The sequence below is a fragment of the Streptomyces sp. NPDC051987 genome (assembly GCF_040680735.1).
Classification (GTDB): domain Bacteria; phylum Actinomycetota; class Actinomycetes; order Streptomycetales; family Streptomycetaceae; genus Streptomyces.
On record NZ_JBFAXI010000006.1, the window covers coordinates 1 to 114273 of the forward strand.

Sequence of the window (114273 nt, forward strand, 5' to 3'; positions counted from 1 at the left end):
GTATCGAAACGGAACTATTTGTCCGAGTTAGAAGCATCGTCGCAGGTCACAGTATGCTCAAGAAACGGGTTCGATTCCCGTCCGCCTCCGTCCCCCGCCCGCCTCCGGCAGCGTCGGTGCGTGCCGTCCACGCGCTCCGTGTACCCGTGGGCGTCGAGGTACTCCAGCAGCGGCACGGCCACCCGCCGGGTGGTGTCCAGGGCCTGCCGGGCCTCGCTCAGCGTGAACGGCTGGGGCAGCTGTGCGAGGACGGCGGCCGCCCGCGCGTCCGCGCCCGGCAGCAGCACGATCCCGTCGGCGATCCGCAGCAGCGCCCCGGCCGCCTCCGCCGCGGCCACCGCCCGGCGGGAGAGCCCCAGTCCGGAAAGCCGGGCGGCGTCCGGGGCGTGGAAGGGGGCGCGGTCGAGGTCCGCGCGCACGGCCTCCACCGCCTTCTGCACCGGGGGCGGCAGGGGCGGCCGCCGCTCCTGACCGCCGTACAGGCGGCCCTGGTGGACGGTGAGCCCGGGGGTCGCGGCGGCGAGCGCGTCGACCAGGGCCCGGTCGGGCAGGTCCAGCAGCCGGCGGGCGGCCTCGGTGGGCAGCCCGGGGTCCAGCGGATGGCCTTCGGCGTGCCGGTCCACCGCCTCGGCAAGGCTCCCGCCCAGCCGCGCCCAGTGGTCCGCGTCGGCGAGCCAGTCCCCGGCCACGGGCGCGACCGGCGCCGGGACGCCCATCGCGAGCAGCTCCGGACGCCGGATCAGTCCGCGCCTGCGCAGCTCCGCCGCTCCGTCCGGGGCACCGCGCAGGCCCGCCAGTTCGGCCGCCCGCGCCCGCCCCGCGCCCCGCCGGGCCAGCCGCGGCGGCCGGACGTCCAGCACGGTCGCGGCAGAGGGCACGCGCCGGCCGCCCGGTTCGCGCAGCACCGCGCGGTCGCCGACGCGCAACGGCAGCTCACGGGCCAGGGCGAGCCGGGCGGTGTCCTCGCCCAGCGGGCGGACGGTCACCGGGACGGCGGCGGTGCCGAGGTGCAGGGTCACGCTCCGGGGCAGGTCGGCGACGGCCTCCCCGGTGACCCGGACGTCCACCAGGCCGGTATGCAGCCAGCGCCCCGGGGTCAGCAGCACGTCCCCGCGCCGCAGCTCGCCGACGCCGGGGCCGTGCACGTTGACGGCCACGCGGGCGACCCCGCGCACGGCGGAGCGGTCCTCGTGCAGGGACTGGAGGCCGCGGACCCGCAGCGCGGCCCTGTCGTCACCGCCTGTCACCAGCCGGTCCCCGACTCGCAGGGTGCCGGCCCCGAGCGTGCCGGTGACCACCGTGCCGTGTCCCCGTACCGTGAACGCCCGGTCCAGCCAGAGCCGGACGTCCGCGGCGGCGGACGGAACCGGCAGCCGGTCCGCCAGCTTTCCCAGTTCCAGGCGGAGTTCGTCGAGTCCGGCGCCGGTCACCGCGCTCACCGCGACGGCGGGGACCGTGCCGAGCGAGGTGGCCGCAAGCCGTTCGCGGGCGTCGGCCAGCACGGGCGCCGGGTCCGCCAGGTCGCTGCGGCTGACGGCTAGGACGGCGTGCCGTACCCCGAGGGCGTCGAGGATCGCCAGGTGCTCCTCGGACTGCGGCTGCCAGCCCTGGTCGGCGGCCACCACGAACAGCACCGCGGGCACCGGGCCGACACCGGCGAGCATCGTCGCCACGAACCTCTCGTGGCCCGGCACGTCCACGAAGGCGAGTTCCTCGCCGTCCGCGCCGAGCCGGGTCCACACGAACCCGAGGTCCAGGGTGAGCCCCCGGCGGCGCTCCTCCTCGAACCGGTCGGGTTCCATGCCCGTCAAGGCCCGCACCAGGGCGGACTTGCCGTGGTCCACGTGTCCCGCGGTGGCCAGCACCCGCATGGCGGCACCCGCCCCCTATCCGTGCGCGGCGGCTCGGACCGCCCCGGCCAGCCGGACGTCGTCCTCCGGCGGCACCGAACGCAGGTCGAGCAGGCAGCGCCCCGCCTCCAGCCGCCCGACCACCGGGACCCGCCCGGCCCGCAGCAGGGCGGCGAACGGCTCGGGCAACGACAGCGCGGCACTGGGCAGCGTCACGCCGGGTGCCCCGCCTCCGCCGACCGTGGCGGCACTGTCCACGGCCCGCGCGTCGATGCCGTCGGCGGCGAGCGAGGCGGCGAGCCGGTCGGCGCGCTCGCACAGGACGGTGGGGTCGGCGGTCAGCGCGGCGGCGGTCGGCGTGGGCGGTCCGGTGAGGGTGGCCTCCAGGGCGGCCAGGGTCAGCTTGTCCACGCGCAGGGCGCGGGCGAGCGGATGCCGGGCGAGGGCGCGGACCAGGTTCTCCTCGCCGAGCAGGAGTCCGCACTGCGGCCCGCCGAGCAGTTTGTCGCCGCTCGCCGTGACCAGGGCGGCGCCGGCCCGCAGCTGGGTCGTGGCGTCCGGCTCGTCCGGCAGCAGCGGGTGCGGGCCGAGCAGCCCGGAGCCGATGTCGACGACGACCGGGACACCGAGCCCGGTGAGTTCGCGCACCTCGGCGGCCCGGGTGAACCCGGTGATCCGGAAGTTGGACGGGTGCACCTTCAGCACGAACGCGGTGTCGGGGCCGACCACGGCGGCGTAGTCGGCGGCGGTGGTGCGGTTGGTGGTGCCCACCTCGCGCAGCCGGGCACCCGTGGACACCAGCAGGTCGGGCAGCCGGAACCCGTCGCCGATCTCCACCATCTCGCCGCGGCTGACGACGATCTCCCTGCCTGCGGCGAGCGCGGTCGCGGCCAGCACCAGCGCGGCCGCGCCGTTGTTGACGACGTGCACGGCCCCCGCCGCCGGGACCCGGTCGGCCAGCGCCCGCAACGCCGTGCGCCCGCGCCGGGCCCGTACCCCGGTGTCCAGGTCCAGCTCCACGTCGGTGGGCCCCGCGGCCCCGGCCACCGCGCGCCGGGCCGCGTCCGACAGCGGCGCCCGGCCCAGGTTGGTGTGCAGGAGCACGCCGGTCGCGTTGATCACCGGGCGCAGCCCGCACGCCGTGTCCGGGAGCAGCGCGAGCGCCGCTCCCGCCACGTCCTGCGGCGCCACCCGCCCGGCCCGCGCCCGCTCCTGCGCCTCCCGGACGGCGGCCTTGACCACGGGCGCGCCGAGCAGCCGCGCGGCCTCGGCCAGCCGTGGCTCCCGCAACAGGACATCGGTACGCGGCACCCGCCGGCGCACGTCGGACCCCGGCCGGGCGGTGCCGGACGGCCCCTGCCCCGGCTCCACGCCCTTCTCCTGCGCTGCGTCCCGCGGACCCATGCGGCTCCCGTCCCTCCGCCCCGCCTCCGACTGCCCGAGCACTACCACCGTCCTCCAGTGCCCCCCGGCGGGCCCTCCGACACGCGGAGAGCGTCCGGCGCACACCACCGCCGCGGCACCCACCGCCATCCGGGCCCGAGACAGACCGGCAGTGCCGGGCGGCCATCCCGTGCAAGTGATCGCCGACGCGTCGGCCCACGCGCCGGGCGTGGTGGTCGGCACCCGGGGACATGGTGGTCGGCACCCGGGGACGCGGTGGTCTCACCGGCCTGCAACGGGGCTCGGGCAGCCAGGGCGTGCTGCACCACGGCCGCTGCCCGGTCCTCGTCGTCCCGTCCGTCGCCGGCCGAGCCGCCGGCTGCCGTGGGTCCACTTGGTCCCCCGCCGGGTCCATGCGGCCCATGCCCCGCCGCGGTGGTGATCGTCCACGCTGGAAGGGGGCCCGGCGAAGGGAGTCATCGTGACCGCTCACCACGTGGACGCGAACGCGCTCACCGCGCTCGTGGCCGACGCCACGGCGGCGCCGTCGCAGCACAACGCGCAGCCGTGGCGGTTCCGTCATCTCGCCGCCGAGGGTGTGCTGCGCCTGTACGCCGACATGTCACGCGCGCTGCCGCGCACCGACCCGGACGATCGTGGCCTGCACCTGGGCTGCGGTGCGGCCCTGTTCAATCTGCGGGTGGCCGCCGCTGCGGCGGGACGGGCCCCGGTGGTACGGCTGCTGCCGGACCCGGCGGACCCGGCGCTCCTCGCCGAAGTGGCCCTGAACGGCGCCGGACGGCCCGATCCGGCACTCACCGCGCTGTACCCGGCGATCCCGCGGCGCCATTCCAGCCGTCACCCCTACGAGGAGCGGCCGGTCCCGGCCGGCCTGCGGCAGGCGATGCGCGAGGCCGCCGGCGCGGAGGGCGCGCAGCTGGCCTTCCCCGGCGCCTGGCATGTGCAGGAACTGCTGGAGCTGGTGCGGGACGCCGAGGGCCGCGAGGCACTCGACGCCGGCGTGCGCGCCGAGACGGTCCGCTGGGCCCGGACCGGGCCCGCGGGTCCCCGGGAGGCGTCGGACGGGATCCCCGCCGAGGCGTTCGGGCCCGGCCGCTACGGCCGGGCGACCCCGGTGCGCGACTTCGCCGCCGGACGGCCGGTGCCCGGCCGCGGCTGGGCGGTGTTCGAGAGGAACCCGCAGATCGCGCTGCTGGGTACCGCACACGACGGACCGGTGGACTGGCTGCGCGCGGGCCAGGCCCTGGAGCGGGTCCTGCTCCTGGCCACGGTCGGCGGACTGGTCACTTCGATGACGTCCCAGGCCTTGGAGTGGCCGGAGCTGCGCTGGGTGACCCGCGACCCGGGTTCCGCCATGGCCCATGTGCAGATGGTCGTCCGGCTCGGCTACGGCCCGGTGGGCAGTCCCAGCCCGCGGCGCCCGGTGGCCGAGGTGCTCGACGTCGTCTGAGAAGCGGTCCCCCGTGAGGAGTTGCCGGATGAAGATCTCCGAGGTGATGACCGCGCCGCCGGTGACGGTCGCACCGGACGTACGGCTGGCGGAGGCGGCCCGGCGGATGGCCGAGGCCGCCGTCGGATCGGTCCTCGTCGTGGACGACGCGGGGGCACTGCTGGGCATCGTCACCGACCGCGACATCGCGCTGCGCGGCCTGGGCGGCGGCCTGGGCCAGGACGCGGAGGTCCGTGCGGTCATGTCGGACCGGGTGGTCACCGTCGCGGCGGGTGACGACCTCCAGGCGGCCTACCAGGCGTTCCGCCGCACCGGGGTGCGCCGGCTGCCGGTGCTGGAGCTGGGCCGGGTGACGGGCATGCTGACGGTCGACGACCTGTTCCTCGACGTCTTCCGCCGACTGGCCGACCTGCTGGGGCCGGTCGCCCGGACCGTGCTCCAGGAACCCCCGGGCCACGACTCGGGGGACGGGGCACCGCCCGGGTTCTGAACCGGTTTCCGGGGCCACCCGCGGGCGAGGCTGCGCCCCTCTCCCCGGCGGGTCCGTCGGCGCGACGACACCCGATCCGAGCGGACGCCGAACCGGACCGGGGCGGCGTCACGGGCGAACGGTCTGCGTGCGGGCCAACGGTCTGCGTGCGGGCCAACGGTCCCCGTACGGGGGAACGTCTCGTCCGGTGCGCCTGGCGGGGGGCTCGTGGGGGAACAGTGCGCGGGAGCGCGGGACGAAGGGCCGGGCGGGTGGAGGAGGACATGATGGGTCAGCCCGTGCTGGCGGGTGTCGACGGGTCCGAGCACAGTCTCGCCGCGGCCGAATGGGCGGCGCGGGAAGCGGTGCTGCGGGGCGTGCCCCTGCACCTCGTGCACGCCGCTCCGCCGCTGCCCGGCGACGTCCTTCCGGACCAGGCCCGGCAGACGCTGCACCAGGTGGGCGAGCGCATCGTCCACGGCGTGGTCTCCGACCTCTGTGCCCTGCACCCGGATCTGCGGGTGTGCGGCGAGCAGAGCGCCGACGCCCCGGCCGAGGCGCTGCTGTCCCGGGCGGGCGATGCGGGGCTGCTGGTGCTGGGGGCGCGGGGCTCGGGCGGCTTCGACGGCCTCGCGGTCGGCTCGGTGGCCCTTCGGGTGGCGGCCGCGGCCGGCTGCCCCGTCGTCCTGGTGCCCGCACGGCGGCCCGGCGGTTTCGGGAACGCCATGGGTGCGGCGGGCGCCGTCCGTCCGGTGGTGGTGGGTTTCGGCGCGCGTCGGCCGGTCGCGCAGGCGGCGGACTTCGCGTTCGCGGCGGCCCGGTCGCGCGGCGCGGTGCTCCGGGTGGTGCGGGCCTGGGCCCTGCCCGCCGAGGCCGTGTCCCCCCGGACCCTGTTCGTGGCCGCGGAGGACCGGGCCACCTGGGAGGACCAGGAGGTCCAGCGGCTCGCCGACGCGCTGCGTGCCCTGCGGGAGAGGCACCCGGAGGTGACGGTCCGCGCCGACGTCGTCCTGCTGCATCCCGCGCAGGCGCTCCTGAACACCTCCCGCGGAGCCGGTCTGCTGGTCGTGGGCCGGGGCGGCGGCGCGGACCGGCTGGGACCGGTCACGCACGCCGTGCTGCACCACGCCGGCTGCCCGGTGGCGGTCGTGCCGCACGACGGCTGACGTCCGCGGAGGCAGCGCAACGGTCCCGGGCGTCGGGGAGCGTTCCGGCCGTCAGCCGAAGAACACCTCGAACTCGTCGTACAGCGACGGGTCGACCACCTTGGTCCTGGCCTGGGCGTCGGGGACAGGGACCCGTACGATCCGGGTGCCCTGCAGGGCGACCATGGTGCCGAAGGCGCCGTCCTTGACCGCGTCGACCGCGTGCAGCCCGAAGCGGGTGGCCAGCCACCGGTCGAAGGCGCTCGGTGTGCCGCCGCGCTGGACGTGGCCGAGCACCGTCGTGCGGGCGTCCGTGCCGGTGCGCTCCGAGATCTCCCGGGCCAGCCAGTCACCGATCCCGGACAGCCGCACATGGCCGTACTCGTCGAGCGACCGGTCCTTGAGGACCATCTGCCCCTCCTTGGGGACGGCTCCCTCGGCGGTGACGACGATCGGCGCGTAGTGGGTCTCGAAGCGGCTCCTCACCCAGGCGCACACCTGATCGATGTCGAACGGTCGTTCAGGGACGAGGATCACGTTGGCACCGCCCGCGACGCCGGCGTGCAGGGCGATCCAGCCGGAGTGCCGGCCCATCACCTCCACCACCAGGGTCCGCATGTGCGACTCGGCGGTGGTGTGCAGGCGGTCGATGGCCTCGGTCGCGATCCCCACGGCCGTGTCGAAGCCGAAGGTGTAGTCGGTGCCGGGCACATCGTTGTCGATGGTCTTCGGCACGCCGACGATCGCGATCCCCTGACGGCTCAGCTCGGCGGCGACGCCCAGCGTGTCCTCGCCGCCGATCGCGACCAGGGCGTCGATGCCGTGCGCCGTGAGGGTGTCCCGGATGCGGCGCACGCCGTCCTCGTGCTTGAACGGGTTGGTACGGGAGGACCCGAGGATGGTGCCGCCGCGCGGCAGGATCCCCCGCACCTCGGGAACGCCCAGCGGCACCACGCGGCCCCGCAGTGCGCCGAGCCAGCCGTCGCGGAGGCCGGCGAACTCGAAGCCGTACTCCTGGACCCCCTTGCGGACGACACTGCGGATGACGGCGTTCAGACCGGGGCAGTCACCGCCGCCGGTCAGCACTCCTACCTTCATGTTCCCTCCCCCTCTGTGGCTGGGTGAGGTGCTCGGACGGTCCTGAGATCCATTCTGGGCGACGGCGCTTCCGCAGGCGAGCGGCGCCGGCCGCACCGCTCCGCGGACAGGCGGCGACACGGCAGGCCCCCTTCACGGGGGCCTGCCGTGTCGTCGTGCGTTCCCTGAGGTCAGAGCAGCCAGGGGTGGCGGCTGACGAAGGGCAGCCGGGCCCAGAGCCTGCCCAGGCCCCAGACCGTGCCGGCGCCGACGGCCGCGAGGGCGACCAGGACGACGGCGTAGACGAGGTGGTAGTCGGCGAACGGGTTGGTGGACATGCTCGCCGAGCCGTCCGCGAGGTGCCTGGCCGGCGGCCACTCGGCGATCCACATGAACGCCATCATCAAGGTGCCGGCGACCGCGGCGATCCGCAGGCCGACGCCCGCGATCAGCGCGAGGCCGATGCCGAGCAGGCCGAGCATGAACAGCCAGTCCGCCCAGCCCTGTCCGGCCCAGTCGTGGAACGTCGACCGCATCGGACCGGCGGCGACACCGCTGAGGAAGCCCTTGGTGGGCGAGCCGCCGTCGATCCAGCCCTTGCCGGACGGCGTGGCGTAGCCGAAGCCGAACGTCTTGTCCAGGAACGCCCACAGGAAGACGAACCCGGTCACCAGGCGGAGCCCGGCGAGCGCGTACGCGCTGGTCGCCGTCGCCGACGCGGTCGTCACCTCAGCGGACGCGGGCGCCGTACCGGTGCGGCGCGGGGACGGCAGGCGGAAGCCCGGGTGCCGACGGGGGTGGTCGTGGTGGACTGCCATGATGGTCATCCCTTCCAGGGGGTGGTGCGGGTTTCCGACGACTCTCGGTGCACCTTCAATGTCCCCCTGTGGCGGCCGCCCCGCAGGGGGCCGCACCGCCCGTCCCGCGGGGCCGAACGTCCCTCCTGCGGAGGGACGTTGAGTACCCGTCAGCCGGGCGGGAGGGTCAGTGGTCCGCGTCGTCGTGCGAGGCGGTCTTCGAGTAGCCGTCGTGCCAGGCCGCCTTCGCGCCCGAGTCGCCGATGCGGTAGACGTCCACCACGGCGCCCGCCGCCACCACCACCGAGAGGATCACGGCCGCCACGCGCACCGGGGCGGCGGACCAGGCCGTGCCCTTGGCGTCCGGCCGCGGCTCGGCGGTGGCGCGGGTGCGCCACCAGACCAGGGCCGCCAGGAGGAAGAGGCCGCCGGCCCACGGGAGCAGACCGTCGCCGAGCTCGGCGTGCCGTTCCACCAGGGCGTTGTCCGTGACATGCTGCTCCAGCCATTCACCGGCGTGGGTCGTCAGCGGCACGCTGAGCAGCGAGACCAGAGCGAGCACAGGCAGGACCACGCCCATGCGCCGGGCGGCTCGCGGAGAGATCGCCGCGACCACGAGCGCCAGCGCGGTCAGCGGGACGAGCACCACGACGAGGTGCACGAACAGAACATGGGCGGGCAGGCCGTTTATCTGGGTCATGAACAGGTCCTCGGATGAGTCGGTCAGGGGTCGGTACGGAAGGCGCCTCAGCGTTGCACAGGAACCTCTCAGTCACCTCTGAGGGGGCTCTCACCCCTCAGTCACCGTCCGGAAGCACCAGCCGGCAGGTGTCCCCGGGCTCCACCGGGATCACGCGGTCGGGGAGCCGGATGCGGATCGGCGCCCGGTCCGAGGCGGGCACCAGCACCTCCAGCCGTCCGCGACGCAGGCGCAGCCGGACGCCCCAGTGCCCCCGGTAGCGCAGGGACATCGCGTACGAGGAGAGTTCCGGCAGCGGCACCGGATCGAGCCAGAGCGCTCCCTCGCGGGTCTCCAGTCCGGTCAGTCCCCGCTGGACGAGGTCGAGGGTGCCCGCCATCGCGCCGAGGTGGATCCCCTCCCCGGTGGTGCCGCCCTGGAGGTCGGCGATGTCGCCGCGCAGGGCCTCCTGGACGAACGTCCACGCGTCCGCGCGCCGGGCACGGGCCAGGACCCAGCCGTGGACCAGGCCGCTGAGGGTGGAGCCGTGGCTGGTCCGGCGCAGGTAGTAGTCGACCGTGCGCGCCCAGGTCCGGTCGTCCAGGGGGTGGCCCAGCCGCTCGAAGAGGGACCGGAGTTCGGCCGGTGAGAAGAGATAGCCCAGCATCAGGACGTCGGCCTGCTTGGACGCCTTGTAGCGGTTGACGCTGTCGCCTTCCGCCTCCAGGATCCGGTCCAGGCGGCGGATGTCGTCGTAGCGCTCGCGGTAGCCGGGCCAGTCGAGTTCGGCGAGGTCGCCGTAGCCCTCGAACTGGCTGATGACGCCGTCGTGGAAGGGGATGTGCAGGGTGTGCGACACGTCCTCCCAGTGGGCGAGTTCGGCGTCGTCCAGGCCGGTGCGTGCGGTGAGTTCACGGCGGCGTGGTCCGGGCAGCAGGTACAGCAGTTCGAGGGCGCGGGTGAGCACCCAGGCGGCGGTGACGTTCGTGTAGGCGTTGTCGTCGAGGCCGGGTTCCGGTGCGTCCGGGTAGGCGTCGTGGTACTCGTCCGGCCCGACGACACCGCGGATGCGGTGGCGGCCGAGCCGGTCGTCCCAGATGGCCGAGTCGGCCCAGAAGCGGGCGATCTCCAGGAGTGTCTCGGCGCCCTCGGTGTCCCGGAAGCCGGTGTCGCCGCTGGCCTCGCAGTACTGCCACACGTTGTACGCGATCGCCGAGCCGACGTGCCACTGGAGCCGCGAGTGGTCCGGGAGCCAGCGCCCGGAGCGGGGGTTGAGGTGCAGCGCCTGGGACTCCTCACGGCCGTCGCTGCCGCTCTGCCAGGGGTACAGCGCGCCGCGCCGGCCCAGGGCGGCGGCGGCCTCGCGGGCCCGGCCCAGCCGCCGGTGGCGGTAGCGCAGCAGGGCGCGCGAGACCTCCGGGAAGTGCAGGTTGAGGAAGGGCAGGACGAACAGCTCGTCCCAGAAGACATGACCGCGGTAGGCCTCGCCGTGCAGTCCGCGGGCCGGTACGCCGACGTCCAGGTCGGCCGTGTGCGGGGACAGGGTCTGCAGGACGTGGAAGAGGTGCAGCCGCAGGATCCGCCCGGCCCGGCCGGGAACGTCCAGCTCGGCCTGGCGCCAGAGGTGTGCCCACGCCTCGCGGTGCGCCGCGACGAGGGAGCCGAAACCGGGGGCGGCGGCGACCCGGTCGACGGCGGCCCGCAGGGGGTCGCCGATCGCGGGGTCGCGTGAGGTGTGGACGGCCGCGATCTTGTCGACGACGCGGGTGCGTCCGGGGGTGAGCGGGAGCAGGAGGCGCTGCACGGCGCGCGTCGGCGCCGCGGTCGCCCCGGTGACCGGTACGTCGCTCACCAGCCGGGCCGCCATGCCGATCCGGATGTCCGAGGTACGGGTACGGCAGTGCAGCCACACCGTGTCCGGGACGGCCACCCCGCTGTGCACGTCGGTCAGGTGGCGGCCGTCGAGGTCGCGGTAGCGAGGCACCCCGGCGTTGCTGACCTCCCCGTCGAGCGCGGCCTCGACCTCCAGCTCCCCGGCGTGGCCCTGGGCGGTGAACTCGGTGCGCAGGGCGGCCAGGTGCGGGTCGGACATGTGGACGAGGCGCTGCTGGCGGACGTAGAGCACGCCGCCGTCGCCGAGGGCGAAGCGGGTGCGGCGCTCCAGGAGCCCGGTGGCGAGGTGCAGGACCTGCCGGTGGTCGAGCACCGTGGCGGTGTCCGGGGTGAGCCAGTCGCCGCCGGGCAGCCGGAACCGGAGCGGCAGCCAGTTGGGGAGGTTGACCATGTCCTCGTTCTCGACGGTCCCGAGGGCCCCGGCGTTCTCGGCGTTCTCGGCGTTCTCGGCGTTCTGGGCGTTGTGGGCGTTGTGGGCGTTGTGGGCGTTCTCTACCTGGTTGACCGCCACCTGGGAGGTGAGCCGGTCGTAGCAGCCGGCCACGTAGGTGCCGGGATAGTGCACGTCGTCCGCGGCGCACTCGGGCAGTGCGCCGCGGGTGGCGAAGTAGCCGTTTCCCACCGTGCACAGCGACTCCCGCAGCCGTTCGTCGGCGGGCAGGTAGCCCTCGTACTCCCAGGTCCAGCCGCTCACTTCGGCTCCCGGCCCTCGAACCGCTCTCCCGGGCGCGGCACGGCGATCCCGGCGCCCCAACGATCACACCGGCTGCGGGACGATCGCCACCGGGCACGCCGCGTGGTGCAGCAGGGTGTGGGCCACCCGGCCCAGCTGAAGGCCGGCGGCTCCGTGCCGCCGCCTGGCCCCGAGGACGACGAGGTCGGCGGCGGCCGAGCGGTGCACCAGAATCCGGTGGGCCGGTCCCTCGGCGGTCACGCTGCGGACCCGGACCTCCGGATGGCCGGCCACGGCTTCGCCGAGCACCCTGTCGAGCAGCGCCGACGCCTCCTCCTCGGGTCGCCGGGCGGCCTCCGCGAGTGACGCGTGACCGACGATCTCGTGGGCGGGGAAGCGCCAGGCCCGGACGACGTCCAGGGTGCTCCCGCGGACCTCGGCCTCCCGGAAGGCGAACCGCACGGCCTCCCCCGCGGTGGCGGGCTCCCCCGCGCCCAGCAGGATCCGCTCGTGGCCGCCGGCCAGGCCGGCCTTGTCGCCCCGGACCACGATCACCGGGCAGTGCGCCCTCCCCGCCACCGCCAGGCCGACCGATCCGAGCAGCAGCCCGGCCAGCTCGCCCCGGCCGCGGCTGCCGGTGACCAGGGCGTGTGCCTCGTAGCCCTCGTGCAGCAGGGCGCGCACCGGGTCGTCGGGGAGGATGTCGGTGGTGACCTTCACGTCCGGACCGCTCCGCGCGGCGCGCTCGGCCGCGGAGGCGACGACGTGTTCGGCCAGCACACGTTCCGAGGGCCGTTCCGTGCCGTCGAGCGGGACTCCGCCCTCGTAGCGCTCCCACCGGGAGGCGTACACCAGCCGCAGCGGGATGTCGTGGCGGGCGGCCTCCGCCACCGCCCAGTCGACCGCGAGCAGGCTTCCGTCCGATCCGTCGACGCCTACGACCAGGGGGAGGGTCATCGTCCCCACCGCCTTTCGTCGGACTGCCACGTCGTGCAGCAGGGGGCTCCGATGCCACCCTCCCACCGTCCGGCAGCGGGCCGCAGGGGCCGATCGGCCCGTTCGCGTACCCGACCAGCCCCTGTCGGCGCCGAGCCCCCGCCGGAGCCTGAGACCCGGGCCCGCCGGACCGGGGGGCTCCCGGAGCGGCGCAGCGAGATCCCCGTCGCGGTCGGCATGACGCGTCGCCTCGACGGGGTCGTCGACGTCGTCGGCGGCCTCACCTGCCGGACCGACGACAGGCACCTGCCGCGGGCCGAGCAGCACGTCGCCGCTCCTGGTCAGGGCGTGTCGCCGGAGTAGTGGAAGCGGCAGGCGACACCGGGGCCCGGGGTGCGCGGTTCGCCGGGGCGTGGGTCGTACAGGGCGCGGCCGCCGGGCCAGCGTGACAGTTCGGTGGGCAGCGCGGCGCCGTCGGCGACGTCCTCCTGGCGCCAGCCGGTGATGTCCAGCAGCAGTCCGTCCAGCGGGCCGCCCACGAGAGCGGCGTACGTCCGGTGCGGCAGCGGGCCGGGGTCGGGATCGTCGTGGTCGTGGCCGTAGACCCGGCCGCGCAGCAGCTGCTCGTCTCCGTTCATACCGGTCAGCCTCGCAGCCGCCACTGACAACGCGGTCCGGCCCAGGTCACCCGCGGACGGCGGGGCCGAGGCCGAACGACCCCTTGCCGGGCCCGCATGGCCCGTGGCGGGCGGGTCCGGCTCCGCACACCCTGGGATCAGGGGCCGCACGGCCTCCACCGTCCTTCCCTGGAGGAGACCATGTCCGGCACAGCGCACACCGTGAGCGACGTGATGACCCACGCCGTCGCCGCCGTCGGCCGCGACGCCCCGTTCAAGGACGTCGTCACCCTGATGGAGGAGTGGAAGGTCAGCGCCCTGCCCGTGCTGGAGGGCGACGGCCGGGTGATCGGTGTCGTGTCCGAGGCCGATCTGCTGCCGAAGGAGGAGTTCCGGGACAGCGACCCGGACCGGTTCACGCAGCGGCAGCGGCTCGACGACCTGGCGAAGGCCGGCGCGGTGACCGCCGGGGAGCTGATGAGCACGCCCGCCGTGACCGTGCACGCGAACGCCACGCTCGCCCAGGCGGCCCGGGTCATGGCCCGGCACGGGGTCAAGCGGCTGCCCGTCGTCAGTGACGAGAGCCTGCTCGAAGGCGTCGTCAGCCGCTCCGACCTGCTGAAGGTCTTCCTCCGCGGCGACGAGGAACTCGCCGCGGAGGTACGGCACGAGGTCGTCGACCGTCTCTTCCCGCTCTCCGCCGATCACATCCAGGTCGAGGTCGCCGAAGGCGTCGTCACCCTCACCGGGTGGGTCGACGACAACGGTCTGGCCGGGGTGGCCGAGCGGCTGGCCCGTACCGTCGAGGGCGTGGTCGACGTCCGCTGCCGTCTCACCTCGATGTCCGTGCGCAGCGATCCGCGATGACGGTCGCGGCGGCCCGCGATGACGCTCCCCGGCCGGGCGCGCCCCGGGACACCGGCCCGCCCCGCAACGGCCGGGTACGGCGGTGTGCGCGGCCGGTGGGCACCGGCCGCGCACACCCTGGTGCGGGACCGGCCTCCTCCCCCCCCCAGGGCTCAACCGGTCCGCACCGGGATGGTCCTGGTTCCCGCCTTCTTCTCCGGAACCGGAATCGGGACCAGGACCGGGCCCGTGACCGTCGGCACGCGCTCTTCCCCTCGGATCGTCATCTGCAGCCTGGCGCAAGGGCGTCGGGAGAGCAGTGGGCCGACCGGCCCTGTCCTGGCCCGGTCGGCCCCTGTCCTCGCGGTCCTCGCGGTGGGCCGACGGCCCCTGATGCCGTCGGTGACGAAGGGTCAGGAGATTTCGATGCGGCGGCCGGTCACGGAGCTCGGCTCGATCCGTACCCACAGGTCGCGTTCGCCGCCCGCCCACGGACCGCTGTGGACCGCCGCGGTGAGCCGCCGCACCTCCTCCGTCTCGCTGACCCGGCTCGCCGGTCCGCGTACCAGGACGCTCCAGCCCTCGCCGTAGGCGTCGTCGATGCGGTCGACCTCGAAGGCCACCTGGTGGCCCTGGGCCATGGACGGGGTGGTGTCGTCGGCGGTCCTGAAGACGATCGTGCCGTCGACCACGCTGTAGTTGACCGGCACGATGACCGGGCCCGAGGGGGTGGCGACGCCGAGCCGGCCCACACCGTGGGAGCCGAGCAGGGTCCGGCACTCGGGCGGGCTCAGCTCCGAGATCTCGGGGTGCTGTCCCGCCGGACCGGCGCCCGGCGGGACGTCGAGGTCGCCGCCCGTGAGGTGCGACATGGTGGTGCGCAGGACGTCGGCGAGCCGGAGCAGGGCGCCCGTGCCCGGCGCGGCCTCGGGGTGTTCCTCCAGGTAGCGCAGGTACCCGGGCGCGATGCCGGCCCGTTCGGCCGTCTCCTCGCGGGTGAGCCCGAGTTCCTCGCGGCGGGCCGCCACGCGGCGCCCCAGGTCCCCGAGCGGCGGTCGTTCCGCCCGGTGCGGTCGGGTGTGCGGTCGTACCTGTTCGGCCATGACCGGTCACGTCCTCTCGTCGGTCAGGTCCCGCGGACGGCGACCTCGTGCTGCTCGACGCCGAGCACCACCTTGAGCGCGCCGGTGTCGGCGGCGCGGGCGAAGACGTCGTACGCCTCGGCCATGTGGTCCAGCGGGAAGGTGTGGGTGACCAGCTGCGTGGTGGGCAGCCGGCCGGCGGCGGCCATCCGCAGCAGGGTGGGGGTGGAGCGGGTGTCCACCAGGCCCGTGGTGATGGTCACGTTCTTGATCCACAGGTCTTCGAGGTGCAGCGTGGCCGGCTTGCCGTGCACGCCGATGTTGGCGACGCGTCCGCCGGGCCGGACCATGCGGGTGCACAGCTCGAAGGTCTCCGGCACGCCGACGGCCTCCATGACGACGTCCGCGCCGAGTCCGTCGGTGAGGTCGGCGATCAGCTGCTCCGGGGTTTCCCGGGCGTCCGCGACGGCGTCCGCGCCGAGGCGCCTGGCCGCCTCCAGCCGGGCCGGGGCCAGGTCCACGGCGACGATCCGCTCGGGGGCGAACAGCCGTGCCGTCGTGATCGCGGCGAGGCCGATGGGGCCCGCGCCGACGACGGCGACGGTGTCCCCGGGACGCACCCGGCCGTTGAGGACGCCCACCTCGTAGGCGGTGGGGAAGATGTCCGCGAGGAGCACGGCGTCCCTGCCGTCCACCGTGCCGGGCAGCGCGTGGACGGACAGGTCCGCGAAGGGGACGCGGACGTACTCGGCCTGGGTGCCGTCGATCAGGTGGCCGAGGATCCAGCCTCCGCCGCCGCGGCACTGGCCGTACATGCCCTCCCGGCAGTAGGAGCAGCGCCCGCAGGAGCTGATGCAGGAGACCAGCACGCGGTCTCCCGGCCGTACCGTCCGTACGTCACTGCCGGCCTCGACGATCTCGCCGACGGCCTCGTGACCGAGGATCGTGCCGGGCCGCACCTCGGGGACGTCGCCCTTCAGGATGTGCAGGTCCGTCCCGCAGATCGTGACGGCGTCCACGCGCACGACGGCGTCGGTGGGGTCCTTGATGGCGGGGTCGGGGGCCTCTTCCCAGGCGGACTGCCCGGGGCCGTGGAAGACGAAGGCCTTCATGGGGTCGCTCACCGTCCTTGGTCCGCGGCGGGGCTCGGGGGCGGCGGACGCCGGCGGCGGTTCCGGCCGGACGTCGGTGGATCGCCGGTACAGCCCCGCACCTCCAGCCTGTCCCCTGCGGGCCGGGTCCGCATGGGCCGTCCGGCCCTGGTGGCCCGCCGGACGGGCCGGAGCTCCGGGCCGGGCTCTCAGCCGTGCGCGACGACCACGACGGGTGCGCCGATGTGGTGCAGGGCGGCGTGGGTGACATGGCCGATGTGCGCGCCGAGGGTCCCGGTGCGGACGCGCCGGCCGACGACGGCCAGGGACGCGTCGCGGGCCGCGGCGACGAGGGCCTGTGCGGCGCTGCCGCAGCGGCTCGCCTCGATCACGTCGACGCCGGGGAACTTCTGCCGCCAGGGGCGCAGCGCCTCGGCCAGAGCGGTCCGGTGGCCGCGTTCGAGGTCGTCCCGGAGCTCGGCGTCACCGGGGAAGCGGAAGGAGGCCGCGGTCGTCTCGGGCCACGCCGACACCACGCGCAGCGGTGCCTCCCGGCGGGCGGCGGCGTCGAAGGCGAACTCCAGCAGGGTGTCGTCCGGGTGGTCGACGTCGAGACCGAGCACGACCGGCCGGAAGGGCGTGGCGGCGGACGGCACGCCCGCCGGGTCGGTGCGGTGCTCGTCCGCGGCCTGCTCGCCGCCCCGCACCAGGGCCACGGGCCGCTCCGCGCGGGCCACGACGGCCAGGCTGACCGAGCCGACCACGAACCCGCCGACGGCGCCGAAGCCCCGCGAGCCCAGCACCAGGAGGTCGGCGCCGCGCGCCGCCTCGCACAGGGCTGCGGGCACGGCGCCCGTCAGCCGCTCGGTGAGCACCTCAAGGCCGGGATGGCGCAGCCGAAGGCCCTCCGCCGACTCGTCCGGCGGCCGCGGGGTCCAGTGCTGACGGGTCTCGGGGCCCACCAGCGGAGCCTGCGCCACGGGTACGGGGTCCGGCTCCACGACGTGCACGAGCTTCAGCGGCAGGCAGCGCAGTCGCGCTTCGCGTGCCGCCCACTCCGCGGCGGCCCGGCTCTCGGCCGACCCGTCGAGGCCCACGGTGACGGTTCGAGGCATGATCTCCACCTCCGGGGTTCACTTCCAGCATGACGCGGACCCGGGCCGGCCGTCGGTGTCGTCCTCGGGGCCGGTCTGCCGGGGTCAGTCCTTCAGCTCCGCGGCGATCCCGGACGCCCACGCCGTCACGGCCGCGAAGTCCCGGAAGTCACCGCCGTTGCCCGAGCGCAGGATCCTGCGGGCCGGCCAGCCGTCCGCGTCGTCGTCGAGGCAGCCGCCGAAGGTGGTGTGGCCGCGGGCGTGCAGCTCCCGCATCGCGCGGCGCACCCCGCGCACGGGCGGGATGTCCCGCTCGGCGGCGGAGGTGTCCAGCGGGCCGCTGCTGAAGAACCAGACGGGCCGCCCGGCGAGGTCACGGCGATGCCGCCGGACGAACGTGCGGGCGTCCTTGTGCCATCGGCCGGCGTACAGTCCGCCGCCCACCACGACCGCGTCGTAGCGGGTGACGAAGGGGACGGACGAGGCCCGCATCGTCTCGACGGTCAGCCCGTGCTCGCGCAGGGTGCCGGCGATCGACTCGGCGATGTCCGCGGTCGATCCGTTCTTCGTGCCGTAGGTGACCAACACCGTGGCGGTCATGGGACGGTCTCCTCTCACAGTCCGCGCAGCCAGTCGTCGGCGGCGCCGTGCAGGGCCTGGTGCTCGCGGACGCGGGCGTCGTCCAGGCGGTAGGTCAGCTTGTCGACCACGTCGACCACGCCGTCGATCTGGCGGGTCATGGAGACGGCGATCTCGGTCTCCGTCCTGCGTTCCAGGTGGCCGGTGAGCGTCACGACGCCCTCGGTCACGGCCACGTCGACGGTGTGGGGCGGCAGCCACAGGGCGCGCACGAGGACTTCGTCGGTCACCTCGGCGCGGATGTCGGCGTCGGGTCGCAGGAAGACCTGCAGCAGGTCGCGGCGGGTGACGATGCCGACCAGCCGGTCCTCCTCGTCGAGGACGGGGAGCCGTTCCACGTGCCGCTCGGCCATGGTGCGGGCCGCCTCGACGATGGTGTTCTCGGCGTGCACGGTGACCGGCGGGTCAGACATCAGGTCGCCGGCGGTGCGCGCCCGTGCCTTGGCCTCCTGCCTCCGGCCGCCGCGCGTCAGCTGGCCGAGTCCTGCCCGGTGCTTCGCCCCGGAGGGGTCCGGGGCGGTGGCCTGGCGGGCCATCAGGTCCGTCTCGGAGACGACCCCGATGACCTTGTCGTCCTCGTCGACCACGGGGAGCCCGCTGATCCGGTGTTCGGCGAGGAGCCGCGCGACCTCCTTGAAGGGCGTGCTGTAGCCGGCGTGGACGACGTCTGTGGTCATCACGGAGCCCACCTTGTTGTGCCTCATCTCGGTTTCCTCCTCGGTCCTCAGCGCAGCCGGCGCAGATAGGGGTCCTGGGGCAGGCGCGGCAGCAGCCGTATCCGTGCGTCGAGCACGGTGACACCGCCCGGTGCGGCCAGGACGGGGTTGAAGTCGGCCTCGGCGAGCTGGGGCAGGTCCGCCGCCATCCGGGACAGCCGCAGGAGCAGGTGTTCCAGGGCTTCGAGGTCGACGGGTCCGTTGCCGCGGGTGCCGAAGAGCAGGGGCGCGCAGCGCGGGGCCGTGATCAGGTCGTGCACGTCGTGGTCGGTGAGCGGGGCGAGCCGGGCGGCGTGGTCGGCGAGCACCTCGGTGGCGGTGCCGCCGAGTCCGAACAGGACCAGCGGGCCGAACACCTCGTCCTGGACGACACCGGCGAACAGCTCGGTGCCGCGCCGGGCGAGCGACTGGACGACCACGCCGGTCATCAGGTCGCCGAAGCGCGTCTGGAGGTCCCGGAAGGCGGCGCGCACCTGCGGCTCGCCGCGCAGGTCGAGGTGGACCGCGCGCTCCTCGCTCTTGTGGACGAGTCCGGGCCAGTGGGCCTTCATGACGACCCGGCCGTCGGCGCCCCGCAGGCGGTCGGCGGCGCGGACGGCGTCGTCCTCGGTCTCGGCCCAGGCCCACGGGATCTGCGGGATGCCGTAGCAGGCGAGCAGGTCGGCGCAGCCGCGCGGGTCGAGCCAGCCGCCGTCCGGGTGCGCCGTGAGGTGGGCCTCGGCGAGGGCGCGGGCGCGCTCGGTCTCGACGTCGTCGAGAGCCGGTACGGTGCCGGCCGGGCGGGCCAGCCAGGCCGCACGGTCGGCCGCGTGGGCCAGTGCGCGGGCGGCCGCCTGGGGCTCGGCATAGGACGGGACGGTGCCGCCCGCGTCCGCGGCGGGCAGCAGCCGCACCGGCAGGTCCTGCTCCAGGCGGACGGCGAGGACCGGCTTGGGCCTGCGGCCGGGCGCCCCGGTGAGGGCCCGCACCAGGTCGTCGCCGGTGGCGGTGGCGAGGGCCGTCGGCACGAGGGCCACCAGGACCGCGTCGACGCCCGGGTACTCCATGAGCGCGTCGACGCAGTCCGTGAGCTGTGCCTCGGTCACGGCGGCGGTGGCGTCGACCGGGTTGCCGACGGCCGCTCCGCCGGGCAGCACGGCGCGCAGGGCCTCGGCCGTCGCCGGGGTGAACGCCGGCAGGGCGAGCCCCGCCTCGGCACAGGCGTCGGCGGCCAGCACCCCGGCGCCGCCCGCGTTGGTGACGACGGCGACGCGCTTGCCTTCGGGCAGGGTCTGGGAGTGCAGCAGCGCGGCCGCTTCGAGCAGTTCGCCGACCGAGCGGGTGGCGGTGATGCCGGCCTGGGTGAACAGGGCCCGGCGGGTCATGGTGGGGGTGGCGGCGGCCGCGGTGTGGGAGGCGGCGGCCCGGCGTCCGGCCGCGGACCGGCCGGCGTCCACGGTCAGCACCGGCATCCGGCGGGCGACCCGGCGGGCGGTACGGGAGAACGCGCGCGGGTTGCCGAAGGACTCCAGGTGCAGCAGCGCGAGGTCGGTACGGCCGTCCGTCTCCCACCACTGGAGCATGTCGTTGCCGCTGACGTCGTACTTGTCGCCGAGCGAGACGAAGGAGGACACGCCGATGCCGAGCCGGGACAGGCCGTCGAGCAGGGCGATGCCGACACCGCCGGACTGGACGGCGACGCCGGCCGCCCCCGGGCGGGGGTGCTCGGCGGCGAAGGTGGCGTCGAGGCTCAGCCGGGCGTCGGTGTTGGAGATGCCGAGGCAGTTGGGGCCGACGAGCCGCATGCCGTGGGTGCGGCAGGCGGTGCGCAGCGCCTGTGCCTGGTCGGGGTCGAGGCCCGAGGTGACGACGAGGAGGGCGCGGACGCCGGCCGTGCCGCACTCCTCGGCGGTCGCCGCGACGGCGGCCGCGGGCACCGCCACGACCACCAGGTCCGGGGTGCGGGGCAGGGCGCTGACGGACGGGTAGCACGGCACGCCGAGGACCGAGGTCACGCTCGGGTTCACGGCGAACAGCCGGCGGGTGTAGCCGCCGGTGTGGATGTGGTGGAGGATCGCCCGGCCGACGGAGCCGGGTGTGCGACCGGCGCCGACGACGGCGACCGCCTCCGGGCACAGCAGCGGCCGCAGGCTCGCCACGTCGGCGGCGCGGCCCCGGGACTCGACGGCGGTGAGGTAGGTGTCGTCCTGGTCGAGGTGGATGGTGCAGCGCGTCTGAGGGCCCTCGAAGCGGCGGGACGTGCGCAGGCCGAGGTCGGCGAAGAGGCGGAGCACCTCGCCGTTCTCGCTGAGCGCGTCGGCCGTGAAGGTGGTGATGCCGTCGGCGCGGGCGGCCGAGACCAGGTGTTCGACGAGGAGTGTGCCGACGCCGCGGTGGTGCAGTCCGTCGGCCACGGCGATGGAGATCTCCGCCGAGTGCTTGCCGTCGCCGGCTGCGTCGCCGGCGTCCGCGTCGGGTGCGGTCTCGTACTCGGCGAGGCCGAGGACCTGGCCGCGCGCCTCGGCGAGGAGTGCCCGGTAGCCGGGGCGGGCGGGAGCGCACGCACGGTCGGCGGCCATGGCGGCGGAGCGCCGGCTGACCGAGAAGAACCGCAGGCGGAGGTTCTCAGCGGACATGGCGTCGTAGAACCCCTTGAGCCGGTCGTGGTCGCCGGGGGTCGCGGGCCGGATGCATACGGTGGTGCCGTCCGCGAGCAGCGCGTGGGCGGGGGCTCGTTCGAGCAGCGAGTCGGTCATTGCGGTTCTCCTCCAAACCGGTGGGCACTACGAGCATCCGGCGCGGCGGGCCGCGGCCCCATGGGCTGTCCGGGGCCGGGCGAGGGCCGAACGGCCCTGATCAGGAGGACGGACGTGCCGGGACCGCGGCCGTCGAACGCGCCGAACGCGCGGAAGGCGCCGAACGCGACTGCCCTCGCGGGCGACCGGGGGGCGGTCGGCCGGCGAGGGCAGGGCGGGGCGCCGTCGATGGGGGCCGGGTCAGCGGGTGTGGTCAGCCGTTCCAGGTCCAGTCGGCGACCTCGGGCAGGTCGGTGCCGTGCTCGCGGATCCAGGCCTGGTGCCGGGTGCGCGCGTCGGCCATCTGCTGGCGCACGCTCGCCGCGCGGACGGAGAGCCCGGGGACCCGGTCGATGACGTCCATGACCAGCCGGTAGCGGTCCAGGTCGTTGCGGACGACCATGTCGAACGGGGTCGTCGTGGTCCCGGACTCCTTGTAGCCGCGCACGTGCAGGTTCTTGTGCCCGGTGCGGCGGTAGGCGAGCCGGTGGATGAGCCAGGGGTAGCCGTGGTAGGCGAAGATCACCGGCCGGTCCGCCGTGAACAGCCCGTCGTACTCGAAGTCGCTCATCCCGTGCGGGTGTTCCTCCTTCGGCAGCAGCCTCGTCATGTCGACGACGTTGACCACCCGTACGGCCAGCTCGGGCAGGTGCCGGCGCAGCAACTGGGCGGCGGCCAGCACCTCCTGGGTGGGCACGTCCCCGGCGCAGGCCAGGACGACGTCGGGTTCACGGGTGCCGTTCTCGGTGCCCGCCCACTCCCAGATCCCGGCGCCGCGCGCGCAGTGCACCCGGGCCTGGTCCATCGACAGCCAGTCGAAGCAGGGCTGTTTGCCGGCCACGATCACGTTCACGTAGTCCCGGCTGCGCAGCGCGTGGTCCGCCACCGAGAGCAGGGTGTTGGCGTCCGGCGGGAGGTAGACGCGGACGACCTCCGGGCTCTTGTTGAGGACGTGGTCGACGAAACCGGGGTCCTGGTGCGAGAAGCCGTTGTGGTCCTGCCGCCAGACATGGGAGGTGAGGAGGTAGTTGAGGGAGGCGATCGGGGCGCGCCAGGGCAACTGCCGCGAGGTACGGAGCCACTTGATGTGCTGGTTGACCATGGAGTCGACGATGTGCACGAACGCCTCGTAGCAGGAGAACAGCCCGTGCCGGCCGGTCAGCAGGTAGCCCTCCAGCCAGCCCTGGCACAGGTGCTCGGAGAGGATCTCCATCACCCGGCCGTGGTGTTCGAGGTGCTCGTCCACCGGCAGCCGCCCGGCCTGCCACGCCTTGCCGCTGACGTCGAGGACGGCCTGGAGCCGGTTGGAGGCGGTCTCGTCCGGCCCGACCAGCCGGAAGTCCCGGCGCAGCCTGGTGTCCTTCATGACCCGGGCCAGGAAGTCGCCCAGGACGCGGGTGGGTTCGTGCAGGGTGGTGCCCGGCTTGTCGACGGGGACGGCGAACTCGTCGAGATCGGCCAGCGGCAGGTCGCGCACCAGCAGACCGCCGTTGGCGTAGGGCGACGCACCCAGCCGGCGGGGACCGTCGGGGACACAGGCCAGGACGTCGGCGACCGGCCGCCCGTCGGGGCCGAAGAGCTCCTCGGGCCGGTAGGACCGCAGCCACGCCTCCAGCTGCCGCAGGTGCGCCGGGTTCTCGCGGACCTCGGCGAGCGGGACCTGGTGGGCCCGCCAGGTGCCCTCGACCGGCACGCCGTCCACCTCCGCCGGGCCGGTCCAGCCCTTGGGCGTGCGCAGGACGATCACCGGCCAGTGCACCCGCTCGGTGACCCCGTCCTCGCGGGCGGAGCGCTGCATCACGGCGATCCGGTCCAGGGCGGTGTCCATCGCCGCGGCCATGGCCCGGTGGACCTCGCGCGGGTCGTCGCCCGTGACGTGGATCGGCTCGTGGCCGTAACCCCGCAGCAGGGAGTCGAGTTCGGCCTCGGGCAGCCGGGACAGGACGGTCGGGTTGGCGATCTTGTAGCCGTTCAGGTGCAGGATCGGCAGGACCGCGCCGTCGTGCACCGGGTCGAGGAACTTGTTGGAGTGCCAGGAGGCGGCCAGCGGCCCGGTCTCCGCCTCGCCGTCGCCGATCACGCACGCGACCAGCAGCTCGGGGCTGTCGAGGGCGGCGCCGTAGGCGTGCGCGAGGGAGTAGCCGAGCTCGCCGCCCTCGTGGATCGAGCCGGGCGTCTCGGGGGCGACGTGGCTGGGCACCCCGCCGGGGAAGGAGAACTGGCGGAACAGGCGGCCCATCCCCGCCCCGTCCCGCGGCACGTCCGGGTAGGTCTCGCTGTAGCTGCCCTCCAGCCAGGAGTTCGCCAGCACCGAGGGCCCGCCGTGGCCCGGCCCCCACACGCACAGCGCGTCCAGGCCGCGCGCCCTGATCACCCGGTTGAGGTGGGTGTAGACGAGGTTCAGGCCGGGTGAGGTGCCCCAGTGGCCCAGCAGCCGGGGCTTGATGTGCTCGGGGCGCAGCGGCTCGGTGAGCAGCGGGTTGGACATCAGGTAGATCTGGCCCGCCGCGAGGTAGTTGGCGGCACGCCAGTGGGCGTCCAGCGTGCGCAGTTCGTCGTCGGACAGGGCGGTGGCGTCCTGGGGTTCGGCCTTGGACATGGAAATGGCTCCGTGAGTCGGTCATCGGGCGGTGGACAGGCCGGGCGGGTGAAGCCGCAGGAGGGGGCGTGGGCGTCACGTCCGTTCGGGGACGACGGCGACCGGGCACGCGGCGTGGTGCAGGACCCCGTGGGCCACCCGGCCCAGCTGGAGCCCGAAGTGCCCGGCGTCGCGCCGGGCGCCGACCACGAGCAGGTCGGCGTGGCGGGAGGCGGCCAGCAGCACCTGGCGGGCGGGGCCCTCGACGGTCTGCCGGTGCATGGACACCTCCTTCGGTACGTCGCGCAGCGCCTCCTCCAGGGTGTCCGAGGCCTGCTGCTCGTGCAGCCGGGCGGGTTCCCCGGTCAGCAGCGGGTGATCGGTGCTCTCCCGCGCGGGGCACCGCCAGGCCCGGACGGCGTCGACCTCGGCGCCCCGCAACCCGGCCTCCCGGACGGCGAAGTCGACGGCCGCCCTGCCGCCGACGCCGAGCACGATCCGGCCGCCGGACCCGGTGCGGACCTGGTTGTCGTGGCCGCCGCGGACGACGATCACCGGGCAGTGGGCGTGCGCGGCGACGGCGAGGCCGACCGATCCGAGCAGCATCTCGACGAGACCGCTGCGCCCCCGGCAGCCCAGCACCACCGCGGTGGCCTCCCGGCTCTCCCGGACCAGCGCGTACTCCGGCTCCTCCGGCAGGACGTCGGTGGTGACCTTCAGGTCGGGCCGGCGGCTGTGGGCGCGCCGGGCCGCGACGGCGACGACGTCTTCGGCCGTCGGCCGGCCGGACGGCTCGGTGAGGGCGTCGGTGAGCGATTCGCCCTCGTACCGTTCCCACAGCGAGGCGTACACCAGCCGGAGCGGCACCCCGCGCAGGTCGGCCTCGTCGGCCGCCCAGTCGACGGCGCGCAGGCTGGACTCGGAGCCGTCGACCCCGGCCACGACCGGCAGGTCCATCGTGCTCACCGCCCCGCACCCAGGTCGAAGACGATCCGGGCCTTGACCTGGCCGCGCAGCACGTCCTCGATCGACTCGTTGACGGTGTCCAGCGGGCGGATCTCGTGGACGACCCTGGTCCGGCCGGCCGCGTGCAGCCGGAACACCTCGGCGAGGTCCTGCCGGGTGCCCACGATGGAGCCGATCACGCTCGTGCCGTTCAGCACGGTGTCGAAGATCGGGACGCGGACCGTGCCGTGCGCGGGCAGCGCCACCATCACCAGCTTCCCGCCGCGCCGCAGACCGGAGTTGACGGCCTCGAACGCGGCGTCGTTCACCGCGAGGGCGATCGCGGCGTGCGCGCCGCCGTGCCGCTTGAGCACCGCGCCGACGTCGTCCTTGCGGGCGTCGATGACGAGGTCGGCGCCGAGTTCGGCGGCGAGTTCCAGCTTGTCGTCGGTGACGTCGATCGCGGCCACCTGGGCCCCGGCGATCTTCGCGTACTGCAGGGCGAGGTGTCCGAGTCCGCCGACGCCCGAGATCGCGACGAGCTGGGTGGGCCGTACGCCGGCCACCTTGAGCGCCTTGTACGTGGTGACGCCCGCGCAGGTCAGCGGGGCGGCGTCGAAGGGGGTGACGCCCCGCGGGACCGGCTGGGCGAAGTCGGCCCAGGCCAGCATCTTCTCGGCGTACCCGCCGTCGCAGCCGTAGCCGGTGTTGACCTGCTGCTCGCACAGGGTCTCCCAGCCGGACAGGCAGTGCTCGCACCGCCCGCACGCCCGGCCCAGCCAGGGCACGGCGACCCGCTGTCCGACCGCCAGATGGGTGACGCCGGCGCCGAGTTCCTCGACGATGCCGACGCCCTCGTGTCCGGGGACGAACGGCGGGTTCGGCTTGACCGGCCAGTCGCCGCGGGCCGCGTGGATGTCGGTGTGGCAGAGTCCGGAGGCCTCGACCCGGATCCGGACCTGGCCGGGGCCGGGCTCGGGGTCGGGCCGCTCCTCGATGACCAGGGGCTCGCCGAAGGCTCGTACGACCGCTGCCTTCATGATGTGTTCTCTCCTCGGAGTGGGTCAGCCGTGGGCTACGACGGCGACGGGGGCGGTGGAGTGGTGCAGGACGGCGTGGGTGACATGGCCGATGTGGGAGCCGAGGGCGCCGCGGCGGATCCGGCGGCCGACGACGACCAGCGAGGCCTCCCGGGACGCCGCCACGAGCAGGTCGGCGGCGCTGCCGCAGCGGGACTCCTCGGTGGTCGTCACGTCCGGGTACTTGTGCCGCCAGGGGCTCAGCACCTCGGCGAGGGTCCGGGACTGCTCCAGGGTCAGCGCCTGGTGCAGGGTCGGGTCCACCGGCATCCCGTACGCGTAGTACGGGGGCGGGGACCAGGCGTGCACGACCCGCAGCGAGGTGGCGCGGCGCAGGGCGGCGTCGAAGGCGAACTCGATCAGCGTCTCGTCGGGGTGGTCGGTGTCCAGGCCGAGGACGACGGGGCGGAAAGGTGTCGCGGCGGAGGGAATGCCCGCCGGATCGGCCTCGTGCTCGTCGGCGGCCTGCTCGCCCGCCCGCACCAGCACCACGGGGCTCTCGGCGTGGGCGACGACGCTCAGGCCGACGGAGCCGACCAGGAAGCCGCCGACGCCGCCGAGGGCCCGGGAGCCGAGGACGAGCAGGGCGGCGGTCTTCGACGCGTCGGTCAGGACATCGCCGGCGCTGCCGGACACCTGCTCGCCGGTCACCTGCACACCGGGGTGGCGCAGCCGCAGCCCGTCCACGGCCTCCCGCGGAATCCTCTCGGTCCAGTGCCGGTGTGTCTCGGGTCCGAGCAGCGGGGCCTGTGCCATCGGGTCGGGCACCGGTTCCCAGACGTGCACGACCTTCAGCGGCAGACCGCGCAGCCCGGCCTCGCGGGCCGCCCACTCGGCGGCCGCCCGGCTCTCGGCCGAGCCGTCGAGGGCTGCGGTGACGGTGCGGGTCATGTTCGGTACCTCCTGGCGCGAGGGATCGGGCCGGGTTGCTCCGGCGGATCCGGTTCCAGCGTCGTGTTCGTGGGCTCTCCGGAGCAGGGGCCACAGGTCCCGGGCGGGGGCCGTTCGACCCCCGGTCCGGTGGGTGCCGTGCCCGGACAGGAACCACTCTGGCCGCGCGCCGCGGATCCCGCCGGATGCCGAAGGTCCGCGTCGGCAGGGCTGAACGGCCCTGGTTCGCAGGGCCGTTGGCATCAGTAGGCGGACAGGCCGTGCGCCCGGAACTGCGCGCGGACGCGTGCGGTCAGTTCCGGGGTGGGCACGGGGTTGTCCTTCAACGGGTAGGGAACGCCGAGGGCTTCGTACTTCGCGGCGCCGAGCTTGTGGAAAGGCAGCACGTCCACCCGGTCCACCGCGTCGAGTCCGGCCACGAACCGGGCCAGCCCGTCGACGGCCTTCGGGTCGTCGGTCCAGCCGGGGACCAGGACGTACCGGATCCACATCGGGATGCCCAGCCGGTCCAGGCGGGTGGCGAAGTTCAGGGTGGGGGCCAGTTCTCCGCCGGTCAGGGCGCGGTAGGTGCGCAGGTCGAAGGACTTGATGTCCAGCAGGACCAGGTCGGTGTGGGCGAGGAGTCCGTCGGTGGCGCGGGCGCCGAGGAAGCCGGAGGTGTCCAGGGCCGTGTGCAGCCCGGCCTGCTTGCAGCGGCGCAGGAGCTCGCCGGTGAAGGCGGACTGCAGGAGCGGTTCGCCGCCGGTGACGGTCACTCCGCCGCCGGCCGTGGTGAGGAAGGCGCGGTACTTCCCGATCTCCGTCATCACCTCGTCGACGGTCGTCTCCCTGCCGTCGCGCATGTGCCAGGTGTCGGGATTGGCGCAGTACAGGCAGCGCAGCGGGCAGCCGGCGACGAAGAGGACGAACCGGGTCCCGGGACCGTCCACGCCGGTGGACAGGTCCCAGGAGTGGATCCGGCCGCGCGGGCCGGTGCTCACAGCGCTCCGTGGAAGGTGCGGCTGATCACGTCGAGCTGCTGCTCCCGGGTCAGCCGGACGAAGTTGACGGCGTAGCCGGAGACCCGGATGGTCAGGTCCGGGTACTTCTCCGGGTGTTCCATCGCGTCCTCGAGGGTCGCCCGGTCGAGGACGTTGACGTTCATGTGGAAGCCGCCGGCCGCCATGTAGGCGTCGAGGATGCCGACCAGGTGGCCCGCGCGTTCGGCCGGGTTGTGGCCCAGGCCCTCGGGCGTGACGGTGGTGGTCAGGGAGATGCCGTCGCGGGCCTGTTCGTACGGCAGTTTGGCCACCGAGAGGGCGGAGGCGGCGACACCGTGGCGGTCGCGGCCGTTCATCGGGTTGGCGCCGGGGGCGAAGGGCTGTCCGGCGCGCCGGCCGTCGGGGGTGTTGCCGGTGTGCTTGCCATAGACGACGTTCGAGGTGATGGTGAGGACCGACTGGGTGTGCTCCGCCTCCCGGTAGGCGGGGTACTGGCGCACCTTGGCCATGAAGGACTCCACCAGGTCGACGGCGATGGCGTCGGCGCGGTCGTCGTTGTTGCCGTACGCCGGGAAGTCGCCCTCGGTGCGGAAGTCGACGGCGAGCCCGGAGGCGTCCCGGAACACCTTCACCCGCGCGTACCTGACGGCGGACAGGCTGTCGGCGGCGACCGAGAGACCGGCGATGCCGCAGGCCAGGAAGCGGTGCACGGGATAGTCGTGCAGGGCCATCTCGATGCGTTCGTAGGCGTACTTGTCGTGCATGTAGTGGATGACGTTGAGGGCGTTGACGTAGGTCCGGGCCAGCCAGTCCAGGACGTGGTCGTAGGCCTCGGTCAGTTCCTCGTAGTCGAGGTACTCGCCGGTCAGCGGAGGCGCGGCGGGTGCGACCTGTTCGCCGGTCATCTCGTCGCGGCCGCCGTTGATGGCGTACAGCAGGGCCTTGGCGAGGTTGACCCGGGCGCCGAAGAACTGCATCTGCCGGCCGACCTGCATGGCCGAGACGCAGCAGGCGATCGCGGTGTCGTCGCCGGTGCGCGGGCGGAGCAGGTCGTCGGACTCGTACTGGACGGCGCTGGTGTCGATCGAGACCCGGGCGCAGAACTCCTTGAATCCGGCGGGCAGTCGGGGCGACCAGAGCACGGTCAGGTTGGGTTCGGGGGCGGGGCCGAGGTTGTAGAGGGTCTGCAGGAAGCGGAAGGAGGTGCGGGTGACCAGCGGACGGCCGTCCGTGCCGATACCGCCGATGGACTCCGTCACCCAGGTGGGGTCGCCGGAGAACAGGGCGTCGTACTCGGGGGTGCGCAGGAAGCGGACGATCCGCAGTTTGATGACGAAGTCGTCGATCAGCTCCTGGGCGCCCCTCTCGTCGAGGAGGCCGTCCGTCAGGTCCCGCTGGAGGTAGACGTCGAGGAAGGTGGAGGTGCGGCCGAGCGACATCGCGGCGCCGTTCTGCTCCTTCACCGCGGCGAGGTAGCCGAGGTAGAGCCACTGCACGGCCTCGTGCGCGGTGGCGGCGGGCCGGGAGACGTCACAGCCGTACGTCGCCGCCATCTGCGTCAGCTCGCCCAACGCCCGGATCTGTTCGGCGAGTTCCTCCCGGTCACGGATGACGTTGGCGGTGGAGGCGCAGGCGTCGAGCATGGCCCGCTCGGCCTTCTTGGCCTCGATCAGCCGGTCCGTGCCGTAGAGGGCCACCCGCCGGTAGTCGCCGATGATCCGGCCGCGGCCGTAGGCGTCGGGCAGGCCGGTGATGACGCCGGCCCTGCGGGCGGCGCGCATCTCGGGGGTGTAGGCGTCGAAGACGCCGTCGTTGTGCGTCTTGCGGTAGCCGCCGAAGACGCGGGTCACGAACGGGTCGGGCTCGTAGCCGTACGCGCGCAGTCCGTTCTCCACCATGCGCAGGCCGCCGTTCGGCATGATCGCCCGCTTGAGCGGGGCGTCGGTCTGGAGGCCGACGATCAGTTCGCGGTCGCGGTCGATCCAGCCGGGGGCGTGCGAGGTGATCGTGGAGGGGGTGGCGGTGTCGACGGCGAGCACGCCCCGGCGCCGCTCCTCCGGGAACAGGGAGCTGACCTTCTCCCAGACGGCGCGGGTGCGTTCGGTGGGGCCGGTCAGGAAGGACGCGTCGCCCTCGTACGGTGTGTAGTTGGCCTGGATGAAGTCGCGTACGTCGACGTGGTCGCGCCAGCCGGTTCCGGCGAAGCCTCGCCAGGCACCGGCCGTCCGGTTGTCTGCTGTCACGGTGACGGTCATCGCCGGTTCCCTCTCCTGCTCGTTGCTCGGGCCTCTGATCCTGGTGCGCGGTGCCGGCTGCGGGCAGTGCCGACCGGGGCCCGCGGGCGGGGCCGTACGGCCCCTGGCGGACCGGCCGCACGGTCCCGGCCGCCGCCCGCCCTCAGGCCGTGGTCAGATCCGGGCGGACCAACGTGCCCGAGCGGCCGTGCACGATCTCGTACGCCGCGTCCAGCGCCCCGATGGCGGCGAGTCCGCCCGTGTGCTCGACGAACCGGGACGCCGCCTCGGTCTTCGGCCCCATGGAGCCGTCGGGGAAGCCGCCGTGGCGCAGCTCGGCCGGGGTGGCGTCGAGGAGGGGACGCTGCTCGGGGGTGCCGTAGCCCTCGTAGACGTAGGGCACGTCGGTGAGGACGAGCAGGAAGTCGGCCTTGAGGTCCTCGGCGAGCAGGGCCGCGGCGAGGTCCTTGTCGACGACGGCCTCGACTCCGGTCAGCGCGCCGGTGTCCCGGTCGGCGGTGACGGGGACACCGCCACCGCCGGCGCAGATCACGAGGGCGCCGGCGTCGAGGAGGTGGTGGATCGTGTCGGTCTCCACGATCCGTTCCGGCTTCGGCGAGGGCACCACGCGCCGCCAGCCCCCGGTGTCCTGGGCGATGTGCCAGCCCCGTTCGCGGGCCAGGGAGCGGGCCGTGTCGCGGGGGTGGAGCGGGCCGACGAACTTCGTGGGGCGGTCGAACGCCGGGTCGTCGGCCCGGACCAGGGTGTGGGTGACGAGGTCGGCGATCTGCCGGCCGGGCAGGGCGTTGTGCAGCGTGCAGGCCAGCAGGGAGCCGATCAGGCCCTGGGTCTGGGCGCCGAGCAGGTGCAGCGGGTACGGGGCGCTCAGGGCGGGGTCGGCGGCGCTCTCCACGGCGAGCAGGCCGATCTGGGGGCCGTTGCCGTGGGTGATGACCAGCTCGTGGTCGTGGGCGAGGGCGGCGAGGGCGATGGCGACCCGGTCGATGTTGGCCTGCTGGACGGCGGCGTCGGGGCGTTCGCCCCGGTGCAGCAGGGCGTTGCCGCCGAGGGCGACGACGATGCGCATGATGTCAGTCCTCCAGGGTGGCCACGAGGACGGCCTTGACGGTGTGCAGCCGGTTCCCGGCCGAGGCGGGCGCTGCGGACGAGTCGGTTCGCAACCGATCGTTCTGCGCCGTGCGGGGGGCCGGGAGCGGCCGTACGGGCTCGGGGACGTGCTGAAGGTCCCGGGCGGCCGGGACCGTTCGGCCCATGCAGGTGCGGGGCGGCCACCGCACCCTGGCAGTAGTAGTCAGTGAGCGCCGCCCCGGAGGTGGGACATGAGCACCGCACCGACCCCTGTCACGCTGCGGACCCTCCCCCGCGAACACCGGGAGCGGCTGATGCGTCTCGCCCGGGAGGTCTCCTTCCCGCAGGGGACGCGGCTCTTCGAGGAGGGGGCCCGCGCGGACCGGTTCTGGATCATCCGCTCCGGCCGCGTCGAACTCGACATGCACGTTCCCGGCCGCCGGGCGGCGGTCATCGAGAACCTGGGTCACGACGAACTGGTCGGGTGGTCGTGGCTGTACCCACCGTACGTGTGGCACATGGGCGCCGAGGCCACCACGCCGGTGCGGGCCCACGAGTTCGACGCCGTCGCCGTCCGGTCCATGTGCCAGGACGACCCGGAGCTGGGCCGCGCCGTCAGCCAGTGGGTGGGCCAGGTGATCGCCCACCGCCTGCGGGCCACCCGCACCCGGCTGCTGGACCTGTTCGCCCCGTACGGCGCCGGCGTCTGACGACGCGGCCCGGCCCCTCCGCCTTGCGGCCGGCTCTCCAGGGAGTGATCATGCACGGAACACCGCACATCGTGAGCGACGTCATGACACAGACCGTCGTCAGCGTCGGACGGCAGGCCCCCTTCAAGGAGGTGGTGCGGCTGATGCGGGACTGGCGGATCAGCGCCCTGCCGGTGGTCGAGGGCGAGGGCCGGGTCGTCGGTGTCGTCTCGGAGGCGGACCTGCTGCACAAGGAGGAGGTCCGGGACGGCGACCCCGACCTCCCCCGGTCCGAGCTGCGCGGGCTCGCGGGACCGGCCAAGGCCGCCGCGGTGACGGCCGATCAGCTCATGACCTCCCCTGCCCTCACCACCCGTCCGGGCGCCACCCTCGCCGAGGCCGCCCGCACCATGGCACGCGCGAAGGTCAAGCGGCTCCCGGTCGTGGACGAGTTCGGCCTGCTGCAGGGTGTGGTCAGCCGCGCGGACCTGCTCAAGGTCTTCCTGCGCGGTGACGAGGAGATCGCCGAGGAGGTACGGCGCGAGATCGTCTCCGCCCTCTTCCCGCCGCCCTCCTCCGCGCTGCGGGTCGACGTCCAGGAGGGGGTGGTCAGGCTCGTCGGCCGGATCCGGGACACCGCCCTCGTCCCCGTCGCGGCGCGGCTGGTCCGTGCCGTCGAAGGGGTGGTGGACGTGGAGTTCGAGCTGACGTCCGACCGGCCGCAGGAGGGAAGTGGGGCCGGTCGGCCCTAGTAGAACCGGCCCCGGCGGGTGATGATCGTCCCGAGCGCTACGCAGCCTGCCCGCCGACCGGGGGCAGCCGGGGAACCAGGGGACGTCATGGCAGAGGCACGCACCTTCACGGAACAGGACCCGATCCGCGTGTTCCTGCTGGACGACCACGAGGTCGTCCGGCGCGGCATCACCGACCTCCTCGACGCCGAACCCGACATCTCGGTCGTCGGGGACGCCGACACCGTCCAGCACGCGCTGGCCCGCGGCCCCGCCCTGCGCCCGCACGTCGCGGTCCTCGACGTCCGCCTGCCCGACGGCGACGGCATCACCGTCTGCCGCGAGCTGCGGAACCAGATGCCCGACCTGGCCTGCCTCATGCTCACCTCCTTCGACGACGAGGACGCCCTGCTCGACGCGATCATGGCCGGGGCCTCCGGCTACGTACTCAAGCAGATCAAGGGCTCCGACCTCGTCTCGGCGGTCCGCACCGTCGCCTCCGGACAGTCGATGCTGGACCCCGCGACCACCGCCCGCCTCATGCGCTCACTGCGGGCCGACCCCGCCGAGACCCCGACGATGCCGGCCGAGCTGGCCGGCCTGTCACCCCGTGAGCGGGACATCCTCGCCCTCATCGGCGACGGTCTGACCAACCGGGAGATCGGCAAGAAGCTGTACCTCTCCGAGAAGACCGTCAAGAACCACATCTCCCGGCTGCTGGCCAAGCTCGGCGTCCAGCGCCGCGTCCAGGCCGCCGTCCTCGCCTCCCACCTGGAACAGCCCGAGCCGGGAGACCGCCCGGCCCGGTGAACCCCCGCGAGCCGGACCCGGGTGACCGGGCCGGCGCGCGGCGCCCGCCGGCCCGCCGGGGCCGTCCGGCCCCGGTCGGTGACCATCGGCCCACTGACCGCACCGCATCCACCGGGCACCGTGGGAGGCGCGGTTCCCGAGCCACGGGGCCGGGTGACGAGAGGTGCTGTGATGGCGAAGGCGTATCTGGTGGGCAGCGGGATCGCGGCGCTCGCCGCGGCGGCGTTCCTGATCCGCGACGGCGGCTTCGAGGGGTCGGACATCCACCTCTTCGAGGAGCAGCTGGGCATCGGGGGCAGTCTGGACGCGGGCGGCACGGCCGAGGCCGGGTACACCATGCGCGGCGGCCGGATGTTCGAGGCCGAGTTCCGCTGCACCTACGACCTGCTGTCCGGCATCCCCACCCTGGACGACCCCTCGGTGTCGGTGACGCAGGAGATCCTGGCCGGGCACGAGGAGTTCGCCTGGGACGACATCGCCCGGCTGGTCGACGGCGACGGCCGGATCGTGGACGTCGGCTCGATGGGCTTCTCCGAGCGCGACCGGCTGGAGCTGGTCCGCTGTCTGGCCACCCCCGAGGCGCACCTGGACGACAAGCGGATCACCGACTGCTTCGGCGAGCACTTCTTCACCACGAACTTCTGGTTCATGTGGTGCACCGCGTTCGCCTTCCAGCCCTGGCACAGCGCGATCGAGTTCCGCCGCTATCTCCGCCGCTTCGTCCACCTGTTCCCGGAGTTCGGCTCCATGTCGGGCATCCACCGGACCCGGTACAACCAGTACGACTCGATCGTGCGCCCGCTGGCGGCCTGGCTGCGCGGGCACGGTGTGACCATCCACCCCGGGTGCACGGTCACCGATCTCGGCTTCGCCCCCGGTGTCGGCAGCGGCACGGTGGAGGAGCTGACCGTCTCCCGGGCCGGCCGGCAGGAAAAGATCGCCGTCGCCCCCGGCGATCTGGTCCTCGTCACCAACGGCTCCATGACCGACGCCTCCAGCCGGGGCACGCACACCGCTCCCCCGCCGCCGCCCTCCCCGCGCTCGGAGGCATGGCTGCTCTGGCACCGGCTGGCCCGCGGCCGCGAGAACTTCGGGAACCCCGGCGCCTTCGACAAGCACGTGCGGGAATCCCGCTGGGAGTCGTTCACCGTCACCGCCAAGGATCCCGTCTTCCTGGACGCGCTGGCGGAGTTCAGCGGCCGGGAGACCGGCAGGGGCGGGCTGATGACCTTCACCGGCTCCAACTGGCTGCTCACCATCGTCGCCAACCGCCAGCCCGTCTACCGCGACCAGCCCGAGGGCGTCTCGGTCTGGTGGGGCTACGGCCTCTTCCCCGGCCGGGCCGGCAACAGCACGCCCAAGCCGATGACCATGTGCTCGGGGCGGGAGATCCTCGAAGAGGTCCTGCACCACCTGCGCTTCGACGACCGCACCCGCGCCCGCGTCCTGGAGACGTCCACGGTCATCCCCTGCCTGATGCCGTACATCACCAGCCAGTTCCTGAACCGCCGCCGCGACGACCGCCCCGCCGTCGTGCCCGAGGGGTCGGTCAACCTCGCCTTCATCGGCCAGTTCGCCGAGGTGCCCGACGACGTCGTCTTCACCGTCGAGTACTCCGTCCGCACGGCGTGGACGGCGGTCTCCCGGCTGCTCCACCTCGACCGGCAGCCGCCGCCCGTCTACAAGGGCCACCACGACCCGCACGTCCTGGCGGCGGCGCTGGAGACCATGCACCGCCGCTGAGGCACCCGCCCCGTCAGGCGGGTGACGGAGGAACCGTCGCGCCTGCGGAGCCGCCGGCCGCCGGCCGGGGCGACGTGCGAGAGCCCGGCTGGGCCGACCGGCCCCGAGAAGGGGACCGACAGCACCTGCCCCCTGCCGTCCCGTCGGCCGGACGCTGGGGAAAGCATCCAGCCGACGCCCGACGGAGGAGACCGAGATCATGGTCCGTTACGTGTACGACTTCGCGGAAGGCGGCCGAGACCTGGCCGGCCTGCTCGGCGGCAAGGGGGCCAACCTCGCCGAGATGACCCGGCTGGGGCTGCCGGTGCCGCCGGGCTTCACCGTGACGACCGAGGCCTGCCGGACCTTCCTCGGTACCGGCAGCGAGCCGGCCGGACTGGCCGACGAGATCTCCGCGCATCTGCTCGCCCTGGAGAACGCGGCCGGCCGGAGACTGGGGCAGCCGGACGACCCGCTGCTGCTGTCCGTCCGCTCCGGGGCGCGCTTCTCCATGCCCGGCATGATGGAGACGGTCCTCGACATCGGTCTCGGCGACGACTCGGTGCTCGGCCTGGCGAAGGTGTCGGGCGACGAGCGTTTCGCCTGGGACTCCTACCGCCGGCTCGTACAGATGTTCGGAAGCACGGTCATGGGTGTCGACGGCGCGGTGTTCGAGAGCGCCCTGTCCGACCTCCGGCGGGCCCGGCACGCGGCCGACGACCTGGGCCTGGACGCCACGGACCTCGCCGGGCTCGTCGAGACGTACAAGGCGCTGATCCGCCGGGAGACCGGCGAGGACTTCCCGCAGTCCCCGGCCGAGCAGCTGCGCCGGGCCGTGCTCGCCGTCTTCGCGTCCTGGAACGGCGAACGGGCCCGGCTCTACCGGCGCCGCGAGCACATCCCCGACGACCTCGGGACCGCGGTGAACGTGCAGACCATGGTCTTCGGCAACCTCGGCGCCGACTCGGGCAGCGGGGTGGCCTTCACCCGCGACCCCGCCACCGGGCGTCCCGGCCCGTACGGTGACTACCTGCCGAACGCGCAGGGCGAGGACGTCGTGGCGGGCATCCGCAACACCGTGCCGCTGACCGACCTGGCGGAGCTGGACCCCGTCTCGTACGCACGGCTGCGCGGACACCTCGAGACCCTGGAGACGCACTACCGGGACCTGTGCGACATCGAGTTCACCATCGAGCGCGGCCGGCTGTGGATGCTGCAGACCCGGGTCGGCAAGCGCACCGCCGAGGCCGCGTTCGCCATCGCCGCCGAGCTGGTGGACGAGGGCCTGATCAGCCCCGCGGAGGCGCTGGGCAGGGTCACCGGGGACGGGCTGGCCCGGCTGATGTTCCCCCGCTTCGACACCTCGGGGGTCGGCGAGGCGCTCGCGCACGGCCTGCCCGCCTCGCCGGGCGCGGCCGTGGGTGCCGCCGTGTTCGACTCCGCCGAGGCCGTCCGCCGGGCCGCCGCAGGCGAACAGGTGGTGCTCGTCCGCCAGGAGACCACCCCCGACGACCTGCCGGGCATGATCGCCGCACGGGCGGTGCTGACCAGCCGCGGCGGCAAGACCAGTCACGCCGCCGTGGTCGCCCGCGGCATGGGCACGGTGTGCGTCTGCGGTGCGGAGGAGATCGTCGTGGACACCGCCGCCCGGCGCTTCACCGTGGGCGACACCGTCGTCGAGGAGGGCACCGTCGTCTCCGTCGACGGCTCCGAGGGCGCGGTGTACCTGGGCGCGGCTCCGCTGGTCGACTCCGCGGTGATGCGCTACTTCGAGTCGGGCGAGCGGTCGGCCGGGCTGGTGGAGTCCGTGGCCGGCGCCATGGAGGAGGCCGACCACTGCGCCCGGCTGGAGGTCCGCGCCAACGCCGACACGCCGGACGACGCCGCCCGCGCCCGGCGGTTCGGAGCCCGCGGCATCGGGCTGTGCCGTACCGAGCACATGTTCCTGGGCGAGCGGCGCAAGCTGGTCGAGGCGATGATCCTGGCCCGCGACGCGTCGGAGCGCACGGCGGCGCTGGACGCGCTGCTTCCGCTCCAGCGCGAGGACTTCACCGGCATCCTGGCGGCGATGGACGGCCTGCCGGTCACCATCCGGCTCATCGACCCGCCGCTGCACGAGTTCCTGCCGGACCGCACCGGACTCGCCGTACGGATCGCCGCCGCCGAGGCCCGCGGCGAGCAACCCGACCCGCACGACGTGGAGTTGCTGGCTGCGGTCAACCGGATGCACGAGGAGAACCCGATGCTCGGCCTGCGGGGCGTGCGGCTGGGACTGGTGGTGCCGGGCCTGGTGGCCATGCAGGTACGGGCGATCGCCGAGGCGGTCGTGGCCCGCACCAGGGCCGGGGGCTCCCCGGTGGCGGAGATCATGGTGCCGCTGGTCGGCGCCGTCGAGGAACTGCGCATCGAGCGGACCGAGGTGGAGCGGGTCCTGGCGGAGGTCGCCGAGGAGACCGGCGTGCCCGTGCGCTGCCCGGTCGGCACCATGATCGAACTGCCCCGGGCTGCCCTCACCGCGGGCCGGATCGCCGAGGAGGCGGAGTTCTTCTCCTTCGGCACGAACGACCTCACCCAGACCACCTGGGGCTTCTCCCGGGACGACGTCGAGGCCGCGTTCTTCTCCGCCTACCTCGACAAGGGCATCTTCGCCACCTCGCCGTTCGAGACCCTCGACCGCGACGGCGTGGGCCGGCTGGTCCGTATCGCCGTCGACGAGGGCCGGGCCGCCCGCCCCGACCTGAAGATCGGCGTCTGCGGCGAGCACGGCGGCGACCCCGAGTCCGTCCACTTCTTCCACCGGGCCGGACTGGACTACGTCTCCTGCTCGCCGTTCCGCGTCCCGGTCGCCCGCCTGGAGGCCGGCCGGGCCGCGCTCAGCGAAACGGGCGACGGCGACAGCCGCTGAGGCGGGGACCGACGGGACCTGGGTGCAGGGCGGCCGATGCGGGACGCTACAGGTGGGAGCGGTACCCATCCCCCGAGGTGCCGCTCCCTTCCCGCGCCGCCACCCGTGCGGCCGCCACCCGTGCGACCGCCCTCCCGTGCTACCGCCCTCCCGTGCGACCGCCACCCGTGCGACCGCCCTCCCGTGCGACCGCCGCTCGTGCGGCTGCCGCCCTCTCCGCGACGGAGGCCTCCCGACATGACCCGCCACGACGACCACAGCGCGACCACCGGACCCGCCGGCGTACCGTCCGACATCGCCGTCGCGGTGGACCGCCTGGTGACGAACGGCCTCAAGGCCCTCGCCGACTACGAGGGCCTCGACCAGGAACAGGTCGACCACATCGTGAACAAGGCCTCGGTCGCCGCCCTGGACCAGCACACCGGGCTCGCGCGGCTCGCCGTGCGGGAGACCGGACGCGGAGTGTTCGAGGACAAGGCCGCCAAGAACATGTTCGCCTGCGAGTACGTCACCCACAGCATGGGCCCGATGAAGACGGTCGGCGTCATCGCCCGTGACGACATCGACGACATGATCGAGGTGGCCGAACCGGTCGGAGTGGTGTGCGCGGTCACCCCGGTCACCAACCCGACCTCCACCACCGTCTTCAAGGCGCTGATGGCGCTCAAGACCCGCAACCCGGTGGTGTTCGCCTTCCACCCCGCCGCCCAGCAGTGCAGTGCCGAGGCGGCCCGTGTGGTGCGCGACGCGGCGGTCGCGGCGGGCGCGCCGGAGCACTGCGTCCAGTGGATCGAGAGCCCGTCGGTCGAGGCGACCGGCGCCCTGATGCGTCATCCCGGCGTCTCGCTGATCCTCGCCACCGGCGGCAACGCCATGGTCAAGGCCGCGTACTCGGCCGGCAAGCCCGCGCTCGGCGTGGGGGCGGGCAACGTCCCCGCCTATGTCCACCACACCGCCGACATACGCCGGGCCGTGAACGACCTGGTGCTGTCCAAGTCGTTCGACAACGGCATGATCTGCGCCTCCGAACAGGCGGCCATCCTCGACGACGAGGTCTACGACGCGGTCCTCGCCGAGTTCCGCACACTGCACGCCCATCTGGCGACCGCCGAGGAGAAGGCGAAGCTGGAGGCGTTCCTGTTCCCGGCCGGCCCGGTCACGGGCGCCGCCACCGGCGGGGGCGGCGAGCCCAAGGTCAACTCGGCGGCCGTCGGGCGTGATCCGGTGTGGATCGCCGAGCAGGCCGGGTTCTCCGTACCGCGGGACACCTCGCTCATCCTGGTCGAGGCCGAGCAGGTCGGGCCGCAGGAACCGCTCACCCGGGAGAAGCTCTGCCCGGTCCTCGCCGTCCTGCGGGCCGGCTCCGTGGAGCAGGGCTTCGACCTGGCCGCCGCCATGGTCGCCTTCCACGGCCAGGGGCACAGCGCCGTCATCCACACCGGGGACCTCGCGCTCGCCGAGGCGTACGGCCGTCGCATGAAGACGGTACGGATCATCGTCAACGCCCCCTCCTCGCAGGGCGCGATCGGCGGCATCTACAACAACCTGCTGCCGTCGCTGACGCTGGGCTGCGGTTCCTGGGGCAGCACCTCGGTGTCCAACAACGTCTCCGCCGCACAGTTGCTGAACGTCAAGCGGGTGTCCGTGCGGCGGAACAACCTCCAGTGGTTCAAGGTCCCGCCGAAGATCTACTTCGAACCGGGGTCCCTCCGCTATCTGGCCTCGATGCCGGACGTCCACCGCGTCACCGTCGTCACCGACGCGACGATGACCCGCCTCGGCCTCGTCGACCGGGTCGAGCGCGTGCTGCGCCGGCGCCGGGAGCCGGTCACCGTCCAGGTCATCGACGACGTCGAACCCGAACCCAGCATCGACTCGGTCCGGCGCGGTGCCCGCCTCATGGGCGACTTCCGCCCGGACACCGTGATCGCCCTGGGCGGTGGTTCCCCGATGGACGCGGCCAAGGTGATGTGGCTGCTGTACGAGCAGCAGGCCGAGGGCCGGGACGTCGACTTCGCCGACATGCGGCACAAGTTCTCCGACATCCGCAAGCGCGCCTTCCGCTTCCCGGTGCTGGGCAGGCTCGCCCGCCTGGTGTGCGTCCCCACCACATCGGGCACAGGCGCCGAGGTCACGCCCTTTGCGGTGATCTCCGACCCGGCCACCGGCAAGAAGTACCCGCTGGCCGACTACGCGCTCACGCCCAGCGTGGCCATCGTCGACCCGCTGCTCACCACCGGACTGCCGCCGGCACTCGCGGCCGACAGCGGTTTCGACGCCCTCACCCACGCCATCGAGGCGTACGTGTCCGTCTACGCCAACGACTTCACCGACGGACTCGCGCTGCACGCGATCCGGCTGATCTCCGAGAACATCGAGGCGGCGGTGAACGACCGGGCGGCCCGGCCCGAGGCCCGGGAGAAGATGCACAACGCGGGCACCGTCGCCGGCATGGCGTTCGGCAACGCCTTCCTCGGCATCGTCCACGCCATGTCCCACACGCTCGGCGCCACCTTCCACATCGCGCACGGCCGTACCAACGCGGTCCTGCTGCCGCATGTCATCCGCTACAACGGCACCGTCCCGGCGAAGCTCACGGGCTGGCCCAAGTACGAGCACTACCGTGCGCCCGAGCGCTTCCAGGACATCGCCCGCGCCCTCGGCCTGCCGGCCGCCACCGCGGCGGAGGGGGTCGAGTCGCTGGCGTCGGCGGTGGAGCGGCTCCGGGACGCCGTGGGCATCGAACCGTCGTTCCGGGCTCTCGGTGTCGACGAGCGGTCCTTCCTCGACGCACTGCCGCAGCAGGCCCTGAACGCCTTCGAGGACCAGTGCGCACCCGCCAACCCGCGGATGCCCCTGCTCGACGACATGCAACAGCTCATGCGGGCCGCCTACTACGGCCGTACCCCGCAGGACGCCGACGGCGCCTGACCGCCGCCCGGCGGGCCGCCGGCACCCCCGGCCCCCGTGGTCCGCCCAGTCCGGGAGTTCCGGCGCCGGCCGGGGAGCCCGAGCTCCCGGCCCCCGGGCCGTGGCCGTCGTCGCGCCGGCGGCGGCACCGGCAGCGGCGGAAATGACGCACGGCAGGGAGTGGAGAACGATGGAGACGACAGGAGCGAGGGACGAGGTCGACGCGGTGGGACCGGCCGCCTCGGGCAGTCCATGACCCCTCGGCGTCGGTCCCGGGGCCACGGCGGCCGCGCCGGCGGAACAGGCGGTGACCGGCATGCGTGATGCCAACCCAGTCGGCGGGAGTTCGGGCGTACCGCCCGATCCGGCGGACCCGGCCACGGCGGTGGTCGACGACCGGGGGGTGCTGACGGGCTGGAGCGCGGAAGCCGAACGGCTGCTGGGCTACCCCTGTCAGGAGGCCGTCGGCAGCCCTGTCACCCGGCTGATCGCCTCGGACGACGGCACCGGCGACGGTCTGGCGGCCCTGAGCGGGGCCGCGACGTCGGCGCTGCTCCGGCACCGCGACGGCCGTCCCGTGCCGGTGCGGGTCCGGGCGTATCCGTCGGTCGACGGCGAGGGCCGCGCCCAGCGGCTGCTGGTGGTGACCCGGTCCGAGCCGTCCCCGCCGGACGAGGTGACGGCCGAGGAGGCGTTCGTCCAGTGCCGGCTGCCCGTCATGGTGTACGACCGCGCGCTGCGGGCGGTGCGGGCGAGCGCCGGTGCCGTGCGCGAGCTGGGTCTGCGCGAGGACCGGATGCGCGGCCGGCGGGTCACGGAGATCCTGCCGCCGCACCTGTGCCGCCGGGTCGAGGACGGCATGGACCGGGTGCTCGCGACGGGTGTGGCGGAGGAGTTCCACCTGCGGGGCCGGGCCCGCCGGGACGGCCCCGAGAAGGTCTGGTCCGTCACCGTGTCCCCGCTCGTCACACGGTCCGGACAGGTGCGGCACGTGGAGGTCTCCGGGCTGGACGTCACCGAGCAGTTCCTGGCCCGGGAACGGCTCGCGCTGCTCAACGACGTGAGCGCCCGGGTGGGCGGCACCCTGGACGTGTTGCGCACCGCGCAGGAGATGGCCGACGTCACGGTGGACCGGCTCGCGGACTTCGTCACCGTGGACCTGCTCGACTCCCTGTGCCGGGGCGTCGAGCCGAAACCCTCCGCCACCGGCATGGTCCTGCTGAGGAGGGCCGCGCAGCGGTCCGTGCTGCCCGGGGTGCCCGAGGCGCTGATCCAGCCGGGAGAGGCGGACGCCTACCCCGCGTCCACGCCCCCGGTCCGCTGCCTGGCCACCGGCCGGACCTCGCTGCACCACGCCGATGACGAGGCGATCCGGGACTGGGTGCGGGCCGATCCGCAGCGGGCGGGGGTGGTCCGCAGGTTCGGGATCCACTCGGTCATGGTCGTGCCGCTGTGCGCCCGCGGCATCACCCTCGGGGTGGCGGTCCTGGTCCGGCACCGGCGCGTGGAGCCGTTCACCCGCGACGACCTGCTGCTGGCCGAGGAGATCGGCACCCGCACCGCCGTGGCCGTGGACAACGCCCGCCGCTACACCCTCGAACACGGCACCGCACTGGCCCTGCAGCGCAGCCTGCTGCCGCACCGGTTCTCCCCCCAGGACGCGGTCGAGGTGGCGCACCGCTACCTTCCGGCCCGTACCCGGGCCGGCCTGGGCGGTGACTGGTACGACGTGATCCCGCTCTCGGGCGCCAGGGTCGCGCTGGTGGTGGGTGACGTGGTGGGTCACGGGCTGCGGGCGTCGGCCACCATGGGGCGGCTGCGGACCGCCGTGCGCACGCTGGCCGACGTCGAGCTTCCCGCCGACGAGCTGCTCACCCACCTCGACGACCTCGTCACGGGCCTGGCGGCCGAGGAGGAGACCACCGCGGAGCACGAACCGGACCTCGAAACCGGCACCGATCTCGTCGCCACCTGCCTGTACGTGGTCTACGACCCGGTGTCCCGCACGTGCACGGCCGCCAGCGCGGGCCACCCGCCGCCCGCCGTCGTCGGCCCGGACGGCCCGGCGGGCTTCCTCGACGTGCCGCCCGGACCGCCGCTGGGCGTGGGCGGGCTGCCCTTCGAGACCGCCGAGGGGGAACTGCCCGCCGGCAGCCTCCTGGCGCTGTACACCGACGGCCTGGTCCAGGACACCGGGCACGACCTGGACAGCGGTATGGCGCGGCTGCGCCGCCTGCTCGACCGGGCTGCCGACCGCCCGCTGGAGGAGCTGTGCGACGACGTGACCCACGGACTGCTGCCCCCGCAGCCCGAGGACGACGTCGCCCTGCTCGTCGCCCGGACCCGGACGCTGGACGCCGGCCGGGTCGCCACCTGGGACCTGCCCTCCGACCCGGCCCGGGTGGCCGACGCCCGCGCCCGGGTACTGGCCGTGCTGGAGGCCTGGCACCTGACGGACGTGGCGTTCACGGCCGAGCTGGTGGTCAGCGAACTCGTCACCAACGCGATCCGCTACGGGCAACCGCCCGTCCGGTTGCGGCTGATCCGGGGCGCCACGCTGATCTGCGAGGTCTCCGACGCCAGCGGCGCCGCTCCGCACCTGCGCCGGGCCCGCACCTCCGACGAGGGCGGCCGCGGCCTGCTGCTCGTCGCCCAGCTCGCCGCTCGCTGGGGCACGCGCCACCAGCCGGGCGGCAAGACCATCTGGGCCGAGCTCGAACTGGCCGCACAGGACGCGTGACGGGACGCGTCCCGCCCCCTCGCGCACGCACCCGCCGGCATGGTCCATACGGCCCTACCACGGGCCGGAGACAGGGCCTGTCGGCCCTACTGCCATCGGCGCGTCCCCGGCAATATGGACCGGTGCTCCCGAACAACGGCTTCCGCCCACTCGACCGCCAGGAGTGCCTTCGGCTGCTCGCCAAGGTGCCGGTCGGCCGTGTGGTCTACACCCGGCAGGCGCTGCCCGCGGTCCTCCCGGTCAACTTCGCGCTGGACACGGACGCCTCGGTGGTGTTGTGCACCGCCGCGGAGTCGGAACTGATCCGTGCGATAGACGGCGTGGTGGTGGCCTTCGAGGCGGACGAGTTCGACGCCGAGAACCAGTGCGGCTGGAGCGTGGTCGTGACCGGACGGGCCGACGTGGTGAGCGATCCCGCGGAACACTCCCGGCTGGCGCAGGCCGGCCCGCGCTCCTGGATGCCGCTCGGCGACCCGGTGTTCGTCCGGATCGACTCCGAGCTGATCACCGGTCGCGAACTGGGCCGGCCCGACCGCGTCACAGCCGCAGGGTGAACCAGGTCGTCTTGCCCTCGTCGGTGGGGCGCACGCCCCAGGTGGCGGCGAGGGTGCGGACCAGGAAGAGGCCGCGGCCCGACTCCTCGTCCCCGGCCGCGTTGCGGGGCTGGGGCAGGTGCGGGCTGCGGTCGCTGACCTCCACGGTGAGTTCGGTGGCGGTGCGGCACAGGTGCAGGCCGATGGGGCCCTCGGCGTGCTGCACGGCGTTGGTCAGGGTCTCGGACAGCAGCAGGAGCGCGTCGTCCGCCGGGCCCGTGCAGTCCCAGGAGAGCAGTGCCTTGCTGAGGAACGCACGGCCCTCGGGCACCGAGGAGGCGACGGCCGGGAGGTCGGTCGTGACGGCGGCCGGGGGCGCGGCCGGCAACTGGGCGAGCAGCAGCGTCACGTCGTCGTCATGGCTGTCGGCCTCCGGCAGCAGCCGGGCCAGGACGCGGTCGGCGGCGGTCTCCAGACTCGGCGGGGCGGTGAAGAACCCGCCGAGCGCCGAGGTGAGTTCGGCGATCCGGACCTCGATGTCGCTGCCGGGCGTCTCGACCAGGCCGTCGGTGTAGAGGATGAGGGTGGCGCCGGGCGGCACGGCCGTCGACGACTGCTCGTAGAGGATGTCACCGACCCCGAGCGGGGCGTTGACCTGCGCCGGGAGTCGGTCGACGGTGCCGCCCGGGGTGGCCACCAGGGTCGGCAGATGACCGGCGGAGCAGACGGTCACCGTGCCCGTGTCCGGGGCGATGGTGAGGTAGCAGCAGGTCACCAGCTGGTCCGGCACGTCGAGGTCCTCGACGCAGGTGTCGAGGGCCTGCATCAGCTGCCGGGGCTGCATGCCGGTCTTGGCCAGCGCGTGCGCGGCCGAGCGCAACTGGCCCATCACGGCGGCGGCTTCGAGGCCGCGGCCCATCACGTCCCCGATGAGGACGCCGACCCGGCCCGCGCCCAGCGGTATCAGGTCGAACCAGTCACCGCCCACTCCGGCACCCTGGGTGGCCGGCCGGTATCGGCTCGCGGTGGCCAGCCCGGGGATCGCCGGCGGCGTCCCCATGAGGCTGCGCTGCAGGGTGAGCGCGATGTGCCGCTGCTGCTCGTACAGCGCGGTCAGCTCGGCCTCCGCGCGCTTGCGGTCGCTGATGTCCCGGACGATGGCGCATGCTCCGACGACCGTGCCGTCGGTGTCCCGGGTCGGCCAGAGCGTGACGTCCACGTCCAGCAGGCTGCCGTCCTTGGTCACCCGGAGCGTCTCGAAGTGCTCGACCTTCTCGCCGTGCAGCAGCCGTTCCAGGAGTGCGCTGATCTCGCCGCGCAGATCGGGCGGGGAGAGCAGCGACACGTGCCGGCCGATGGCCTCCTCGGCGGTGTAGCCGTACAACCGCTGGGCCGCCGCGTTCCAGTAGGTGATGTAACCGTCGAGGGTCTTCGCCAGGATGGCGTCCTGGGACGACTCGACGAGTGCGGCGAGCTCGTTGATGCGGGCCTCGGCCGCCTTGCGGTCGCTGACGTCGCGGACGGCCGCGGAGACCAGCAGTCCGTCGGCGGTCTCCAGCGGACTGAGGCTGATCTCGACGGGGAACTCGGTGCCGTCCTTGCGCAGGCCGTGCAGGTCGAGTCCCGCGCCCATCGGACGGACCTGGCGGTTGGCCGCGTATCCGTCACGGTGCACGGTGTGGTGGCCGCGGAAGCGGTGCGGCATCAGCAACTCGACCGGACGGTCCAGGAGTTCCTCGCGGCCGTAGCCGAAAAGCGCCTCGGTCTGGGCGTTGACGAGCCGGATGGTCCCGGTGTCGTCCACGATCACCATGGCGTCGGGCGCCGCCTCCAGCAGGCCGCGGAACCTTTCTTCGGCGGCCTTGGGACCGCCGGTGCCGGCCTGCGCACCGCACCGGCAGGTCCCCCGGTCCGCTCCGGTCACCGAACAAGCCAGACCCGACTCGGCAAACGTGTCCATGTCCGCCCCCTCCCGCCGGTTGCGTCGAATCAGGCCATTTGAGCGCATCGGGACGGGGTGCAGGGCGGCATGTCGCTTACTGTCCCCATCCGCCCGAACCTGTCCGCCGACGTCCCGCCGCCGCTCGGTTCCGCGAGCCGGGGTCACGGACCGCCCGCCCCGCCCGCGCGCTCCCGAGGATGACCGCCGGTCCGGCGGCGGGCACGCCGCGGCCCCCCGGGTGGCGCCGCGCGGGCGTCTCCGAGGGGCTGCGCTCCGGCGTGACGTGCCGCCGGGTGCCGGCGTCAGGTGCTGCGCCGGCGGGCCGGGGCGCGGGAGGCGGACTTGGGCTCCCGGGGCAGCTGCTTGGGCGATGCGGTGTCCCTGGCGTCGAGGACCTCGTCGCCGCCGGTGCCGGGCACCCGGTCGCCGTCCTCGGTGGCGAGCACCTGGTCGCCGTAGAGGTCCTGCAGCCAGTTGGTCTGGTAGATGGTGTCCAGGTAGCGCTCGCCGAGGTCGGGCGCGACGGCCACCGCGGTGAGGTCACCGGCGTCATGGCGGGACAGCCAGTCGGTGGCGCCGCTGACCACGGTCCCGGTGGAGCCGCCGAACAGGAAGCCGTGCCGGGCCATGCGATGGCACATCCGGATGGTGTCCGGCTCCTCCACCCGGATCACCTCGTCGACCAGGGACTCGTCGAGCAGCGGCGGGCGCATGCTCATGCCCAGGCCCGGGATCATCCGGCGGCCCGGCTCGCCGCCGAACGCCACCGAGCCCGCCGCGTCCACGGCGACGATCCGCACCGGCCGGTGCCACTCGCGGAAGTAGCGGGCACAGCCCATCAGGGTTCCGGTGGTGCCCGCGCCGACGAACAGGACGTCCAGTTCGGGGAAGCGGCGGGCGATCTCCGGGGCGGTGGTGCGGTAGTGCGCCGTCCAGTTGCCCGCGTTGGTGTACTGGCTGAGCCACACGTACCGGTCGTCCGACGCGCACAGCGAGCGGACGTACTCGATCCGGGTGCCCAGGAACCCGCCGTTGGAGTCCTGGTCGGCCACGATGTGCACCTCGCTGCCGAGCGCCTCCATCAGGAGCCTGGTCGACAGGTTGCAACGGGAGTCCGTCACGCACAGGAACCGGTACCCCTTGCTCGCCGCGATCATGCTGAGCGCGACGCCGAGGTTGCCGGACGAGGACTCGACGAGGACGGAGTCCGCCTTCAGGATTCCGTCCCGCTCGGCGTTCTCCACCATCTCGTTGGCGGCCTTCAGCTTGATGGAGCCGGCGAAGTTGAAGGCCTCGCACTTCAGGTAGAGCGGGTGTCCGCAGATCGACTTCAGGTCGACGAAGAGATCGCCCTCGTTGAAGGCGTAGGGAGCGGAGATGACAGGCACGGCGGGCCTCCTGGTGCCGGGCCGAGGACGACGGCCTCAGCCGTAGCGGCGCAGTTCGTGGAAGAAGTCATCGATGAGACAGAGGTCCCCGGCCCGGGACACCTCGTCGTAGACGTACTTGCCGACGGCGAGGTCGAGGACGCCGAGTCCGAAGGGCGAGAAGACCACCGGGCGGTCGGCCGGCGGGGCGGCCCGTCCGCACATGACGTCGCCGAGGGTTCCGTTCAGGAAGTCCCGGCTCCCGGTGAGCTGTTCGACCAGATGGGGGGAGGTGTCGGCCTGCAGGCAGTGGTCGACGTCGTCGACGAAGTTGGCCGCGCCCAGCAGGATCTCGGGGGCGAGATCGCGCAGGGAGACGTGCAGGACCAGCGGGTTGTGGGTGAACCAGGCCGGGTCCGTGACATGGGGCCGGCCGGCGATGGTGGCGAAGACCACGAGGTCGCTGCCGCGGACCAGGTCCTCGGCGCGTTCGTGGACGGTGATCCGGGCGCCGGTGCCGGTCCGTTCCAGGTAGCCGCGGAACCCGCCGGCGCTGTCGGCGGACAGGTCGTGCACGCCGATCTCGTCGAAGTCCCAGCCGGTGCCGGCCAGGAAGGTGTGGATGTAGCGGGCGATCAGGCCGGTGCCGAAGAACCCGACCCGGGCGGGGCGGGTGCGGCCGCGGCTGAGCCAGTCGGCGGCCAGGGCGGCGGAGGCCGCGGTCCTGGTGGCGCTGATGATGGAGCTCTCCAGGCAGGCGAACGGGTAGCCCGTGTCGTGGTCGTTGAGGACCAGCACCGCGGAGGCCCGCGGCAGCCCGGCGGTCACGTTCTCCGGGAAGCTGGAGATCCACTTCAGGCCGTCCACCTGGACGGTACCGCCGAGGGAGGCCGGCAGCGCGATGATCCGCGAGGTCGGCCGGTCGGCGAAGCGCAGGAAGTACGACGGCGGGTTGACCGAGTCCCCGGCGTCGTGCAGCCGGTAGACGGACTCGATCAGCTCCACGACCTCCTTCTCGCGCCCGCTCAGGGCCCGCCTGACCCGCTCCCCCGTGACCACCGCGAAGGTCGGGGCGGCTCTGCGCCCGGACGCGGCCGCGCGGGCGGCCGACGACAGTACATCGGTCATCGTTCGCTCGCCTCCAGTGCCGGGCAGTCCTCGGCCGGCCGGACGGGGTCGCCCAGGCCGACGAGCACCTGCCGTTCTCCGGTGAACGCCTCCCGGCTGTGCGCGGTGCGGATGTTGTCCACCAGCAGCAGGTCACCCGGCTGCCAGGGCTCGCGCCGGGTGTGTGCCTCGTAGGTGCTGTTGATCAGCTGGACGACGTCCTCGGCGATCGGGGTGCCGTCGCCGTGGCGGGTGTTGAAGGGCAGCCCGTCGGCTCCGTAGACGTCCACCAGGTACTCCCGCACCTCGGGGGAGAGCGTCCACTCGTTGAGGAAGGCGATCTGGTTGAACCAGCAGCGCCGGCCGGTGACCGGGTGCCGGACGACGGCGTTGCGACGCTGTTCGGTGCGCAGGGTGCCGTCGGGCTGCCAGGTGAAGTCGATGGCGTTGGCCCGGCAGTAGCGCTCGATCTCGGCCCGGTCGGCGGTGCCGAAGGACTCGGTGAGGCTGGCGCCGATCTCGTCGTTGTAGGTGCGGGTCAGCATCCAGCCCTCGCGTTCGAACCGTTCGACGAGTCCGGCGGGCAGTGCGCGCAGCACCTCCTCGGCGTCGGCGACCGCCGTCGCGCCGCTGCGTTCGGGCGCGGTGAGACAGGCGAACAGCATCAGGCCGGGCACCTGGAGCGGGTAACTCAGCTCGTGGTGCATGCACATGGGCTGGTTGGCGGGCCAGGGCGTGGACGCGTACACCCCGGGGCGGTGCGTCTCGCGGGGGGCGAAGGCCTCCCGCTCCGTCATGAGTTCGCCGGCCAGCTGCCGGAAGACGGCACCCACCTGGTCGGGGTCGCTCAGGCCGAGGCCGCGGACGAGGAGGGCGCCGTGTTCGGTGACCTGCGCGCGCAGTGCCTCGCGGTGCTGGGCCGCCCACTTCGGCGGGTCGTCGGGGGGATCGACGCGCAGCAGGGCCGGCTTGTCCGGGCTCAGCCGCACGTCGAGCGGTGATGCCAGGGAGGAGAACGGCATCTCGGGTTCCTTTCGGTCGACCGCCTGGGGTGTGACGGGTCAGGAGGAGGCGAGCGGGAGGACGGTGGTCAGGACGGCCTGCGCGGTCTCGGCGGGGCGGGTGCGCAGGAAGTGGTGGCCGCCGTCGACGAGTTCGTGCAGTTCGACGCGGTCGGCCAGGAGCAGCCAGTCCCGGTGCCGCCGGGCGTGTCCGGCGGTGTGCGGGTCGTCGGCGGCGACGACCACCGAGACGGGGGCGGACAGCCTGCCGGGCGGCGGGGACTGGAGGGCCGCGGCGAAGTAGCGGTGGGCCGCGACGCAGTCGTGCCGGTAGGAGGCGGCCAGGTGCGCGGCGTGCCGGGGGGTCAGCTCCGCGAGTTCGGGGTGACCGCCGTCCGCGGTCAGGCGGGCCGCGATCTCGGTGTCGCTCAGGCCCGCCAGTTCGGCGATCCGGGCGTGCCGTTCGGCGGCGGTGCCGAGCAGTTGGGCGCCGAGGAAGAGCCGCTCCGTGTGGACGCCCCGCTGCTGGAGCCTGCGCGCGGTCTCGACGGCGAGGGCGGCTCCCGAGGAGTGGCCCCACAGCAGGACCCGGGTCAGTCCGCGTGCCGTGATCTCGGCGACGGCCTGTTCGGCCACCTCCTCGACGGACGCGAACGGCTCGGGAGGCGCGGCCAGGTTGTGGCCGGGCGGTTCCACGGCGAGGACCGCGAGTGAGCTGCCCGCCAGCGCGCTCGCCAGCGGCTGGTAGTTCACCGCGTTGCCGCCCGCGTACGGGAAGCAGACCAGGGCGCGGTCGGCCGGTCCGGTGCCGTCCGCCAGCGTCAGCAGCAGCTCGGGGCGGTGCGGGGCCGGGCCGTCGAGGAGGGCGGCCAGGTCGGCGAGGACCGGGTGCCGGGTGATGTCCTTCAGGGACACCGCGCGGTCGAGGGCGAGGCTGAGCCTGACCGCGGTCAGGGAGGTGCCGCCGGAGTCGAAGAAGTGGTCGCCGCGGCCGATCCGTTCCTCGGGCACCCCGAGCAGGTCGGCCCAGACGGCGGCCAGTCTGCGCTCCGTCGGGCTGAGCAGGTCCGTGTCCGGACGGCGGGCGTCGCCGGTGGGCGCGGTCTCGGCCAGCCGGGTCAGCGCCTTCTTGTCGATCTTGCCGTTGGCGGTCAGCGGCAGTCCGTCCTGCCAGTGGAAGGCCGCGGGGACCATGTAGGCGGGCAGCGCCGCGCCGAGCGCCTCGCGCAGGTCCTCGGGGCGCTGCCGGCTGCCGGAGTAGAAGGCGATGAGCTGCTTGCCGCCGCCGGACCGCTCGGCGACGACCACCGCGCCGTCCCGGACGCCGGGCACCCGCAGCAGGCAGTTCTCGATCTCGCCGATCTCGATCCGGAACCCGCGGATCTTGACCTGGCTGTCCCGGCGGCCGAGGAACTCCAGCTTGCCGCCGGGGTGCCAGCGCCCCCAGTCGCCGCCCAGGTAGAGCCGCTCACCGGGGCGGTACGGGTCGGTGCGGTACGCCTCCCGGGTGCGCTCGGGATCGTTGACGTACCCGCGGCCCACGCAGACGCCGGAGAAGGCGATCAGTCCGGGGGCGCCCAGCGGTACCAGCGCCAGGTGCTCGTCGACGACGAGGACGCGGACGTTGCCCACGGCCCGGCCGAGCAGCACCCGCTCGGGCACCTCCCGCAGCAGTTCGTGGTTGGTGTCGTCCGACGTCTCGGTCAGACCGTAGGCGTTGAGCAGGCCGACGCCGGGCTGGACGGCGAACCAGCGCTGGACCAGCTCCCGCTTCAGCGCCTCGCCGGTCACCGACACGCACCGGAGGTCCGGAAGGGTGCGCGGGTGCTGCTCCAGGTAGGAGACGACGACCTCCAGGTACGACGGCACGAGCTGGGCGACGCCGACCCGGGCGCGCTCCAGGGTGTCGGTGAACCGTGCCACGTCCGTGATCACGTCCTGCTCGACCAGCAGGGTCCGGCCGCCCACCAGCAGCGGCGCGACGAGCTGCCACAGGGAGATGTCGAAGCACTGCGGCGCGGTCTGCGCCACCACGGTCCCCTCGCCGATCGACAAGTCGTCGATCTTGGCGTGGAGGTGGTTGAGCAGGCCCGCGTGCTCGCACATCGCCCCCTTGGGCTCGCCGGTGGAGCCGGAGGTGAAGTAGATGTAGGCGAGTTGGCCGGGGTCGACACCGATGCCGGGGTCGTCGTCGGGGTGCGGTTCGGCGTACGCCGTGTCGAACGGGAGCTTCTCGACGTCCGGCAGGGCGGCCAGCGCCTGGTCGAGGGTGTCCGTGCTGCCGGGTTCGGTCAGGGCCAGCCGGCATCCGGCGCGGGCCAGGGTGGCCTCGATGCGGCCGGCCGGGAAGTGCGGTTCGATCGGCAGGTACACGCCGCCCGCCTTGAACACCGCCAGCACCGCCGCCAGCCAGTCGAGGGTGCGTTCGGTGACGACGGCGACCACGTCCTCCCGGCCCAGGCCCCTGGCCAGCAGGGCCCGCGCCAGCCGGTTGGCGCGCCGGTTGAGTTCGTCGTAGGTCCACTCCCGGGCGCCGTGCACGGCCGCCACCGCCCGCGGATGCTCCCGCACCCGCTGTTCGAACAGTTCGTGCGCGCGGGCGTCCGGCAGCGGGCGGTGCGGCCCCGCCAGGTCCTCCAGCTGCGCCCGCTGTTCCTCGGCGGACAGCAGACTCTGCCGGCCGTGGTCGGCGTCCGGATCCGCCGTCATCAGCCGCAGTGCGGCCAGGTGGTAGCCGCCGACGCGGGCGGCGGCCCCGGCGTCCAGCCAGTCGGTGCGGTACCGCAGGCGCAGGGTCAGCCGGCCGTCCCGGTCGGACCAGCGCACCTGCAGGACGCCCTCGTCGGTGCCGGGTCCGTCGGCCCGCAGGGGACCCCAGACCACGTCGTACGGCGGTTCGGTCAGGCCGAGTTCGCGCCGCAGGCCGGCCACCGGATGGTCGCGGTGCGCCAGCAGCTCCGCCTCGGCGCGCCCGGCGGCCGTGAGCAGGGCGGTCCAGCTCCCCGACGGGACGGGCACCCGGCACGGCAGCGGCTCGCCGCCCCCGTCGGGGGTGTGGCCCGTGACCACCTCCGGCTCGCCGGAGAGCGCGGCCAGCACCTTGAGGTGGGCGGCCAGCAGCACCGTGCCGACCGACAGGCCCAGCCGGCCGGCGAGTTGCCGCACCGCCCGCGTCACGTCGTCGGGCACCGGTGTCTCGTGACCGGCCGTTCCCGGCACCGGTTCGGTGACCCAGCGGGGCACGGCGGTGGCACCGCCTGCGGTCAGTGTCCGGGTCCAGAACTCCCGGTCGGTCTCCACGCGCGTTCCCATCGAATGGCCTTCCTCAACTCACGCTCGCCGTGGCGGCGCCGGCTGCTGGGGTGATCCGGCCGACGCCGGTGGACCGGCTGTCGCGGTCGGGCATGTCCACCGCGGGGTTGCCGCCCCAGCGGGCGTGCGGGGGGACTTCCTCGCCCTTCATGAGGAAGGAGTCGGGCGCCAGCTCGGAGCCGTCGCCCACGGTCACGCCGTAGTGCACATGGGCGCCGACGCCCAGGGTGCAGCCCCGGCCGAGAGTGGTGACGTCGGACTTGAAGGTGCCGTCCTCCTGCGAGTGGCACTGGATCTTGCTGCCGACGTTGAGGGTGCAGTCGTCGCCGATGGTGCCGAGGGTCCGCTCGGTCAGGTAGCAGCCGTCGTCGAACACCCGGCGGCCGATGCGCACGCCCAGCAGCCGCCAGACCAGGCTCTTGAACGGGGTTCCGTTGAAGATCTCGAGGAAGTGGTCGGGCACCTTCCACAGGCGTTCGTGCCACCAGAAGTACGGGTCGTAGATGGAGCACAGCCGGGGGCGCAGCGCGCGGAACCCGGCGAGGCAGCGCTCCACCAGGATGAAGTAGGCGGTGGAGAAGGCGAGGGTGAGCGCCAGGTAGGCGGCGATCACCACGTGTCCGACCAGGCCGTACAGGTCCACGGAGGCGAGCCCGAAGAGGGTGAGCGCGAAGGTGTGCAGCCAGCGCACGCCCAGCATGAGCACCATCGAGCGGAGGTTGTAGCGGTTCTTCGCGGCCAGCCGGCGCTGGAACGTCTCGCCGGTCCGGAGGTGGTCGAAGCGGGCGTCGCGGTCCACCGAACGGGGGATCTCGAAGCACGGTGAGCCGAGCAGCCCGACGCCTTCCCGGACCTCGCCGTCGAGGGGGACCATCACCTTGGTCGCGAGCAGGCAGTTCTCGCCGGTCCTGCCGCCGGCCGGATAGGCGATGTTGTTGCCCAGGAAGTTGTGCGCGCCGATCGAGGTCCGGGAGAGCCGGAAGGACGTGCTGGAGAAGTCGGCGTTGAGGACGGAGAGGCCGTCGGCCACCATCGTCCCGCTGCCGACGGTGACCAGCAGCGGTGTCTCGTGCTGCACCTCGGTGCCGAAGTTCGACCCGGTCTGCTCCACCTGGGACAGGTCGTACCCGATGCCGCGGAGGTAGCCCACGATGTAGGAGCTGTCGCCGAACAGCCAGGCGAAGAACCGGATGTTCGTCAGGCGGACCGTGACGCGGTGCAGCGCGTAGTGCAGGCCGTAGAGCGGATAGACCCTGTCGGGCCTGACCACGAGGCCCAGCAGGCGCGGCAGGGTGCACAGGGCCGCCAGGCCCAGGACGACGAACCCGAAGAACAGCACGAGGGATAGCAGCAGCGCGTCGGGGAGCAGCTGCGACCAGCCGAGGGCGGCCGTCGTCGGGTCGAGTCGCTTGCCGATCGCCGGTACCTCGGTGAACAGCATGTAGATTCCGCCGACCAGCAGCGGGATGGACAGGAGGATCAGCTGGAGCAGGGTGCCGAGGCCGAACCAGGTACGGCGCAGGGTGCCGCAGCGCGCCGGGGGGACCCGGACGTACTCGGTCCGGGTGGGTTCGGCCGGGGAGCCGTGCCAGTGTTCGCCGTCGGGGACCGCCTGACCTCGGTGCAGGGCGGAGGAGTGGCCGAGCTGGGCACCGTGGCCGAGGGAGGTGTCGATGTCCAGGACGGTCTTCTCGCCGACGTAGGCGCCGGCGCCGATCGTGACGCGGCCGGTCTGGATCTGTCCGGCGTGCGCCCGGTAGCAGAGGAAGAAGGAGTCCTTGCGGATCACCGTGCCGGCGCCGATCGTCAGCAGGTCGGTGCAGACGGGGACGGAGTGGGAGAGGATCGTGACGCCCTTGCCGATGCGTGCGCCGAGGGCCCGCAGGTACAGCACGTACAGCGGGGTCCCGGTCAGGAAGACCATCGGGTTCGCGTGCAGCAGCACCTTGACGAGCCAGAAGCGCAGGTAGGTCAGGCCCCAGACGGGGAACTCACGGGGCCGCCAGCGCCCGACGAGCAGCCATTTCGCGACGACGGGGAAGGCGCACAGCGCCACGAACGCGGCACCTCCGAAGAGCAGCGACCGCAGGTAGACGTCCGTCAGTCCCCGGCCGGCGGCGATCCACTCGTATCCCGCGGCGGTGACGTAGCCGGAGACCAGGGAGTAGCCGAGGAAGGCCAGCAACTGGAAGGCCCCGCAGAGCAGATGGCTTCGGCTGTTCCCGCGGGGGGCCGGCGTCGGGGTCGGCGCGGGCGGCTGCGTGGCGTGCGTCTCAGCGGCGGGCGCGGTCTCTTCGAGGGCCGCGACCAGGCTCTGGATCGTGGGATGCCGGTAGATGTCGCGCATGGACGGCGAGGGCAGATCGGCCGCCTTGCGTATTCGCGCGCAGAACTGGGCCATGACCAGGGAGTTGGCGCCGAGGTCGGCGAAGAAGTGGCCGTCGACCGGCACGTTCTCGGTATCGAGGAGGTCGGCCAGCGCCTGTGCGAGCCGCCGCTCGGTCTCCGCCCCCCTGGGGCGGGTGCCGGTCAGGGCGACGGCAGGTTCATCCGGCTCCGACACGACCTCGGAGGACTGCTCCACCATGCGATCTCCTGGAGAACGTGGATGTTCCTGATCACGAACCGGCGGATTCAGTTTGTCCGGATAAGAGCGCGACCTGCCACTTGTCCCCGGGGCTCGGCCGAGTGCCCGTCATGAGCCGTCAGGCCCGCATTCCCTTGGTTTCGCGCCGGGCCGGGCACCCCGCGAATCACCCGAACGGCGGCCCCCCGCCCGGTCCCCCGACGGCGCCCCGCCCGTCCCGGCCGCCCCCCTCAGGGTCCGCCGGGCCTTCCCGGCTCCCCCCGGGGCGCACTCCCCGCCGGCCACCTCACGCCGGCGCCGACGGGTCAGGACCGACGGACACCTGCCGAAGGCGCCGCGGGCTCATGACCTACGCCGCCCCCGCCTCGTGACGGAACGCTCCGCCCCGCCCGGACGAACTCGCGCGGTGACCCCCACGGCCCCGCTCACGTGTGTCTGGTGTGTCCGGCGGGGCCGGTCCCCGCCGCCCGGCGGCCTTCGCCAGCGGCCGCGGGACGGCTTCACCGGGCGGCCGGCCAGAAGACGCGTCACCGCATACCGCCCGGCAGCGCTGCGCGGGGCCACACCCCGCGAGGGACCACACCCCGCGAGGGACCGCGCCCCGCCAGAGACCACACCCCGCCAGAGACCACACCCCCGCGAGGGACCACACCCCGCGTCGGCGGGAGTGTTCACCGGCCGGCGCGGGGGCGCGGGTTGACGGGGCGAGTCAGTCGTCGCCGCCGGTCGCCGCCGCGGCGGTCTCGTGGGCCGCGATGCCGACGAAGCGGCGCACGGCCTCCACGGGCATGTCGAGCCCCTCGGAGGCCGCGCGCTCGTCGCCGAAGACCTGTACCGCCTCGGCGACGGCCACCGCCAGCTCGGCTTCCGCCTTGCGGACCTTGACCTCGGCCTTGTCCACCATGTCGACCACCGCCAGCTGGCGGCGCTGCTTCTCCTGGAGTCGCTGCTTGCGCGAAGGTGTTTTGTCAGAGTTCTGCACAGTCACGACCAAGATCATATGCAGCCACCGCGCTCCGGTGAAAATCGGCAACTCGGCCTCTGCGAGGCCCCGTTACCCTCCCCCAGGGCACCTCGCGTCAGGCCGTCAGCATCGCCCACACCGCGTGGCCGCTGGTCAGCCTCGACCGGTCGACCCCCCAGGAGTCGGCGAGCTGCTCGACCAGCAGCAGTCCGCGGCCGCCCTCGTCGTCGGGTCCCGGCCGGCGCCGGGGCAGGTCGCGCCCGGAGTAGTCGTGGTCGTGGACCTCGAGCCGCAGGCATCCGTCGGCGACCAGCCCCATGCCGCACAGGATCCGCACGCTCAGCGTGTGGATGACGGCGTTGGTGGCCAGCTCCGACACGAGCAGCACCGCGTCCTCGCACAGCTCGCGGGAGAGTCCCCACTCGCCGAGCCGGGCTCTCACGGAGCGGCGGGCGACTCTGACGCTGGAGCGGTGCGAGGGCAGCTCGATCCAGTGCGCCTGGTCGGGCGCGGCAACGTCTAACAGGTCGCGGGGGGAGGTCGCGTGGGGGGACACGATGGCTGCCTTCCGTAAGGCGGGCACGACGAGGAGCGGGCGGAGCGGCGGAGCTGAGCAGGCACGGTGGAGCAACGGCCGTACGGCAGGCGGGACATCGCCCGTGATCGTGGCCGCGGGGTTACTCAAGTAATCATGCGCGCAGGCGAGTTCATGCTGCAACCGACTCCCTGATAATTTCAGATTGCCGGTATCGGACTGGTCGCTGCAGCAAGTGCCTGTCACACTCGTTCAAGTGACAGTCCCTCAGGAGGTAGGGCGTGAGCGAAGGACGTTCGAACGCGGGCGGCACCAGTGCGCCCACCGTTCTCCGCATGATCCTGGGCCGCAGGCTCCAGGACCGGCGCCAGGGAGCGGGCGTGTCACTGGAGGACGCGGCGCGGGCGCTTCGGGTCACCCCCCTGACCATCCGCCGGCTGGAGAAGGCCGAGGTCACGCTCAAGCCGCTCTACGTCGAGAAGCTGCTGGAGACCTACGGCGCCGACCAGCAGGAGCGGGACGAGTTCGTCGCCTTCGCGGAGCGGGCCAACGAACCGGGCTGGTGGCACACCTACCGCGACGTGCTGCCCAGCTGGTTCAGCGCCTATGTGAGCCTGGAGACCGGCGCGACCACCCTGCGCACGTACGAGCCGCACTATGCCACGGGACTGCTGCAGACCCGCGCGTACGCGCGGTCCGTGCTCAGCGGCGGTTTCCCGAACGACAGCGACGCGGACCTGGAGCGGCGGGTGAACCTGCGGCTGCGCCGCCAGGCCCTGCTGGAGCGCTCCGACGCGCCGACGCTGTGGGTGGTGATGGAGGAGGCCGTCCTGCACCGGGTGGTCGGCGGGCCCGAGGTGATGCGGGAGCAGATCGAACGGCTGCTGGAGGTATCGGAGCTGGCGCACGTCAGCGTCGACGTCGTCCCGTTCACCGCCGGTGCCCATGTGGGCGCGTGCGCCCCGTTCACCTACTTCCGGTTCGCGGAGCCCGAGCTGCCGGACGTCGTCTACACGGAGATCCTCTCCGGCGCCATGTACCTCGACCAGCGCTCCGACGTCGTCGCCCATCTGGAGGCGCACAACCGCATGTCCCTGCTCACCTCCGACGCGCAGAGCAGGGCGCTCCTGAACCACATGCGCAAGGAGTACTCATGACCACCTTCGACACCTCCTTCGACACCACCTTCGACGCCTCCTTCGACGGCAGCCTCCACGACGTCTACAACGGCATGCCCGCATCGGACCTGGGCGAGCAGGGCTGGGAGTCGCCCTGGAGCGGACCCAACGGCGGTCAGTGCGTGCAGACGAAGCAGCTCGCCGACGGCAGGATCGCGCTGCGCCAGTCGACGGATCCGGCCGGCCCCGCGCTCATCTACACCCCGGAGGAGATCACCGCGTTCGTCGCGGGGGTCAAACGGGGCCTCGCCGACCATCTGACCACCGGTTGACCTCTCCCCCACGCACCCCCCTCTGAAAGGTTCACGATGACCAACTCGCCCGCCACGCGGGACATCGACACCAGCAGGCCCCACTCCGCCCGCATGTACGACTACTACCTCGGCGGCAAGGACCACTTCGAGGTCGACAAGCAGGCGGCCGAGAGCGTGGCGTCGGCCTACCCCGGCATCTTCGTGTGCGCGCGGGAGAACCGTGCCTTCATGCACCGGGCCACCCGCGTGCTCGCCCGCGAGCACGGCATCCGGCAGTGGCTCGACATCGGCACCGGCATCCCCACCGAGCCGAACCTGCACCAGGTCGCCCAGTCCGTGGTTCCCGAGGCCCGGGTGGTGTACGCCGACAACGACCCGCTGGTGCTCAAGTACGCCGAGCGGCTGATGCGCAGCACGACGGAGGGCCGCACCACCTACATCGAGGCGGACGTCAACGACCCGCAGACGCTGCTCGACGCCCCCGAACTGGCCGAGGTGCTGGACCTCGGCCGGCCGGTGGCGCTGTCCCTCAACGCCCTGATGCACTTCGTGACGGACGCGCAGGACCCGTACGGCATAGTGAGCCGGCTGCTGGACGTGCTCCCCTCCGGCAGCGCGCTCGCGCTGAGCCACTGCACGCCCGACTTCGACCCGGACACCTGGCAGAAGGTCACCGACATCTACCGCAGCGCCGGCACGCCGGTGCAGTTCCGCTCCCGGGCGGACGTGGCGCGGTTCTTCGACGGGCTGGACCTGCTCGACCCCGGCGTGGCCGTCGGCCACCGCTGGCGCCCGGACGCCGAGCCGACCGCCACCGACGCGGAGGTCAGCCTGTGGACCGGGGTGGGCATCAAGCCGTAGGGCCACTGCGAGGGGGGATCCGCCTCCGGGCTGTCGTGCCGCGTGGGGGCGCGGTACGACAGCCCGGGGGTGTCAGCCGATGTGGTAGCTGTCGCCGTACACCTTCCAGTCCAGCGGGGTGTTCAGGCAGAGGTTGCCCTTCTTCAGGAAGACCCGCTGCTCGGTGTCGACCCTCGTGGTGTCGCTGTGCGCCTCCTCCTGCTTCATGGCCCAGACGCGGGCGTCCAGGAAGGCGTTGAGGTACGTCGTCTCGTCGCCGCCCTGGGCCGGCGGCTTCGCCTTGTTGAGGGCACGCTTGCGGATGTTGCGGAAGCTGGTGGCGTCGTCGCCGTCACCGTGCATGACGATGGCGTCGTAGTAGGCGAACTGGCCGAGCGTGCCCAGCTTGTCCGTCTTGCCCTGCTGGACGGCCGGGTTGAAGTACACCCGGTCGCGCTCGTCGTTCTGGGCCTGCTGGAAGACGGTGTCCTGGGCGGCCCTGCGCCAGTCGGCGGGGTAGTTCGGGTCGAGGCCGCTGTGCGAGTCGGTGCCGTTGACCCGGCGCAGCGCGGGCAGGTACTTGGCGAGCACGTTGCCGGGCTTGCGGTCGGTGTAGAGCTGGACGAGGTCGAGCATGTCGCCGGTGCCGGAGCAGAAGCCGATGATGCCGGCGGTGTAGCCGCGGCCGTCGCCGATGTCCTCGATGTACTTGTACTGCGCCTTCCAGTCGAGCGAGGAGTTCTCCGCGCTCGACACCAGCTTCATGGCGATCTCCTTCTTCGCCGGATCGTCGAGGCCCGCACAGCTCGCGGCCGTCGCGGCCGCCGAGGCGTGCCCGGGGCGCAGCAGCACGGCGCCGGCGCCGACGGCGGACGCGCCGAGCAGGGCGAGCAGCGTGCGGCGGGAGGTCAGGACGGGGTTGGCCGGGGTGGTGTCGTCGGGGTTCCGCACAGGGACTCCAGTGGGGGGTTGCGGTCGGTCATCGATAGGAAGGTTTCCTATCAGTAGACTCCGCTGGTGTGTACCCGTCACGCAGAAAGTTCGTAGGGTCGAACAAGTCCGCCGCTGGGGTCCGCTCCGGCCGACGCGGGTCAGCCGGTGGCCGTCCAGGCCTTCGGGCCCATGCCGCGCCACTCGATCAGCTCGGGGTCGTCGACTGTCGTACTGGCCTCGGGCAGGCCCGCGCGGCGCAGGAACTCGACGATGTCGAGCAGGTGGTACGCGATGCCGACGTACTCCCCGCGGATGGTGACCCGCCGGCCTCCGTCGGGGCCCGGCGGCTGCACGATCACAGGCGCGCCTTCCATAGTGACCGCATGCCCCCGAGCAGCGCGGATCATGCGGCGGACCGGACCCGCGCCGGGGCGGCCGGGGTGCCGTGTAAGCCGCCGCAGGGCAGGTACTCGGCCAGGCGGGACCCTGGACCGAGGAGATGACCAGGATGCTGTTCCTTGGACTGCTTCTGCTCGCGGCGACGGTCGCCTTCACCGCCCTGGCGATCGCCGGCAACCTGTCCGGCGGACCCGGGTACACCGTGTCCGTGCTCGATCACCACATCGCCACGCTGAGCCCGCTGGCGATCTTCTGCGCCGGTCTCGCGCTGGCCCTGATCTTCTGCCTGGGCGTGGCCGTCCTGACCGGCGGCGCGGTCCACCGCCGCCGTGGCCCGCGGGCCGGCCGGCCGCGCGGCACCGCCTCGAACGGCCGCTTCACGGGGCCCGCCGCCGGGGCCTGACGGCGGCGCGCCGCCCGGCGGGCGGTGTCACAGCGACGCGGTCGCGCGCAGGATCAGGAACAGGGTGACCGCCGAGTTCGCCGAGGACATCGCCGACGCGAGGGTGCCCGCCGCGTCGCCCCAGAGGGCGAGGCCGACCGTGGTGAACACGGCGGGCCGGCCGCGGACCACCGGAGCGGGACCGAGCAGCGCGGCGACCCGGCGCGGCCCGCACCTCGGGGTCGGACCAGCCGTCCGGGAGGGGATTGCCGGGGAGCTGGGCGGTGCCGACCACCATCAGCAGGGCCAGGCAGAGCGTGCTGCGCCCGGCCATGACCACGGCCATCGCGGTGAGCAGCCGGGTCGCGGCGCGCGGATGCAGCCGCCTCTCGGCCGACGGGCCACGCGGTCAGCGGCAGCACCAGGGCAGGAAGACGAACACCCCCATGGACGCTCAGTCTTCCGTACCGCCGTGGTCGGCGGGGCCGGCGGGGCCGGCGTTCCGGATGTTCGTCCCGCCCGGCCCCGCGGCCGCCAGCAGGGCCCGCAGCACCTGCTCGTCACCGGGCGGCAGCGCGGTCACGAAGCTGGCGAGCACCGCCTCGCGGTCCCGCTCGCCGTCCAGCAGCCGGCGCATCCGCAGGGCGGCGAGCCGGGCCTCGTCGGCTGTGGGCGCCCACAGGAAGGAGCGGCCCTGCCGCTCCCGGGCGACGACGTCCTTGGCGAGCAGTCGGGTCAGGATGGTCACGACGGTGGTGTACGCGAGGTCGCCGCCGAGCCGCTCCTGCACCCAGGCGGCGGTGACGGGGCCGCCGGCCTCGCGCAGCGCGCCCAGCACCTGGCCCTCCAGCTCCCCCTGCCCCCGTCGGGCCCGCGCCATGGTCCGCTCTCCCTCCGGCCTCGCGTGCGGTGACACGCGTGTCGGCGTGTCCGACCACGCTACTTCACGCCGGCGCCGCCCCCGTAGGTCCGCCGCCCGCGACGGTGCGCCAGCTCACCGAGCACGATGTCCACGGCGAGGAAGGCGGCCAGCGGGATCCCGAGCAGCGGCACGAAGTAACCGAGCACCGCGATCACCGCCATCGCCGGGACGAGGAGGTAGGGCGGGACCTGGGCCCAGGCCCCGCGCGGGATCGGCCGGCCGAAGGCGGAGCCGCGGCCGCGCTGCCACCACATGCGGTAGCCCCACAGGATCAGCAGGATCAGGGCGATCGCGAGCAGGGCCAGGGCGACCTGGTTGACGAGCCCGAAGAGGATGCCGGTGTGCAGGTCGATCCCCCAGCGGGTGAGCTTGGCGAGGACCGGATGGTCGGCGAAGCGCAGGACGTCGGTGACCTCGCCGGTGCCGGGGTCCACGGCCACGGCGTCCTGTTTCTCGGGCCAGCTGCGCCGGATCTGCCTCACCACGTAGGCGCTGTTCGCCTCGGCGGGCGGGACGATCTCGACGGGGTCGCCCAGCCCTTCGGCACGGGCGGCGGCGAGCACCTTGTCCAGGCCGACACCGTGCTCGGCGTCGCCGCCGGTGCCGGCCGCCGTACCGTGCCCCGTGTGCTCGCCGCCGCTCGCCGCCGCGGAGACGGCCGGGGTGGCCTGGCCCAGGGAGGTGCGCAGGTCGTCGATGGAGGCACCGGCGTACGTGGACCAGGTCAGGCCGGTCGCCGAGAGGAAGAGGAAACCGGCGGCGGCCCAGACGCCGACGGTGCCGTGCAGGCCCAGGGTGCGCCGTCGCCCGCTGGTGCCGCGCACCCCGCGCAGGGCCCGCCGCCGGGCGAACCACAGCACCAGACCGCCGCCCGTGATCACCCACAGCCAGCTCGCCGCGAACTCACTGTAGAGCCGGCCGGGCTCGCCGAGGTGCAGGTCGCGGTGGAGTTCGTCGATCCAGGTGCGCAGCGGCAGCGCGCCGGTCGAACCGTACTGTTCGAGAGCGCCGCGCACCGTGCCGGTGTAAGGGTCGACGAAGACGGCGAGGGTGTGGTCCGGGTTCACCCCCTTGACCCCCGTCAGCAGCACCCTGGTGGTCGCGTCCGCCTCGGGCGAGGGACGTATCGCGGAGACGGTGCCCTCGGGATGGGCCGCGCGGGCGGCGGCGACCTGCTCGGAGACCGGCAGCTTCGCCCTGCCCACCGGGACGGTCAGCTCATGGGCGTACACCAGCTTCTCGGCCTGGAAGGAGAAGGCGTACAGCAGACCGGTGGCGGCGGCGACGAGCAGGAAGGGGGCGACCAGGACGCCGGCGTAGAAGTGCAGGCGCAGGACGAGGGGGCGCAGCGGTGCCCAGCGGCTCGGGGACGGGGCCGGGACGGTGGGCTGCGGGACCTCGCCCCTGGGGGTCGAGGGGGCGACGGACATCGTGGGCTTCTCCGGGGACTGGTGCGGAGTGGGGACGGTCCAGTAGTCGGGGCGCGACCGGACCGAGTTCCCCCCACCCGAAGTGACCTGCATCACATGCCCGGCCATGGCATGCTGGCCCGATGGCATCTCCCAGTGATCGCACGCCTCTTGCCGAGCGGATCGAGGAACTCCTCGCCCCCGGCGGGCCGTTGCCCATCGTCGCGGCCGGTGACCCGGTCCTGCGGCGCGGAACCGAGCCGTACGACGGCCAGTTGGCACCCGCCCTGCTGGCCCGGTTCGTCGAGGCACTGCGCGTCACCATGCACGCGGCCCCGGGCGTGGGCCTGGCCGCGCCCCAGGTCGGCGTTCCGCTCCGCATCGCCGTGATCGAGGACCCGGCCCCCGTGCCGGAGGAGATCGCGGTGGCCCGAGGCAGGGTCCCGCAGCCGTTCCGGGTGCTGGTCAACCCGGTCTACCAGCCCGTCGGCACCGCCCGCGCCGCCTTCTTCGAGGGCTGCCTGAGCGTGCCGGGCTGGCAGGCGGTGGTGGCCCGGCACGCGAGCGTCCGGCTGACCGGCGCCGACGAGGACGGCCATCCGCTCGACGAGGTGTTCACGGGGTGGCCGGCCCGCATCGTCCAGCACGAGACCGACCACCTCGACGGCATGCTCTACCTGGACAGGGCGGAGCTTCGCTCACTGTCGTCGACCGAGGCGATGGCCGCACGCTGGACCCACCCCACCCCCGACACAGCCGCCGCCCAACTGGGCTTCCCCCTCCCCGACCACCCTTGAAGCACCCGGCAAGGGGCGCGGGGAACTGCGCGACCAGCCACCACCGGCCCGCAGACGAACGACGCCCGGGACCGCCCCCCCTTCGGCCTACCCGCGGTACGCCTCCAGCAGCCGCAGCCACACCTCGCTCAGCGTCGGGTAGGACGCCACCGCGTGCCACAGCCGGCTGACCGGCACCTCCCCCGCCACGGCGATCGTCGCCGAGTGGATCAGCTCGCCCACCCCCGGCCCCACGAAGGTGACCCCGCGCAGGATCTCCTCCTCCAGGTCCACGACCATCCGGGCCCGCCCCTTGTACCCGTCGGCGTACAGCCCCGCCCCGGCCACGGAGGAGAACTCCACGTCGACGGCCCGCACCCGGTAGCCGGCCTGCTCGGCCTCCGCGAAGGAGAGCCCGACGGCAGCCGCCTCCGGGTCGGTGAAGACGACCTGCGGCACGGCGTGGTGGTCGGCGGTGGCCGCGTGCGCGCCCCAGGGGCCGTCCAGGAGGGGCGTGTCCGCGGCGCGGGCGGCGATGGTGTCGCCCGCGATCCGGGCCTGGTACTTGCCCTGGTGGGTGAGGAGCGCCCGGTGGTTGACGTCCCCGACGGCGTAGAGCCAGTCCGTGCCCTCGACCAGCAGCGTGTCGTCGACGGACAGCCACGACCCCGGCTCCAGCCCGACCGTGTCGAGGCCGATGTCGTCGGTCCGCGGGGCGCGCCCGGTGGCGTAGAGGATCTCGTCGGCCTCGATGCGGTCGCCGTTGTCGGTCACCGCCACGACCGTGCCGTTCTCCCGGGTCACCGACCGGACGGACGTGCCGGTGCGCACGTCGACGCCGGCCTCCTTGAGCGCGTCGGCGACGAGTTCGCCGGCGAACGGCTCCATGCGGTTGAGCAGCCCCTTGCCGCGGACCAGCAGGGTGACCCGGGAGCCGAGGGCCTGCCAGGCGGTCGCCATCTCGGTGGCGACGACACCGCCGCCGACGACGATCAGGCTGCCGGGCGCCTGCTGGGCGCTGGTGGCCTCGCGGCTGGTCCAGGGCTTCACCTCGGCGAGGCCGGGCAGGTCGGGCAGCTGGGCCCGGGTGCCGGTGGCGACGGCCACCGCGTGCCGGGCGGTGAGCGTGGTGAGGGTGCCGTCCGGGCCGGTCACGGTGACCGTGCGGGGCCCGGCGAGGCGGCCGTGGCCGCGGTACAGGTCGGCGCCGATGCCGTCCAGCCAGGCGACCTGGCCGTCGTCCTTCCAGTGCGAGGTGAAGGAGTCGCGGCGGGCCAGCACCGCCGGGGTGTCGAGGGGACCCTGGACCGCCTGGGCGAGGCCGGGCAGGCGGCGGGCGTCGGCCTGGGCGATGACCGGGCGCAGCAGCGCCTTGCTGGGCATGCAGGCCCAGTACGAGCATTCGCCGCCGACGAGTTCGCTCTCCACGACCGCGGTGGTGAGACCGGCCGCACGTGTGCGGCCGGCGACGTTCTCCCCCACGGGGCCGGCACCGAGCACCACGACGTCGTAAGCGATGGATTCCGTTTCCGTCATGGGGCCAGTCTTCCTGGTGGTGTGGGCCAGGGCCACACGGGTAAGGGCCGGAATACCTGCCGGGTCGGGCATGTTGTGCGGACGGCCCGCCCCGCCCCGGGGCGCCCCCCCACGTCAGGAAGAGGGAAGCACGCATGAGCAGCACCGTGGAGCTCACCAAGGAGAACTTCGACCAGACGGTCACCGAGAACGAGTTCGTCCTCATCGACTTCTGGGCGTCCTGGTGCGGCCCGTGCCGGATGTTCGCCCCCGTCTACGAGAAGGCCGCGCAGGACAACCCCGACCTGGTGTTCGGCAAGGTGGACACCGAGGCCCAGCCGGAGCTTGCCCAGGCCTTCGGCATCCAGTCGATCCCGACCCTGATGATCGTCCGGGACCAGGTCGCCGTCTTCGCCCAGCCGGGCGCCCTGCCGGAGGCCGCCCTGACGGACGTCATCGGCCAGGCCCGCAAGCTGGACATGGACGAGGTCCGCAAGAGCATCGCCGCGCAGCAGGGCGACGCGCAGTAGTCCCGGTCGGAAGGGGTGCGGCGGTCCCCGGTCAGAAGGGGTACGGCGCCACGTCCCCGCGCACGGTCGTCCACCGCACGTCCGTGAACGCCTCCAGGTTGGACTCGCCGCCGAACCGCGCACCGGTGCCGGAGGCGGCGACCCCGCCGAAGGGCGCCACGGCCTCGTCGTTCACGGTCTGGTCGTTGATGTGGACGATGCCGGTCGGGATGCGCTCGGCGAGGTCCAGGCCGCGTGCCGCGTCCCGGGTGACGATGCCGAGGGAGAGGCCGTAGCTGCTGTCGGCGGCGAGCGCCGCGGCCTCGTCGACGTCGGTGAAGGAGCGGACGGGCGCGACCGGTCCGAAGACCTCCTCGGCGTAGGCGGGTGTGCGGTCGTCGACGCCGGTCAGGACCGTCGGCCGGTAGAAGAGGTCCTCGTAGGTGCCGCCGGCGGCGAGCCGGGCGCCCTGGGCGGTGCTCGCCTGCACGAGTCCGTGGATCTTGGCGAGCTGGCCGGCGTCGATGACCGGGCCGAGGTGGACCTGGGCGCGGTGCGGGTCGCCGACGGCGAGCGAGTCGGCCTTGGCCGCGAGACGTTCGGCGTACTCCTCGGCGAGTGAGGCGTGCACCAGGTGCCGTCCGGTGGTCATGCAGATCTGGCCCTGGTGGAAGAAGGATCCCCAGGCGGCCGTGGAGATCACCGCGTCCAGGTCGGCGTCCTCCAGGACGATCAGTGCGGAGTTGCCGCCGAGTTCGAGGTGGGCGCGCTTGAGGTGGCGGCCCGCGGTCGCCCCGACGGCGCGGCCGGCCGCCGTGGAACCGGTGAAGGAGATGACCGGCGCCAGCGGGTCCTCGACCAGCGCCGCGCCGACGTCGGCCCCGCCGGGCAGCACGTGCAGCAGCCCCTCCGGCAGCCCGGCCTCCGCGAACACCGCGGCCAGCGCGAGCCCACCGCAGACCGCGGTCCGCGGATCGGGCTTCAGCACGACCCCGTTGCCCAGGGCGAGGGCGGGCGCGACCGAGCGGATGGACAGGATGAGCGGCGCGTTGAACGGCGAGATCACCCCGACGACACCGACCGGCACCCGGCGGGTGTACGACAGCCGGGGCGCCTCGCTGGGCAGCACCTGGCCGGCCGGACGGGAGGCGAGGGCGGCGGCCTCGTAGCACTCCTGGGCGGCCACGTGCAGTTCGAAGTCCGCCTTGCCGGGTATGGAACCGGACTCACGGACGATCCACTCGCGCAGTTCACCGGCGTGCTCGGTGAACAGGTCGCCTGCCCTGCGCAGGACCTGGGCGCGGACGAAGTGCGGGGCGCGGGCCCAGTCGCGGTGTGCGGCGCGGGCGGCCGTGGCGGCCGGGGAGACGTCCGCGGGGGCGGCCAGGGTGACCGTGCCGAGCGTGTCGCCGGTGGCGGGCTCGGTGACGTCGCAGGGTGCCCCGGACAGGGCGCTTGCCTGCCAGGTCTTCGGGTCGAGCAACGGCATGACGACTCTCCGATCGATCACCTGGTTGCGCGGCCCACGGCGCTCCCATGAGCCGTTTGGTTGACCGCGCAACATCCTAGTGCCCCGACAGGCAACATTCGCCCCGTCGCGACGCCCGGCACGCTCCCCCCATAGGCCCGGAAAAGCACCGCCCCCGACCAGGGTGACTCGTCAACTGGAGTCGCGCTGGACCACCGAGGCGCCGAGCACCCGGTGCGTCTCCGGCTCGCCGCCGGGATCGCGCACCACGCGGTCCACCAGCTCGGCGAGGCCGCGGCCGGAGGGCAGGTCGATGTGGATCGTGGAGAGCCGCGGCCGCAGCAGCCTGCCCAGCATCAGGTCGTCGGCGCCCAGCACCGCCGTGTCCTCGGGGATGCGCACACCCGCGTCCTGGAGGGCGCGCATGAACAGCATCGCGTACTCGTCGTTGTACGCGAACACCGCGTCGATCCCCAACTCCCGCCAGCGGGAGGCGAGTTCGGCAGCGGACTGTTCGGTGTAGCCGAGCGGCAGCCCGGTCACCTCGGCGTCGGTGCCGCGCAGGGCCTCGCGCACGCCTTCGAGGCGGGGCCGGGAGAAGGTCTCCAGGTCGGCCTCCTCGGGGACGAGCACGCCGATCCGGCGCCGGCCGCGGGCGTACAGATGACGTCCGGCGCAGCGGCCGACGGCGGCGTGGTCCATCAGCAGGGCGTGCGCGCCCGCGACGCGTCCGGGTCCGAAGGTGACCACCGCGCGGGCGCCGGCCCGCTTGAGCACCGCGACCCCCTCGGGACCGACCTCGGCGTCCGGGACCAGCACGGCGACCGGCCTCAACTCGGCCCAGGCTCGGGCGGCTTCGTCGCCGCGGAGGCCCGCGGTGCCGTACTGGACGACCGTGTAGTCGAGGCGGCTGAGGGCCCACTGGAGGTCGTTGATGAACTGTGCGTACAGCGGGCCCACCGCGATGGCCGGTGCGGGCATCAGCACCATCCGGCTGTGCCCGGCACGCAGGCTGCGGGCGGCCGCGTGGGGGACGTACCCGAGTTCCTTCGCCGCCTGGTGGACCCGGCGGCGGGTGGGCTCGCTGATCCTTACGGCACTGGTGTTGTTGAGGACATAGGAGACGGTCGCGCGGGAGACGCCCGCCAGGCGGGCCACATCGGCGCTCGTGGGGACCGACCGGGGCACCGGCGACGCTGCCGAGGGCGGTTTCGGGATCTGCACCATGACGTACGGCATCTTGGCAGAGACGCCGCCCGGGGGGAGCGGCGGGGCAAGGTGGTTGAGGGTTAGACAAGTTGGGCGCCGCCGCACCGGCACCCCACACGTCGATGCCTCCCATACGCTCGTCGGCGTGACGAACATGTTCGTTACGAACTTGTTCGCACCGAACGCGTTCGTTACAGTCAAGACCAGATGCCGGACCACGCCCGCCCGCGCAACGGCATCGAGCACACCGTCACCTCCGATCCCATGACCAAGGAGCTCGCCATGTCCACTCCCCATCACCCCGTCGCGATCGTCGGTGCCGGCCTCGGCGGGCTCACGCTCGCCCGGGTGCTGCGCGTGCACGGCGTCGCGGCGGCCGTCTTCGACCTGGACGCCTCCCCCGCGGCCCGCACCCAGGGCGGCATGCTCGACATCCACGACGACTCCGGCCAGCCGGCGCTGCGCGCGGCCGGGCTGTTCGACGCGTTCCTGGCGCAGGTCCACCCGGGCGGCCAGGCGACGCGGGTGCTGGACAAGGACGCGCGGGTCCTGCTGGACCTGCCGGACGACGGGGCCGGCGGGCGGCCGGAGATCGACCGGGGCGATCTGCGCCGGCTGCTGCTCGACTCCCTGCCCGAGGGCGTGATCCACTGGGGCGCGAAGGTCACCGGAGCAAGCCCGGTCGGTGCCGGCCGGCACCGGGTGACCCTCGCTGACGGCGGCGCCTTCACCACCGATCTGCTGGTCGGCGCGGACGGCGCCTGGTCCCGGGTGCGCCCGCTGGTCTCGGACGCGCGGCCCGCGTACACCGGGATCTCGTTCGTGGAGGCGGACCTGCCGGACGCGGACGCGCGCCATCCGGTGAGCGCCGAAGTGGTCGGCGGGGGCATGCTCTTCGCGCTCGGCGCGGGCCGGGGCTTCCTCGCCCACCGGGAGAGCGACGGCGGCCTGCACGTGTACGCGGCGGTCGAGGCGGCCGAGGAGTGGCTGGACGGGATCGACTTCACCGACACCGAGACGGCCAAGCGGGCCGTCCTCGATCACTTCGGCGGCTGGGACAAGAGCCTGCGGGGGCTGGTCGCGGACGCGGAGGGCACGCTGGTGCCACGGCGGATCCACGCCCTGCCGGCCGGCCACCGCTGGGACCGGGTGCCCGGGGTCACGCTGCTCGGCGACGCGGCACACCTGATGTCGCCGTTCGCCGGCGAGGGCGCCAACCTGGCGCTGATCGACGGAGCCGACCTCGGCCTCGCGCTCGTCGCGCACCCGGGGGACACCGAGGCGGCCTTGGCCGCCTACGAGGAGAAGATGTTCGCGCGGGCCGAGCGGTCCGCGGCGGACTCCGCACGCAGCGGCGCCATGCTGTTCAGCGCCGACACGCCCCGGGGACTGGTCGACATGTTCACCGGCGGCGAGCCGAACCCCGGCGAGCCGAACCCCGGCGGGCCGGGCGCCGGCGCGGCGGACGTCAGCGCGGCGGCGCCGTCCGCGTGACGCGGTCGACCAGGTCGGTCCAGCCGGCTTCCAGGCGCTCCAGCGGCATCCCGCACTGCCGGGTCAGATGGTGGATCTGCGCGGGGTCGAGGTACGCGAGCAGCGTCTGGGCGAGCAGTTCGCAGTCGGCGTCCGGCTGGATCTGCCGCAGCAGCATCGTGACGTGCGTGCGCAGCGCCTGGATCGGCGGATTGGCATAGCGCCGGGTGGGCTCGGGCTGGGCGGCCAGCTGGAGGTCCAGCTGCTCCGCCGAGCGGTAGAGCACCGCGACGCCGAACGCCCGGAGCCGCTCGACCGGCGGGGCGCCGGGGCCCAGCGGCGGAGGGCCGCCGAGGAAGTCGGCCTGGAGCTGCCGCGAGGAGTGGTCGAGCAGCGCCATCAGCAGCCCGGTGCGGTCGCCGAAGCGGCGGAAGACCGTGCCCTTGCCCACCTCCGCCGCCGTGGCCACCGCCTCCATGGTCACACCGGCCACCCCGTGCTCGGCGATCAGCCGGGCGGCGGCCTCCAGCAGCCGAGCGCGGTTGCGGGCCGCGTCGGCACGCAGGCACGGCTCGTCGGGAGCGGGCCCGACCTCTAGCAACTGGGGGGTGTCGATGGGCTCCTGGGGCTGCGGGAGGGGCGGCAGGACGCTGGACATGAAGACAGCGTAAAGCATCCGGAACAGAACTGGACCGGGGTCCGTTTAGGATGTTAGAAATTAAACCGGACCTCGGTCCGGATTCGTTACGGCAGTGTTTCAGCACCCCCCTGGAGATTCCCATGTCTGTCCGCATCCTTGCGCTCGTCGGCAGCCTCCGCGCCGGTTCGCACAACCGCCAGCTCGCCGAGGCGGCCGTCAAGCTCGCCCCCGAGGGTGCCGTGGTCGAGGTCTTCGAGGGCCTGGCCGACATCCCCTTCTACAACGAGGACATCGACGTGGAGGGCAACGTCCCGGCCGCCGCCGCGAAGCTGCGCGAGGCCGCCCAGGCCGCCGACGCCTTCCTGCTCTTCTCCCCCGAGTACAACGGCACCATCCCGGCCGTCCTGAAGAACGCCATCGACTGGCTGTCCCGCCCGTACGGCGCCGGTGCCTTCGGCGGCAAGCCGGTCGCCGTCGTCGGCACCGCGTTCGGCCAGTTCGGCGGCGTGTGGGCGCAGGACGAGGCCCGCAAGGCCGTGGGCATCGCCGGCGGCAAGGTGATCGAGGACATCAAGCTGTCGATCCCCGGCTCGGTGACCCGCTTCGCCGAGACCCACCCGGCCGACGACGCCGAGGTCGCCGCCCAGCTGACCGAGGTCGTCGCCCGCCTGCACGGCAACGTGGCCGTGGCCGCCTGAGGCACCCCCTCGACGGTGGGCGTGGCCGCCCGAGCCACGCCGTGAAAGGGGCCGGAGCCCAGCTCCGGCCTCTTTCGCGTCCCGCGCTCACCGGCGGGCACCCGCCGGACGGCGGGGAGCTTCCGCCGTCCGGCGGCCCCGGGGAGCGGGCGGGCGCGCGGATCATAGGCGTACGAGCCGCAGCGCACCACCGCGAGGAGCCGCCATGACCGCCGTACCGCCCCCGTTCGACCCCGAGCTCTCCGCCGCCCTGGAGCTGATCAAGGACGTGATCTCCCCGTCGTTCACGATGGCGGACATCGACACGATCCGGCAGGGCGCGGGGATACAGCTGCTCGCCGAGCTGGACCTCACCATGGGCGGGACGTTCGAGGTGGAGGACCGCACGGTCCCCGGTCCGGCGGACGCGCCGGAGATCTCCCTCCTGATCTGCCGCCCGGTCGCCCCGGCCGCCCCCGGTCCGCTGCCGGTGATCTACCACGTGCACGGCGGCGGCATGGTGATCGGCAACAACCGGGTGGGCGTGGACGCCCCGCTGGCCTGGGCGAAGGAGCTGGGCGCGGTGGTCGTGTCGGTGGAGTACCGGCTGGCGCCCGAGCATCCGCACCCGGCGCCGGTGGAGGACGTGTACGCCGGGCTGCTGTGGACGGCGGAGCACGCGCAGGAGCTCGGCGGCGACCCGGAGCGCATCGTGATCGCCGGCGCCAGCGCGGGCGGCGGCCTGACCGCGGCCCTGGCCCTTCTCCTGAGGGACCGTCAGGGTCCGTCGGTGATCGGCCAGATGCTGCTGTGCCCGATGCTCGACGACCGCAACGACACCCCGTCCGGCCACCAGATGAAGGGCCTCGGCGTCTGGGACCGCACGTCCAACGAGACCGGCTGGACCGCCCTGCTGGGCGAAGGCCGGGGCGGCCCCGACGTGTCGCCCTACGCGGCCCCGGCCCGCGCCACCGACCTCACCGGTCTTCCGCCGGCCTTCCTCGACGTCGGCTCCGCCGAGACCTTCCGCGACGAGACCGTCACCTACGCCTCCCGCATCTGGCAGTCCGGCGGCGTCGCCGAACTCCACGTCTGGCCCGGCGGCTTCCACGGCTTCGACGGCTTCGCCCCGCAGGCCGCCCTGTCCCAGTCGGCACGGGCGGCCCATCTGGACTGGCTGCGGCGGCTGCTGGCGCGGTGAGGACCGCCGCCGTCGACGGCGGAGCCGATGAGCCGTGCCTGGAGCCCCCGCGAGGCGGCCGCCGTACCGACGTCGGTGTCCGTCCCGGCCCGGCAGGCGACGGCGGACCCGTACTCCTCGTGGACGGCGCCGCCCCGCGCGCTGCCCGCGGGCAGACGGCGGCCCCCGTGGCCGGTGATGACGGCCGCCCCGGCGCGGACGGCACTCCTCGGAGCGGGGCCGCAGGGCGCATCATGGCGGTATGAAAGAGCTGGCGGGGCGACTGGCCGCGGTGGACCCGGATGCCGGCGCGGCCGTCGCGGTCATCGCCTACTTCGACCGGCTGGCCGAGACCCGGGCCGGTCTGGAGGCGCTGGTGCGCGGCGCGGCCGTGCTCGCCGGGTGTCCGGCGCGGCTGGCCGACGAGGAGCGGCGGGTCCGGCTGCGGGTGGAGCCGGACGGGCGCCGGACGGACGTCGCGAGCGCGCCCGAGCCCGGCTGGCCGTGCGCGCCGCTGGTCCCGGGCGGGCCGCCGGGACTGTGGCTGGAGCGCGCCGGGGCCGACGGTCCGAGCGTCGTCGACGCGGTGATCCTGGAGCGGGCCTCGGCGGCCGTGCGCTCCGTCCTCGACCGCACCCGCGGCCGGGCCCCGGGGCCGCCGGTGGACGATCCCGCGCTGGTCGAGACGGTCCTGGACGCCGGCGCCCCGCCACCGGCCCGGCTGCACGCGGCCCGCCTGCTCGGCCTGGACGCCGCCGACCCGGCGGCGCGGTTCCGGGCGGTGGCGGTCGCCGACGGCCCGCCCCGGATCGTGGCCGACGGGACACCGCTCCCGCCGTCGGCGGGACGGGCGGGTGTGGGTCCGGCCGTGGCCGCCCAGGACCTCCCCCGGTCCTGGGCGGCGGCCCGTACCGCGCTGCGGTTCACGTCCGACGGCGGCGCGCAGGAGCCCGGCGGCCCGTCCGTCGTGCACGCCGACGAGCTGGGCGGGGTCGCCCTGCTCGCCGGTCTCGTCGTACCCGGCGCGGAACCGGCGCCGGACGTCCGCGCCGTGCAGGCCGCCGCGGCGGACGCGCCCTGGATGCTGCGCACGCTGCACGCGGTCGCGTCGACGGCGAGCCTGCGGGCGGCGGCCGCCGAGGTCAACGTCCACCACTCCACGCTCCAGGACCGGCTGACGCACGCGGAGCATCTGCTGGGCTGGTCGGTGCGCACCCCGCAGGGCCGGTTCCGGCTGCAACTGGCCCTCACCATGCGCCACCTGATGGCCACTCAGTAGCGGCTCAGTACACGTCCCGGACGTACCGCCGGTCCGCGGCCAGCTGCTTGACGTACACCGTCGCCTCGTCCTCGGTCAGTCCGCCGTGCACGGTGGCGATGTCCCGCAGGGCCCGGTCGACGTCCTTCGCCATCCGGGAGGCGTCGCCGCACACGTAGAAGTGGGCGCCGTCCTGCAGCCAGGACCACAGCAGCGGGCCGTGCTCGCGCATCCGGTCCTGCACGTAGACCTTGGCGCGCTGGTCGCGGGAGAAGGCGGTGTCGAGGCGGCTCAGGGTGCCCTCGGCGAGCAGGGCGGTGAGCTCCTCCTCGTAGTAGAAGTCGGTGGCCCGGTGCTGTTCGCCGAAGAACAGCCAGTTCGGGGCGCGGTGGCCGCGGGCGCGGCGCTCCTGGAGGAAACCGACGAACGGCGCCACCCCGGTGCCGGGGCCGACCATGACCATGGGGGTCGCCGGATCGGCGGGCGGGCGGAAGTGCGCGGAGCGCTGGACGTGCACCGGCACCTCGGTGCCGGGTCCGGCGTCGGCCAGGAACGGCGAGCAGACGCCCTGCCGGGGCCGGCCGCGCAGGTTCTCGTAGCGGACGACGGAGACGGTCAGCGAGACCTGGTGGGGGTCGGTGAGCGGGCTGGAGGAGATGGAGTACAGCCGCGGCTGGAGCCTGCCGAGGACACCGGCCCAGTCATCGGCGTCGGCGCGGATCCCGAACTCGGCGACGACGTCGACCGCCTGCCGGCCCCAGGACCACCTGGCCAGCCCGTCCTTGTTGTCGGGGCGCAGCAGTGTGCGCAACTCGCGGGGGTCGCGGGTGCGTTCGGCGGCGAAGCGGAGCAGGTCCGGGGTGACGCGGGTGATGTCCAGATGCCGGGAGAGGGCTTCGACCAGGGGAACCTCACCGACTCCGTCGATCCGCACGCCGGTTGTCGCGTCGAGACCGGTCACGTCCAGCCATTCCGCCACCAGGTCGGGGGAGTTGAGCGGGTGGACCGCGAGCGCGTCGCCCGCCTCGTAGACCAGCGGGGTCTCGCTGTCCCGGCTGTCGAGGGTGAAGCGGCGGACCTCCTTTCCGGCGCCGGGCAGGCTGAGCAGCCGGTTGCCGACGAGCCGGGCGGTGACGGGGGCGGGGCGCCGGGGCCTGGCGGGCGCCGGGGCAGGCGCGGCGGGGGGCGGGGACCCGTCCCTGAGGGCGGTGAGCACCTGGTCGAGCCAGGCCTGCGCCTGCGTCTCGTAGTCCGGTTCGCAGTCGGTGCGCGGCGCGAGCCGGACCGCGCCCAGTTCGTCCATGCGGCTGTCCAGGCGCCGGCCGTGTCCGCAGAAGTCGTCGTAGGAGGAGTCGCCGAAGGCCAGGACGGCGTACCGGCGGCCGGCCAGGCGCCCGGTGTCGAGGGCGGCCAGGCCGTCCCAGAAACCGGCGCCGTTGTCGGGAGCGTCGCCGTCGCCGAAGGTGCTGGTGATCAGGAGCAGGTCGGCGCCGCTGGGCAGGGCGGCCGGGTCGGCCTGGTCCATGGCGACGAGGGAGGCCGCGTGGCCGCCGGCGGCGAGCCGCTCGGCGGCGGTGGCGGCGAAGTCCTCGGCGTTGCCGGTCTGCGAGGCCCAGAGGACCATCACCTGACGGGCCGGGGTCGTGGGCGCGGTGACCGGGGCCGCGCCGGAGCGGGAGTACATGCCGGCGAGGGCGCCGTCGACCCACAGGGCGTGCTCCGGGCTGAACGGCGCGTCCGGCGGCAGCACGGGAACGCCGGGGGCGCCGACCGGGATGCCGGCGAGGAAGCCGACCAGGTACTGCCGTTCGCGGTCGGTGAGCACCGGCGGCGGCGCCGGGTCGAGTCCGAACACCGCGGCGGCGGCGGGCGGCACGGCGGTGGGCACCGCAGCGGCGGCACCAGGCACGGCGGCGTCGGCGGGGGCGGCGTCGGCGGCCGGGGTCCGGGCGGCACCGGGCGCCCGCACGGTCACGGGCGTGGACACCTTGGTGAGCGACACCGCGCACACCTTCAGCTCGGGCTGGAAGGACAGCGGGTCGACCGCGTCGCTGGTCACGGCGTTGACGCTGAGGTACTCGCCGAACAGGTCGTTCCAGTGGAAGGGCGCGAAACAGGACCCCGGCAGCACCCGGTCCGTGACGACCGCCGGCAGCACCGCCCGGCCGCGCCGCGAGGCGACCTCCACCGAGTCGCCTTCGGCGAGCCCCAGCGCGGCCGCGTCCTCGGGGTGGACCTCGACGAACGGGCCGGGGTCGAGCCTGTTCAGTCTGGCGACCTTCGCGGTCTTGGTCAGGGTGTGCCACTGGTGCTGGAGACGGCCGGTGTTGAGGACGAACGGGTAGTCGTCGTCCGGCAGCTCGGCCGGGTCCACGTGCGGCCGGGCGTGGAAGACGGCGCGCCCGGAGGCGGTGGCGAAGGTGAGGGCGCCGTCGGCGTCGACGTACCGGACGGGGTTGCGGTCGGGGCCGTCGGCGGTGGCGGCCGGCCACTGGACGGGGGCGGCGCGCAGCCGGTCGTAGGTCACGCCCCGCAGGTCGTAGCCGGTCCGCGGGTTGTGGAAGGCCTTGATCTCCTCGAAGATCTGCTCCGCGCTGTCGTAGCGGAAGCCGTCCTCGAAGCCCATCGCGCGGGCGACCGCGGCGATCAGCCGCCAGTCGGCGGTGGCCTCGCCGGGCGGCTCGGCGGCGGGGCGGGCGAGGGTGAGGGTGCGCTCGCTGTTGACGAGGACGCCCTCGGTCTCGGTCCACAGGGCGGCGGGCAGCACGACGTCGGCGTAGGCGTTGGTCTCGGTGTCGGTGAAGACGTCCTGGGTGACGACGAACTCGGCGGCTTCCAGGCCCTCGATGACGGTCCGGCGGTTGGCGACGGAGGCGACCGGGTTGGTGCAGATGATCCAGCAGGCCTTGATCTCGCCGTCGGCCATCCGCTGGAACATCTCCACGGTGCCCTTGCCGACGCCGTCGGCGCGGATCGTGCCGGGCGCCAGCCTCCACCGCTCCTCCACGAACGCGCGGTCGGCGGCGACGAGCACCGACCGCTGGCCGGGCAGGCCCGGCCCCATGTACCCCATCTCGCGGCCGCCCATGGCGTTGGGCTGGCCGGTGAGGGAGAGCGGGCCGCTGCCGGGGCGGCAGATCTTCCCCGTGGCGAGGTGCAGGTTGACCAGTGCGTTGGTGTTCCAGGTGCCGTGCGTGGACTGGTTCAGGCCCATGGTCCAGCAGCTGGTCCACTCCCCCGCCTCGCCGATCAGCCGGGCCGCCGCCCGCAGGTCCGCCTCGGGGATCCCGGTGAGGCCGGCCACGACCGCGGGCGGGTAGTCGGCGAGGAACTCCGGCATCGCCTCCCAGCCCTCGGTGTGCGCGGCGATGAACTCGGGATCGGTGTGCCCGTTCTCGTACAGCAGGTGGAGCAGGCCGTTCAGCAGCGCGAGGTCGGTGCCGGGCCTGATCTGGAGGAAGAGGTCCGCCTTGGCGGCCGTGGCGGTCCGGCGCGGGTCGACGACGATCAGCTTCGCGCCCGCCTTGACCCGGTCCAGCAGGCGCAGGAAGAGAACGGGGTGGCAGTCGGCCATGTTGGAGCCGATGACGAGGAAGACGTCCGCCGTGTCGAGGTCCTGATACGAGCCGGGCGGCCCGTCGGCGCCGAGGGAGAGCTTGTAGCCGGTGGCGGCCCCGGCCATGCAGAGCCGGGAGTTGGACTCGATGTTGTTCGTGCGCAGGTAGCCCTTGGTGAGTTTGTTGGCGAGGTACTGGGCCTCCAGGCTCATCTGGCCGGAGACGTAGAGGGCGACCGCGTCGGGACCGTGCTCGTCGACGATCGCGCGCAGCCGCCGCGCGGTCTCGGCGACCGCCGCGTCCACGGCGGACGGCACCGCCTCCTCGCCCCGCTCGGGCCGCAGCAGCGCGGTGGTCAGGCGGCCCGGCGCGGCGAGCATGTCGGCGGTGGTCGCGCCCTTGGTGCAGAGCCTGCCGAGGTTCGCGGGGTGCTCCTTGTCCCCGGAGGCCTTCAGGACGGTACGGCGGCCGTCCGGGCCCCTGCCGATGTCCAGGACCATGCCGCAGCCCACCCCGCAGTACGAACAGACGGTCCGCACCCTTGTGGTGTCGGTGCTGCGCGAGTCCGGCGCGGCCACGGGCGCCCCCTGTTCCTGCTGGTCCAGCCTCTTCGGTCCGACCCCGACCGTAGGCACGGCTGATTACACCGGCGTCACCGCTCCCGCGCGACAGGGGTTAAGGCCGCCGCACAGACCCGCTCCGGCCGGTGTGAGCGGACCGGCCCGGACCGCTCCCCGCATGCCCCCGCACGACGGTTCGGGGCCGTCCCGGGATGCGCCGGGCCCGGAGCTGTTGCACGATGAGGGCGGCCGAGGGAGGGGCAGGCGAGGAGGACCGGGTGGACAGGGACACCTCCCCCGGACGACCGGCCGGTACGGCGCCCCCGGCCGCACCGCCGGCTCCGGTCGCGCGGGGCTCACCGACGGCGCCGGGCACCTCTCCCGCCGGCATCGGCTACCCCGACCTGCTGCGCGGCATCGTCGAGGACGCGGCCGTCGGCTTCGCGGTTATGGACACCGAGCTGCGCTACCTCTACGTCAATCCGCACATGGCCCGCGCGACCGGCCTGCCCGCCTCCGCGTACCTCGGCCGCACCCAGAAGGAGGTGCTGCCCCACCTCCGGCGGCCCGACCAGGTGCTGCGGGACGTCATCCGCGACGGCCGGCCGCGCGAGGCCGTCGTCACCGGGCGCACCTGGACGGACTCGCCGTACCAGGTCCGGGAGTGGCGGTGCGTGTACCACCGGCTCGTGGACGGCACCGGCAAGGTGGTGGGCGTGGCCGCGGTCGCCCTGGAGATCAGTGAGCCGCAGCAGTACGTGTACGAGCTGGAGCGCGCCCATCGGCGGCTGGCGCTGCTGGACTCGGCCGCGTCCCGGATCGGCACCGGCACCGACGTCGCCGGGACCTGCCGGGAGCTGGCGGACTTCGTCGTGCCGGAACTGGCGGACGCGGCCGGGGTGGAGCTGAGTCCGCCGGACACGGCGTCGGCGCGGCGGACGCCGACCCGGCTCGCGGCGTACGCCACGCGCCCCGGGCTGGTCACCGGCCTGGCGGCCCTGGACGCGCGCGGGGAGCTGGTCGGCTGGCCGCGCGGCACCGGGACCCGGCGGAACCTGGCGGCGGGCCGGGTCTGGCGGCGTGACGCGATCACCGCGGCGCAGTGGCGGTCGCTGATTCCGCGCTGGGCGCCGGCCCGCGCGTGCCTGACCGCCCGGGTCCACTCGGTGCTGCTCGCTCCCCTGGTCGCGGACGGAAGGGTGCTCGGCATTCTGCTGCTGGCCCGAGCCGGTGACTCCGGGCCCTTCTCGAACGAGGACGCCACGGTGGCCCGCGAGCTGGCCGCCCGCGCCGCCCGCGCCCTGGACCGCGCGGTCCGCTTCGAACGCGAGCACACCATGGCCCTGGAGCTGCAGCGGGCGCTGCTTGCCGAGCCGGGCCAGCTCCAGCAGCACACCTGCGTGGAGACCACCGCCCGCTACCGTCCCGCCGACGACGGCTCGGTGATCGGCGGCGACTGGTACGACGTCCTGGCGCTGCCCGACGGTCGCACCATGCTGGTCATCGGGGACGTGATGGGCCACGGCGTGGACGCGGCGGTGGCGATGAGCCACTACCGTTCGACCCTGCGGGCGCTGGCCCTGGCGGGGCTCTCGCCGCGGCGCATCCTGCAGCACGCGGACCGCATGGTCGCCGACTCCGGCTTCGAGCGGGTGGCCACCTGCTTCCTCGCGCTCGCCGACTCGGACGCCACCACGCTCACCTACGCCAGCGCCGGGCACCTGCCGCCGGTGTGGCTCGGCCCGTCCGGCGGGATCCAGCTGGTCCCGGTGCCGGTCGGCCCGCCGCTGGGCAGTGGGCTGGGCCGGTACGAGCAGCGGGTCGCCCCGGAGCGCGGCGGCGTGCTGCTCCTGTACACGGACGGTCTGGTGGAGCGGCGCGGAGAGGACATCGACCGCGGCCTGGCCCGGCTGACGGGCCTGGCGCTGTGTCCCGCCGACCCGCTGGACAAGATCCTCGACACGGTCCTCGCCCGTCTGGCCCCCGGCTCCGAGGACGACATCGCGCTGCTCGCGGCTCGTGCGGTACGGGCTGAGCGGCCCGCAGGCACGCCGGGGCGCACGCCGTACGGGGAGGGCGGCGCGGCCGCGTGAGGCTCAGTCGCGCGTGACGCTCGGTCGTAGGTGACGCTCAGTCGTAGGTGACGCTCAGTCGTAGGTGACGCTCAGTCGTAGGTGACGCTCAGTCGTAGGTGACCCTCAGTCGTAGGTGACCCTCAGTCGTAGGCGAGCACCATCCGGAAGCGCGCGGCCCCGGTGAGCATCTTCTGGTACGCCTCGCCCGCCTGCTCCAGCGGTACGGTCTCGATCGTCGGGCGGATCCCGTGCAGGGCGCTGAACTCCATGGTGTCCTGCACGTCCCGCGCGGTGCCGGACGGGTGGCCGCGGATCACCCGGCCGCTCAGCAGCAGCTGGAGCGGGCTGATCCCGAGGGGCTCGGGGTCGGCCCCGATCACCACGAGTTCGCCTCGGGGCGCCAGCCCGTCCACGGCCGCCGAGATCGCCTGGGAGTTGCCCGCCGTGGCGAGCACGGCGCGGGCACCGCCGAGCGACCGGAGTGCCTCCCCCACCGGGGTCTCGGCCGTGGAGTCGACGTAGTGGTGGGCGCCGAGCTGCTTGGCGAAGTCGGCCTTCTCCGCGCCGCGGGCGACGGCCACCGTCTCGAACCCCATGGCCACCGCGTACTTCACCCCGAGGTGGCCGAGTCCGCCGAGCCCGACGACGGCGACCAGGTCCCCGGGCTCGGCCGGGCTGCGCCGCAGGCCGTTGAAGGTGGTCACGCCCGCGCAGCCCATGGGGGCCGCGTCGGCCGCGGTCAGGCCGTCGGGGATGCGGGCCAGCGCGTCGACCGGCGCGACGACCCGCTCGCCGAAACCGCCGTCGTAGCGCCAGCCGGGCACTTTGAGGTTCTCGCAGACGACGAAGTCGCCCCGGCGGCACGGCTCGCAGTGGAAGCAGCTGCCGCCGAACCAGCCGACCGCCACCCGGTCGCCGAGCTGCCAGCCCCAGTCCTCGACGCCCTCGCCCAGCTCCTCGATCCGTCCGGCGATCTCATGGCCGGGGACCACCGGGAAGGTGACGCCGGGCAGTGCGGCGGTGACGAAGAAGGTGTCGCTGTGGCAGATGCCGCAGGCCTCCACGGCGATCCGCACCTGGCCGCGCCCCGGCCGCGGCACCTCCCGCTCGACGATCTCGAAGCTCCCACCCGGAGCGGTCACCTGCGCGACTCGGTACATACTCATGGGTCACTCCCGGAACGGGTACGACGGGCACGGTCCGCTGCCCCCTCCCCCAGCACACCAGTTCCGGGCCGATCCCGCGCGTCGGACGCCGGGCACCGGGGCGACGCCCCGTCGTGCGGTGCTGGTGCCCCGGCAGGCGACGTCTGCCCGTCGAGGAGCGGCGTCCGGTGCGCGCCCTCGGCATGGCTGCCGGGGCACTAGGTCCTCTTCGGCGGCGTCGGCACGCACCGCAGGGCGAGGCCCGCGGCGGCCAGGTAGGCGAGTGCGCCGGCGGCCATGCCGGTGCGCAGACCGGTCGTGTAGTCGGTGGCCGTGGCGAGCAGGCTGCCGCCGAGCGCGACGCCGGTGGCGCTGCCGATCTGCCGGGTGGTGTTGAACAGGGCGGAGGCGGCGCCCGAGTACGCCGCGGGCGCGGCACCCATGACGGTGGCGGTGGCCCCGGTGAGGGCGAAGGAGGTGCCGAAGCCCGCGGCCATCATGGGGGCCACCAGCAGCGGGTAGCGGGGGTCGGCTCCCGCCGCGGCCCAGCCTGCCAGGCCGAGGGCGGCCAGCAGCATCCCGGAGACCACCAGCGGACGATCCCCGGTGCGGCGGGCCAGCCGACCGGACAGGACCGAGGCGAACATGGTCATGGCCACCGCCGGAAACAGCGCGAGCCCGGTGCCGAGGGCGCTGAAGCCACGCTGGTGCTGGAATTCCAGGCTGGCGGTGAACACCATGCCGTAGAAGGCGAAGTTGAACAGCAGGCCGATGGCGGCACCCCCGCTCAGCGCACGGGAGCGCAGCAGGCTCGGCGGAAGGACGGGCGAGCGGGCCAGCCGCTCGCGCACCACGAACGCCACGGCGGCCGGCACGGCGAGGCCCAGCCCGGCGAGCACCGCCGGATCCGACCAGCCCCGTCGGCCGGCCTCGTTGAGCGCCGCGGTCAACAGGGCAGCCGTCAGCACCACCGCGCACTGCGCGGGCCAGTCCAGCGGCCGGTCGGCGCGCCGGGGCGAGCGGGCCACATGCCGCAGCGTCAGCAGCAGGCAGGCCGCGCCGACGGGCAGGTTGACGAGGAACACCCAGCGCCAGCCCAGGGTGGAGACGAGCAGGCCGCCCAGCAGCGGACCGGCGGCGGCCGCGATGCCCGCCATCGAACCCCACAGCCCGAAGGCCCGCGAGCGTGCGGCCGACGTCGGGTAGGCCTGCTGGAGCAGCGCCAGGGAGCCGGGCACGATCAGGGCGGCGCCGAGCCCCTCCACCAGTCGGGCCACGATCAGGAACGGGGTGCCCGGGGCGAGCGCGCAGCCGGCCGAGGCCAGGGTGAACACCGTCACGCCCGCGCAGAAGACCCGGCGGTTGCCCAGCCGGTCGCCCAGCGCGCCGCCGGTCAGCAGGAACCCCGCGAAGACCAGGGTGTAGCCGTCGGTGATCCACTGGATGCCGGTGAGCGAGGCCGACAGCTGACGGCCGATCACCGGCACGGCGACATTGATGGCCGTCACATCGAGGATGACCATGAAGTACCCGGCGCACACCGCCAGCAGCGGCGCCCAGGACCGCCGCCCGGCCGACTCCGCCCCTGCCACGGTCCCCACCCGCCGTCCCCTCCACCGAGGCCCGCCACCGAGGCCCGCCACCAGAAGCCACCATAGGCGGCATAGGCCGCATATCCGGGACATGGGGGGACGGTTCGCGATCCGGACACCCGTGAGACGGGACGGCCATCCGGTGTGCGGGGTGACGGGAGGTCTACGGCGCGGGGCTCGCCGCGCCGGGCACGTTCGTCGCCGGGGCGGTCAAGGGGGACACCGGCGGCGGGGAGGCCTCTCCCGAGTCGGCCTGGACGACGAGGACGACGGCGATGACCGCCGTGGTCAGGGCAGCCATCGTGGCCAGCCACCAGATCCCGAGCGCTTTCGCATGAGCGGCCATGGCACCCCCTTCCGACGCGGAGCGTACGCCGTCGCCTGAAGAAAGGGATCTCTTTTCACAGCACACGACAGTCGGCCGCCGCACGCCGCCGGCCTCACCGCCACATTGTGGCCGTCTTTCCCGCTCGTCGCACCGGATTGCCGAATCCGCACGGGAATTGACCCGATATCAGAGGGAACGGCAGCCCCTTCACCCCTCGTCCGCCGCCGATTCGGCCCCTTGACCACGCTCACGCGGTCGTCGCCCCTGCGGCCGGGCAACCGGTTCCGCGGGCGTCGGCGACCACACGCGGCGAAACGCCGTCACCGCCCTCACGGACGAGGCCCCGCGCGGCCCCGTGGGCCGCACAGGCGCACGCAGCGGGCGTCAGGTGCCGAAGCGGCGGCGGGCGGTCTCGATGTCGCCGAGGTACCGGTGGGTCCAGTCGCACATGCCGTCGACGGTGGCACGCAGGCCCTGGCCCGGGGCGGTGAGGGTGTACTCGACCCGGGGCGGCACCGTGGGGTGCACGGTGCGCTCCACCAGGCCGTTGCGCTCCAGCATGCGCAGGTTCTGGGTGAGCATCTTGTGGCTGATGCCCTCGATCTCGTCGCGCAGTTCGCTGAAGCGCAGGGTGCGCTCGCCGAGGGTCTCGATGATCAGGAACGCCCACTTGTTGGCCACGTCGGAGAAGATCTCCCGCGCCAGGGAATCCGCGCGCCTGAGGTCCGCGTCCTCGGGAGAGCCGCTGAACTGCTTGGTCACCATCGGGTTCCCCAGTCACTGAAAAGTGCGTTCTTCCATGTCAGAGGTCACTCTCCTACGGTTCCCCAGTAACCACAAGAGAGCGCCGGCGCCCGGAGGGCGGGGCCGCGAGCCCACGGGCGCTCATGGCAGCTCATGGCAGCTCATGGCAGAGGAGACGGACAGCATGGCTATCACCCTGGTCGACCCCAGCGGACTGCCCAGGATCGACGTCTACCGGCAGGTGTCGATCGCAACCGGGTCGAAGCTGGTCTTCGTCGCCGGACAGGTCGCCTGGGACGCCGACGGGGTCACGGTCGGCGAAGGCGACCTCGCCGCTCAGGTCGAGCAGTGCTACCTCAACATAGGCACCGCCCTGGCCGAGGCCGGCGGTTCGTTCGACGACGTCGCGAAACTGACCGTCCACGTCGTCGACTGGACCCCCGACAAGATGCCCGCGCTCCTTCAGGGCGTCTCCCGGGCAGCCGCCCGGCTGGGAGTCACACCGGTCCCGCCGACCACACTGCTCGGCGTCGCGGCACTGGACGTCCCCGACCACCTGGTCGAGATCGAGGCCACCGCGATCCTCGACTGAGCGCACGTTCGGCCGGGCCGGGGCGACCGGATACAGTGCGCGAGGGGGCAGCCCGGTCAGAGAGGGGAAGCGTGACCGACACCAGCGACACCCGGCCCGCCGACAGCGAGGCGCGGGCTCCGCGGCGGAGCCGACTGCACCACCTGATGCGTTACCTCCCGCTGATCGCCCCGGTCCTGCTGTGGGCCGTGCCCTGCTGGGTGCTGCTGTACACCGGCCAGCACTGGCCGGTGCCCGTCACGTCGGCCGGCACCGCGCTGTTCGTCCTCGGCCTCGGCGGCATGCCGCTGGCGATGGTGCGCGGCCACGGCCGACGCCAGCAGGACCGGGCGGCGATCGTCGGTGACACCCTGCTGGGGATCAGCTGGGTCCTGTTCACCTGGTCCGTCCTGCTCGGCGTGGTGCTGCGGCTCGCCCTGACCGTGGCCGGCGCCGGCACGGGCCAGGACCGGGCCCGCATCGTCACCTGGGCCGTCCTCGGCACCACCGCCGCACTGCTCGCCTGGGGGCACACCGAGGCCCGCCGCGTGCCCCGGGTACGCCGCCTCGACGTGCGACTCCCGCGGCTGGGCGCCGGATTGGACGGCCTGCGCGTCGCCCTCATCACCGACACCCACTACGGCCCGCTCGACCGCACCCGGTGGTCGGCACGGGTCTGCGAGACGGTGAACGCCCTGGAGGCCGACCTGGTCTGCCACACCGGCGACATCGCGGACGGCACCGCCGAACGCCGCCGCGCCCAGGCCCTCCCGCTCGGCACGGTACGGGCCACCCGCGCCCGCGTGTACGTCACCGGCAACCACGAGTACTACAGCGAGGCCCAGGGCTGGGTCGACCTGATGGACGAACTGGGCTGGGAACCGCTGCGCAACCGCCACGTGCTGCTCGAACGCGGCGGCGACACCCTCGTGGTCGCCGGCGTGGACGACGTCACCGCCGAGTCCTCCGGCCTGGCAGGCCACCGCGCCCACCTCGCCGGAGCCCTGAACGGCGCCGACCCCGACCTGCCCGTCCTGCTCCTCGCCCACCAGCCCAAGTTCGTCGACCGGGCGGCGGCCGCCGGCGTCGACCTCCAGCTCTCCGGCCACACCCACGGCGGCCAGATCTGGCCCTTCCACCACCTGGTCCGCATCGACCAGCCCGTCCTCGCCGGCCTCAGCCGGCACGGCACCCGCACCCTCCTCTACACCAGCCGCGGCACCGGCTTCTGGGGCCCGCCGTTCCGCGTCCTCGCCCCCAGCGAGATCACCCTCCTCGTACTCCGCTCCACGCCACCGCCGGCCTCGGCGTAGGACAGGGCGGCCCGACGCATCCGCCGAGAGCGGTGTCCGAGCCGCGGGGAAGCAGGCAACGGGCGCCCCCGATTCGGACCGCTTCGCCACCCCGTTCTGCGAGACTCAGTACTCACGGCGCCGGGGTGGAGGGGGATCCGAGATGGCGAAACTGACGGGCGTTCACGGCATCGGAATGCACCAGCGCGGTCGGCACCAACTCCTGGCAACCTGGGGACCCGCGCTGGCCGACGGCCTGGAACGTGCCGCCGGGCACCGGGTGGAACAACCGTCGGTGGATCTCGCTTTCTACGGGGACCTCTACCTGCCGGTGCCACGAACCGCGGGCAAGGCGGCCGCGGGCCGGAAGGAACTGGACTGGGACGGTCTGACCGACCAGGAGATCACGCACCTGCGCGCCTGGCTGTCCGACGCGCTGACGCCCGAGCAGATCGCCTCCGTCCCTTCAGCGGCAGAGAAGGGCTACACCCGAGTTCCCCGCCCCCTGCAGGCGCTGCTGTACGCGTTCGACCGCTGTTTCGGCGCCGCCGCCGCGGTGCTCTACCTCGGTGTCCTCCGCCAGGTGCACAGATACCTCGCCGATCCGGGGCTCAAGGCCGCCGTCGACGCTCGCGTCAAGGAGGCCGTCACCCCGGACTGCCGGGTACTCGTCGGCCACTCCCTCGGTTCGGTCGTGGCCTACGAGTACCTGCGGCAGAATCCAGAGCACCGTGTGGAGGCGTTCATCACCGCGGGCTCGCCCCTGGGACTGCGGATGGTCCGCGAGCGCATAGTCGTGGAGGATCTCCCGGTCGGACTGTGGACGACGGTACGCGACCTTCGTGACCCCGTGGCGTGCGCGGGGCGGCTCGGCACGTGGTGGCCGCAGATCGCGGCACAGGAGGAAGTCGTCGTCGACAACGGAGGCGACGCGCACGCCGTCGAGCGTTACCTCAGCAGTCGTACCACCGGCGCTCTCGTGCTGCGTACCCTCCCCGAACTCGCCCGCGCCTGACCACCGGTGCCCGTCACGGCCCGTCGCCCTCGTCCAGCGCCGCCGATGTCGCATACGCGTTGAGGGCGCGCAGCCTGACCAGCGGCAGCCGTGGATCCGTCGCCATGTCCGCGTCCAGCCGCACCGAGCGCGTCGTGCCCGGGGCCATGTGGAACCATGCGTCGTCCGTGCGGTAACCCCTCGCCGACACGACCACCCACTGCGCGAGTTCGTCCGCGGTGACGTCCACCGTCCAGCCGCGGGCGTCCCGCCGCAGGACGCCCCGCAGCACCCCGGCACGCGGCGGCCGTGCCTCCTCCCCCAGCACTGCCACGTGGTCCGCGACCGTGTGCCCGTCGGCGGTGACGAACACCGCCTGCAGTACCTCACGGGAACGCGACCCGAAACGGTAGGCGTGGTTGAGGTCCGTGAACCTGCCGATCAGCACGTCGGCATCCACCTCGACGCTTTCTCCGGCGGGCACGCGCATCTCCATGTGGCCCTCGTCGAGAACTCCGCCCCGAGGCCCCCACGTCCGCACCCGCAAGCGGCCGCGCAGTTCGGCGGAGGTCTGGTTCACCACCGTCAGAAACGTCCCGTTCAACCCTTCGTCGTGCACCAGGATCGCCCTGCGGGCGAGCACACGACGCACCGCATACCAGGCGGCCTTCGGCCGGCCGTAAGCATCGACCAGGCCCCAGCCCGCCCCGGGCACGGTGTCGCGCAGCGCCAGGACCACGGCGCCTGCGCACGGGTCACGGGGACGGCGCCACTGGCTCAGGACGGCCGTCATGGCGGAGCAGACCGCGGCCCGTCCGAGGTCGAGATACCGCTCCGGATCGGTACGGCGCACGTCATCGGGATCGACGCCCAGCACCGTCCTGACGTAATGGTCACGGACGTCCTCGAAGTCCCACGACGCCGTGCGGTCGCGTGGCACGGCAGCTTTCCACCGCGGGTCATGGCCCGCCACGCGGGCGTCGCCGAACGCCGCCTCCACGCTCTCCTCCTCCGGCGGAACGCTGAAAGCAAGGCACTCGGCGGCGAAGCGCACCCCGGCGGTTCGCACGTCGGACACGGGACGCAGGTAGGCCCCCACACCGAAGTAGTGTGCGATGCCCTCCCCGGGACGGTGCGGCAGTGTCCCACCCGTTGGTGAGGAGGTGACGTAGGGCACCTCCGGAAGCCGGTGGCGCAGCAGCCGCGGGATCGTCGTCGTCACCGCGCGGATGTCCGGCTCGCCCGGTGGCAGGCCCAGCAGCAGGGGCTGCTGCTCGGTCCCGTCGCCGCCGCAGACAACGGTGGTACTCGGTCTGCCCGCAAGCCGGTCGGCCAGTTCCGCCACCTCGGCGGTGAGTTCCGCGGTGAAGGCACCGTCTTCGGGCGGGTCGAGAGCCGCGAGCATGCAGTCCTGCCAGACGAGGACCCCGAGGTCGTCGCAGGCGTCGTGGAAGTCGTCCGTCTCGTAGACGGTGCCGCCGACCACCCGGAGCAGATTGAACCCCCCGTCCCGTGCCTGCCGCACCGCCGCCGCGACCTCCGCGGGGTCGCTCCGCAGCGACACGGGGTCCAGCGGTGTCCAGCACGCGCCGGCCACGAAGACGGGAACACCGTTGACCCGCAGGCCGAATCCCCCGTCATCGGCAGCCTCGACGGTACGAAAGCCGACCCGGCCCAAAGTGATCCACACTCCGTCCAGCTCGATGTCGACCTGGTACAGCGGCTGTTCACCGTGTGTGTGGGGCCACCACCGACGCACCGCGGGCAGCCGCACACGCGTCACGTGCCGCGCGGGCGATCTCGTGTCGCACGCGACTACGTGGTCGCCCACGCGTATGCGGCTGCGCGACACCGCGCCCGCGCCCCTGAGGGACACGTCAGCTTCGACGATCCCGCAGTCGCCTTCCAGCCAGGTGCGCAGAGCCCGCCCCACCACGACGGGCCGGTCCACGGGAAGGAGAGCCACGTCGCGCCAGGGACCGACTACCGGCGAAGGGACGAGCCAGCCGGGTGCCCGGCCCAGGAGGGAGGTCCGCAGGTACCGCCACCCCTGGTCCTTGACCAGGGGTGCCTTCCAGCGAGGCCGCGGGCGACGGCCCACCACCAGCGGCGTGGCGGCGGCGCACCGCAGCACCACTTCCGTCTGACCGGCCAGACCGGCCAGTTCGACCCCATGGGAGCGGAACATGTTGCGGCTGTGCACGACGTGCCGCCCGTCGACCCAGACGTCCGCGATGGTGGCCACGCCCCCGAGACCGAGCCACCACCGAGCGGTTCCGGCCGGCACCTCGACGACGCATCGCCACCACCAGTCCTGGCCGTCGTAGTCCTCCACCTGTGCTCGCGCGGCGCCGTGGACCGTGCGCAGCGTGCCGGCAGCGGTCCCGGGAACCTCCGCCGGGATCCAACCGGACCGCTCCTTCAGCAGGTCCGGCCCAGGTACCTCGCCCGGCGCGGTGGCGAGCATCTCCCAGTGCGCCCCCGCGAGCAGGTCCGGCACCGTGCCCGGCCTACCCCATGTCACGGTCACACCAGCCCCCGCCGCCACCGGCCCAGGCAGCCGCACCGGCCATTCCCCTAGCCCATGCCGCGGCAACGGTCCGCAGCGCCCGCTCGAGGTCGCCGTGCCCGCGTCTCCCCAACCGTGCCAGGGTGAACTGCGCCGTCTTCGCGCCGACCGCCGCGGCAGTGAACGCCGCGGCCACCGAGGGCGGAGGTCCGCTTCCGCGCTCGGTCAGCCACGCCAGCACCGACGCCGACAACTCGGCACTCGCGCCACACTGCCGCAGGGTGCTGAAGGCGAACTGATGGAACGCGGTCATCCCCTGCGCGGACAGCCGGTCCAGCTCCTCCAGCACACGCAGACGCAGCCGGTCGACGGGGTTGTCGGCGGGCCGTCGGGCCACGTGCTCGACGACCAGCCGGCGGGCGAGGTCCACCTGCCGAGCGCTCTCGTGCCGCACCACCCGGTCGAGCACGATCACTTCGACATACGGAAGAAGCCCCGCATGGACGTCGTTCTCACCGGTCCGCAGGACGGCGTCGAAGTCGGCATCCGACAGCTCGTGATAGCCGGCGCCGTGAAAGTACGCGAGCCGCCTGGCCGAGGTGTCGATGGCGTTGGGGACGACTGTCGACTTCGAGTGGGTGCTCCTGTAGGTGGTGCCCACCGTGTCGGGAAGGTGAAAGGCGTCGGCCTCGACCGTCAGCAGCCGACCCCCGGCAAGGTGTTCCTCGACGTGCTGGACCAGCGGCCGCCACAGGGTGATCTCCTCCACGTGCAGGCCGTAGAGCTCCCTCAGATCCTCGAACGGGAACTTGAGGAAGCGCCACTGGTCACCGACGAAGTCGGCGGACAGCGCGCAGGCTGCCGCCGGCGTCGGGTCGAGGCCGAGGGAGTGAATGATCTCGATCCACACGTCGGCGCTGCAGTTGGTCTCCGGCCACTCACGGTCCGGACCGTGCAGCGCGTGTCGCAGATAGGTGTCCGCGTCGACGGGAACCACCGCCTTCACAGCCCCAGCACCTGCCGGACGCCGCCGGGCCAACGCGCCGGCTCCAAGCCGTGGAAGTACAACAGGGCGAGCGCGAGGCGCTCCAGACCAAAGCCCACGCACGAGGTGTGCACAGGCCCGTCGGGCCCCTTGATGCCGAAGGCGGCGCCGAAGTGGTCCCCGTGATAATTGCAGGAAGCCAAGGCCACTGTCGCGTGCTCGTCTGTGGTATCCGGGAGCCGCAGGGCGACCACCGCTTCCGTCTTCGCCCCGGCAGCGAGCTGGTTGGCGGCCAGGAGTCGGCCGCCTCGGCCGAAGAACGGGTCAGCGGCCGCGGCAGGTGCCGCCGCCAGTCCCAGACGGTCCAGGAACTCCAGGCTGCGGGCGACCCACCGGTCGCGGTGGGCGCGGGCGCCGTCCGCGTCGCCGAGATAGACGTATTCGCGCTGCCGGAACGCCTGCATACGGAAGGGGTCCTGGGACGGTTCCCGGCGGAAACACTGTCCGCGGATGTCCAGCACCCGCCCGTCACCGATCTCGGCGTCCCTGTGCATGGCGTACGCCGGATGGCAGGCAGCAGGCACCAGCGCCAGAGCGGGGGACCGCGGCGTCACCCGTCGGCTGTCTTCCGGGACGGCTGCGGCACGGTCCGACGGGGGACGGACGTCCGCGTCCCGGCCGAATGAGGACACGACCCCGCCGAGGTGGGGAAACGCCTCCGGGTATCCGGTGGTGTGGCAGTCAGCGGCCGGGTAGACGGGCGGAAGTCGTAAGGCTGTGGCCCGCTGGTCGGAGCCGGTCCTGGTGAGGGCGTTCTGAACCGCGTCGACGACGGCCTCGAAAGCGGCGCCGTGGCCGTAGACGCCCTCGGCACCCAGAGGTATCAGGAGCCCGCGGCGCACGAGTGCGGTGCGGAAGGTGCCGGACATGGGCTCGTCGGCCATCACACGTCTCCGGTGGCGAGCAGGAGACGGGCCGCGTTGGCCGCTATGCGTTCGTTGCCCACCATGACCAGGCCTCCGTACACGTCGCGCAGGAGACGCCCCAGGGCATGTCTGCCGTCGTTTCGGTAGCCGGCCAGTCCGGTGACCGCCAGCGCCCCCGCGACGACGTCGACAGCGAGCCGGGACGCCGAGATCTTCAGGTTGTTCATGGCAACGACCGTCCCAGGCCTGGCCAGTTCGTCGCCGGATGCCTCGTCGCAACGGGACGCGGCGTCATGGACCAGGACCGTGAGACGCTGGTGCGCGCCCGCCACCTCGACCAAAGCACGGCTCTCGGCGGGGAGGACACCTGGCGACCGGCGCGCCGACTCACGCAGGAAGCGCTTCGCCGTGTTCAGCGCCCGGGTCGCCAGGCCCAGCCACACCGACCCCCACAACACGTGGGAGACGGGCAGCATGGTGTGGGACAGGATGTCCGCGAACGGGTCTTGGAGGACGTGGGTGAGTGGCCCGCCGGCCCGTAGTCTGCGGGGCGGCCCACAGGTGCCACGGAAGCCAAGGGTGTCCCAGGTGCCGGTCTGCTCCAGCTCCAGCTCCGGCCTGCGGCACAGCACCAGCACTTGGTCGTGCGGCGAGCTGTCGGCAGATCGCGCGGCGCTGACGAGCGCGGCGTCGGCGTGGGCGCCGTACGACATCGTCGGCACCTGCTTGTCCACGCGGAACCTGCCGTCCGCCGACTCCAGGAAGCATCTGCTGGTGCGCGCGTCCCCGCCGGCACCGGTCTCGGACGTCGCGGATGCGATGAGCAGCTGGCCTTCGGCGGCCTCCGCGAGGAAGGCGCGCAGGGCGGTGCTGTCGCGCGCGTGCCGCAAGAGGCAGGCGACCTGGACCTGGTGCGTGGCGAAGATCAACGCCGTCGAACCGCAGGACGTCGCGAGGGCTTCCACCGCGCGTCCGACCTCGGCCAGTCCGGCGCTCTCGCCGCCCAGTTCCGACGGAACCATGGCGAACAGCGGGCGAGCCTCCCGTAGCGCGGTCAGGGCCTCCACGGGCAGGCGAGCGTCGCGGTCCACCTGTTCGGCGGCGGGCCCTGCCGCGGTCCTGGCCACGCGGGCCGCCCGCTCGACCGTGGGCTCCGCGGCGGGGCCGTTCGGCGGGATCGTCATGGGGCCACCGCTCTCATCTCGTCCACCGCCGCCTGAATTGCGCGGATGCTGGAGAAAGTCGATTTCCGCAGGAGGCGGTCGGCGAACTCGATGTCGAAGGCGTCCTCCAGGGCCAGCATGACCGTCACGCTCGCCAACGAGGTCATGCCCCGTTGGTAGAGGTCGTCGCTGTCGGCCACAGTGCTCACGGGTACGGCCAAGCGTGCGTGCTCTCGCAGGACCCGCCGTATGGTCTCCGTGTCCGGGTGGTCGTTCCTGTACGTGGGGCTGGTCATCCCGCGTCTCCCCCCGTTCCCGCCGCTTCCGTTGCCGCACTTCGGTTCCAGGGTGTGAAGGACAGGCCGCGCTGCCGCGGTGCGCGAGTCCGGGGTGGTGGGGACCCGGGGCGGCGGACCATCACGTTGTCGAGGACGAGCACGTCGAGCCCGCTACGGAGGAACGTTTCGACAGCGTCGCCCCGCGCCAGAACCATCGGCTCACCCGCCAGGTTGAAAGAGGTGTTGATGACGGTCGGCACCCCCGACAGCTCGTGGAAGTCGAGAAGCATGCGGTGAAACGCCGTCTGCGCCGGTCGGACCACCTGGGGCCGTGTCGTCCCGTCGACATGGACCCCTGCCGGGACCGTTCTCGTGGCCGCCTCGCGCAGCGGACGAGTGGTGAGCATGAACTCGGCGGCCGGGGGCGGCTCTCCCTCGAAGAACCGTCCCCAGTGTTCCTCGGGCACCGCCAGCGCGAGCGGCCGCCATCCTTCCCGCCCCTTGATCCGGTTCACCCGCGCCAGCAGGTCCCGGCGGCGTGGGTCGCACAGGATGCTGCGCGCCCCCAGGGCCCGTTGGCCTATTTCGGCGCGTCCCTGCCACCAGCCGACAACCAGTCCGTCCGCCAGGCACTCCGCCGTCCGGCGAGCCACCGTCCCGTCTGGGCACTCTTCCACGTCGAACTGTGCCAGGGCACCGATGGCCGCCGGTCCGGACCGCGGCGTCCGCGGCCCCCAGAACGCACCACGCATCCTGCTGTACGTCCGCCGGGGGGTGCCGCGCAGTTCCCGGTCCGCGAGGAGAGCGGCACCCAGGCTGACGCCCGCATCATGCGGGACCGGCGGTATCCACATCTCGCGGAAGAGCCCGGACTCGGCAAGACGGCCGTTGGCCGCGCAGTTCAGGGCCACTCCGCCGGCCAGGACCACGGTGTCGCACCCGGTCATCCGCCGGGCCGCCCGAGCCAGGGCGAGGAGTGCCTCCTCCAGGGCGTGCTGCACCGAGGCCGCGAAGTCGGCGTAGGCCATGACGTCCGAGGACAGGGCGGGCGCGAAGGGGAAGTTGGCCGTCCGGAAGCGCTCGCGCAAGCGGCTTCTCATGACCGCGTACTGCAGGCGCACGGGTGTGCCAGGGGGAGGAGCGGTGCTCACGGCGTAGTCCTCGAGCCCGGCCACCAGTGGGACCTGCTGCCTGGGCTGTCCGTAGGAGGCGAGCCCCATCAGTTTGCCGGCCCCCCAGGAGGTGAGACCGGCCCATTCCGCGGCCCAGCCGTAGAAGTGGCCCAGAGAGTGCTCCAGCCCCCAGGACTTCAGAACCTCGATGCCGTCGGGTGTACCTACGGCCAGGGTGGTGGCGACCGATTCGCCACGTCCGTCCGCCACGATGATCGCCGCCCGTGGCAGGCCGCTGGTGTGGAAGGCGCTGGCGGCGTGTGCCAGGTGGTGGTCGACGAAGTGCACCGGGACGTGCCGGGCCCGCTCGGCGGCCGAGGGTCCCAGCAGCCACCTCACGAACCGCGTTTCGTCGAACTCCTCTCCTTCCACGGCGGCGAGTTCAGGGGCGTTCCATCCGACGGCTATCAGGTCGAGGTCGGCCACCCCGATCCCCTCGTCGTCGAGGCACGCGTGGACCGCGGCGCTGGGCGACTCACCCATTGCGTAGCGTCTGCGGCTGAGCCGTTCCTGCTCCACCATCACGACGAGTTCGCCGTCGCGCAACAGCGCGGCGGACCCGTCGTGGGGGCCCGTTCCGACTCCGAGCACGTACGCGGGTGCCTGCGGACCGGCCATTCACCGCCTCCCGGAGCAGTGCGTTGCCGCCTCTCCCTGGAGACGCTCGGCAGCGGAGAACAGAAACGTGAGCAGGCCGGGATCTGCACAGCGTCCCTCCGGAGGGACGCGCAGAGCGGTCACGAATCTGTTCCAGAAGCACTTCATGGCGACGATCGCGGTGATCTCCAGGATCTCCTCCGTATCGACGTACCCGGCCAGGTGCGCCGCGGTGCCTTCGGGGACCTGTGCCGCACCGAGCGCGACCGACCTCGCGTAGGCCAGCAGCGCGGCGGTCCGGTCGTCCAGGGCCGGCGCCGGTTCCGCGAGTGACCGGATGACATCTGCCGGCACGCCCTCCTCCAGGGCCGCGCCTGCGGCGTCGTCGATGCAGTACCGGCAGCCGTTGAGCAGGGAGGTGTACAGGCACAGCAGGGCACAGGTGGCCGCGTCCACGCGGTTCATGGTCACGAACATCTGCTCGGCGCGGACCGTGGCCTGCCAGGCGGCCCGCGACGTGGCGACGGCCCGGGTGATGTTGCGGACCCGCCCGAAGACCTTCCGGTCATGGTCGACCAGGGGCCTCATCCTGTCAGGGAAGTCGTCTGTCGGCCGCAGTGGCACCCCCGGCGCCCCTCCTTCAGCTCCGCGGTACTCCGCAGCGTCGCTGTACTCCGCGCTCATGCGAGGACCGCCTCGGCGGCCGCCGACTCCTTGTCGGCGAGCTGTTCCAGGAGGCGGACCAGGCGGCGGCGCTGGCGCGGCAGTGCAGCGCGTTCGTGCATGGCGAGTACGTGGAGCGTGTACCAGGCTTCCGTCAGCTCCGTGAAGAGCGAGGCCGGCAACCGGGCCGCGGAGATACCCTCGTCGGCCAGGTACTCGAAGAGGCGCGCCGCCTGGTAGCGCTCGCCGGCGACGCGGCACACGTCGATCCGCCCCTCCGTTTCCCGAGCTCTTCGGATGTACGCGGTGAGTGCCCGCTGCGACGCCGGATGGCTGTCCCCCAGATGCTGCCGAACCAGATCCAGGAGTCGCTCCGGCGACACGTCTGCGCGGGGGCCTCGCATGAGGGCGTAGAGCTTGAACGGCTCGGCACGTCCCTGGCACGGTGCGGACCGTGCCTGCTCGTATTCCCCGAGGGTGAGGTCGACAGCCTGCCCCTCGTCGAAGACGCGGACGGTCCCACCCCCGCGCCGCGCCACCAGGACCGCCTTGACCACATGGTCCGTCGGTGACTCCGAGGCGGGGTAGAGCCCGGTGGAGCAACCGCCGCCGGCCGCGGTACCCGGCAGGTGAAAGCCGTCCACCTCCACAATGACCGGTACGTCGCGGGCAGCCAGCGCACACTCGGCACTCCGCGCCTCCGATGCTGTGGAGAAGGTCCGGATGGCCACCACGATGCCGGTTGCCCGAGCAAGGACGTCTGGCCATGTCATCGACCCGAACAACACCTCGCCACCGGCCCACCGAGCACCCCAGGCCAGCCCGAGACGCTCCCAGTAGCCGGGGTGTCCCCGCATGGCGAGCACGTTGGCAACCCACCGCCAGTGGCACGTGGCGATCGGCGTCTGCTCGGGATAGGCCAGCTCAATGGCATCGCCGCCCCAGGCCGACGGGTCGGGCCGCAGGCAAACCCGGCCCGTCACGGCTCACCACGAACAAGCAGATCCCAGACCGCCTTCCGCAGATCCCCGACGGACGTGAGGTTCGTCAGTGTCACCATCTTCTCCACGGGCCACAAGGAACCGAACTCGCCCTCGAGGTCCATCAGCAGACTCAGCATCTGGTACGAGTCCAGGCCGGCGTCGGCCAGCGTCATGCCTTCGTCAGGAAGACAGGCGGCCGGCAGAGCGGCTTCCACGACACTCCGGAACGCCTGCTCGAAGCGCCCGGCGGAGACGGAGGGCTCGTTCGCCATGCGCGGCTCAGCCGCTCATCTCGTCGAGCAGGAGATCTTGGAGACTCACCGCCACCACGTGACGACCAGTGCCCACGGCCATCTGCCCCTCTCTCAGGTCGACGGCGTATCCCGGAGACGTCTGCGGGATCGCCAGACTGCGTTGTGTCACTACATCCCAGAGCCGCACGGAAAGGTCGTCGCCGGCGGACGCGATGATCAGGCGCTCCTGGAAGACGTCCGCCGCCACACCCCACACCCCGTCGGTGTGCGCCGCCAAGGTGGCCAGCGGGCCGCCGGTCAGGTAGTTCCACACCCGGACCTCCCCGCTCGCGCTCGACGCGGCCAGGACCGGCTGGCCCCTGAGCTGCCCGAACGCGACGTAGCGGACACCACGGGCGTGCCCGTACAGGCGGCGCAGGTGCTTGCCCGTGGCCGCGTCCCAGATCCAGACGCTTCGGTCGGTGCTGGCCGCAGCGATGACGGTGCGCCCCTGCCAGGAGTCGCAGGCGACGCCCCAGATGCGCTCCTTCGACCCTTGCAGAACCAGCAGGCGTTCACCGGTCGTGGCGTCGTGCACCAGCACCGTCCGATCACGACTGCCCGAGACGACAATGGGGCGGCCGTCGACCTCTCCGGCAGCGACACCCCAGACACTGCGGGTATGACCGTCGAGAGACAGGAGCTGCGCGGCACTGTGGACGTCCCACAGGCACACCAGGCCGTCGTGGCCGCCGGAGACCACCGTCTGACGCCCGTCCACACGGACTGCGGCGATGGACAACACCCCACCCTCGTTGGCCTGCCAGTGTCTGAGCAACTCCCCCGTCGTGGCGTCACGTACGTGAAGCGAGCCGTCGAGCGATCCGGAGATCAGGGCCCGCGTGTCGTCGACGTCGGCGAAGGCGACACCCCGCACGGGACCGCGGTGTGTGTGGTCCGTCGCGACGGCGGGCGTCCCGCTGCCCCACATCCACACGCTGCCGGCGACCTCCGTCCCGGGAGCGTCGGGAGCCAGGCTCTCGTGGGTTGCCGGGTCCCAGATCCGGATGGAACGGTCGGCACTCGCCGAGACGAGCACGTCCCTCCCGTTCAGGGATGCGAAGGCCAGTGCGCGGACGCCTCCGAGGTGTCCGGTCAGCACGGCGAGGCATTCGCCGGTGCGGCAGTTCCACAGCCGGATCGTCATGTCTGCGCTGCCCGAGGCGAGCACGGGATCGCTGCCGATGACGCCGAACGCCACGGAACTGGCGACCGCCTGATGCCCGGTCAGCCGGTGCAGGGCCGCTCCTGTCCGCCCGTCCCAGATCCAGACGGATTCGTCCGAGTTGGCCGTGGCGACGACTGATCCGCCGTCCACCTCGGCCACCGCCACACTGAGGACGCTGCCCGGAGGACCGGTCAGACTGAGCAGGTTCTCGTGGGTGATCCGCTGCCAGACATTGACGACGCGGTCCATGCCACCGGACACCAGGACCGGCACATCTCCGAACGCGGCCGCCGTCACGTCGGCGACCGCGTCTCGATGTGCCCTCAACTCCCCGAGCTGGGCCCCCGTGGACAGGTCCCACGTCCTCAGGAAGCCGTCCTCGCTGCCGCAGACCACCGCCGGAACGTCACCGTCCGGCACGAACGTGAGGCAGGTCAGCGGCGCCGGAGCCGCGATCCGGCGGACGAGGTTGCCCGAGTCCACGTCCCACGAACGGATCGTGGCGTCGGCGCCGCAGGACACCACGAGATCCACCCCGGCGCAGCGGACGATGCGCAGCCCGCGGATCGCTCCGTGGTGAGCCTTGTAGGCCAGTACCGGACCGCCGGTGGTGCCGTCCCAGATCTGGATGTGGTGGTCGACGGTGGCGGTGGCGATCAGCGGCCTGCCACGTACCGACGCCACATCGAGCGCCGAGAGATCCTGGGAGCCGATGCGCGGGCGGTCGGGGAGCGCCGCCGGGAGGCCTTCGGCGAAGTCCAGTCGCCACGGCTGCAGGGCGAGGCTCAGCGGATCGGTCCGCAGTTCGACGGCCGGCTCCTCGCAGGCGCATTCGAGCGTCAGGTTGGCGATTCGCTGGGCGAAGGTGCCGCCGACATGGGATGAGCCGAGCCTCATGTACGAACGGGCGATCCCCGCGCTCGTCGGATCACCGTGGGCGGCGACGGACAGAAGCTGAGGGATGAGGCGCTTGGGATCGGCGGCACCGAGAAAGCCGACATCCTGCAGGAGGTCGCCGATAAGGTCGCCGAACGAGGCGTGAGCAGGCAGGTGTTGGCGGATGTAGCTGTTGACGGTGAGCCAACCCAGGCTCTCCTGCCGGACGTACACCGCCAGTAACTCGGCGATGCGACGTTGGACGTCCCGCTCGGAGTCCACGCTCAAGGGCCCCCTCAACTGAGCCGCAGCCGTGTTCCGTATCCTACGATCTGTAGAGGTTTCGGTGCAAGGAGGCGGCACCAGAGCGTCAATGGATCGGAACCGGGTCCTGACCCGGCGGCTGAGGGTACGGTGCACGCATGACGGATGTGGGTCATGAAGTGTTACGGCGACACTTCGTCGCGATCACAACCGCTGCCTACCGGGACCCCGTATGGCCCGCACTACCGGGTGTGCGGGACGAAGTCGCCACGCTGAAGCAGTGGCTGGGCTCCAGCGACCTCGGTGAACGCCGGTTCGACGAGGTGTGGCCCGAACTGGCGGAGGACCCGCCCGAGGCTCTCGTGCGCGATCGTCTGAGGTCACTGGCCCGTGAACGCAAGTGGACAGAGGCGGACGCCGCGGTCGTCTTCGTCTCCGGTCACGGCGTGGAGGCGAACGACACCCACTACCTGGTCTTCACCGACAGCGACTACGACATGGTGTCGACGACCGCACTCCGCACCGCCGACCTCATCGCGTGGCTCAACGACACACCTGTCCAGCACCTGCTCCTGATCATCGACGCCTGCTTCGCTGGCGGCGTCGCCGAGGCGGCGCTCCGGCTGAGCAAGAGGCCGGGGCGGCAATGGCTGGTGCTGCCCAGCGCGACCCGCGAGGAGGAGGCAGTCGAGGGAGCCCTGACCGGGGCGATCTCCCGGTTCCTCGAAAACCTGTGCAAGCCCGAGGGGCGCCGTTACGGCGAGGGCCCCTACCTCGACGTCGCGGACTTCCTCCAGGACGTGCAGAAGATGCTGGGCGAGGGACAGACATTGCGCCCGCTCTACGGCAGTCGGCTCTTCGGGCCGCACGTGTGCCTGCCCAACCCCCATCACCAGCGTCGCTCGACGCTTGAGCTGGAGGCGGCCCGGCAGGAACTCGCCCTTCCGCGAGACGACCTGACCACTCACTGGGCGCCGCGGTCCCGTGGCGTGGCCCGGGTCGACGAACCGGGCTGGCTCTTCACCGGACGGCGTGCGCTGATGCGGCGGCTCATCGCCTCGGCGACCGGCGAGCCGTGCGCGGTGATCGTGTCCGGAGGCGCGGGCAGCGGCAAGTCCGCCGCGCTGGCGCGCCTGGTCACATTGAGCGATCAGCGCTTCCGGGAGCAGTACGCGCACGAGGTCGAGCAGGTGCCGGCGGATCTGCGGCCACCGCCAGGAGCGGTCGACGTCGCCGTGCTCGCGACCGGCAAACTGCACAGCCGGGTCATGTCCCAGATCTGCTCGGCGCTTCAGGTGCCCGTACCCGCAGGTACCGGAGAACCCACTGTCGACGACCAGCTCGCTGCCTGGCACGCCTGGCTCAAGGAGCACGACACACCGATCACGATCGTCGTGGACGCACTCGACGAGGCCGCCGACCCACAGGCTCTCGTCAGGGAGCTGCTCACGTACCTGGAACCAGATCCGGCCACCCCACGGCTGCGCCTGCTCATCGGCGTCCGTTCCCTGGCGGCCACCGACGACACGCGGGCCCGGGGCACGGTTCAACCCGAGGCGCTGATCCTGGCGGACCTGGCCGAACAGCTGCTGGGCGCCACTCGGATCTCCGTCGACGAGGCGCCATGGTGGGATCGGCGCGACGTCGTCGCCTACGTGCGCAGCATCCTGACCCTGACCCCCGGCTCGCCCTACGCGGACACCGACCCGGACGCCGCGGCAGCAGTCGCCCAGGCCGTGGGGGAACGGGCGGGGCGGTCCTTCCTCGTAGCGCGCATCGCCGCGAAGTCGCTCGCCGGCCGCGACGAGGTCGTGCGCGCGGAGGACAGCACGTGGCTCCGGGCTCTGGACGACGGTCTGCTCGGCGTCTTCCGCACCGATCTGCGCAACAGCGTGAAGGATCCCACGGAGCGACGACGGGCGGTCATCCTGATGAGAGCGGTCGCGTTCGCCTTCGGGTCGGGCATCCCATGGCGCGGGATATGGCCGTTGATGGCGCACGCGGTCGACGACGACGGCGACTACTACGGCGACAGCGACATCGCGTGGCTGCTCGGCACGCGGCTGAGCGCCTACCTGGTGACCGACCGCAGTGACGGCACCACGGTCTACAGGCTCTTCCACGACCTCCTGCGCAGCACCCTCAAAGAACGTTGGCAGGAACTGCTCACCGACCGACCGACGACCTGAGTGCGAAACGGCGTTCCCCCGCGGACCCGCGGCGACATACGCATCCAGGGAGACGCTGACCCCGAGCAGGAGCGCCGCCCGGCAAGCCCGCTTGGTGCGACGCCCGCTGTCACCCTCATGCTTCGGGAGACCGAGCGTTGCCAACAGCAGCAGACCGGAAGCCTCGGCGTCGAGTGCCCGGCGAGCGTTCCGCCGCTCACCGGGCCCTCTCGGTGCAGGTCAGCCCCAGGCCGACACCGGCACGAACGAACTGTCCTGGCGGAACAGGTCGGTGCCGTCCGAGAGGTTGACGCGGAGCTGGTAGTTGTAATGGCGCAGGTAGTAACCGGGGTAGTTGTACGACTCGAAGCGGACCGAGCCGGGGGTGGCGCCGGTGCGGGCGATGAACGTGGCGTCCTCGGCGAACGCCGTCGTGCCGTCGTCGGCGTCGAAGCGGCCCCGGAAGTCGTAGTGGCGCAGGTAGTTGCCGGCGGCGTCACGGAAGGAGCAGCCGCCCGAGTCGGCCAGTCCCGCGACGACGGTGAAGGTGGCCGCCTGCCTGTCGGCGGTGGCGCTGGAGCCGGTCACCACGGGGAGGTTGAGCAGGGAGGAGACCTCTTCCCAGTACCGCGTGGGGTAGTTGACCGACTGGAGTGAGCGGGTCGCGTTCCTCGTCAGCGACGCTCCGCCGGCCACCGTCTCCTTGATGACCGTGAAGTGGCGGGCCGTGCCGGAGAGGGTGGGCAGGGCCGTGGGGGCGGTCCAGGTGGCGAACGTGTCGTAGCTGTCGCTGTAGTAGTAGGTGCCGTCGCCGTAGCCGTCGAAGAAGATCCGCCAGCCGCCGTTGTCGAGCTGGATCACACTGGGGCCCTCGCGGTAGCTGCCCCAGCCCGCCCAGTCGCCGGTCCTGGATATGGTGTAGGGGCCCGTGAGGCTGGTGGCCGTGGCGTACTCGATGTACTTCGCCGTCTCGTTCTTCGTGAAAGCGTGGTAGGTCGAGCCCACCTTGACGAGGTACGTGTCGATGTGGTTCGGGCCGAGGCCGGCGAGGGCGGTCGGTGCGGTCCAGGCCGTCAGGGTGGAGTCGGTCGCCGTCAGGACGTACGGTGTGAAGATCCACTCGCCGTCCGTCGTCGAGCAGGACACGATGACGTTGACGCTGCCGTCGCTGTCCACGAACCACTCCGGCGCCCACGCGCGGGACAGGTTCGCGATCGGGACCGGGTAGTCGTACAGGAACGTCCAGGCGACCCGGTCGGCGCTGCGGGCGAAGCCGATCGTGGTGCTCTCGTCCTGCCAGGTGTGGGTGGTGTACGTGAGGTAGTAGAAGCCGTCCGTGTGCCTGAAGACACTCGCGTCCCGGATGCGGTTGCTGGGCGGGGTGTAGGCCGAGGACTGCAGGAGCCGGAAGTCGGTGGCGTCGTCGGACTGGTAGACGTTCACCGTGCCGTCGTCGCTGTTGAGGAACGGCACGATGGTGTAACGGGTGGCGTAGCCGCTCGCGGGGGCGGCGGCCTCGGCCGCGCCGCGCAGGCCGGGCAGTTCGCCCAGGGCCAGGGCGGTCGCGGGCAGGGCGGCCAGCGCGCGCAGCAGGGTGCGTCGGGAGGGGGTGGCGGGGGGACGTGTGGTCACGGCGGCTCTCCGGGGCTCGTGCAGACGGACACAGTGCGTCCGGTATGTCGAACTAGGTTCGAGAAGTCGCCAGAACGTAAGTTTCGCGACAGGTTCACGTCAATACTTTGGACAGGACTGGGGCCCGGCTGAACGTCGGCTGTGCGAAACCTGTCCTGCTCGGACGGGGTCGACGTCGCTCTCCGGTGAACCCGTGCCGGGGACGGACCGCCGGTGGGCGCGCAGTTGCTGGGCCCGGCGGACAGCGAGCCGCTGCTCGTCTCCCTCGCCGCTCAGCTGGAGGCCGAACTGAGCCGGCACGAACTCCGGCCGCCGCGGCCGGTGACCGCCGGCTCCCCGGCCGTGCCGGACGCGGGCGGCTTTCCTCTCGCCTGACCTGCCCGTACCCTCTGGCCATGGACGATGCGTCGATGGTCGGGCTCATGGGACGGGTCACCGGAACGGTCGGACCCGGGCTCGTCGGCGAGGTGATCGTCCGGGTTCGCGGGGGCGCCGAGCACTTCCTCGCGTACGCCGCCGACGGCACCGGCCGGTTCGAGCGGGGCACGGTCGTGATGGTGGTCGAGTACCTGCCGCCACGGACGGTCTACGTCACGCCCGCGTACGACAGTTGAGCGGGCGTAGCCCCAGGTGAGGGGGGTATGCGTCAAGATTGCAACAAGGAATCCCGAGCGTCTTCACCCGGCGCTCACGCGGGCGCACACTCCCTTCGTTCGGTGCCGAGAGGGCACCATCCAAAGGGGGCGTATGCCGATGGTTGTCGGCGTCGTTGCGGGCGCGGCGGTTCTCGCCGTTCTCGTGCTGATCGGTGTGTTCAAGATGATGTGGCGGGTGGCCGAGCCGAACGAGGCGCTCATCATCTCCGGTTCGAACCATCGGACCGAGGGCCTTGAGGAAGGCATGGGGTTCCGCATCGTCACGGGGCGCGGCACGCTGGTGCTGCCCGGCGTGCAGGCGGTGCGCAAGCTCTCCCTCGACCTGAACGAGACCGAGTTGTCGGTGGACTGCGTGACCCAGCAGGGCATTCCGCTGAAGGTGCGGGGTGTGGTCATCTTCAAGGTGGGCGACGACTTCGTGTCGATCGCCAACGCGGGTCGCCGTTTCCTGGACCAGCAGAAGATGATGTCCGAGCGGGTGCACAACGTGTTCGCGGGTCATCTGCGGTCCATCGTGGGCGGGTTGACGGTCGAGGACATGATCCGCGACCGGGACAAGCTCACCGGGCAGACCCGGGCCGCCTGCGGCACGGAGATGGAGAAGCTGGGGCTCATCGTGGACTCCCTGCAGATCCATGAGATCGAGGACCCGACCGGGTACATCCAGAACCTGGCGATGCCGCACGCGGCGGCCGTCCAGCGGGACGCGCGGATCGCGCAGGCGGAGGCGAACCGGCTCGCCACCGAGGCGGAGCAGCAGTCGTTCGCCCGGATGGCGGAGGCCACCCGGGACAGCGAGATCCTCCAGGCCGGTTACCAGGCCGAGCGGGACAAGGCGGCGGCCCAGGCCCGGCAGGCGGGTCCGCTCGCCGACGCCGCCGCCCGGCAGGAGGTCGTGGTCCAGGAGACGCGGGTGGCCGAGCTGGAGGCGCACCGGCGCGAGCAGCAGCTCCAGGCGGACGTCCGCAAGCCGGCCGACGCCAGGGCCTACGAGAAGCGGACGCTGGCCGAGGCCGAGCGTGACGCGCGCATCTCGGCGGCCCAGGCCAAGGCGAAGGAGACCGAGCTGGCGGCCGCGGCCGAGGCGACCCGGGTCAAGACGGCCGCGGGCGCCGAGGCCGAGGCGACCAAGTCCCGGGGTGCGGCGACCGCGGCCGCCACCCGGGCCACCGGTGAGGCCGAGGCGGCCGCCGCGCAGGCCAGGGGGCTCGCGGACGCCGAGGCGGTCCGGGCCAAGGGCCTCGCGGAGGCCGAGGCGATCAAGGCACGCGCCGCCGCCCTCGCGGAGAACCAGGAGGCGGTCGTCGCCCAGCAACTCGCCGAGAACTGGCCGGAGATCGTCAAGGCGGGTGCGTCCGCCTTCGGCAACGTCGACAACATGGTGCTGCTCAACGGCGCCGACGGCATGGCCGAGTTGTTCGCCAAGGCGCTCACGATGGGCGGTACGGGGCTCGGTCTCGCCCGTCAGCTCCTCGCCTCGATGAACCAGAACGGGCAGGCCCCGGCCGCGGCTTCGCCGGTTCTCAACGGGGCCGGCGGGCCGACGCCGCAGAAGGTTCCGGTGGAGCAGGACGGCGCGTAGCCGCCGGTGCGCGACCGCAGAACAGGGGTGCCCCAGGCCGCGGCCGGGGGCACCCCCGCGCTCACTCCCGCGCGTTGAGCCGCCGCAGCAGCGTCAGCAGCGTCGCGCGTTCCTCCGTCGACAGCCCGGCGAAGCAGTCGGCGAGCACCTCGCCGGCCACGCCGCGCCCGGCCGCCAGCGTCCGCTCCCCGTCGGGGGTGAGGTGGTGGCGGATCCGCCGCCCGGGGCCCGGCCGCCGCTCCACCAGGCCCTGCGCGGCCAGCCGGCCCACCAGGGTGCCGAAGGCCTGCTCGCTCTGGAAGGTGGCCGCGGCCAGCTCGCGCGCCGAGGCGCCCGGCGAGCGGTCGATGGCGCGCAGCGCGTCCCACTGCGCGAGCGTGGTGCCGACGGCCGCGAGCGCGCTGTCCAGCGCCCGGTGCTGCCGGTACTGGGCCTGTTTCACCGCTCTTCCGAGAAGCTGCAGGTCATCGTGCATGGCTCTACTGTAACCCAAGACTAAGCTTGTTTATATAAACATCCTTAGTTAGATTGAACGGCAGCCGTCCGGTGCTCGTCCTGCACGGAGGCGGCGGCCCCGCCACCGTCGCCGGACTCGCCGGCCGCCTCGCCGGGTCGGCCCGCACCATCACCCCCGTCCACCCCGGCTGGGACGGCACGCCCCGCCCCGACTGGCTGACGAGCGTCGACGACCTCGCCGTCGCCTACCTGCACCTGCTCCAGGACGACGGGCTGCGCGACGTCCTGGTCATCGGCTCCTCACTCGGCGGATACCTCGCCGCCGAGATGGCCGTACGCGACACGGCGGGGCAGATCACCGGCCTGGTCCTGATCAACGCGGTCGGCGCGGACATCGAAGGCGAGGAGGTCACCGACTTCTTCGCGCTCGATCCACGCGCCCAGGCCGAGCACTCCTGGCACGCCCCGGACCGCTTCTACGTCGACCCGGCCACCCTGTCCGGCAGCGAACTCGCCCGCCGCCAGGCCAACATGGCCACGATGCGGCTGCTCACCGACGGCGGCCGGATGACCGACCCGAAGCTGCTGCCCCGGCTGGGGCGGGTGCGGCAGCCCGCGCTGGTGATCTGGGGGGAGAGCGACCGTGTCGTCACGCCCGCGTACGGCGCGGCCTACGCGAAGGCCTTCCCGCAGGGCCGGTTCGCGCCGGTCCCCGAGGCCGGTCACCTTCCGCACATCGAATGCCCCGACGTCACGGCCGAGTTGATCGAGGCGGAGCTGCGCCGCACCGCCACCCCGCCGGTCCTCGCAGGCTGAGGCCCACTTAGGGTGCCCTCGTGACTGCGTTTATCGACGACGAGAACATCCCCGGCCGGTACGGCCCCACCGCGACCACCGAGGCCGACCCGCACGAGGTCGGCACGGTGCGCACCGAGTACTCCCCCGCCCACGACGGCGATCCCGACCCGGGTGAGATCGTGTGGACCTGGGTGCCCTTCGAGGAGAACGACGGGCGGGGCAAGGACCGGCCGGTGCTGGTCGTCGCCCGGGAGGCGGCCGGCACCCTGCTCGCCGTCCAGTTGTCCAGCAAGCGGCACGACGACGACCGCGAGTGGGTGGCCATCGGCAGCGGCCCCTGGGACCGCTCCGGCCGTGACTCCTGGGTGAACGCGGACCGCGTCCTGCGCCTGCACGAGGACGGCATGCGCCGGGAGGCCTGCGCGCTCGACCGGGGCCGGTTCAACCTCGTCCGCCACCGGCTGCACGAGCGCTACGGCTGGAGCTGAGCCCGGCGCCTCGCCGCGCACGGCCCCCGGCCCCGGCCGTCGGGCGCGCGGTGGCGCCCGGCCGCCCCGATCTCCTCGGTCTGCCGTGGGAGGCCGCGCAGGCGCGCGCTCATGGCGCCACCCCCGTGGACGCCATGAGCACGGCCCGCGCGGCCTCCCCCGTCGTGCTCATGCAGGCATCCTGAGTGATGCTGGTGGTGCCGTGCAACGGAGTTTCCTTGGCCGGAAACGGTCGGAAACACGCAAGGAAGCAGAGGTTACCGATCCAGAACATCCCTATTGGTGCCCTTGTGCGAACGGGCTCGACGGTCTTGGGTGGAACGGACGATGCCGTCCCGGACGCATCCACGGCCGGGGCGGTGGCATGGTGGAATCTCAGGAGGATCCCGACATGTCCGACTCAGTATCCGACGGTGGTCACTGTACCGACGGCTCCGTGAGAACCGACTTCTCGGACGACCGCACCGCTGTCACCGAGGCCGAGGTGGAGGCCCTGGTCAAGGGCATCTGCTTCAAGACCGGCCCGCCCCGGACCCTCGGGGTCGAGGTGGAATGGCTGGTCCACGAGCTGCGCGAGCCGCGGCTCCCGGTGACACCCGAACGACTCGAAACGGCCTACGCCGCACTGCGCACGGTGCCCCTGGGGTCGGCGCTCACCGTCGAACCCGGCGGCCAGCTGGAGCTCAGCTCGCCGCCCGCCGCCTCCCTCACGGAGTGCGTCGGCACCGTCTCCGCCGACCTGGACGCCGTCCGCAAGGTCCTCGCCGAACAGGGCCTCGGAATCCTGGGCGTCGGTCACGACCCCTGGCACGCACCCCGCCGCTTCCTGCGCGAGCCGCGCTACGACGCGATGGAGGCGTGCCTGGACCGCACCGGCACGGCGGGCCGCCACATGATGTGCGCCTCGGCGTCCGTCCAGGTCTGCCTGGACGCCGGCCACGAGGAGCCCGGCCCGCTCGGCTACACCCGGCGCTGGTGGCTGGCCCATCAGCTGGGCCCCGTACTGGTGGCCGCGTTCGCCAACTCCCCGCTGGTCGGGCAGCGGCCCACCGGCTGGGTCTCCACCCGGCAGCTGCTGTGGATGGAGATCGGCGCGGGCCGGGCGGGCGCGCCCCCGCTGGACGGCGACCCGCGCACCGCCTGGGCCCGGCACGTCCTGGACGCACCGGTGATGTGCGTCCGGCGGGACGGCGGGCCCTGGGACGTGCCCGAGGGCCTGACCTTCCGGGCCTGGACCCGGTCGGGAGCGCCGCCCACCGGCGCGGACCTGGCCTACCACCTCACGACGCTGTTCCCGCCGGTCCGGCCGCGCGGGCATCTGGAGCTGCGGATGATCGACGCGCAGCCCGGCGACGACGGGTGGATCGTGCCGCTGGCGGTGACGGCGGCGCTGTTCGACGACCCGGAGGCCGCCGAGACCGCGTACCGGACGGTGAAACCGCTGGCGGAGCGGGCGGGCCCGCACCCTGCCCCGAACAACCCGCTGTGGCTCGACGCGGCCCGCACCGGCCTCCGCGACCCGGAGCTGCACGAGGCCGCCGTCGCCTGTTTCAGGGCGGCGCTGGAGGCCCTGCCGAGGCTCGGCGCCGACCCCGAGGTCATGGACGCCGTGGCCGCGTACCGGGACCGGTACGTCCTGCGGGGCCGCTGCCCGGCCGACGACCTGCTGGACCGACTGCGCGGCGCGGCCGGTCGCGCCCACGGGAAGGACATCAGCGCATGACCGAGACCGACGTCGACATCGACATCGACATCGAGACCCTGCGGGAGAGGGCGCTGGCGTCCCTGACCACGGCCCGCGACCGCACCACGCTGCTGACCAGCTGCGTGGAGGGTCCCGACCTGACTGCCCAGCACTCCCCGCTGATGTCCCCGCTGGTCTGGGACCTCGCGCACATCGGCAACCAGGAGGAGCTCTGGTTGCTGCGCACCGTCGGCGGCCGGGAGGCGATGCGCCCCGAGATCGACCATCTCTACGACGCCTTCGAGCATCCGCGCTCCGAGCGGCCCTCGCTACCGCTGCTGCCGCCCGCCGAGGCCCGGCAGTACGCGGCGGAGGTGCGCGGCCGGGCCCTGGACCTGCTGGAGAGCGCGACGTTCACCGGCACCCGGCTGACCGAGGCGGGCTTCGCCTTCGGGATGATCGCGCAGCACGAACAGCAGCACGACGAGACGATGCTGATCACCCATCAGCTGCGCAAGGGGCCGCAGGCGCTGACCGCCCCGGACCCGGCTCCGGCGCCGCCGTTCACCGGTCCCGCCGAAGTCCTGGTCCCCGGCGGCCCGTTCACCATGGGCACCTCCACCGAGCCCTGGGCGCTGGACAACGAACGGCCTGCGCACCGGCGGGAGGTGGCGTCCTACTGGATCGACACCGTCCCGGTGACCAACGGCCGGTACCTGGAGTTCATGGCGGACGGCGGCTACCAGAACGAGCGCTGGTGGACGCCCGACGGCTGGGCGCACATCCGGCAGCACGCCATCTCGGCGCCGCTGTTCTGGCACCGGGAGGGCGGCCAGTGGCTGCGGCGCCGGTTCGGGGTCACCGAGGTGGTGCCGCCCGAGGAACCCGTCCTGCACGTCTGCTGGTACGAGGCGGACGCCTACGCCCGCTGGGCCGGGCGCCGGCTGCCCACCGAGGCCGAGTGGGAGAAGGCCGCCCGGCACCACCCGGGCGAGAACCGGTCCCGGCGCTACCCCTGGGGCGACGCCGACCCGGCGCCCCGCCACGCCAACCTGGGCCAGCGGCATCTGCGCCCGGCCCCGGCGGGCAGCTACCCCGAGGGCGAGTCCCCGCTGGGGGTACGGCAGTTGATCGGCGACGTGTGGGAGTGGACGTCCAGCGACTTCCTGCCCTACCCCGGCTTCGCCGCCTTCCCGTACAAGGAGTACTCGGAGGTGTTCTTCGGCCCCGAGTACAAGGTGCTGCGCGGTGGTTCGTTCGCCGTGGACCAGGTGGCCTGCCGGGGGACGTTCCGCAACTGGGACTACCCGATCCGGCGGCAGATCTTCTCCGGTTTCCGCACCGCCCGTTCGGCGGAGACCGCCTGATGTGCCGTCACCTGGCCTTTCTGGGGCCCGAGGAGCCGCTCGGCCGGCTCCTCGTGGAGCCCGAGCACTCCCTGTACCGGCAGTCGTGGGCCCCCCGGCGCCAACGGTACGGGACGGTCAACGCGGACGGATTCGGGGTGGGTTGGTATGCCCCGGCGGATCCGCAGCCGGCCCGGTACCGGCGGGCGGGGCCGATCTGGGCCGACCAGTCCTTCGCCGACCTGGCCCGGGTCGTGCGCACCGGCGCGCTGCTGGCCGCCGTACGGGACGCGACCCTTGCGGGCGCGGACGCGGAGGCCGCCGCGGCGCCGTTCGCGGCGGGCCGCTGGCTGTTCAGCCACAACGGGGCCGTCCCCGGCTGGCCGCGGTCACTGGCCCCGCTCGTCCCTCTGCTGCCCCCGGCCGACCTGCTGTCGCTGGAGGCCCGCACCGACTCGGCGTTCGTCTGGGCGCTGGTCCTGCACCGGCTGCGGTCCGGCACGGAGCCGGGCCCGGCCCTTGCCGAAACGGTTCAGCAGGTGGCCGAGGCCGCGCCCGCGGCCCGGCTCAACCTCCTCCTCACCGACGGCGAGACCATCACCGCCACCGCCTGGGGCGACAGCCTCCACTACCTCGCGGAACCCGGCCTGCGCACCGTCGTCGCCTCCGAGCCGTACGACGACGACCCGCGCTGGCAGGAGGTCCCCGACCGCACGCTGCTCACCGCGAGCCGCGCGGGCGTCGTGCTCGCCCCGGTCGAGGACCTGGCATCGGTACCACCAAAGGAGCCCTGTACGTGAGTCCCTTCCGTGTCACCCCCGTCCTTCCCGAGGGCGCGGCGGACGGCGCGCCGCAGGCCGGCGTACCGGCCGGCCGTCCCGCCACCCCCGAGTGGCCCGCGGCCGCGGCGCTCACCGCGTCCCGCACCTCCCGCACCTCCCGCACCTCCCGCACAGGTCGTGTCGCCGCAGCGGCGACCACTCGTCCTCGTCCTGCCACCGCTCGGCAGAGCTCGGGATCCGCCCCCGACCGCTGGATCGCGCAGTGACTCCAGGTACGCACCGGCAGGACGTCGACCGAAACGAGGCAACCATGACCAGCGTCCACCCCTACGGCTACACCGACACCCTCGACGCCGAGCACTACGCCACGGCACTGCGCGCCGACATCCACCGCGGGCTGACCAGCACCCCCAAGTCCACGGCGCCCACGTGGTTCTACGACGCCCGGGGCAGCGAACTCTTCGAGGAGATCACCCAGCTGCCGGAGTACCCCTTGTGGCGGGCGGAGCTCGGGCTGCTCCGGTCGCACGCCCAGGACGTGGCCGCGCGCACCGGCGCCCGCGCCATGGTGGAACTCGGGTCCGGCAGTTCGACGAAGTCGAAGCTGATCATCGAGGCGCTGGGACCGACCGGCCTGAACTACGTTCCGGTCGACGTCAGCGCGGACGCGCTCCACCAGGCCAGTGCCCAACTCGTGCGGGACTACCCGGGGATCCGGCTGCACGCCCTGCGCGCCGACTTCACCACTCCGCTCGTCCTGCCCTCGCTGCCCGAGGACGGCCCGCGGCTGATCGCCTTCCTCGGCAGCACACTGGGCAATTTCCGGCGTCCCGCCCGCGGCCCCTTCCTGCGCGGGCTCCGGGACATCATGCGTCCGCAGGACTTCCTGCTGCTCGGCGCCGATCTGGTCAAGAGCGAGCACGAGATGACGGCCGCCTACGACGACGCCCAGGGCGTCACGGCCGAGTTCGACAAGAACCTGCTGCACGTCCTGAACCGCGAGCTGGACGCGGACTTCGATCCCGACGCCTTCGACCACGTCGCAGTGTGGAACAGCGCGGAGAGCCTCATCGAGATGAGGCTGCGCAGCCGCGTCGAGCAACTGGTCAAGGTCCGGGGGCTCGACCTGGCGGTGCCCTTCGGGCGCGGAGAGGAATGGATCACCGAGCGCAGCGCCAAGTTCACCGTCGACGGACTGCGCGGTGAACTGGCCGACGCGGGCCTCAGCACCGACCAGCTCTGGGCCGACCCGGACGCCGGGTTCACCTTGACGCTGGCCACCGCCGGCTGACGCACCCCGTCCGCCGGGAGAACAGCACGCTCAGGTGCGCGCGTCCTGTTCTCCCGGCGGCGCGCGTACCGCCTCGGACCGGCTCGGCCCGCTCGCCGCCGTGCCGCTCAGTCGTCGCCGGGGAACTCTCCGGCGAACGCGGCGGCCATGCGCAGCCACGGCTGGGCCTCGTCCTGTCGGCCCTGGCGTTGCAGGGTCCGGCCCAGCATCAGGTGGGCGTAGCGCTCCACCGGGTCACGCTCGACGATCCGGCGCAGTTGTTCCTCGGCGCGCCGCAATTGGGCGGAGTGGTAGTAGGCACGGGCCAGCAGCAGCCTCGGGCCCGTCTGTTCCGGCGCTTCCTCGACGACGTCGGTGAGCAGCCGTGCCGCGCCGATGTAGTCCCTGGCCGCGAACAGCAGCTGGGCCCGCTCCCAGCGTTCGGTGGTGCTCTCCTCGTGCGGTCCGCCGACGCCGTCGTCGAAGAGGTGCAGAGCGCTCGCCCACCGGTCGGGCGCCACGCCGCCAGTGGCCTGGTCGAACTGCATCGCCGTCACCCTTCCCGTGTCGTTGAATCATCAACTGCACCCCGCAACACGAGCACCCTGATCTCTATTCCGCCTCCGCCGGGCGTGGCGCCGCTCGGGCCGCCCGCCGTGGTCAGACCGGTTCCCCGGCCGGCGGGACGGCGCGGCGGCGGCCCCGGACACGGCTCGCCCCTCGGCCGTGATCACCAGGAACGCGCCACGGCAGTCCGCGGAGCAGGCGGAGTCGGAGTCGTACGGTGGTCCGTACGCGCGGGTGTCAGCCGTCCCGGCCCTGCCACGTGGTCACGCAGGCTTCGTTCCCCTCCGGGTCGGCGAGTACCCAGAAGGCGGGGGCGCGGCCGGCGGAGACGAGGCGGCCCCCGGCCGCCAGCGCGGCCTCGATCCGCCGGGGTGCCTCGTCGTGCGGAACACAGACGTCGAAGTGGATGCGGTTGCGCTGCGGGCGCGCCCGGTCCATCTGCTGGAACCAGACCGCGGGCCCCTCCCCCACGGGGTCGACGAGAGGATCCTTCGAGCCCTCCGCGCCGGCCTCGCCGGCGTAACCCAGCACCGCCTTCCAGAACGGCCGGACCGCGGGGATGTCCAGGGCGTCGATCCCGATCTCCAGGACCTGGACCGACCGCGGCGCCCCGGTGCCGATCTCCGGCTGCGTCAGCGCCCCGGCCCGGTCCGCGGCGGCGGAGATCCGGTGCGCGAGTGCCACGTCCAGGGTGGTGACCGCCGCGTGCGCCGACGACTGCAGGGTGAACACGACCCGATCGGGGCGGGAGTCCACCCGAAGGTGCTGATCGGCGTCGCTGCCGCACACCTCGGCGGCGACCGCTGCCAGGCGGACGGCCTCGGCCAACGACCCGACCGGGACCGAGCTCTTCAACGTGCCCAGCAGCAGACGCCAGCCGGAGTCGTGGACCGCCTCCGACGCTTCCTGCCGGCTCAGTTTGTGCTCCATCCCCGCATCTTCGCAGGGACGGCCCGGCGCGCGGGCGGACAGTTCCGACACCTCCACAGGGCGGAGGCCCGCCACGGCGCGGAGGCCCGCCACGGCGCCCTCGCCCCGCCGGCTCACCCGAAGTCCGGCGCGAGCAGTTCGGTGATCCGGCGGGAGGCGCGGCGGGCCTCGGTCGCTGGGTCCGCTCCGCCGAGCACCTTGGTCATGTAGCCCTTGATCGGGTTGTCCGCCTCCACCGCGGGCCAGTCCGGGGTGTGCGGGGTCGCGCGCCCTCGGGCCGCCCCCGCCGCCATCGCTGCGACCCCCGCCTCCCCGGCCACCGCGCCCGCCAGCGTGGTCTTGTTGGGCACGTAGTTCATGGTGCGGGCCAGCTCGGTGTCCCACTTGGCCCCGGTGAGCGCGCCGACGACGGCGGTCGCGTCGTAGGGCCGGTCGGTGTTCTGCGGTACGACGAGGTCGGAGCCGCCGGTGAAGACGGCGCCGGGGTGGTCGGCGGTGCGGCCGGGCACCGGGAAGTACCCGATCTCGTCCTTCAGTTCGGGGTTCTGCTGCACGACGGACTGCGCGAGGCCGGGCACCGCGACGATCTGCGCCACCTGCCCGCCCGCGAACACCTCTGCCTGGGGCGGGTGTTCCTCGTCGGCGTCGACGGGCCCCCTGCCGAGGGCCTGCAGCCGCCGGTAGAAGCTCATCCCGCGCAGGGCGGCCGGGCTGTCCAGGGTGCCCTTCCAGCCGGCGTCGGTCTGCTGGGCGAGGTCGCCGCCCTCGTCCCAGATGAACCCGGAGAGCGTGTACCAGTCCTGCCCGGCGAGGTAGATTCCCTGCCGGCCGCCGGTGTCGAGCTTCCGGGTGTCGGTCAGCCACTCCTCGCGGGTCTTCGGCGGGGTGGCGATCCCGGCCTTCCGGAAGAGATCCTTGCGGTAGATGACGACCCGGTTGGCGGCGTACCAGGGGATGCCGTACTGGCGGGAGTCGTCCCGGCCGGGCTCGGCGAGGCCGGGCAGCCAGTGGTCCTTGCCCCAGTCGCGCATCGACTCCAGGGTGAGATCGGTGAGCCGGCCGTCCTCGACGTACTGCGGGACCTGGGTGTTGCCGACCTCGATGACGTCGGGCGCGTCGTCGGCGTCGCTCTTCAGCGCCGCCTGCACCTTGGCCACGATGCCGGTCCAGTCCTGGATGCGGATGTCCAGCCGGATGTCCTGGTGGGTGTGCTCGAAGTCCGCGGTGAACCGGCGCAGGAAGTCCGCCGAGGCGCTGTTGCGCATCAGCCACAC

General features: G+C 73.2%; 97 protein-coding genes and 2 pseudogenes (1 of these 99 only partly in view). 39 read left to right on the forward strand and 60 right to left on the reverse strand.

Translation table 11 applies throughout. The features are described from left to right. Positions 1–14: 14 nt before the first annotated feature. Complete coding sequence (locus AB0M11_RS04815; RefSeq protein ID WP_365701370.1) at positions 15–1871, reverse strand: SelB C-terminal domain-containing protein; 1857 nt, start codon at positions 1869–1871, stop codon at positions 15–17. A 15-nt stretch (positions 1872–1886) separates the two neighbouring features. Next, entirely contained in the window at positions 1887–3254 is a 1368-nt protein-coding gene (gene selA, locus AB0M11_RS04820; protein WP_365701373.1) for an L-seryl-tRNA(Sec) selenium transferase, read from the reverse strand. 230 nt (positions 3255–3484) lie between these two features. Between selA and AB0M11_RS04825 the strand changes: the two genes are divergently transcribed. The 4 genes from AB0M11_RS04825 to AB0M11_RS04840 all read left to right on the forward strand — a co-directional run bounded on the left by AB0M11_RS04825 (position 3485) and on the right by AB0M11_RS04840 (position 6339). Next, the gene (locus AB0M11_RS04825; protein WP_365701375.1) at positions 3485–3718 is read left to right on the forward strand and encodes a universal stress protein; all 234 of its coding nucleotides are present in this window, start codon (positions 3485–3487) and stop codon (positions 3716–3718) included. Next, complete coding sequence (locus AB0M11_RS04830; protein WP_365701377.1) at positions 3715–4704, forward strand: nitroreductase family protein; 990 nt, start codon at positions 3715–3717, stop codon at positions 4702–4704. Before AB0M11_RS04825 ends, AB0M11_RS04830 begins: the two co-directional genes overlap by 4 nt. Positions 4705–4732: 28 nt before the next feature. After that, positions 4733–5194, forward strand: coding sequence for a CBS domain-containing protein (locus AB0M11_RS04835; protein WP_365701380.1), 462 nt, complete (start codon positions 4733–4735; stop codon positions 5192–5194). Between the two features lie 263 nt (positions 5195–5457). Beyond that, positions 5458–6339, forward strand: a complete 882-nt coding sequence (locus AB0M11_RS04840; RefSeq protein ID WP_365701382.1) for a universal stress protein — start codon at positions 5458–5460, stop codon at positions 6337–6339. Between the two features lie 51 nt (positions 6340–6390). Here AB0M11_RS04840 and AB0M11_RS04845 read toward each other — a convergent pair whose 3' ends face one another. The 5 genes from AB0M11_RS04845 to AB0M11_RS04865 form a co-directional block, all read right to left on the reverse strand. Beyond that, positions 6391–7416, reverse strand: coding sequence for a 6-phosphofructokinase (locus AB0M11_RS04845; RefSeq protein WP_365701384.1), 1026 nt, complete (start codon positions 7414–7416; stop codon positions 6391–6393). 170 nt (positions 7417–7586) lie between these two features. Further along, positions 7587–8213 carry a hypothetical protein gene (locus tag AB0M11_RS04850; protein ID WP_365701386.1) on the reverse strand — a complete coding sequence of 209 codons (627 nt, stop codon included), beginning with the start codon at positions 8211–8213 and terminating at the stop codon, positions 7587–7589. A 166-nt stretch (positions 8214–8379) separates the two neighbouring features. Then, a complete protein-coding gene (locus AB0M11_RS04855) occupies positions 8380–8892 on the reverse strand; it encodes a DUF2231 domain-containing protein (RefSeq protein WP_365701388.1) in 513 nt (170 codons plus the stop codon). 97 nt (positions 8893–8989) lie between these two features. Further along, positions 8990–11458, reverse strand: coding sequence for a glycosyl hydrolase family 65 protein (locus AB0M11_RS04860; RefSeq protein ID WP_365701390.1), 2469 nt, complete (start codon positions 11456–11458; stop codon positions 8990–8992). A 63-nt stretch (positions 11459–11521) separates the two neighbouring features. Then, complete coding sequence (locus AB0M11_RS04865; RefSeq protein WP_365701393.1) at positions 11522–12394, reverse strand: universal stress protein; 873 nt, start codon at positions 12392–12394, stop codon at positions 11522–11524. 216 nt (positions 12395–12610) lie between these two features. Between AB0M11_RS04865 and AB0M11_RS04870 the strand changes: the two genes are divergently transcribed. After that, on the forward strand, positions 12611–12736 hold the full coding sequence (locus AB0M11_RS04870; protein ID WP_365701395.1) for a hypothetical protein: 126 nt from the start codon (positions 12611–12613) through the stop codon (positions 12734–12736). Here the strand turns inward: AB0M11_RS04870 and AB0M11_RS04875 are convergent. Then, positions 12715–13011: a hypothetical protein gene (locus tag AB0M11_RS04875; protein ID WP_365701397.1), complete on the reverse strand. Its 297-nt coding sequence runs from the start codon at positions 13009–13011 to the stop codon at positions 12715–12717. The two genes, AB0M11_RS04870 and AB0M11_RS04875, sit on opposite strands and share 22 nt — an antisense overlap. A gap of 180 nt (positions 13012–13191) precedes the next feature. Between AB0M11_RS04875 and AB0M11_RS04880 the strand changes: the two genes are divergently transcribed. Next, on the forward strand, positions 13192–13857 hold the full coding sequence (locus tag AB0M11_RS04880; protein WP_365701399.1) for a CBS domain-containing protein: 666 nt from the start codon (positions 13192–13194) through the stop codon (positions 13855–13857). A gap of 392 nt (positions 13858–14249) precedes the next feature. On the opposite strand, the gene AB0M11_RS04885 is transcribed toward AB0M11_RS04880, so the two are convergent. The 13 genes from AB0M11_RS04885 to AB0M11_RS04945 form a co-directional block, all read right to left on the reverse strand. Beyond that, a complete protein-coding gene (locus AB0M11_RS04885) occupies positions 14250–14939 on the reverse strand; it encodes a pyridoxamine 5'-phosphate oxidase family protein (RefSeq protein WP_365701401.1) in 690 nt (229 codons plus the stop codon). A 23-nt stretch (positions 14940–14962) separates the two neighbouring features. After that, on the reverse strand, positions 14963–16030 hold the full coding sequence (locus AB0M11_RS04890; RefSeq protein WP_365701695.1) for a zinc-dependent alcohol dehydrogenase family protein: 1068 nt from the start codon (positions 16028–16030) through the stop codon (positions 14963–14965). 188 nt (positions 16031–16218) lie between these two features. Further along, complete coding sequence (locus AB0M11_RS04895; RefSeq protein WP_365701403.1) at positions 16219–17124, reverse strand: universal stress protein; 906 nt, start codon at positions 17122–17124, stop codon at positions 16219–16221. A gap of 84 nt (positions 17125–17208) precedes the next feature. Then, positions 17209–17703 carry a flavodoxin domain-containing protein gene (locus tag AB0M11_RS04900; protein ID WP_365701407.1) on the reverse strand — a complete coding sequence of 165 codons (495 nt, stop codon included), beginning with the start codon at positions 17701–17703 and terminating at the stop codon, positions 17209–17211. Between the two features lie 14 nt (positions 17704–17717). Then, entirely contained in the window at positions 17718–18446 is a 729-nt protein-coding gene (locus AB0M11_RS04905) for a CBS domain-containing protein (protein WP_365701409.1), read from the reverse strand. Positions 18447–18466: 20 nt separating this feature from the next. After that, a complete protein-coding gene (locus AB0M11_RS04910) occupies positions 18467–21193 on the reverse strand; it encodes a GNAT family N-acetyltransferase (protein WP_365701411.1) in 2727 nt (908 codons plus the stop codon). A 253-nt stretch (positions 21194–21446) separates the two neighbouring features. After that, positions 21447–23831 carry a phosphoketolase family protein gene (locus AB0M11_RS04915; protein WP_365701413.1) on the reverse strand — a complete coding sequence of 795 codons (2385 nt, stop codon included), beginning with the start codon at positions 23829–23831 and terminating at the stop codon, positions 21447–21449. A 75-nt stretch (positions 23832–23906) separates the two neighbouring features. Continuing rightward, positions 23907–24767 (reverse strand): universal stress protein, encoded by an 861-nt coding sequence (locus AB0M11_RS04920; protein ID WP_365701697.1) that lies wholly within the window; start codon positions 24765–24767, stop codon positions 23907–23909. Positions 24768–24772: 5 nt separating this feature from the next. After that, the gene (locus tag AB0M11_RS04925) at positions 24773–25795 is read right to left on the reverse strand and encodes a zinc-dependent alcohol dehydrogenase (RefSeq protein ID WP_365701416.1); all 1023 of its coding nucleotides are present in this window, start codon (positions 25793–25795) and stop codon (positions 24773–24775) included. 24 nt (positions 25796–25819) lie between these two features. Next, positions 25820–26725, reverse strand: coding sequence for a universal stress protein (locus tag AB0M11_RS04930; protein ID WP_365701418.1), 906 nt, complete (start codon positions 26723–26725; stop codon positions 25820–25822). A gap of 242 nt (positions 26726–26967) precedes the next feature. Next, complete coding sequence (gene pflA, locus AB0M11_RS04935; RefSeq protein ID WP_365701420.1) at positions 26968–27705, reverse strand: pyruvate formate-lyase-activating protein; 738 nt, start codon at positions 27703–27705, stop codon at positions 26968–26970. Then, on the reverse strand, positions 27702–29960 hold the full coding sequence (gene pflB, locus AB0M11_RS04940; RefSeq protein ID WP_365701422.1) for a formate C-acetyltransferase: 2259 nt from the start codon (positions 29958–29960) through the stop codon (positions 27702–27704). The genes pflA and pflB overlap by 4 nt, the downstream gene beginning before the upstream one ends. A gap of 142 nt (positions 29961–30102) precedes the next feature. Next, positions 30103–31026, reverse strand: coding sequence for a carbamate kinase (locus AB0M11_RS04945; RefSeq protein WP_365701424.1), 924 nt, complete (start codon positions 31024–31026; stop codon positions 30103–30105). 253 nt (positions 31027–31279) lie between these two features. Here AB0M11_RS04945 and AB0M11_RS04950 point away from each other — a divergent pair, with 253 nt between their 5' ends. The 8 genes from AB0M11_RS04950 (at position 31280) to AB0M11_RS04985 (ending at position 44089) form a co-directional block, all read left to right on the forward strand. Further along, positions 31280–31738, forward strand: coding sequence for a cyclic nucleotide-binding domain-containing protein (locus AB0M11_RS04950; protein WP_365701426.1), 459 nt, complete (start codon positions 31280–31282; stop codon positions 31736–31738). 50 nt (positions 31739–31788) lie between these two features. Beyond that, positions 31789–32469, forward strand: coding sequence for a CBS domain-containing protein (locus AB0M11_RS04955; protein ID WP_365701430.1), 681 nt, complete (start codon positions 31789–31791; stop codon positions 32467–32469). Positions 32470–32556: 87 nt separating this feature from the next. Then, on the forward strand, positions 32557–33258 hold the full coding sequence (locus AB0M11_RS04960) for a response regulator transcription factor (RefSeq protein WP_365701432.1): 702 nt from the start codon (positions 32557–32559) through the stop codon (positions 33256–33258). Positions 33259–33429: 171 nt separating this feature from the next. After that, on the forward strand, positions 33430–35001 hold the full coding sequence (locus AB0M11_RS04965) for an oleate hydratase (protein WP_365701434.1): 1572 nt from the start codon (positions 33430–33432) through the stop codon (positions 34999–35001). A gap of 199 nt (positions 35002–35200) precedes the next feature. After that, positions 35201–37885: a pyruvate, phosphate dikinase gene (ppdK, locus tag AB0M11_RS04970; RefSeq protein WP_365701437.1), complete on the forward strand. Its 2685-nt coding sequence runs from the start codon at positions 35201–35203 to the stop codon at positions 37883–37885. Positions 37886–38122: 237 nt separating this feature from the next. Beyond that, positions 38123–40816, forward strand: a complete 2694-nt coding sequence (gene adhE, locus AB0M11_RS04975) for a bifunctional acetaldehyde-CoA/alcohol dehydrogenase (RefSeq protein WP_365701439.1) — start codon at positions 38123–38125, stop codon at positions 40814–40816. 295 nt (positions 40817–41111) lie between these two features. Next, positions 41112–43535, forward strand: coding sequence for a SpoIIE family protein phosphatase (locus AB0M11_RS04980; RefSeq protein WP_365701441.1), 2424 nt, complete (start codon positions 41112–41114; stop codon positions 43533–43535). A gap of 122 nt (positions 43536–43657) precedes the next feature. Then, positions 43658–44089 (forward strand): pyridoxamine 5'-phosphate oxidase family protein, encoded by a 432-nt coding sequence (locus AB0M11_RS04985; RefSeq protein WP_365701443.1) that lies wholly within the window; start codon positions 43658–43660, stop codon positions 44087–44089. On the opposite strand, the gene AB0M11_RS04990 is transcribed toward AB0M11_RS04985, so the two are convergent. From AB0M11_RS04990 to AB0M11_RS05025, 8 genes are all read right to left on the reverse strand, one after another. Beyond that, entirely contained in the window at positions 44073–46028 is a 1956-nt protein-coding gene (locus tag AB0M11_RS04990; RefSeq protein ID WP_365701448.1) for a PAS domain S-box protein, read from the reverse strand. The genes AB0M11_RS04985 and AB0M11_RS04990 overlap by 17 nt on opposite strands. Positions 46029–46312: 284 nt before the next feature. Next, complete coding sequence (gene sbnA / locus AB0M11_RS04995; RefSeq protein ID WP_365701450.1) at positions 46313–47398, reverse strand: 2,3-diaminopropionate biosynthesis protein SbnA; 1086 nt, start codon at positions 47396–47398, stop codon at positions 46313–46315. Positions 47399–47434: 36 nt separating this feature from the next. After that, positions 47435–48505: a 2,3-diaminopropionate biosynthesis protein SbnB gene (gene sbnB / locus AB0M11_RS05000; RefSeq protein ID WP_365701452.1), complete on the reverse strand. Its 1071-nt coding sequence runs from the start codon at positions 48503–48505 to the stop codon at positions 47435–47437. Then, positions 48502–49506, reverse strand: a complete 1005-nt coding sequence (locus AB0M11_RS05005) for a TauD/TfdA family dioxygenase (RefSeq protein ID WP_365701454.1) — start codon at positions 49504–49506, stop codon at positions 48502–48504. The genes sbnB and AB0M11_RS05005 overlap by 4 nt, the downstream gene beginning before the upstream one ends. A gap of 39 nt (positions 49507–49545) precedes the next feature. Continuing rightward, entirely contained in the window at positions 49546–52797 is a 3252-nt protein-coding gene (locus AB0M11_RS05010; protein WP_365701456.1) for an amino acid adenylation domain-containing protein, read from the reverse strand. A gap of 13 nt (positions 52798–52810) precedes the next feature. Continuing rightward, the gene (locus AB0M11_RS05015) at positions 52811–55384 is read right to left on the reverse strand and encodes a Pls/PosA family non-ribosomal peptide synthetase (RefSeq protein ID WP_365701458.1); all 2574 of its coding nucleotides are present in this window, start codon (positions 55382–55384) and stop codon (positions 52811–52813) included. A 709-nt stretch (positions 55385–56093) separates the two neighbouring features. Then, the gene (locus AB0M11_RS05020) at positions 56094–56372 is read right to left on the reverse strand and encodes a hypothetical protein (RefSeq protein ID WP_365701460.1); all 279 of its coding nucleotides are present in this window, start codon (positions 56370–56372) and stop codon (positions 56094–56096) included. A gap of 91 nt (positions 56373–56463) precedes the next feature. Continuing rightward, the gene (locus AB0M11_RS05025) at positions 56464–56904 is read right to left on the reverse strand and encodes an ATP-binding protein (protein ID WP_365701462.1); all 441 of its coding nucleotides are present in this window, start codon (positions 56902–56904) and stop codon (positions 56464–56466) included. 260 nt (positions 56905–57164) lie between these two features. Here AB0M11_RS05025 and AB0M11_RS05030 point away from each other — a divergent pair, with 260 nt between their 5' ends. The 3 genes from AB0M11_RS05030 to AB0M11_RS05040 all read left to right on the forward strand — a co-directional run bounded on the left by AB0M11_RS05030 (position 57165) and on the right by AB0M11_RS05040 (position 59176). After that, the gene (locus AB0M11_RS05030) at positions 57165–58040 is read left to right on the forward strand and encodes a helix-turn-helix transcriptional regulator (protein WP_365701464.1); all 876 of its coding nucleotides are present in this window, start codon (positions 57165–57167) and stop codon (positions 58038–58040) included. Between the two features lie 74 nt (positions 58041–58114). Further along, positions 58115–58333: a DUF397 domain-containing protein gene (locus tag AB0M11_RS05035; RefSeq protein WP_365701699.1), complete on the forward strand. Its 219-nt coding sequence runs from the start codon at positions 58115–58117 to the stop codon at positions 58331–58333. A gap of 36 nt (positions 58334–58369) precedes the next feature. After that, the gene (locus AB0M11_RS05040; protein WP_365701466.1) at positions 58370–59176 is read left to right on the forward strand and encodes an SAM-dependent methyltransferase; all 807 of its coding nucleotides are present in this window, start codon (positions 58370–58372) and stop codon (positions 59174–59176) included. A gap of 72 nt (positions 59177–59248) precedes the next feature. On the opposite strand, the gene AB0M11_RS05045 is transcribed toward AB0M11_RS05040, so the two are convergent. Both AB0M11_RS05045 and AB0M11_RS05050 read right to left on the reverse strand, forming a co-directional pair. Next, positions 59249–60106: a chitosanase gene (locus AB0M11_RS05045; RefSeq protein ID WP_365701468.1), complete on the reverse strand. Its 858-nt coding sequence runs from the start codon at positions 60104–60106 to the stop codon at positions 59249–59251. Between the two features lie 140 nt (positions 60107–60246). Beyond that, positions 60247–60462 (reverse strand): hypothetical protein, encoded by a 216-nt coding sequence (locus AB0M11_RS05050; protein WP_365701471.1) that lies wholly within the window; start codon positions 60460–60462, stop codon positions 60247–60249. Positions 60463–60596: 134 nt separating this feature from the next. On the opposite strand from AB0M11_RS05050, the gene AB0M11_RS05055 reads away from it, so the two are divergent. After that, positions 60597–60890, forward strand: coding sequence for a hypothetical protein (locus AB0M11_RS05055; protein ID WP_365701473.1), 294 nt, complete (start codon positions 60597–60599; stop codon positions 60888–60890). Positions 60891–60917: 27 nt separating this feature from the next. Here AB0M11_RS05055 and AB0M11_RS05060 read toward each other — a convergent pair whose 3' ends face one another. From AB0M11_RS05060 to AB0M11_RS05075, 4 genes and pseudogenes are all read right to left on the reverse strand, one after another. Further along, a complete protein-coding gene (locus AB0M11_RS05060; RefSeq protein WP_365701722.1) occupies positions 60918–61040 on the reverse strand; it encodes a hypothetical protein in 123 nt (40 codons plus the stop codon). Between the two features lie 52 nt (positions 61041–61092). Next, positions 61093–61317: pseudogene (locus tag AB0M11_RS05065) on the reverse strand (M56 family peptidase); the annotation flags it as partial. Between the two features lie 6 nt (positions 61318–61323). Then, a complete protein-coding gene (locus AB0M11_RS05070) occupies positions 61324–61749 on the reverse strand; it encodes a BlaI/MecI/CopY family transcriptional regulator (RefSeq protein ID WP_365701475.1) in 426 nt (141 codons plus the stop codon). Between the two features lie 59 nt (positions 61750–61808). After that, positions 61809–63221: a PepSY-associated TM helix domain-containing protein gene (locus AB0M11_RS05075; protein WP_365701477.1), complete on the reverse strand. Its 1413-nt coding sequence runs from the start codon at positions 63219–63221 to the stop codon at positions 61809–61811. Between the two features lie 122 nt (positions 63222–63343). On the opposite strand from AB0M11_RS05075, the gene AB0M11_RS05080 reads away from it, so the two are divergent. After that, on the forward strand, positions 63344–63997 hold the full coding sequence (locus AB0M11_RS05080) for a peptide deformylase (protein WP_365701479.1): 654 nt from the start codon (positions 63344–63346) through the stop codon (positions 63995–63997). An 87-nt stretch (positions 63998–64084) separates the two neighbouring features. Here the strand turns inward: AB0M11_RS05080 and AB0M11_RS05085 are convergent, their stop codons facing one another. Further along, positions 64085–65512, reverse strand: coding sequence for an NAD(P)/FAD-dependent oxidoreductase (locus AB0M11_RS05085; protein WP_365701481.1), 1428 nt, complete (start codon positions 65510–65512; stop codon positions 64085–64087). A 134-nt stretch (positions 65513–65646) separates the two neighbouring features. On the opposite strand from AB0M11_RS05085, the gene trxA reads away from it, so the two are divergent. Next, positions 65647–66021: a thioredoxin gene (trxA, locus tag AB0M11_RS05090; protein ID WP_365701483.1), complete on the forward strand. Its 375-nt coding sequence runs from the start codon at positions 65647–65649 to the stop codon at positions 66019–66021. Between the two features lie 31 nt (positions 66022–66052). Here the strand turns inward: trxA and AB0M11_RS05095 are convergent, their stop codons facing one another. Together AB0M11_RS05095 and AB0M11_RS05100 are read right to left on the reverse strand one after the other, a co-directional pair. After that, the gene (locus AB0M11_RS05095) at positions 66053–67489 is read right to left on the reverse strand and encodes a benzaldehyde dehydrogenase (protein ID WP_365701485.1); all 1437 of its coding nucleotides are present in this window, start codon (positions 67487–67489) and stop codon (positions 66053–66055) included. A gap of 171 nt (positions 67490–67660) precedes the next feature. Continuing rightward, positions 67661–68707 carry a LacI family DNA-binding transcriptional regulator gene (locus AB0M11_RS05100; protein WP_365701487.1) on the reverse strand — a complete coding sequence of 349 codons (1047 nt, stop codon included), beginning with the start codon at positions 68705–68707 and terminating at the stop codon, positions 67661–67663. Between the two features lie 252 nt (positions 68708–68959). On the opposite strand from AB0M11_RS05100, the gene AB0M11_RS05105 reads away from it, so the two are divergent. Next, entirely contained in the window at positions 68960–70171 is a 1212-nt protein-coding gene (locus AB0M11_RS05105; RefSeq protein WP_365701701.1) for an NAD(P)/FAD-dependent oxidoreductase, read from the forward strand. On the opposite strand, the gene AB0M11_RS05110 is transcribed toward AB0M11_RS05105, so the two are convergent. Then, on the reverse strand, positions 70146–70826 hold the full coding sequence (locus AB0M11_RS05110) for a helix-turn-helix domain-containing protein (RefSeq protein WP_365701490.1): 681 nt from the start codon (positions 70824–70826) through the stop codon (positions 70146–70148). The genes AB0M11_RS05105 and AB0M11_RS05110 overlap by 26 nt on opposite strands. A 104-nt stretch (positions 70827–70930) precedes the next feature. Here AB0M11_RS05110 and AB0M11_RS05115 point away from each other — a divergent pair, with 104 nt between their 5' ends. The 3 genes from AB0M11_RS05115 to AB0M11_RS05125 all read left to right on the forward strand — a co-directional run bounded on the left by AB0M11_RS05115 (position 70931) and on the right by AB0M11_RS05125 (position 73926). Next, complete coding sequence (locus AB0M11_RS05115; protein ID WP_365701492.1) at positions 70931–71488, forward strand: NAD(P)H-dependent oxidoreductase; 558 nt, start codon at positions 70931–70933, stop codon at positions 71486–71488. A gap of 205 nt (positions 71489–71693) precedes the next feature. Then, entirely contained in the window at positions 71694–72668 is a 975-nt protein-coding gene (locus AB0M11_RS05120; RefSeq protein ID WP_365701494.1) for an alpha/beta hydrolase, read from the forward strand. A 241-nt stretch (positions 72669–72909) separates the two neighbouring features. Continuing rightward, complete coding sequence (locus AB0M11_RS05125; RefSeq protein ID WP_365701496.1) at positions 72910–73926, forward strand: helix-turn-helix domain-containing protein; 1017 nt, start codon at positions 72910–72912, stop codon at positions 73924–73926. Positions 73927–73930: 4 nt separating this feature from the next. Here AB0M11_RS05125 and AB0M11_RS05130 read toward each other — a convergent pair whose 3' ends face one another. Beyond that, a complete protein-coding gene (locus tag AB0M11_RS05130; RefSeq protein ID WP_365701498.1) occupies positions 73931–78040 on the reverse strand; it encodes a bifunctional nitrate reductase/sulfite reductase flavoprotein subunit alpha in 4110 nt (1369 codons plus the stop codon). Between the two features lie 260 nt (positions 78041–78300). Between AB0M11_RS05130 and AB0M11_RS05135 the strand changes: the two genes are divergently transcribed. Then, positions 78301–80115, forward strand: coding sequence for a SpoIIE family protein phosphatase (locus tag AB0M11_RS05135; RefSeq protein WP_365701500.1), 1815 nt, complete (start codon positions 78301–78303; stop codon positions 80113–80115). Between the two features lie 122 nt (positions 80116–80237). Here AB0M11_RS05135 and AB0M11_RS05140 read toward each other — a convergent pair whose 3' ends face one another. The 4 genes from AB0M11_RS05140 to AB0M11_RS05155 all read right to left on the reverse strand — a co-directional run bounded on the left by AB0M11_RS05140 (position 80238) and on the right by AB0M11_RS05155 (position 83927). Then, positions 80238–81263 (reverse strand): alcohol dehydrogenase, encoded by a 1026-nt coding sequence (locus AB0M11_RS05140; protein WP_365701502.1) that lies wholly within the window; start codon positions 81261–81263, stop codon positions 80238–80240. A gap of 197 nt (positions 81264–81460) precedes the next feature. After that, the gene (locus tag AB0M11_RS05145) at positions 81461–82765 is read right to left on the reverse strand and encodes an MFS transporter (protein WP_365701704.1); all 1305 of its coding nucleotides are present in this window, start codon (positions 82763–82765) and stop codon (positions 81461–81463) included. Between the two features lie 232 nt (positions 82766–82997). Then, the gene (locus AB0M11_RS05150; RefSeq protein WP_365701504.1) at positions 82998–83180 is read right to left on the reverse strand and encodes a hypothetical protein; all 183 of its coding nucleotides are present in this window, start codon (positions 83178–83180) and stop codon (positions 82998–83000) included. A gap of 366 nt (positions 83181–83546) precedes the next feature. Then, a complete protein-coding gene (locus tag AB0M11_RS05155) occupies positions 83547–83927 on the reverse strand; it encodes a helix-turn-helix domain-containing protein (RefSeq protein ID WP_365701506.1) in 381 nt (126 codons plus the stop codon). A 163-nt stretch (positions 83928–84090) separates the two neighbouring features. On the opposite strand from AB0M11_RS05155, the gene AB0M11_RS05160 reads away from it, so the two are divergent. From AB0M11_RS05160 to AB0M11_RS05170, 3 genes are all read left to right on the forward strand, one after another. Beyond that, on the forward strand, positions 84091–84498 hold the full coding sequence (locus AB0M11_RS05160) for a RidA family protein (protein WP_365701508.1): 408 nt from the start codon (positions 84091–84093) through the stop codon (positions 84496–84498). Between the two features lie 71 nt (positions 84499–84569). Then, on the forward strand, positions 84570–85790 hold the full coding sequence (locus AB0M11_RS05165) for a metallophosphoesterase (protein WP_365701510.1): 1221 nt from the start codon (positions 84570–84572) through the stop codon (positions 85788–85790). 142 nt (positions 85791–85932) lie between these two features. Beyond that, entirely contained in the window at positions 85933–86784 is an 852-nt protein-coding gene (locus AB0M11_RS05170) for a hypothetical protein (protein WP_365701512.1), read from the forward strand. Between the two features lie 13 nt (positions 86785–86797). On the opposite strand, the gene AB0M11_RS05175 is transcribed toward AB0M11_RS05170, so the two are convergent. The 10 genes from AB0M11_RS05175 to AB0M11_RS05220 all read right to left on the reverse strand — a co-directional run bounded on the left by AB0M11_RS05175 (position 86798) and on the right by AB0M11_RS05220 (position 98658). After that, positions 86798–89287, reverse strand: coding sequence for a glycoside hydrolase family 2 protein (locus AB0M11_RS05175; protein WP_365701514.1), 2490 nt, complete (start codon positions 89285–89287; stop codon positions 86798–86800). Further along, positions 89274–90278, reverse strand: a complete 1005-nt coding sequence (locus AB0M11_RS05180) for a DUF1839 family protein (RefSeq protein ID WP_365701516.1) — start codon at positions 90276–90278, stop codon at positions 89274–89276. Before AB0M11_RS05180 ends, AB0M11_RS05175 begins: the two co-directional genes overlap by 14 nt. Continuing rightward, positions 90275–91201, reverse strand: a complete 927-nt coding sequence (locus AB0M11_RS05185) for a hypothetical protein (RefSeq protein ID WP_365701518.1) — start codon at positions 91199–91201, stop codon at positions 90275–90277. Before AB0M11_RS05185 ends, AB0M11_RS05180 begins: the two co-directional genes overlap by 4 nt. After that, on the reverse strand, positions 91201–92367 hold the full coding sequence (locus AB0M11_RS05190) for an acyl-CoA dehydrogenase family protein (RefSeq protein ID WP_365701520.1): 1167 nt from the start codon (positions 92365–92367) through the stop codon (positions 91201–91203). Before AB0M11_RS05190 ends, AB0M11_RS05185 begins: the two co-directional genes overlap by 1 nt. Continuing rightward, on the reverse strand, positions 92364–92642 hold the full coding sequence (locus tag AB0M11_RS05195; RefSeq protein ID WP_365701522.1) for an acyl carrier protein: 279 nt from the start codon (positions 92640–92642) through the stop codon (positions 92364–92366). Before AB0M11_RS05195 ends, AB0M11_RS05190 begins: the two co-directional genes overlap by 4 nt. Then, the gene (locus AB0M11_RS05200; RefSeq protein ID WP_365701524.1) at positions 92639–94414 is read right to left on the reverse strand and encodes a carbamoyltransferase C-terminal domain-containing protein; all 1776 of its coding nucleotides are present in this window, start codon (positions 94412–94414) and stop codon (positions 92639–92641) included. Before AB0M11_RS05200 ends, AB0M11_RS05195 begins: the two co-directional genes overlap by 4 nt. Continuing rightward, positions 94415–94981, reverse strand: coding sequence for a hypothetical protein (locus AB0M11_RS05205; protein WP_365701526.1), 567 nt, complete (start codon positions 94979–94981; stop codon positions 94415–94417). A gap of 92 nt (positions 94982–95073) precedes the next feature. Continuing rightward, entirely contained in the window at positions 95074–96039 is a 966-nt protein-coding gene (locus AB0M11_RS05210; protein WP_365701528.1) for a hypothetical protein, read from the reverse strand. After that, complete coding sequence (locus AB0M11_RS05215) at positions 96036–96311, reverse strand: phosphopantetheine-binding protein (RefSeq protein WP_365701530.1); 276 nt, start codon at positions 96309–96311, stop codon at positions 96036–96038. The genes AB0M11_RS05210 and AB0M11_RS05215 overlap by 4 nt, the downstream gene beginning before the upstream one ends. 7 nt (positions 96312–96318) lie before the next feature. After that, on the reverse strand, positions 96319–98658 hold the full coding sequence (locus tag AB0M11_RS05220; RefSeq protein ID WP_365701707.1) for a WD40 repeat domain-containing protein: 2340 nt from the start codon (positions 98656–98658) through the stop codon (positions 96319–96321). A 233-nt stretch (positions 98659–98891) separates the two neighbouring features. Between AB0M11_RS05220 and AB0M11_RS05225 the strand changes: the two genes are divergently transcribed. Further along, positions 98892–100829 (forward strand): caspase family protein, encoded by a 1938-nt coding sequence (locus AB0M11_RS05225; RefSeq protein WP_365701532.1) that lies wholly within the window; start codon positions 98892–98894, stop codon positions 100827–100829. 219 nt (positions 100830–101048) lie between these two features. Here the strand turns inward: AB0M11_RS05225 and AB0M11_RS05230 are convergent, their stop codons facing one another. Beyond that, entirely contained in the window at positions 101049–102440 is a 1392-nt protein-coding gene (locus tag AB0M11_RS05230; RefSeq protein ID WP_365701534.1) for a glycoside hydrolase family 43 protein, read from the reverse strand. A 213-nt stretch (positions 102441–102653) separates the two neighbouring features. On the opposite strand from AB0M11_RS05230, the gene AB0M11_RS05235 reads away from it, so the two are divergent. The 3 genes from AB0M11_RS05235 (at position 102654) to AB0M11_RS05245 (ending at position 104678) form a co-directional block, all read left to right on the forward strand. Continuing rightward, positions 102654–102815, forward strand: a complete 162-nt coding sequence (locus AB0M11_RS05235) for a hypothetical protein (RefSeq protein WP_365701536.1) — start codon at positions 102654–102656, stop codon at positions 102813–102815. A 20-nt stretch (positions 102816–102835) separates the two neighbouring features. Then, on the forward strand, positions 102836–103054 hold the full coding sequence (locus AB0M11_RS05240) for a hypothetical protein (protein ID WP_206306337.1): 219 nt from the start codon (positions 102836–102838) through the stop codon (positions 103052–103054). A gap of 133 nt (positions 103055–103187) precedes the next feature. Next, positions 103188–104678 carry an SPFH domain-containing protein gene (locus AB0M11_RS05245; protein ID WP_365701539.1) on the forward strand — a complete coding sequence of 497 codons (1491 nt, stop codon included), beginning with the start codon at positions 103188–103190 and terminating at the stop codon, positions 104676–104678. Between the two features lie 61 nt (positions 104679–104739). Here the strand turns inward: AB0M11_RS05245 and AB0M11_RS05250 are convergent, their stop codons facing one another. Then, on the reverse strand, positions 104740–105153 hold the full coding sequence (locus AB0M11_RS05250) for a helix-turn-helix domain-containing protein (RefSeq protein ID WP_365701541.1): 414 nt from the start codon (positions 105151–105153) through the stop codon (positions 104740–104742). 53 nt (positions 105154–105206) lie between these two features. Between AB0M11_RS05250 and AB0M11_RS05255 the strand changes: the two genes are divergently transcribed. Beyond that, entirely contained in the window at positions 105207–105950 is a 744-nt protein-coding gene (locus tag AB0M11_RS05255) for an alpha/beta hydrolase (RefSeq protein ID WP_365701543.1), read from the forward strand. Between the two features lie 20 nt (positions 105951–105970). After that, positions 105971–106420 carry a type II toxin-antitoxin system PemK/MazF family toxin gene (locus AB0M11_RS05260; protein WP_365701545.1) on the forward strand — a complete coding sequence of 150 codons (450 nt, stop codon included), beginning with the start codon at positions 105971–105973 and terminating at the stop codon, positions 106418–106420. Between the two features lie 32 nt (positions 106421–106452). Here the strand turns inward: AB0M11_RS05260 and AB0M11_RS05265 are convergent. Next, positions 106453–106533 (reverse strand): annotated as a pseudogene (locus tag AB0M11_RS05265) (TIGR02452 family protein); the annotation flags it as partial. A gap of 278 nt (positions 106534–106811) precedes the next feature. Here AB0M11_RS05265 and egtA point away from each other — a divergent pair. Genes egtA through egtD form a run of 5 tightly spaced genes read left to right on the forward strand, consistent with a single transcriptional unit; the run spans position 106812 to position 111523 of the window. After that, on the forward strand, positions 106812–108143 hold the full coding sequence (gene egtA / locus AB0M11_RS05270; protein WP_365701547.1) for an ergothioneine biosynthesis glutamate--cysteine ligase EgtA: 1332 nt from the start codon (positions 106812–106814) through the stop codon (positions 108141–108143). Next, entirely contained in the window at positions 108140–109471 is a 1332-nt protein-coding gene (egtB, locus tag AB0M11_RS05275; RefSeq protein ID WP_365701548.1) for an ergothioneine biosynthesis protein EgtB, read from the forward strand. The genes egtA and egtB overlap by 4 nt, the downstream gene beginning before the upstream one ends. After that, positions 109471–110250, forward strand: a complete 780-nt coding sequence (gene egtC, locus AB0M11_RS05280) for an ergothioneine biosynthesis protein EgtC (protein ID WP_365701550.1) — start codon at positions 109471–109473, stop codon at positions 110248–110250. The genes egtB and egtC overlap by 1 nt, the downstream gene beginning before the upstream one ends. Next, positions 110247–110498, forward strand: coding sequence for a hypothetical protein (locus tag AB0M11_RS05285; protein WP_365701552.1), 252 nt, complete (start codon positions 110247–110249; stop codon positions 110496–110498). The genes egtC and AB0M11_RS05285 overlap by 4 nt, the downstream gene beginning before the upstream one ends. 44 nt (positions 110499–110542) lie before the next feature. Further along, complete coding sequence (gene egtD, locus AB0M11_RS05290) at positions 110543–111523, forward strand: L-histidine N(alpha)-methyltransferase (RefSeq protein ID WP_365701554.1); 981 nt, start codon at positions 110543–110545, stop codon at positions 111521–111523. Between the two features lie 107 nt (positions 111524–111630). Here the strand turns inward: egtD and AB0M11_RS05295 are convergent, their stop codons facing one another. From AB0M11_RS05295 to AB0M11_RS05305, 3 genes are all read right to left on the reverse strand, one after another. Continuing rightward, positions 111631–112050: a tetratricopeptide repeat protein gene (locus AB0M11_RS05295; protein WP_365701556.1), complete on the reverse strand. Its 420-nt coding sequence runs from the start codon at positions 112048–112050 to the stop codon at positions 111631–111633. Between the two features lie 256 nt (positions 112051–112306). Beyond that, positions 112307–112999: a VOC family protein gene (locus tag AB0M11_RS05300; protein WP_365701558.1), complete on the reverse strand. Its 693-nt coding sequence runs from the start codon at positions 112997–112999 to the stop codon at positions 112307–112309. 113 nt (positions 113000–113112) lie between these two features. Further along, positions 113113–114273, reverse strand: partial view of an extracellular solute-binding protein gene (locus tag AB0M11_RS05305; RefSeq protein WP_365701709.1) — the 3' portion only. The gene runs 39 nt beyond the window's last position; the window shows 1161 of its 1200 coding nt (coding positions 40–1200); its start codon lies off the right edge, out of view; it ends in the stop codon at positions 113113–113115.

Coding starts and splice junctions, on each gene's coding strand:
- AB0M11_RS05080 (WP_365701479.1), top strand. CDS start 63,344: ATGGCATCTCCCAGTGATCGCACGCCTCTTGCCGAGCGGATCGAGGAA.
- AB0M11_RS05050 (WP_365701471.1), bottom strand. CDS start 60,462: ATGGAAGGCGCGCCTGTGATCGTGCAGCCGCCGGGCCCCGACGGAGGC.
- AB0M11_RS04900 (WP_365701407.1), bottom strand. CDS start 17,703: ATGACCGCCACGGTGTTGGTCACCTACGGCACGAAGAACGGATCGACC.
- AB0M11_RS04855 (WP_365701388.1), bottom strand. CDS start 8,892: ATGACCCAGATAAACGGCCTGCCCGCCCATGTTCTGTTCGTGCACCTC.
- AB0M11_RS04955 (WP_365701430.1), top strand. CDS start 31,789: ATGCACGGAACACCGCACATCGTGAGCGACGTCATGACACAGACCGTC.
- egtA (WP_365701547.1), top strand. CDS start 106,812: ATGTCCGACTCAGTATCCGACGGTGGTCACTGTACCGACGGCTCCGTG.
- AB0M11_RS05160 (WP_365701508.1), top strand. CDS start 84,091: ATGGCTATCACCCTGGTCGACCCCAGCGGACTGCCCAGGATCGACGTC.
- AB0M11_RS04960 (WP_365701432.1), top strand. CDS start 32,557: ATGGCAGAGGCACGCACCTTCACGGAACAGGACCCGATCCGCGTGTTC.
- AB0M11_RS05215 (WP_365701530.1), bottom strand. CDS start 96,311: ATGGCGAACGAGCCCTCCGTCTCCGCCGGGCGCTTCGAGCAGGCGTTC.
- egtB (WP_365701548.1), top strand. CDS start 108,140: ATGACCGAGACCGACGTCGACATCGACATCGACATCGAGACCCTGCGG.
- adhE (WP_365701439.1), top strand. CDS start 38,123: ATGACCCGCCACGACGACCACAGCGCGACCACCGGACCCGCCGGCGTA.
- AB0M11_RS04870 (WP_365701395.1), top strand. CDS start 12,611: ATGACGCGTCGCCTCGACGGGGTCGTCGACGTCGTCGGCGGCCTCACC.
- AB0M11_RS05075 (WP_365701477.1), bottom strand. CDS start 63,221: ATGTCCGTCGCCCCCTCGACCCCCAGGGGCGAGGTCCCGCAGCCCACC.
- AB0M11_RS04850 (WP_365701386.1), bottom strand. CDS start 8,213: ATGGCAGTCCACCACGACCACCCCCGTCGGCACCCGGGCTTCCGCCTG.
- AB0M11_RS04840 (WP_365701382.1), top strand. CDS start 5,458: ATGATGGGTCAGCCCGTGCTGGCGGGTGTCGACGGGTCCGAGCACAGT.
- AB0M11_RS04825 (WP_365701375.1), top strand. CDS start 3,485: ATGGTGGTCGGCACCCGGGGACGCGGTGGTCTCACCGGCCTGCAACGG.
- AB0M11_RS04895 (WP_365701403.1), bottom strand. CDS start 17,124: ATGCCTCGAACCGTCACCGTGGGCCTCGACGGGTCGGCCGAGAGCCGG.
- AB0M11_RS04915 (WP_365701413.1), bottom strand. CDS start 23,831: ATGTCCAAGGCCGAACCCCAGGACGCCACCGCCCTGTCCGACGACGAA.
- AB0M11_RS05015 (WP_365701458.1), bottom strand. CDS start 55,384: ATGGTGGAGCAGTCCTCCGAGGTCGTGTCGGAGCCGGATGAACCTGCC.
- AB0M11_RS05120 (WP_365701494.1), top strand. CDS start 71,694: ATGACCGCCGTACCGCCCCCGTTCGACCCCGAGCTCTCCGCCGCCCTG.
- AB0M11_RS04835 (WP_365701380.1), top strand. CDS start 4,733: ATGAAGATCTCCGAGGTGATGACCGCGCCGCCGGTGACGGTCGCACCG.
- AB0M11_RS04865 (WP_365701393.1), bottom strand. CDS start 12,394: ATGACCCTCCCCCTGGTCGTAGGCGTCGACGGATCGGACGGAAGCCTG.
- AB0M11_RS05195 (WP_365701522.1), bottom strand. CDS start 92,642: ATGACCAGCCCCACGTACAGGAACGACCACCCGGACACGGAGACCATA.
- egtD (WP_365701554.1), top strand. CDS start 110,543: ATGACCAGCGTCCACCCCTACGGCTACACCGACACCCTCGACGCCGAG.
- AB0M11_RS05035 (WP_365701699.1), top strand. CDS start 58,115: ATGCCCGCATCGGACCTGGGCGAGCAGGGCTGGGAGTCGCCCTGGAGC.
- AB0M11_RS04945 (WP_365701424.1), bottom strand. CDS start 31,026: ATGCGCATCGTCGTCGCCCTCGGCGGCAACGCCCTGCTGCACCGGGGC.
- AB0M11_RS05070 (WP_365701475.1), bottom strand. CDS start 61,749: ATGGCGCGGGCCCGACGGGGGCAGGGGGAGCTGGAGGGCCAGGTGCTG.
- AB0M11_RS05200 (WP_365701524.1), bottom strand. CDS start 94,414: ATGGCCGGTCCGCAGGCACCCGCGTACGTGCTCGGAGTCGGAACGGGC.
- AB0M11_RS05100 (WP_365701487.1), bottom strand. CDS start 68,707: ATGCCGTACGTCATGGTGCAGATCCCGAAACCGCCCTCGGCAGCGTCG.
- AB0M11_RS05300 (WP_365701558.1), bottom strand. CDS start 112,999: ATGGAGCACAAACTGAGCCGGCAGGAAGCGTCGGAGGCGGTCCACGAC.
- AB0M11_RS04905 (WP_365701409.1), bottom strand. CDS start 18,446: ATGAGGCACAACAAGGTGGGCTCCGTGATGACCACAGACGTCGTCCAC.
- AB0M11_RS05010 (WP_365701456.1), bottom strand. CDS start 52,797: ATGGGAACGCGCGTGGAGACCGACCGGGAGTTCTGGACCCGGACACTG.
- AB0M11_RS05105 (WP_365701701.1), top strand. CDS start 68,960: ATGTCCACTCCCCATCACCCCGTCGCGATCGTCGGTGCCGGCCTCGGC.
- AB0M11_RS05190 (WP_365701520.1), bottom strand. CDS start 92,367: ATGACGATCCCGCCGAACGGCCCCGCCGCGGAGCCCACGGTCGAGCGG.
- AB0M11_RS05155 (WP_365701506.1), bottom strand. CDS start 83,927: ATGGTGACCAAGCAGTTCAGCGGCTCTCCCGAGGACGCGGACCTCAGG.
- AB0M11_RS04930 (WP_365701418.1), bottom strand. CDS start 26,725: ATGACCCGCACCGTCACCGCAGCCCTCGACGGCTCGGCCGAGAGCCGG.
- AB0M11_RS04965 (WP_365701434.1), top strand. CDS start 33,430: ATGGCGAAGGCGTATCTGGTGGGCAGCGGGATCGCGGCGCTCGCCGCG.
- sbnB (WP_365701452.1), bottom strand. CDS start 48,505: ATGACCGATGTACTGTCGTCGGCCGCCCGCGCGGCCGCGTCCGGGCGC.
- AB0M11_RS05295 (WP_365701556.1), bottom strand. CDS start 112,050: ATGCAGTTCGACCAGGCCACTGGCGGCGTGGCGCCCGACCGGTGGGCG.
- AB0M11_RS04880 (WP_365701399.1), top strand. CDS start 13,192: ATGTCCGGCACAGCGCACACCGTGAGCGACGTGATGACCCACGCCGTC.
- AB0M11_RS04990 (WP_365701448.1), bottom strand. CDS start 46,028: ATGGACACGTTTGCCGAGTCGGGTCTGGCTTGTTCGGTGACCGGAGCG.
- AB0M11_RS05205 (WP_365701526.1), bottom strand. CDS start 94,981: ATGAGGCCCCTGGTCGACCATGACCGGAAGGTCTTCGGGCGGGTCCGC.
- AB0M11_RS05140 (WP_365701502.1), bottom strand. CDS start 81,263: ATGAGTATGTACCGAGTCGCGCAGGTGACCGCTCCGGGTGGGAGCTTC.
- AB0M11_RS04885 (WP_365701401.1), bottom strand. CDS start 14,939: ATGGCCGAACAGGTACGACCGCACACCCGACCGCACCGGGCGGAACGA.
- egtC (WP_365701550.1), top strand. CDS start 109,471: ATGTGCCGTCACCTGGCCTTTCTGGGGCCCGAGGAGCCGCTCGGCCGG.
- AB0M11_RS04950 (WP_365701426.1), top strand. CDS start 31,280: ATGAGCACCGCACCGACCCCTGTCACGCTGCGGACCCTCCCCCGCGAA.
- AB0M11_RS05085 (WP_365701481.1), bottom strand. CDS start 65,512: ATGACGGAAACGGAATCCATCGCTTACGACGTCGTGGTGCTCGGTGCC.
- AB0M11_RS05005 (WP_365701454.1), bottom strand. CDS start 49,506: ATGCCGTTCTCCTCCCTGGCATCACCGCTCGACGTGCGGCTGAGCCCG.
- AB0M11_RS05055 (WP_365701473.1), top strand. CDS start 60,597: ATGCTGTTCCTTGGACTGCTTCTGCTCGCGGCGACGGTCGCCTTCACC.
- AB0M11_RS05245 (WP_365701539.1), top strand. CDS start 103,188: ATGCCGATGGTTGTCGGCGTCGTTGCGGGCGCGGCGGTTCTCGCCGTT.
- AB0M11_RS04875 (WP_365701397.1), bottom strand. CDS start 13,011: ATGAACGGAGACGAGCAGCTGCTGCGCGGCCGGGTCTACGGCCACGAC.
- AB0M11_RS05150 (WP_365701504.1), bottom strand. CDS start 83,180: ATGGCCGCTCATGCGAAAGCGCTCGGGATCTGGTGGCTGGCCACGATG.
- AB0M11_RS05110 (WP_365701490.1), bottom strand. CDS start 70,826: ATGCTTTACGCTGTCTTCATGTCCAGCGTCCTGCCGCCCCTCCCGCAG.
- AB0M11_RS04925 (WP_365701416.1), bottom strand. CDS start 25,795: ATGAAGGCAGCGGTCGTACGAGCCTTCGGCGAGCCCCTGGTCATCGAG.
- ppdK (WP_365701437.1), top strand. CDS start 35,201: ATGGTCCGTTACGTGTACGACTTCGCGGAAGGCGGCCGAGACCTGGCC.
- trxA (WP_365701483.1), top strand. CDS start 65,647: ATGAGCAGCACCGTGGAGCTCACCAAGGAGAACTTCGACCAGACGGTC.
- AB0M11_RS05240 (WP_206306337.1), top strand. CDS start 102,836: ATGGACGATGCGTCGATGGTCGGGCTCATGGGACGGGTCACCGGAACG.
- AB0M11_RS05040 (WP_365701466.1), top strand. CDS start 58,370: ATGACCAACTCGCCCGCCACGCGGGACATCGACACCAGCAGGCCCCAC.
- pflB (WP_365701422.1), bottom strand. CDS start 29,960: ATGACCGTCACCGTGACAGCAGACAACCGGACGGCCGGTGCCTGGCGA.
- AB0M11_RS04980 (WP_365701441.1), top strand. CDS start 41,112: ATGCGTGATGCCAACCCAGTCGGCGGGAGTTCGGGCGTACCGCCCGAT.
- AB0M11_RS05115 (WP_365701492.1), top strand. CDS start 70,931: ATGTCTGTCCGCATCCTTGCGCTCGTCGGCAGCCTCCGCGCCGGTTCG.
- AB0M11_RS04910 (WP_365701411.1), bottom strand. CDS start 21,193: ATGACCGACTCGCTGCTCGAACGAGCCCCCGCCCACGCGCTGCTCGCG.
- AB0M11_RS05145 (WP_365701704.1), bottom strand. CDS start 82,765: ATGGTCATCCTCGATGTGACGGCCATCAATGTCGCCGTGCCGGTGATC.
- AB0M11_RS04920 (WP_365701697.1), bottom strand. CDS start 24,767: ATGGACCTGCCGGTCGTGGCCGGGGTCGACGGCTCCGAGTCCAGCCTG.
- AB0M11_RS05250 (WP_365701541.1), bottom strand. CDS start 105,153: ATGCACGATGACCTGCAGCTTCTCGGAAGAGCGGTGAAACAGGCCCAG.
- AB0M11_RS05185 (WP_365701518.1), bottom strand. CDS start 91,201: ATGGCCGACGAGCCCATGTCCGGCACCTTCCGCACCGCACTCGTGCGC.
- AB0M11_RS04815 (WP_365701370.1), bottom strand. CDS start 1,871: ATGCGGGTGCTGGCCACCGCGGGACACGTGGACCACGGCAAGTCCGCC.
- selA (WP_365701373.1), bottom strand. CDS start 3,254: ATGGGTCCGCGGGACGCAGCGCAGGAGAAGGGCGTGGAGCCGGGGCAG.
- AB0M11_RS04845 (WP_365701384.1), bottom strand. CDS start 7,416: ATGAAGGTAGGAGTGCTGACCGGCGGCGGTGACTGCCCCGGTCTGAAC.
- AB0M11_RS05170 (WP_365701512.1), top strand. CDS start 85,933: ATGGCGAAACTGACGGGCGTTCACGGCATCGGAATGCACCAGCGCGGT.
- AB0M11_RS05125 (WP_365701496.1), top strand. CDS start 72,910: ATGAAAGAGCTGGCGGGGCGACTGGCCGCGGTGGACCCGGATGCCGGC.
- AB0M11_RS04890 (WP_365701695.1), bottom strand. CDS start 16,030: ATGAAGGCCTTCGTCTTCCACGGCCCCGGGCAGTCCGCCTGGGAAGAG.
- AB0M11_RS05095 (WP_365701485.1), bottom strand. CDS start 67,489: ATGCCGTTGCTCGACCCGAAGACCTGGCAGGCAAGCGCCCTGTCCGGG.